The sequence below is a fragment of the Ruegeria sp. genome (genome assembly GCF_965221235.1).
Lineage (GTDB): Bacteria > Pseudomonadota > Alphaproteobacteria > Rhodobacterales > Rhodobacteraceae > Ruegeria.
The window spans coordinates 460,165-575,507 of the sequence record NZ_CBDCRS010000003.1 but is presented as its reverse complement, the minus strand read 5'-3'; the positions used below and the strand labels follow the sequence as shown (position 1 = coordinate 575,507).

Below are 115,343 nucleotides of genomic sequence, written 5' to 3'. Positions count from 1 at the left end.
GGTACCCTGACCGTGGACACAGCCTATGGCGGCGACAGTTTCGTGGTGGTCGATGCCGCCACGCTGGGCTTTGACATCGTTGAGGGCGAAGCCCGTGACATCGCGCGCATGGGGGTGGCGATCACCAACGCGGCCAATGAGCAACTCGGCTTTACCCATCCACAGAACCCGGATTGGGATCACATCTCGTTCTGCGCCTTCTGTGGACCGCTGGAGAAAACGAAAACCGGCCTGACCGGAAAATCCGCCGTTGCCATCCAGCCGGGCAAGGTCGACCGATCCCCCACTGGCACAGCGGTGTCTGCGCGTATGGCGCTGATGGCCGCAAAGGGCCAGATGACAGTTGGGCAGAGCTTTGAGGCGGTCTCGATCATCGGGTCACGCTTTACCGGCCGGATTGTCGAAGAAGCCCGCGTCGGCGACCACCCGGCCATCATCCCCGAGATCAGCGGTCGCGGTTGGATCACCGGCACGCACCAACACATGCTGGATCCGGACGATCCATGGCCGGGCGGCTACAAGTTGAGCGACACCTGGGGCGTATAACCCTATACACCGTCTTTTCTGTCCCTTTTTGGTAACATTTACAGCCGCTTGACGCCGGATGCCTCTTGCGGCTTGGTGGGTAGATACCACCTAAGGATGAGAGCCCACAGCTTGAGGGAGTTCAGTTGTACATACGCCTCGCCGCCCTGATCGTGGTCATCGCCACCCTGATTCTGGCGTTCAATTCGCCGTCCCGCTCTGGGCCCAACTATTCCGAACTTGCGTCCACCTGTCTGGGGAACAAAGGCCGCATGTCGCATGTGGTTGCGGCCTGCACAACGCTGTTGAAGGTCGAAGAGGTCACTCCGGCACAGCAAAACCGACTTTTGCGGGCCCGAGGCTGGGCCTATTATTGCGGCAAGCACTATGACGAGGCGATTTCGGATTACACCAGTGCGTTGGCATTGCAGCCGGACAACGCAAACACTCTCACGCGACGGGGGGTCGCGCAGGACGCTCTTGGCGACGTTCAGGCCGCAGAAGCGGATTTTGTCAAAGCGGTGCAGATGAATCCCGAAAGTACATATGCGTTGTTCAGCAAGGCCAAGTTTGATCAGCGTCAGGGGGACGTTTCAGGGGCAATTCAGGGCTATGAGCTGGTTTTGGAGATTGATCCGGGAAATAGCAAAGCGGGCTTCAATCTGGTGAATGCTCACAGCGATTTGGCCGGCGTTGACGGAGTCGAACGTGCCATACAACAGGCTAAACAAAGCTGGCCTGAAGAAACCTGGGTGTACGATGCTCAGTGGATGTTTGACTTGAAATACACAGGAGATCCGGAAAGCGCTTTGGCGGCAACGTCGGCGGCGGCACGACTGAAACCCGGTCGGTACTATGAATCATCAATCCCAGCCATGATTCACCTGATGATCGGTGACGAGGAGCGAGGAATCGAGTATGTCGAGGCGGCAGCTGCTCGCATCGTTGCAGAAGAAGATTCAAATACAATCTTTTTCAAGAGATGGTTTTACGATGCCATTGGATGGTACTTGTGGAGAAACAACGAAGAACTTCTTTATCGAGGCGACCATTACGCCATTCTAGGTCGAGAGGATTTAGCTAGAATAGAGTTTGAGAAAGCCTTTGACGGCCTCAGTCGGGCAGGTCGAAAAGCGATTTTGGATATGTTCCGCAAAAAAGGCGTGTCGGTTCCGAACCAAGCCTATGCCGGGTCGACTGAGCATATTAACAAAGCGATTTTGGACTATACCAAACAAGCTGGCAATGCGGCTGATGAGTTTGCATATGTTGGTTCAAGCTCAGTCACGTATGAATGACACCGCGATCGTAGTCAGGCGTTTTGTCAGGCAATTTCGGTCAATCCAAGTGCATTCACTTAACCCGTGTCAATTTGCGCCCTCACTAGGTGATTGATCCTGACGCCAACCTGATTTAAGGGATGCTTGTCAAATCAGAGTTACCATTGGGGCCGCAGGATAGCCGCGCCCCGTTTCGCGCCACGCAGATGTGGCACACTCTTGGATCGCACGCCCCGAAAGGCTTAAAAAAGGTAGAAGAATATGGCAGAACAATCGAACTTTGATATATTGTATACCATTGTAGACGAAGCGCCCGAGCTGGCCAGCGCCTCGTTTCTGCCCATCATTCGGAAATTCGCCTCGGCGGCGGGCGTCAGTGTCGGCACCAAGGATATCTCGCTGGCGGGCCGCATTCTGGCGACCTTCCCGGAAAACCTGACCGACGCGCAGCGCATCACCGACGATCTGGCCGCGCTGGGTGAGCTGGTAAAAACGCCCGGTGCCAATGTAATCAAGCTGCCGAACATCTCGGCCTCGGTTCCGCAGCTGGTTGCGGCGATCGAAGAATTGCAGGGGCAGGGCTACGATATTCCGGCCTATCCCGAAGAGCCCTCGACCGACGAGGAAAAAGCGATCCGTGCGCGGTATGACGCCATCAAGGGCTCAGCCGTGAACCCGGTTCTGCGCGAAGGCAACAGTGACCGCCGCGCGGCGCGGGCCGTGAAAAACTATGCCCAGAAGAACCCGCATTCGATGGGCGAATGGGCTTCGGACAGCAAGACCAAAGTGTCGTCGATGTCGGGTAACGATTTCTACGCAAACGAGAAATCGGCGACTATCACGGCAGCTCAGGTTGGTCACGCGAAGATCGAATTCGTTGGCAAAGACGGCAGCGTTACGGTTCTGAAGGACGGCTGGTCGCTGGACGAAGGCACTGTGGCCGACGCGACCTTTATGTCCGTCAAAGCTCTGTCCGCCTTTTTGGCCGAGGCCATCGAAGACACCAAGAAAGACGGCACCATGTTCTCGCTTCACATGAAAGCGACCATGATGAAAGTGTCCGACCCGATCATCTTTGGCTATGCCGTCAAAGCCTGGCTGGCCCCGGTGTTTGAGAAATTCGGTGCAGAGCTGGACGCGCTGGGTGTGAACCCGAACTCGGGTCTGGGTGATTTGTTGGAACGTGTGAAGGACAATTCCGAGATCGTGGCCGCAATCGACGCACTGAAAGGCGATCGTCCGTCGATGTATATGGTCGACTCGGACCGTGGCATCACCAACCTGCACGTACCGTCGGATGTGATCATCGACGCCTCGATGCCCGCGGTGATCCGCGCAGGTGGAAAGGGTTGGGACGAAACCGGTGCCAAGGGCGACACCAACTGTGTGATCCCTGACCGCTGCTATGCTGGTGTCTATGATGAGACCATCAACTTCTTCAAAGCCAACGGCGCGCTGAACCCGACCACCGCCGGTGCCGTCGCAAACGTCGGCCTGATGGCGCAGAAGGCCGAGGAGTATGGCTCGCACCCGACAACTTTCCAGGCCCCGGCTGATGGTTCAATTCGCATCGTTCTGGCCAATGGCGAGACGCTGCATTCACATGATGTGGAACAGGGCGACATCTGGCGCTCTTGCACCGTAAAGAAAGCACCGATTGAGAACTGGATTCAACTGGCGATGGACCGTCAACGTCTGACCGGGTCCGAGGCGATCTTCTGGCTGGACGCAAACCGCGCGCATGACGCCGAGCTGATCAAATACGTCAAACCGGCGCTTGAGGCTGCTGGGGTGGCTGACAAGTTCCAGATCCTTGCCCCGCGCGAGGCGACTTTTCAGACGCTGAAAACGATCACTGCCGGTCATGACTCGATTGCCATCACCGGTAACGTGCTGCGCGATTACCTGACCGACCTGTTCCCGATCCTTGAGCTGGGCACCTCGGCCAAGATGCTATCCATCGTCAAACTGATGAATGGCGGCGGTCTGTTCGAAACAGGTGCCGGTGGGTCGGCCCCGAAACACGTGCAGCAATTGGTTGAAGAAAACCATCTGCGTTGGGACTCGATGGGGGAGTTCTGTGCGTTGGGTGAATCGCTGAACTTCCTGGCGGACAGCAAGGGTAATGCAAAGGCTGGCGTTCTGGGTGCCGCGGCCGAAGCTGCAACGCAGGGAATTCTGGACAACAACCGCTCGCCCAGCCGCAAGGTTGGCCAGCCTGATAACCGTGATAGCCACTATTGGTTCGCGCGGTACTGGGCTGAAGCTCTGGCTGCTCAGGCGGACGACGCCGATCTGGCAGCCGAGTTTGCACCCGTTGCAAAAGTGCTGGCTGACAATGAAGCGAAGATTCTGGGTGAGCTGGCCGCTGCTCAGGGCGCGGCTGCTGATCTGGGTGGGTACTACCACACCGACCCGGCAAAGACTGCTGCGGTGATGCGTCCAAGTGCGACGCTGAACGCGATCATTGACTGATGAACCAAGGCCACGCCGCAAGGCGTGGTTTTTCCAGTTTTGAATCAGAAAGATAACGAAAAAGGGTCGACCCCCAAAGTCGACCCTTTTTGAGTGAGTGGGGAGGTCAGTCCCTCACCGGATTGTTCTCATATACATTATCATCTTTGAATTTCGGTTCTATAAGGGAATTCCCGTAGTGCGGGTGGTCACGTGCAAGAACTCGTCTGTATTACTTAAGTAACCGACGCGTATAGCGACCGCATTGCAACAAAAAAGGGGCCGGTCATAAGACCGACCCCAGTGTTTTCAGTTGAACTGAGGGATCAGTTAGAAGCTGCCACAAGTTTCTCGTTATGCTCACGCAGAGTGTCGGAAACGATCGCGTACCATTCGCCGGATTCGCGCATCTCGTTCAGGCCCTTGTTTAGCATCGCCAGATACTGCTTGCCGAACGGGTTGCTGCGGTGGCTGATGAAACGCAGCGACGACAGCGAGGTCACGAACGGGTTTTCCACCAGATCGTTGGATGTCAGACCCATTTCCACCATCGTGTCCGAGAACAGCTGAACCTCGAAGGTTGCAACATCTGCGGTACCGGTCAGAACCGCGTCAAGGCATTCACGAGCGGTGATCGGCTGCATCAGTGTTATGGTGTCGCCGTTGTGGAGGCCCTGCTGCTCAAGGTCGTGAATGAACCAGCCGTCCATACGGCAGATTGTCGAGCCTTCCAGCTGGTCGAAAGTGGTGGCGTTTGCGTAGTTGCTTTCCGGAAGGGTGTAGAACCCGACCACGATATCATAGACCGGAACAGAAGAATCGAACTGGGTGCAGCGCACTTCGGTTTCCCACGACCATTCGTAGGTACGGTTGGTACAGTCCGGCATGTTCCACGCCATAGACACGTCAAACGCGCCCAGCGGCAGCAGTGTTTCCAGGTGCGAGTTCCAGTCGTCCACGAAGCTGACCGAATAGTCGCGTGCGTTACCGCCACGTTGCAGCGCGGTGGTGCCCAGACGGGTGATCGCGCCGCCGCCATTCAGCGATTCATCTGCGAAGGGGGCCCAACCGTTGCCGGTCACCAGTTTGATCGGTGGCTGATACACGCTTGAGCGCTGGACACTGGCTGCACGTGCCTCTTCCGCGGCGATGATTTCCTGAGCGGACTGGCCATTCGGCAGGCTGCCGTCGGCACAGGGCAGGGCCAGAACCAGACCGGGGGCCAGCGCGTTCGGGTTGGTGATGACGTTGCGGTTCGCGTTGAAGATCGGCTGATAGTTCGACGTGCCATAGGCCGCGATGGCGATGGTGGCCATCGTGTCGCCGTCTTCGACGGTATAGTTGGTACAAGCTTCTTGCGCGGCGGCGGCGCCGGCGCTCAGAGCGGTGACGGCGGTGGCCGACATCACGACTTTCTTCAGGTTTAAATTAAACATGTCCACTTCCTCCAGACTTATTTGTTGTCAGGCCTGCACGGGCCTTAGCCATTTTCCATTTGATGACGCAGGGCGGTCGACACGATGTCACGCCATTCGCCGGATTGTTGCATGATCGCCAGACCCTGGTTGAGCGTCTCAAGGATCGCTTCCCCATCCGGATTATCTTTGTGGGTCATGACGTTAAGCGACTTGATCGCCGCCAGGTTGGGGTTTTCGAGAATGCGGTGCTCATAGCCCAGACGCCCGATGGCCTCGACGGCCAGATGGGCCTCAATCGCGACGATGTCGGCGGTGCCGTCCATCAACGCGTGAAAGCAATCGTCCGGCGACACGGGGCGCATCAGGTCGATAACGGGTTCATACAGACCCACGGCGTCCATGTGGGACAGCGACCAGCCTTCAGGGCGGCAGATTGTGGTGCCTGCGAAATCGGCATGGGTCAGCGTTTGCTCATAGCCCGAGCCTTCGCGGGCGAAGAACGTGTCTACAACCTCATAAAACGGGTTTGAGAAGTTGTAGGTTTCGCAGCGCGCACGGTCTTTATCCGACAGGGCCTCGGCCTCATCGCAATTCGGGCGCGACCAGGGGAAGGTTGCGTCAAAGGCCAGCGTCGGCATTAGCAGGTCCAGGTGCGAAGACCAGTCATTGACGAACTGAATTTTATAGCCCTGCTCTGGCGCGGCGCGCAGCATCGCGGTTTCCACCAGATTGGTATAAAGGCCGCGATGGGGCAGAGCTTCATCTGTGAAGGGTGCATAGTTGCCGCCGGTAATCAGCAGCAGTTGCCGGTCGCGAATCTCGGGGCGCTCGCCCGTACCCGCATCACGGATCAGTGCGGCAGCTTCGGCGCGGGCAGCTTCGATTTCTTCTTTCGCTTCGGCGCGGGCGGCAATCACCGCGTCATCGCTGGCCTGTTTGGCTTCGGCGATGGCTTTGGCCGCGCGATCTTCCGCAGCTTTGACCAGTTCCGAGGCCATCTCGGCCGCCATGGCTTCGGCTTCGGTCTGCGGTTCCGCCGGGGCGCGCCCGATGTCTTCGAGACAGGGCAGCGTCAGCACGTCACCGACTCGGATGATGTTGGGGTTATTCCCAATCACATCGCGGTTGGCGTCAAAGATGATGCGAAAATCCTCGGTGGAATACACCTGGATCGTGAGCTCGCGCAGGCTATCGCCGCGCTGAATTTCGTAGGTCGAGCACGCCTCTTGCGCCGAGGCCGCTCCGGCCGCAGCAGCAAGTGCCAGGCTGGATATGAACAAATGGGGTCTCATGGGTCCTGTATCTTTGCCTTGGTTAGTTTTTGGTAAGTTTCACAACGCCGATCGAGACATTGTCCTGATCCGGGTCGCCTTTGGCTTTCAGCGCCTGCCACAGCGCATCGGCCACATCCTGTGCCAGCGCATCCGGGTTGTTCTGTAAGACGGCCTGAATTTCGGTGTCGCTGAGGTATTGAAGCCCGTCGCTTCCCAAAATCAGGACATCCGACGCGGTCAGGCCAAGCGGGTCTTCGGGGCAGTCGACTTTGGGGATCGCTGCTCCCATGATCACCGACGTCAGTTGATTTCGGTCAGGATGTGCCTGCGCTTCGGCTTCGGTCAGGGTGCCGTCGGTCACTTGGGCGTCAATGACGGGGGCCATCGAATGATCTTCGTTGATCTGCTTAAGTGCGCCGTCGCGGAACAGGTACAAAGGGCTGTCACCGATCGAAATCCAGTACACACGCTGGTCCAGCAACAGAACACCCAGCAGGGTCGAGCCCATGTTGAACCCGTCGCCCTGTTCTTCGCAATGTCCGGCAATCAGGGCATTGGCCTGCATCGCCGCCAGCGGCAACGCATCAATCAAGGCAGCTTCGGTCGGGGTATCTCCTTCAAGCTCGGCATCGAGTGCCGCGCGCCATGCGGACAGGACAAGATCCGATGCAACTTCGCCCGCTGCGTGCCCGCCCATGCCGTCAGCAACAACGACATAGCCTGCGTTGGCCGCGTCGAACATGCGGGCTGCAATTGCGTCTTCCTGCGTGTCGCGCTGACCCTGATCGAGGATCAGCGCAATGTCATATGCGGGTTGCGCAAGCATCAATCAGGCATCCCGCCAGTCAAAGCCGTCATCACAGAAGGCGGCGAAACGGATCGAGGTCTCGCTGATCCGGATCAGGTCGCCACTGGCAAGCGGTACGGTGCTGAGCACCGGCTTGCCGTTCAGACGCACCAGATTGGCTTTGCCGCCATGGCCCAGATAGCATTTGCGATCCTCAGGGTCATAAGCGATCACCGCGTGCTTGCTGCGGGAAATGCCTGTGTCACCGAAATCCAGCTGAATGGCCTGATCGTCGTTCCGGCCAATCTGCATCAAACCCTCGGTCAGAGTGATGCACGAGCCGCGGCCCGGACCAGCGGTAACAACCAGCCAGCCAACCGGAAAGGTCTCTTGCGCGGTTTCTGTTTTGGCAACCGGATCGGCGCTTTCCATCAGGTCCTGCACATGGGTGTCGGCCCGCTCGAAGCCAAGGAACGTCGTTTTGACGCGTCCGCGACGATCTTGGGCCGGGGCCGGTTGCGGTTCCGGGGCGGGCTCGGCCTGTGCGGCCGGGGCTTCCTCGGCGACTTCAACCTCGGCGACTTCGATCGTCTCGACGACCACTTCGGCAACCGTTTCCGTCGGCTCTGCGGGCTCTTCTTCTGCGGCCACGTGCAGCGTCACGATGGCCTCGTCTGCCTCTTCCGTCTCGTCTACCTTGGCTTCAGCTTCGGGCGCCTCAAAGATGTTGTCCTCGGCTTCGACCACTACCTCGGTCACCACGATCTCTTCCTCGGGTTCCTCGGCGGTGATCTCTTCCTCGAGCTCCTCGGCGGTCGCTTCGTCCTCGGTCTCGGAGAACTCGGGCATCTCGTCTTCGGGGATCAGCTCATCGCTGTCTTCGTAGGTTTCCGAAGAGATGTTGCCGCCAGCCAGAGCGTTCCGCAGCGCGTTGAAATCGGCGATGGGCTGAGGCTGTTCGGCCTCGGCAGGTGTTTCAATTTCTTCCGCCTGAACTTCGGCTTCGTCTTTGGTTTTGCCGGCACCTTCTAGAAGCCGGCTGAGAGGGCTTTTGTATTTGAACATGGTGTCGACACCTTTGCTATCTGGTCGCAGGAACCTTGATCCCGCGGGGCTGCTACTCACCTCTGTGCGGCTTGGCACAGTCGGCACTGATGATCGGAAATCGGGGTACTTTTATCTTCCGCGACGGGCCGGTCCCCGTCTGGGTGGCGGATTTCCGGGCGCCACCCTCAGTTTTCACAAGCGGAAAGATCACATTCGAGCCGGTCAGATTACTCCTGCGTCAAAGGCATCACGGCGTCCGTTTCCGCGCCATTGCGCATCACGGTCAGACGGGCCTCGGGCTGGTTTTCGGATACGAGGGCATTCAGCATGTCATCCAGACTGTCCTGGTCGCTGATGGCTGAGCCGGTCTGCGTCTCAGAAATCAGGACATCGCCGCGTTGCAGGCCTCCGGCGGAACTTGCCGGTGTGCTGGTCACAGTTGTCGACCAGCCCTGACCATCTGTGTTGCGAATTGTGAAGCCATAGCCGTTCTCAAGCCCAACAACGCGGAACGCAGGCAGGGCCAGCAACCCGTTCTGGGCACGGGTTTTGCCAAGAGGGCGATAGCGCGCGGTTACGCGGGTATAACCGTCCGGATCAACCGAGAGGTCGTCCAGAACCTGCGCCGCAAAGCTGACGTTTTCACGCACGGGCTTGCCATTCAGCGTGTAAATCGCCGCGCCGCGTTTGACCCATTCTCCAATGACGGACATGTCTTGTGACGGGTCTATGCCTGTGACGGCGATGATGCTGCCCGTGGATGCGCGGCGTCTGGACGTCTGGAACGGAATCTCGACATCCCAATGCGCAAAGGCAACCTGAGTCTCTGCCGGGGTCCCGGATGCGACCGGGGCAGGCTCAGCTTGTGTGGGTTCGGCTGTCTGGGCTTCAACCTCTTCTGTGGCAGCCGATGGGGCCTGGGTCTGCTCGACAGGCGCCGGTGTTGGCTCGGAAAGTTCGGGGGCCGGATCGCTTTGTTCCGGGGCAGCTTGGATCGCAGCGGTTTCAACGGAGGAGTCTTCTGCCGGAGTGGTCGGCGCGACGATGTCTTCTGTCGTGTCCGGCGCAACCGCAGTTGTTTCTGTCGGTTCAGCCTCGGCAGCAGCCGGTGACGTTTCAGCCGCTTCAACCTCGGCTGGCGGCGTTGCAACCGCAACCTCCTGTTCGGATTTGTCGCCGGACATCAGGAAGAACCCGCCAGCGGCCAGAGCGGCAACCACCACTGCCGCGCCTGCCATCAACTTGCCATTCCCGCTTGATCCACTTTTGACGACTGTGTCCACCGCGACAGGAGTTTCTTCCTCGGGTGTGAAGGTGGCGAGGTCGTCCTCTTTCTTGTCTTCATTGCCAAGTGCCAGATCGGCGTTGCCCGCGAGCAGGGCGGTCACGACGGCCTCGGCGTTTTCGCTTTCGGCTTTGATGCGGGCCTTCTCGGCCTCTTCATCCTGACGATCCATGGCAACGATGACCGACACGGGGCGATAGTCGAACGTATCGAACATCACGCCGGGGCCACGGAACATGCGCAACCAGTCAAGCGCGCTTTGCAGACGGTCGGTGACGTGAACCTCCATCGCCTTGTCGATCGCCTCAAGGAAACCTGCGGGGTACCCGCTGTAGCGCCCAGCCAGAGGCGTGTAAGGATCGTCCTGACCGTTGTTGAAAGCATTCAGGCGAGTCTGACCGTCAATCGGGCGTTCGCCGCTGATGGCGTGATACAGTGTGGCGGCCAGCACATAAAGATCGCTGCTGGGTCCCTGATCCGCCCCGCGTACATAGAATTCATGGGGCGAATAGCCGTCCTTGATCACCCGCAGCGTCAGCAGCGCCGCCGACTGGTTCGCGGCCTGTTCACGCGCGGCACCAAAGTCGATCAGCACGGGGTCGCCGTTTTCGTCGACCAGGATGTTGTCAGGCGAGATATCACGGTGCAGCATGCCGCTCTGGTGGATGAAAGACACCGCCGACAGCATCTTTTCCGTAACCTGAACGATGAAATCCGGCCCGGCCGTGTTGGCAGGGTTTTCAACATAGTCCAGCAGGTCGCAGCCCTTGATGAAGTCCATCGCGATATAGGCTGTGTTGTTGTCCTCGAACACCTGATGGACGTCGACGATATTGGGATGCACCAGACGTGCGTGGTTGCGGGCTTCCTGAATGAACAGGTCGATAATCGCGCGTAGGTCGTCCTTATGAGCTGGATCCGCCGGTTCAACCATATCGCCGTCGCGAACGCACAAGGCACCCGGGAAACATTCCTTGATCACCACTTCGCGCTCCAGGCTGTTGCGCGCCAGATAGGTGATTCCGAAACCGCCATTGCTGAGGAAGCGTAGAATTTCATACTGCCCGCGCAACAGCTTGGCGCCGGGTTGAAGTCCTTCGATTTTCGGTTCGTCGTGCGATGCACCGACAGCCTGGTTGTGGCTCATTTCTTTCCGCCCGTTCTAAACGTTTTGCGGTTAAATAACTGGGCAAATAGCCCGAGAACTCACAACCAAACACAACCGCAGATCACTTAGGACGGTTAGACGTTTCAAATTTGACTTTATTGGGGCCGCCTGATGGCTTCACTAAGGATCGTTTAAGACATGCATCAGTATTTGGTATTGGATGGTGATTAGAATACAATATATTGATTTTGAGCTTATACAAAATGAAGGTTGGCGCATTTTTGTCTCCGCTTGGGCAACGGAATCAAAATAAATGAGGCCCGATTCTACGGGCCTCGAATCGCCACATTGCGGCTCAATCTATGCGAGAATCTGTCAGGTTCCGGTCTTCGGTTGCGCCGATTCCACCCGGCTGCCTGCCCAGGCGAGGTTATCGCTGAGCTGCGCCAGAATGCTGATCGCGTCTTTCAAAGGCGCATTTCCGCTTTCAAATTGCAACAACAGCAACAGGTCGGTGGCCTTTTCAAACTCACCTGGAATCCAGTCGGCAGAGGGGTCGATTTCATCGCCTTGCTCTAACCGCTCGGCGAAATCTTCGACGATTTCCTGACAGGCATTCAGGAAGGCGGCGGGTTCAAGATCGGACGACTCGCGCAGGTCTTCGTAGATGCTGGCAATTGCGGCCAGCCAGTCTTCGAGGATCGGGTTCTCAAGAGGCGGCAATGCCGACTCCAGTGTGGCCTGCATCGAGACGGCGTCAGATTGCTCGGGCGCGGCCTCTGGCCCAACCAGCGTTTCCAGATAGGGCAGAAAGTCCTGTTTCAGATCCGCGCGTGCGGCCTCAAGATCGGCAAGGCGACGGTCGGACGCAATCTGCAAGACCTGCTCGGCCAGATTCTGACCGCCGCAGGTTTCCCACATGGCAAAGTCCGGCTCGGGCTCTTGCGCCATAGCCTTTACCGCAACCGGCGTGCCAATCGGCACGACCGAGCGGAAAAATTCGCCCTTTTCTTTGTTCAGACGCGCCAATACCCGATCCAGCGAGTTGCTGACATGCGGCAGGTCGGTGTGAGTCACGGCCAGCAGACTGTTGGCGCGCAGTTCTTGCGGGACCCTTGCCCAGAGGTGGCGCTCGGTCTCGCGCCATGCGTTGGTGCCGTTGGTGCACCAGATGGCGCAGTCGACGAATTTCAGCAGGTCGAGCGTTTCTTTGTACGTATCGTCCAGTGCGCCGGTTCCGGGCAGGTCGAACAGCGAAATCTCTTGCAGAGCAGGGGTGTTCAACCCGACGGATATGAAATCAGGCTCATCCGCGGCGGCCTTTTCCAGCGCGATGCCGGAATAGACCTTGGGTTCTTTACCCCACCAGCCAACCGTGGTTTCGGGCGTGTCGGAATAGGCTACAATTACCAGAGGCAGTTTCAGGTGCTGTGGCCCGGTGGGCAGAATGTCTGCCCCGGCCAGCATGTTGGCGAGGCTTGACTTGCCCGCCCCAAATTCCCCGGCGAATCCGATATTGACCGCATTGGACAGCCGTTCGGCATGGGCGAGGGCACGCGCGCGCATATCCTCCAATGCCGCGTCAGTGGGCAGGTTTTCGGTTGCGGACAGAAAACGTTCAAGTTGCCTGACGTCCTGTTCCGTCCCGGGAAATTCTATCATTCCGCAGCCTTTGCTAGTACTTTGTCTACGTCATCCGCGCCGAATATGGCGCCTAGTTCTTCGGCAATGCGCTGCGCCTGATCATAGGTCGCCTGCGCCTCGGCCCGTTCATTGGTTTCGCCGCGTCCGGTGCGATGTTCAAGATGCCCTGCCAGTAGCGCCAGATAGTGATCCAGCACCGTGTTCAACCGCTCGAGCAGATCGCTGCGCGCGGTGTCCACCAGATCGTCGCCGATCATCTCGAATTCCTGCACGATCATACGTTCGGCACGTGACAGAACGCTGCGGCGGGAAATCAGACGGGACAGCCAGGTAACGCGCAGTTCAACCGTGATGCCCCGTGTCAGGGCCGTCGTGTCCGGCCGGAACCAACGCACCGCACTGGTGTTCATCCGGTTGTCCACCGGGTCCTGCCAGCCGGGCAAGGCACGCAAAGCGGCGTTGCTTTGCATGTCGATGGAATACAGCTCGCTCAGCATCCGTTGACGCACAACCTGCGTAGCGCCCTGCACCAGTTCGCGCATGCGATCGCGCAGCGGGGTAAAGTTCAATTCGGTTTCACCACCCCGCGCAAGCAGGGGCGAGTCGCCATTGGGGCCGCGTACAACCGCCGAAACAGACTCAGCCACGGTGTCGTCCATAACGCCGCGCAGATTGGCCAGAACATTGTCCATATCGTCGATAATTTCCGACGTCTTCTGCGTGACCAGCGCCCGCAGTTCGGTCAGGGTCTGGTGGTTTTCGTCGCCACTGTCCTCAGTCGAGGCGCTTTCGTCAGCAATCGCGCGCAGATGGGCCTTGCTGCGTTCGACCTCGCCCTGAGCGAAACTGTTGAGGTGCTGCCACGCCATCCGCAACTGTTCGTTGCGCGGGCCTTCGGTCAGGGCCTGCGTCACGTGACGGCGCAGGTCAGGCAGGCCCGAGGCGATCATCGCGGCAAAGCGCAGAACACCTTCGCGGCTGATCGGGCCGGGGCCTTGTTTGATCTCTTCGACGCCATCCAGATATTGCTTCATCTGTTCGGGATGGGCGCGCAGCCAGGCCAGAACCTCATCGTGGTTGATGCCGGTTTCATCCCCGGTCAACGCATAATGAGCCCATTGCGCGCTGCCCATCAGCACGTCGATATCCGAGTTGCCAAGCGCCTTTTCCAGCCCGTCCATCACATCAGCGCGGACCTTGCCGGCATCTTCGGCACCGCCGCCCAGCTCATCGACGCGGTTGATGAAAACCACGATCTGACCCAGTTCCAGCGCCTGCATCAGGCGGAACAGCTTCAGGTCGGCTCGAGACAACGCCTGATGCGCCGACAGAACCACGACAAAGAAATCGGATTCCTTGAGGTACTGGCGCGAGATTTCTTCGCGGATCAGCAGCGGGTCATTGACGCCGGGCGTGTCCGTTACCGTCAGCGGGAAAGGGAAATGGCCGATGTCGAAATAGACCTCGGCTTTGCGGGTGATGTCGCTGTAAAGTCCTCGATCCGAGCCCGGATCATGCTGACCTTCCTCGGTCGGGTCATCCCCGGCGCAGACATAGCGCGCCAGATCGTCCGTGTTCAGGTCATCAAGATCGTGATGCTGACCCAGTAGGTGTTTGTAGCTTTCGCCAAGACGCAGCTTGGCGCGGGTTTTCATCGCCTCGACCTGCTCTTCGATCATTTCGCGCTTATAGCTGTCCTCGTCATCGGGGAACATGTTGCGCAGCTCTTCGCCCTCGGCGATCAGAGATTGCCATTGGCGGTTGTCGAAGAAATGAAACTCGGCCCCCCGCGTGCGGCCCGAGGGGTGGCCAAAGTGCATGTCAGTGATCACCGTCGTCCAAGGGTTCACATCCGACGGCAGGTATTCGGCCTGCCCGGTGAAGCCGTTGATCAAACGGGATTTGCCCGCCTTGATCTGCCCGACAAAGGCGATAGACGGTTTCAGATTGCTCAGGTCGTCAACTATGCGCGAGATGAATTGCTGGGTCTCTTCGTTCGAGACGCCGTTCATTTCATCGGCAATGCGTATTAACTCGCGACGGTTATTTTCACTCATATACCTTACCCTGGTAACTTGTAATCACGGATCAAATTAGACGAAAAGTTGAATGTATTGGGCGCACTCATTTGTCTGTTCCCGTCAGGGACGTCCACAGATTGACGACCGCACCCAGTTTGCGCGCATCATGCACAGCCATAGCGAAATTTTCGCCATCGTTCAGAACAGCCAGCCCGGCCCCTTTGCCACCCGAGGGGCGCATTACGATCAATTGCGGAAGCGGCATCTCGGCGGCTGTGTCCCCGTCCCAACCGGCCAGATCGCGGGCAAAGCGGGCCAGCAGGTCACTATCGGGATGCAGCGGCGCGCCTTCCGCGCAGTCGCCATCGGTGTTCAAAGCCGTACCGTCTGCGCCGGTGACCAGAACCCGGCCTTGGGCAAACCGAGCGGCCCCTTCGTAAAATCCAGTTGCGATTGAGACGATGGCATCGACCTCTTCCGGCTCCTCAATGTCTGAAGAGACCAGCGCGATAACCGGTTCAGTAGGGAGTTCAATGTTTCCGCAGGCGCTTTCTATTTCACTGAACGTGATGCCGACGTCATCGGCCTCGAGCGTGGTGTCAGGTTGCAGCGAGATCAACTCCAGCGGCGCAGGGGCCGCAGCGATATCGGTCACGAGTTGCGCCAGTTTGACGGCCAAATCCTCGCGGCTTTCGGTCTCAAAATCCGGTGCGATGCCCGACTGCACGCGGAACACATCCGTCACGCGCGAGCTGTTGACCTCGATCGCCAGGCAATCGCCATTGGCGGCTGTGAATTCCAGACGACGCGGAAGGATGGTGCCGCGAATGGTGCGCAGCACTTTCTCGCGCCGTGCCTCGGCGGTCTCACCGGGCACCGTGACCGCCGGGTTGAGACGAGCCACAGATGAGCGCCCGATATCTTCGAGCATCTCAAGTATATCCGTATCCATCATGCCGTGACCCCCTCTGGTCCCGTCTAAACTGCGGCCGCGACCGGCCCCAGGCTGAGATGCGATTTCGTCAGCGCCAATCCGACATTGGCGCTGTTGCGACAGATGTAGCAGACCACATGATCGGGATATTCCCGGGTCCGCAAAAAGATGTTCAGCCGATCATTCGAAAATACCGCGATTTCCCCAAATCCCGGATGTTCGGCGTCCTCTGTTCCGGCCATGCGCAGCAGGTTCTCGAACGCCCGAACACCGCGACCCTGAAACAGGTTAGCCACGGCAATGGCCAGACTGTCCAGAACGTCAGCGTCGTCCGGGTCAGAGGTGTTGGCCCCCAGCAACATGCCCGTTTCCATATCGACATACCCGGCTGCAATACAGTCGGGTATGGTCTCCATTGCCGAGGTCAGTGCGGTGTCGATAGACATCGTTTTCTACCTGTGCTCCGATCTATGATACATGCCATTCCTGCCCGTTCGAGACCGGTGGCACCGCCCCTTTGGACTGCCGGGCGAAATGTTCAGCCGAGATCTGGTCGAACTCTTCAAGGAATGCGTTGAACACCTTTTTCATGCCCTCGGTATCGCCGGGGAGGTCTTCGTCCTCAGTGATCTCACGCCACATCGACGCCGCGCTAAGCGGCATGCCGGCCGGGACTTTCAGCAGGTTTTCAAGGCCTTCGGTCTTATCTTCGGCCTGATCGTCAGTGCCGTTGGTCAGCGAAACCACCTGCATATCGACCAGCGCGCTGGATTCCGGCTCTGGCTCATATTCGTCCTCTGCGTCTTTCGACTGTTCCGCCATCAGGGCAGTGATAGACGAGACCGACTGGTCCGCTGCCGGTTCCTCGGGCGTGTCTGCCGGGGATTGCTCTTGCTCGGGTGTGGCCGAAAGCTTTTCTTCGAGCGAGCCCATGAACGGGTCCGGTTCCTCGGCGGTTTCGATGATCTCGGCCTCGGCCAGCAGATCAGAGCCGTCATCGTCCAGTTCATCCTCGTCCAGCAAGTCGAACTCATCTTCGTCGGTCATCGAAGCCGCATGCTCAGACAGGTTCAGTGGCTGGCTGTCCGAGTCGCGGAAGAAAGCGCGCAGCTCGTCTTCATCGCGGTCGGTGACAATGGGTTCCGGTGCCATCTCGGCGCGCAGGCGCTCGGCCTCTTCCGCGTCGATGCGTTCGGGGCGGTCGGTTTCTTCTGCACGGCGTTCCACGCGTGCCGGGCGCACCGGAAAGCTGGTGACGACATCTGTCGCCTCGGTCTCAGGGACCTGATCCACCAGTTTCAGAGGCGCGGGCTGTTCCGTGACGCGTTCCGGGCGCGTCGGTTGCACGCGCGGGCCGCCGGCCAGGCTGTTGTCGATCTGGTAGCGCGCCAAAAGGTCCGCGCGGTTGTCCATGATCTGTTCGGTGATCTCAAGGAAACTGTCGACCATCTTGCCGCCGCCGCTACGGCCCCACAGCTCGGCATCGCCGCTTTTGTCGCGCGCAGTGATCGCGTCACGGGCCGAAAACAGGATCGAGCGGTTGAACAGATGACCCGCCTCGCGGTTTACGCGGCGCAACACTTTCTGGCGATCTTTCGCGCCCAGAACGTCGGCGCGCGTCACCAAGAGCAGCGAGTTATGTTGCAGCCGCTCGGGTAGCGACACCCAAGTGGCGCGTTCCGTTTCCCGCCACGCCTGCGTCGCATGGGTACACCACAGCACGCCGTTGGCCTGACCGACTGCACGACGCCAGACGTCACTGTCGATTTTCGGATCCGAGATACCGGGCGTGTCGATCAGGTCCACAGCCTCGAGAATGTCGGACTCAAGGAAAATCCGAACAAACTGGACGTCGTTGACGCCAACGCTATCCAGTTGATCCAGAGTGATATTCTCGCGCGTTCCGTCGTGGCGTTGCACGTAAGCCTGCTTTTTGCCCCAGCTGAACCAAACAGGCGGCAACTGCGTGGCCGTTACTTGCGTCGGCAATGCGTGTGAGCGCAGCAGAAAGTTCATCAGCGTCGATTTACCGGCACTGAATTCTCCCATCAACGCGAAGATCGGTTTGCGTCGGGACCACTTTTCGATGCGTTCCCATGCCTTAGGAGAGACGAAGCGGGTTTGTGAATCTTTTGCCATATCGCTACTTATGCTGCCTCGTTACTAAGATCTTTCAGGATGTCGCCCAGAATATCGTCGCGCGATTTCTTGGGCGTCATGCCCGCCGTCAGGGCGGCTTTGTTCGGGTCCTGCTCGGCGGATGCCGAAATGCTCAGCAGGGTCTCTTTCTGCTCGCGCAGGAAGTCGGACAAACCGGCCCGGACGTTTTCCAGAACCGCCGCGATCTGGTTTTCCTCGATGTCTTTGGTGATCGAGTTCGCCTCGGATGCGATCAGGCGGGTATAGTCGGCGGCGTATGCCTCGAACCCTTTTCGTCGTTGCCACCAGCGGCGCCACCATGTGCTTTGCAGGTCCAGCGCGATGGTGCGTCCGATGCCCAACGGCGGTGGTACGCGAGGTACGATTGGAGCCTCGATGCTGAATTCACCCAAATGGTTGCCCAGCAGCTTTTGATACAGCGCTTCGACATCAGACGCAGCCGCGCCATACAGCGCCCCGGCCTCTTTCTTCATCGAGCGGGCAAAGCTGAAATAGGCCGCCTTTTGCAGGGTCCGCAGACCCGCCGGATCATATTGCCAGGTGCCTTGTTCGCCATTCTGCTCAAGATGCGCAATCAGCGAATCTGTGGCGCGTTTGACAAAGTTGCTTTCAGCCGATTTCAAGCGCTCCAGCACCTTGTCACGCAGAGATGTGGTGAGTGCCGCAGCTTTCTTTTCGTATTCTTCAGCCACTTTGGCCACAGCTTCTTCGGGCGTCGCACCGTCCAGATCGCGCACGACACCTTGCCCGTCGGACAGGTTCTTGGCCACCGCGGTCGCGCGAATTTGGCTAGCGATGTTGCGTGCGCGATGACGGACGCGGTCTAGCAAGCGGGTACCTGCACCTTCGGCAATACGTTCATTCATCGCCAGAAGAAGATCGGGCAGACCCGAGAGCGCCCAGATTTTATCAAGCGACGGGGCCTGATCGCCGAAACCGGCGGCCAGATAGAAAGTGTTCAGAGCTTCCCGCGATTCCTCGGTCAGGATGTCGGGATTGCCGGTCAGTGCGGCCTCGGCCCACAGGGCGCTGCCGAATACAACACTGGTATTGGCGTCGATATTGTTCTGTTTCAGCGTGTCCTGAATGCGGTCGCGAATCTCAGGCACCTGATTGACCGGGTCTGCCAGTTCGTCGATCCGGTTCACAAACAGAACGATCTGCCGGTTTTCAAACTGCGCGATGATCCGCATCAGCGCCATGTCCATCGTCGTCAGCGCCTGACTTGCAGCCAGAACGACCACACAGACCTCCGACCCACGCAGGCTGCGCAGCGTGATCTGCTCGCGCACCATGAACGTATCGTTCACACCGGGCGTGTCGCACAGTTTCAGCGCGATGGGATATTGCGGAATGTCCATGAACAATTCCGCCGATTTGGTCACATCGGCAAAGCGGCCAGTCTTGGGGTTGATATCCGGGTCGTCTTCGTCGCCCAGACAGACATAACGCTGGATCAGCTCTTCGTCGAAATAGTCGTACTGGTGGCTCTGCCCCAGAATCAGATCGAAATGCTGGCCCAGACGAGCTTCGGACTTGGCCTTCATCTCACCGATCTGACGGCGGATATCGTCCATCTCGTCATCGGCACCGGCGCGGTTGGCCAGTTCACCCAGACGGCCGCCGCCGACCATCAGGTTGTCCCATTCTTCCTGCTCGAAGAAGGTGAACTTGGCGCGGTTGTCGCCTTCGGTGCGCGCGTTGATGTTCAGCGTGGTCACAACCGAGGTCCACGGGTTCACATCCGAGGGTAGCAGGGCAGGACGCCCGGCCAGAATATTGACGATCGAGGATTTGCCCGCCTTGACCTGACCCACCAGCGTCACGCTGGCGGTAAAATTCTCCATCCGCGTCTTGAGCGTTGCAAGCCGCGCGGATGAACGCGCATCGGCCACTTCTGTCAGTTGGTCGATCTGATCCGCCAGCGCAGACATAGCCGACGTCATCGGCGTCAGGGCTTCGTTTCCTACGGACAGAAGGTGGTCGTTTCGGGCCATGATCAGCCTCCGGTTCCAGTGGCAGCAATGTGATGGTGTTCCTGACCGTCGAGAGCGCTGGTCAGCGTGTCGATCCGGGCGATCAGGTTCAGCGCATTGCCCAGAATCGCGGCTTCGTCACCGGGCGAAATCGCCTCGAACGCGCCGGAATCGGCCAGCACTTCGATCGAGCGGAACTGGTCGCTATTCTCAAGACAGGCCAGGCGGCGTCCGGTCGGAAAGCCTTCGGATTTGGTCGCGGGCAGCGGCATGCGCGAGTTGGCCAGCAGATAGTGGCCCCCCGAATGGGTGCGCAGAGCAACACCAAAGCCGGTATTCGGGTGATGGCGGTTCAGGGACTTCAATTCACCAAGAAAACTTTCCCGGGCAAGGCCAATGGCGTCTTGCTCAGCAGCAGCAGAGTTCGTCATGTTGGTCACGGTTCAGACCCTTGTGTTGGAGTTAAGTAAAAAACACTCGTACGGCGCCAAAAACGGCAGAAAAGACTCATTAACTCCCAGCCCTCATCAATCATTGGCAAGGCGGTGTTATTTTGACGCGAATAAGATTTTTTGGCGTTTGAATTGTGGCGCAAATGTGGTTCGGAGTTGGGGTGGGTGATCAACTCATGGGCGTGTGACCGGAAAGCTAATTTGAGTCGTCACGTGCCGGGCATCTGGTCATGTCGCCTTGGTTGTTTGACTGTGACCGTAAAGAAATCGGCAAATCATTCAAAAGTACACAAAATACTAAGAGTGATGGAGAACGCGTAGCTGATCCCGCACGGGCGAAAATAAGTGAATAGAAAGGGCCTGATCTACGGCAATATTGTGCACCCTACAGCATTCAACGTAAGAGTGAATAAATATACGCTACAATTTTCTCGTTTTGTAAGCATTTGGGAAACAATTCGATGTAGCCAAAAACGCGAAGAAAACGGGATAGAAAATTGGCGTCAGAAATGGGGCGGCGAAAAGCTGACGAAAAACGGCGCTTAAAACTCAAAGCTGCAACACCCCCGGTAAAGCCGCTGGAACCCCGGTGATGACCGATCATGCCGGATTTGTTGCGAGGCAGAGTTCAATAAACTTCGGTGCAGGTGAATTTCCCTCTCGCACTCGTCCGCAAGCTTTGTTATTGACCGCCTCAATTCGGCCCGAGTGGCCGAAACTGCGGGTGTGGCGAAATTGGTAGACGCACCAGATTTAGGTTCTGGCGCCGCAAGGCGTGGGGGTTCAAGTCCCTCCACCCGCACCATTCAGATTTCTCAGTGGTGTTAGCTTCCAAGCGCTTCACGAGTGCCGCTCGTGCTGTTGTCGCGGATTGCCTTCTGACCACCGCGCGACTCCTGTGGCGATTGTCAAGAGATCTAACAAATGTCATCATCATTGACGACATCAGCTATTAAACCGGAGGCATTTCGATGAAAGTAGGCGGGGTTCATTATCGTTCGATCTGGCGCGATGCGGATAGCGGCGAGGTCAGGATCATCGACCAGCGCTGGTTGCCGCATGAATTCAAAGTGGTGACTTTGTCGTCGCTTGACGATTTTGCCGTGGCTATCCGGGATATGTGGGTGCGGGGCGCGCCTCTGATCGGGGCGACGGCGGCCTATGGGATGGCCGAGGCTATTGCGCGCGACCCGTCGGATGCGAATTTTGAACACTCCAGCAAGGTCCTGAACGCCACGCGCCCCACCGCTGTCAATCTGGCCTGGGCGCTGGAACGGTGCCGGGCGGCCCTGATGCCGCTGCGCCCCGAGGACAGGGCCGACGCCGCCTGGGCGTTGGCCCATGAAGTTTTTGAGGAAGACATTGATATCAACCGCCGGATCGGAGAGCACGGTCTGGCCCTGATCCGAGATATCGCAGCCAGAAAACCCGCTGGTGAGCCTGTGCGGTTGCTAACACACTGCAATGCCGGGTGGCTGGCCACGGTCGATTGGGGAACCGCGACCAGCCCGATGTACCATGCGCATGAGGCGGGTATCCCGATTCACGTCTGGGTCGATGAAACGCGCCCCAGAAATCAGGGCGCTCTGACCTCGTGGGAGTTGGGCGTGCATGGCATCCCCCATACTTACGTGGTGGACAATGCGGGCGGGCATCTGATGCAGCGGGGCATGGTAGATCTGGTCATCACCGGCACCGATCGCACAACGGCGCACGGGGATGTTTGCAACAAGATCGGCACCTATCTCAAGGCGCTGGCCGCCCATGACAACGGCGTGCCGTTCTATGTTGCTCTGCCATCGCCCACGATTGATTGGAGCCTTGGCGACGGAGTGGCGGAAATCCCGATTGAGGAAAGGCCCGAGCGCGAAGTGACTCATGTTCTGGGCATGTCCGAAGGCCGCATTTGCGACGTGCAGGTGACACCCGAGGGGACGCCGGGCGGCAATCCGGCCTTTGACGTTACACCGAATCGACTTGTTACCGGGCTGATCACTGAACGCGGTGTTTGCGAGGCAAGTGCCGAGGGGCTGACTGGTCTGTTCCCGGAAAAGGTTGCCTGACGCCGATGCCTCAGAATGATGCCTCGCAGACGCTGGACCTGATTCAGCGTGCGGCCTGGGCCTATTACCATGACGGCGTGAAACAATCGGACATTGCCTCCATGCTTCAGGTCAGCCGGGCGTCCGTGGTCAATTATCTGGCCGAGGCGCGTGCGCGTGGTTACGTGCGGATCACGATGCACCCGGATGTGTTCTCTGAGCATCAGCTGGGCGCAGAGCTGGCTGAGGCTTATGGCCTGCAAAGCGTAATGGTGGTTCCGAAGGCCGGGTCTCAGCGCAATTCGTTATTGCGCGTGGCCAAGGCTGCGGCAGATTGGTTGCCGGGTCTTTTGACCGCTGGGGATCGCCTTGGGGTCTCATGGGGGCAAACCGTGTTCGAAGTGGCCGACGCCGCCACCGTGTCGCCCGTAAAGGACCTGACCGTTGTGCAGCTGGTGGGGTCGCTGGCGACACCACTGGGATTTGCAGCGGAAACATGCTCGGCCAATCTGGCGCGACAATTGCGGGCGGACTGCATCAACCTGCACGCCCCTTTGATCCTGTCCTCACCCGATCTTGCGGAACAATTGGCGCAAGAGCCGGTCATCGCAGGGCAATTACAGGCGGTTCGGTCGTGCAATAAGACCCTCTTGGCAGCGGGCTCCTGTACCGAGGACAGCCATGTGGTTGCCTCAGGCATCGTGGATCGTGACCAGCTGCGGGCGTTTGTCAAACAAGGGGCAGCGGCGGTGATTTGCGGGCGATTTATTGATGCCGATGGCGCGCCGATCCCCAGTGATTCTGACGCGCGGATGATGGGCGCGACACTTGACGATATGCGGAACAAAGAAATGGGATTGCTGGTCGCGTCAGGCCCGGACCGTGCGGTTTCGGCGCGGGCAGCGATCCGGGGTGGTTACGCGACCCATCTGGTCACATGCACGGACACGGCCCGCGATCTGCTCGCTTTGGCGGTCTGAAAAAATTGACAGGTTAGACACCTGACGCAGGTCAGGCAGACATAAGGACAAGGATCTATGATCGAGAATTGGTATGACCCAAAAAACGCTGCGGAATGGCGCGCGGCAGCCGGAAGCGACCCCGCCGATCAGGAACTGGGAGAGCGGGTCTATACGTCGCGCCTGATCGGGCAGAACCCCGATCTGCTGATGCACGGCGGCGGCAACACCTCAGTCAAGCTGGAACGACCCAATCTGTTTGGGTCGGTCGAGCGCGTGCTGCACGTGAAGGGTTCGGGCTGGGATCTGGATACAATCGAGGCTCCGGGCCTGCCGGGTGTCTGGCTGGACCCGCTGCTGAAAGCGCGCACACTTGAAGTGTTGTCGGATGAAGACATGGTGGATTACCAGCGCGCCAATCTGCTGTCGTCTTCTTCGCCCAACCCTTCGGTTGAAACCTTGCTACACGCCTTTCTGCCGCACAAATACGTCGATCATACTCACGCCACACCATTCCTGATCCTTGCCGACTTGCCTAATGCAGAAGAGGTCTGTCGTAAGATTTTTGGCGACCGTCTGGGCATCGTACCTTACATCATGCCGGGCTTTGGCCTCGCTAAGAAAGCAGCCGAGGTTTATGAGCAGAACCCCGAGGTCGAGGGTTTGCTGCTATTGAAACACGGGCATTTCGCCTTTGGTGGCTCGGCGAAGGAAAGCTATGATCGGATTGTCAGCCACACCAACGAAGTGGCCGCTTATCTGGGCCTGACGGACCTTACCCCGATCGGAGAACGCAAACCTGCCGCGAATCTGGATGCTCTTCCGGTTCTGCGCGGCGTGATTGCCGAAGTCAGTGTAGACCGCGACGGCGCAATGCCCGTCTTTGACCTGCGCAACGGCGACCATACACATGACTTCATGGCCCGCGGTGATATTGATGCGCTGGCGACCCGGGGCATGGCCTCACCGGATCATGTGATCCGCACCAAAGGGCGCCCGCTGGTGCTGCGCCAGTCCGATCTGGCAAACCGCGACACGATCAAGGCTAAGGTCGAGGCCTTTGCGGATGACTATCGCGCCTATTTTGATCGGCAGGCCCCGCAAGCGAACGAACCTAAAACGCTGCTTAGCCCTGATCCGAAGCACGCGTGGATCGAAGGGATCGGCGTCGTTGGCATGGGCGGCAACGCCAAGGCGGCCTCGGTCGCCGCTGATCTGGCTGAACAGAACATCCGGGTCCGCGCTGTCGGAGAGGATGCCGGGGGCTTCTATCCGATTGGCGAAAAGGACATGTTCGACTGCGAATACTGGTCGCTGGAGCAAGCCAAACTGGGCAAAGGCACCCCGCCGCCGTTTCAGGGAAAGGTGGTGATGGTCACGGGTGGGGCAGGAGCCATTGGACTGGCCACCGCCAAGGCATTTGCCGCCAAGGGTGCCAACGTTCTGCTGGTCGATATGGATCAGACCGCGTTGGACGCCGCACAGGCCGAACTTGGCAAATGGCACGCGACACACGCGGATGACATTACCTCGGAAGATGCCGCTGATCGGGCGATGAACGCGGCGGTGCTGGCCTTTGGTGGGTTGGATATTCTGGTGTCCAACGCAGGCACGGCCACAACCGGTTCAATGCTGGAACTGGAAGATGCGGCGTTCCGCGCAGCGTTTGAGCTGAACTTTTTCGCCCACAAGAACTTTGCCACCGCCGCCGCGCGCCTGATGCAGGCGCAGGGGCGGGGTGGGCAAATCTTGTTCAATATCTCCAAACAGGCGGTCAATCCCGGCAAGAATTTCGGGGCCTATGGCACGCCCAAGGCGGCGACCTTGTTCCTGATGCGGCAATTAACACTTGAACTGGCAGGGTCGGGTATCCGTGTGAACGGGGTGAACGCCGATCGCATCCGGTCCGGTCTCTTGACCGAAGACTTCATCAAACAGCGTGCGGCAGCGCGCGGCGTCAGCGAACAGGACTATATGGGGGGCAACCTTCTGGGTCGTGAGGTTGAGGCGCGGCATGTTGCCGATGGTTTCGTGAACCTTGCGTTGATGGAACGAACGACAGGTCATGTGGTCACTGTTGATGGCGGCAATACCGAGGCCGAATTGCGTTAGCCAGTTCATTGCATCGGGCAGCCTATGCTCCAAACCATAACGATTGACGCAAAAAACAGTGGATTTCGGGTGCGGGTTTGGCTCAGGCTGTGCCTCAGCGTATTCGCTTGCTCAGTAAGGTGACAGATGACCAGCTTTGTGAAACCGGCACGATGGGCCGACCCGCAGATTAAGCTCTTTCCGCATCAAGTGGGGTTCACCTGCCCGCCATTCGACTTTGACGCGGCGCCCTCGGATTTCCTGAGAATGGCCCCCGAAACCGTCGGGGTGCATGGCCGGATGCTTTTTGCGCCGGGGTATCAGCACGGGTTGGACCAGCGAAAGCAGAATTTTGGCCTGCTTGAGGAGTTTGTTGAGTGCATGGCCACCAACAACGCCGATGCCTGCGGGCAGGTCGGGTCGAACTGGGTTCACGCCAGCGGTCTGGGCGTCGAAGGTATCCGCCAGCACTGTGAGATGCTGAGCGAGAAATACGAAACGCCCTTCCACATGGCCGGCTATGCGATGGTCGAGGCGCTGCGCGAGATTGGGGCCGAGAAGGTGGCCCTGAACGCCTGCTATCACCCGCATTCCTGGTATCAAGGGACAGTCGGCTTTCTGCGTGAAGCCGGGTTCGATGTGGTCTGGGCTGGGAATTTCTTTGATCAGGGCTGGTTTGAGACCCAGCAGCAGGTGGACGATTGTGTCTGGTGTTTCGACGAAGACCTGATCTGGAAATCCTTCGACTATACGGCTGAACAGGCCCCTAATGTGGATGCGTATCTGATTAATGGCATGTCAAATTACCGGCGGCCGTCCGATGGCCTGGCTCGTCGTCCGGTGCACCACACTGCCGCGTTGGAAGAACGCCTCGGGACGCCGGTGATCGGGCATGATACGGCGCTGTATTGGCGGCTGTTCAAGACGCTGGGCCTTGCGCCAACATCCTATCACGGGCGGTTGCTGGACAGGTTAGACTCGTGATCAGTGCGCGCTGTACCTGATCGTATTCCGCCCTGTCCTTGGCTTTGCCCCGCCGTCTCGGTCCTTGCGCATGGTCAGCCCAATCCGTTTACGCGGCACGTCGACCTCGACCACTGTGACCTTGACCACCTGACCGGTCTTGACCACCTCATGCGGGTCTTTCACGAACCGGTCCGCCAACTGGCTGACATGGACCAGCCCGTCCTGATGCACTCCGATATCCACAAAAGCGCCGAAGGCGGCCACATTGGTCACGGTGCCTTCCAGCACCATTCCGGGTTTCAGATCGGTGATCTCTTCGACGCCATCGGTGAATGAGGCCGTCACAAAGCTGGGTCGCGGGTCGCGACCGGGTTTTTCGAGTTCAGCAAAGATGTCCCGCACCGTTGGCAGGCCAAATTTATCATCGACGAACCGCTCCGCCCGCAAGCCTTTCAGCGCGCGGTCATCGCCCATGATCTGACGGATATCACGTCCGCAGGCCGTAACGATCCGACGGGCCACGTCATACGCCTCGGGGTGGACCGAAGAGGCGTCCAGCGGTTCCGACCCATCCCGGATACGCAGGAACCCCGCGCACTGTTCATAGGCGCGAGGGCCGAGGCGGGCGATGTTCAGCAGTTCTTTGCGGGATTGAAACGCGCCGTTCAGATCGCGATGCGTCACAATCGCCTCGGCCAGTCCCGGCCCCAGACCCGAGACATGCGACAGCAGCGGGACCGACGCCGTGTTGAGGTCGACACCTACTGCGTTCACCACATCCTCGATCACCGAGGCCAGCGATTGCGACAGCCGGTGCTGGTCCACATCGTGCTGATACTGACCGACCCCGATGGATTTGGGTTCGATCTTTACCAGTTCTGCCAGCGGGTCCTGCAAACGTCGCGCGATTGAGACCGCCCCGCGCAAGGACACATCGAGATCAGGAAATTCGCGCGCTGCCAGTTCTGAGGCTGAATAGACCGAAGCACCGGCCTCGGACACAACCACTCTGGTGGGAGGCGTCGTGGTTTTGGGCAACAGCTTCAGCGTATCGGCCACCAGTTTGTCAGTCTCGCGGCTGGCTGTGCCATTGCCGATGGCGATCAGTTCGATGTTATGAGCCGAAATCAGTTTGAAGATGGTGTCCTGTGCACCGCGCAGGTCGTTTTTGGGCTGAAACGGATAGAGCGTGTCAGTGGCAACCACCTTGCCCGTGGCATCGACTACCGCGGCCTTGACGCCGGTGCGAATGCCGGGGTCGAGCCCCAGCGTAGGCCGCGCGCCCGCCGGAGCGGCGAACAGCAAATCCTTGAGGTTGCGCGAGAAGACCTGAATGGCCTCGTCCTGCGCGCGGCTGCGCAGATCGGCCATCAGCTCGACCATCATCGACAGGGACAGTTTGACCCGCCATGTCCACCCAGCCACCTTGCGCAGCCATTTATCGCCTGGCCCATCACCGCGCGTGTGCAGGTGGGCGGCAACGATGGCCTCAGCCCGCGCCGCACCAGCCTCGGGTTCGGGCGCGATGTCCAGTGTCACGATCCCCTCTTTCGAGGCGCGCAGCATGGCCAGCGCCCGGTGAGATGGGGTTGTGGCCCACAGCTCAGAATGGCTGAAATAATCGCTGAACTTCGCGCCTTCCTGTTCCTTGCCGTCGATCACCTTTGAGGTCAGCAGAGCCTCGCGCTGCATGAAATTCCGCAGCTCACCAAGCAGCACAGCGTTTTCGGTCAGTCGTTCGGTGATGATGTCCCGCGCGCCGTTCAGGGCGTCTTTGGTGGTCGGGACGGCCTCGGTCATGTAGCCCTGCGCCAGAAGCTCGGGGTCGGCGGAACGATCGGCCAGGATGGCATCGGCCAGAGGCTCCAAACCGTTTTCGCGCGCGATCATCGCCTTGGTGCGTCGCTTGGGTTTGTAGGGCAGATAGATGTCTTCCAACTGCGCCTTGGTGTCGGCCTGCGCGATGGATTTGGCCAGATCCTCGGTCAGCTTGCCCTGATCCTTGATCGACCCCAGAATAGTCTCGCGCCGCGCCTCGAGTTCCCGAAGATAGGTCAGACGGTCGGACAGCGTGCGCAGCTGGGTATCGTCCAGCCCACCCGTCACCTCTTTGCGATAACGCGCGACAAAGGGCACGGTGGCCCCGTCATCCAGCAGTTTTACCGCGGCACCCACCTGTTCGGGGCGGGCGTTGATTTCGGTGGCGATGGTGCGGGCGATGCGGTCCAAGGGGGCCTCCTGCAATAGTCTGGAGGAACTTCTTAGCCAGCCGCATCACCAAGGGGAAGAGGGGTCAGACCTGTTTCGCAAGTACCTGCAAATCGTCGTGCAGAGTTTTGGCGATTTCGACATAACCGCGTTCGGTATTCCGCGCCCGCGCGGCAAAGCGCCGTTGCGACGGCAAACGCGCACCCTGATCGGTGATATCGGCGAACAGACGCTCGGCGCGGGCATCGTTTTCCGCCACCCGGCCACCACTGAACTGCGCCGGATCGAAGGCCAGCAGGATTTCCCCGTGATACGGCGCGCCGCCCGCACCTTCGGCGAATTCTATGCTTTCAAGGCTGGTCAGATCGTCGATCAATGGGCCAGCCAGCAACTCGATCATGATTGATAGGGCCGAACCCTTATAGCTGCCGAAGGTCAGCATCGCACCGTCCATTGCAGCCTGCGGATCGGTCGTTGGGTTGCCGTCCTTGTCGATGGCTACGCCCTCAGGCAAGGGCTTGCCTGCGCGACGGTAAAGTTCGATTTCACCCCGGGCAAAAGCGCTGGTGGCGAAGTCAAAGGTGAAGGGGTCTTTGCCCTGGCGCGGCCAGCTAAAGGCCAGCGGGTTGGTGCCAAGGCTGCCTCTTGTGCCACCCGCCGGGGCGACCCAGGCATGGCTTGGACCCATCGCCATCGCGGCCAGACCGGCCGAGGACAGACGTTCGACCTCGGGCCAAAGCGCTGAGAAGTGGAAACACCGGTTGATCGCCATTGCGGCAATGCCGTGGGCGCGGGTTTTCTCGATCAGCACCGGCAGGGCTTTTTCAAAGGCCAGCAGAGACATTCCGCCCTGTGCGTCGACACGGACGACCGCGTTGTCCGACGGGTCCAACACCGGTTCGACATGGCCGTCGATCCGCCCGGCTTTCATCGTCTCCGCGCACATGAACAGCCGGAACAATCCGTGCGATTGGCAATCGTCGATCTGACAGGCGGTCAGGGTGTCGGCAATTGCCGCCGCGTGATCCGGACCAAAGCCCGATTTGGTCAGGATCGACAGGCTCAGGTCCCGGATCTCATCCAATGTCAGTTTGACCATCTCGCTCATGCCCTGCGCCTTTCTATTCAGTGTGCGGACAAGGGATAGCGTGACAGAGCGGGGAAAGGGAACCCGGTTTCCACCGGGTTCAGGATCAGCCCTGTGCTTCGGATTGCAGATAGGCGAGCAGGTTGGTGATATCCTCGTCCTTTTTCAGGCCGGGGAATTGCATTTTGTTGCCGGGGATGGTGCCGCGCGGATCAGACAGGAACGCGGTCAGGGTTTCGGTGGTCCAGACGATGCCGGATTCTTTCAAAGGCGCAGAGTAGCGGAACCCGTCGACCTGCCCGGCCGAGGCACCGATGATTCCATGCAGCGACGGTCCAACGGTGTGGCGGTCCTGGTCCAGCTTGTGACAGGCGCTGCATTTGCGGAAGACTTTCTTGCCCGCTTTGACGTCGCCGGTTACGGCAGCGACTGCGACTGGGGCGGGATCAACCGCCGCCTGTTCGCCGTCCATGTCAAAAATCAGCCGCGCGGTCACTGGCACAGTCCGGGTGATCCCGGGCAGGCTGGCCAGTTCCATCAGCTTGTCTACGCCCGCATTCACACCTGCATCTTCGGTGCTGATGAACACCATGTCATTGGTCGACACCATCACCTGAGTCTCGGACAGGCGGGCCACGAACATCTCGGCCTCAAAGGAGACATTTGTGCCGACCAGAGACAACACGGCGTCAGCATAGACGGTGGTTGTTTCACCGACACCCAAACCTGAAACCTCGGCCATATCGAACTCAGCGGTCAGGGATGCGGAGCCTGCTTTCCGGAACACGTGTTCGATCATCCGTTCGTTGCGAATGTCGATATTGGTCTCGACCGAGGACAGGTCGATCTCGATCTCGGCCTTGCCTTCAGGCGTGACATGACCGCTGAGCCCGGTGAAGGAATTGACCTCGCCCACGCTGTCTTTCTTGATCGTTCCATAGGCCAGATGCGAGCCTTCGGGGGTAAGTGTCCAGCTTGTAGCCAAAACCGGGGTTGCAACAATTGCCGACGCAATCGTGACTGCCTTCAACAGAAGTTTCATTTCATTCCTCCTCGGGTTATGTCAGTCCTGACCCCGCGGGCCCGGTCCGTGCATACCAAACACACACAGGTCGCGATTTATTCGATGGGTGGTGAGATTAGTTCAGAACAGGCCGTGCGCGGCGCGATCCAGACCCACTCAAGACGGGTCTGGCGGTTTGGACTCGCTCTGTCCGGTGCGTCGGACGTGGCCGATGATCTGCTGCAATCCACATGCCTGCGCGCGTTAGAGCGCCACCATCAGGTGACATCGTTCGACCGGCTGGACAGTTGGCTGATGACAATCTGCCGCTCAATCTGGTTGAACGAGGTGCGCGCGCGCTCGGTTCGCAAGGCTAAGGCACTGTCTGTCACGCCCGAGGCAGAATTAATTTCACATGAAGCCGATTCCGAAACGAATATTTTCGCTGCTGAAGTGTTTACCCAAGTGATGCAGCTGCCAGAAGCGCAGCGGGAAACGGTTATGCTTGTGTTCGTCGAGGGTTACAGCTACCGCGAGGCCGCCGCGTTGCTGGAGGTGCCGATAGGGACTATTATGAGCCGGTTGTCCAACGCCCGGCAAAAACTGAAAAATGTGATGCAGCATGAGGCGGCAGACGCCGTTCGACGGAGTGGCAAATGAAGTTTTCCGATGAGACGCTGAAAGCGTATCTGGAAGGCACACTGGACGAGGCCGAAGCCCGCGCCATCGAAGACGCGGTTGAGGCTGATCCCGATTTGGAACAGTGCCTGATGGCGTTGGACTCGTTTGCGCCAGTGGTGCAGTCGGTGTTTGAGCGTTTGCCCGCCGAAACCCCTCAGGTCGATTTGCCCAACCCGGTCGCGGCTGCGCCGGTGCGATCCGCAGGTGGCGGTTTGCGGTTGTTGGCCGTTGCTGCCTCGGTCGCGGTTGTGGCTGTCGCGGCAACCTTCTGGGCAACGCGTCCGCAGCCGTTGGGATGGGCGGCGCAAGCCGCGATTTACCAGTCGCTCTATGTGCCAGATACGATTGCGTCTTTGGACACCTCGCCTCAGGCACTGGATGCGCAATTTGCGCTGGCCGAAGAACAGCTTGGCAGGTCGCTGGACCGCGAAGCGCTTGAGGCACTTCCGGGGATGGAGCTGAAGCGCGCGCAGGTTCTGTCGTTCAAGGGCAAACCGCTGATTCAAGTGGTTTTTGCCGACGCGCAGGGCCAGCCCTTTGCGTTCTGTGTGATCCGACAGGGCGAGGGCGCGCCGAACAAGGATGTGAAACAGGCGGTGCTCAGCGGTTTGGCGACAGCGACTTGGGCGCAGGACGGGTACGGGTACATGCTGATTGGCAGCAACGCGCAGGCCGATCTGGAAGGTCAGCTGGATTTCCTGACCTCCCGTTTTGCTGGCTGAAAAAACGCCTTGTGAACCTGCTCAAATCCCAGAAATATACCGGGTATGACGACAAAGCCTGTCAGACCTGACCCGGATGAGGACGCCGACGCGGTAGGTCCTGCAAGCATCTATGACACTGACCCGCCCGAAGACGACGATCTGTGGTTCCTGCCGCCGGATGAGGAAGAGACGGTTGAGGTCTATCTGCCTCCGGGGCCTAAGGCGGATCAGCGTTTGCTGTTCGATCCGCGCGACTGGCGCGCTGCACAGGCGGAATTGTCCTTTGAGCTGGCCGATCTGGCCGTCACCTTCGGCGCGCTGGACGAACGCCTGAATGCCGGGCCTGAGGGTTGGACCCATCGTCTGGCGCTGATGGATGTGTCTGATCTGGGCTGGTGGACCGGCGACCGGATCAGTGTTGACCGGCTGGCCCTGTGGACTGGCCTTCGGATCGGCGCGACCGGAGACGATGTGCAGGCCCTGTTCCGCGCGGGTTGGGCCGTGCGACGGCTGACCTCGGGTCCGGGGCCGTCCGAAGGCGGATGGGAGAGCGGGTTGACCGCCTTTCTGGATCGCTTGGCGCAGGGCATTGAGGAAATTCCCGAAGCGGTGGCCGATCTGGCCGAGGTGATGCGCAACGCCGAAGGGCTGCATCCCGTCACGCAGGCGGCGATGGCGTTTCACGCCTGGCGCGCGTTGTCGCCGGGGATCGGGCAGGATACCGAGGCAGCGATCATCGCGGCCCGCCATGCGGCGACGATGGGGCGGGGTGGGGCCAGGTTCATGCCTCTGGCGCTGTCTGGTCCGGGGGCGCTGCGCGGGGTGGGCGAGCCGGACGAAAAGCTTGCTGCATGGATTCGGGGCGTGGGGCAGGCCGCTCTTGCGGCGTTGCTGCATCTGGATCGGATTCGCGCTTGGGAACAGCGCGCCCGCGACGCGACCAGCGGGCTCAGCGGGCGAACACCGCCTTTGCTGATTGACGTGCTGACGGCGTGGCCGATGGTCTCGGCGCCGCTGGCCGAAGAACTGACCAAAGCCTCACGTGCCGCCGTCCAACGCAATATCGACCGGTTCACCCGGCGCGGGCTGATCCGCGAAGTGACGGGACAGGGCCGTTACCGGGTCTGGACCGCCGCGCTGTAATCCAGCACCCAGTCGCGAAAGGCCCGGGCCGGTGGGCGCAGCGCGCTACGGGATGGGTAGATCAGGTGATACGCCTCTTGCCCGGCGACCTTGATATCTGGCAGGCAGGGGACAAGCCCCGAAAGTTGCATGATCCGATCCGATGCAGGCGCGCGGGCCAGCGCTATGCCGCCGCCGCTGGCGGATAGCTCGGCTGCCATAAGGGAATTGTCAGCAAAGAAGTATCGCGCCTGACCCGCGGGTAGGCGCAGGGTTTCAAACAGATGCAACCAGCTGGCGCGATGGGTCGACACCTCGATCAACGGAAACCGGAACAGATCTTGCGGATGCTGTATTTGCGCGGCGATCTCTGGCGGCGCGACGGGATACAGGCGTTCGCGCAGCAACTCGTCGCCCTCGGTGCCAAACAGTGCGGGGTTGCCGAACACGATCTGCACATCGGTAAACCGATTGGCAAAATCCGAAGTCTGGTTGCCTGTGGTCAGCGATAGATTGATCTGCGGGTGGGCGGCCTGAAACTCTGGCAGCCCCTTGCCCAAAATCCCGTGTGCAAACAGCAGAACGGATTGTACGAACAACCGCTGCGCGCGGGTCTCACCGAACAGCCCGGTCGTGGCGGTTTCCAGCATCAACAGCGATTGCTGGACCGAGGGCAAATAGGCCCGCCCCGCCTCAGTCAGGGTCACGGCATGGGCATGGCGGTGAAACAGGGGCGTGCCCAGCTGGCTCTCTAACGCCTTAACCTGCTGGCTGATAGCCGCCGCAGACATGTTCAGTTGACTGGCCGCGCGGGCAAAACTTTCGGTGCGGGCGGCGGCCTCGAACACGCGCAACCAGTTGAGGGAGGGGATACGAGAGGACATGATTGCAGGCTAAGCTGAACTTATCCTGACGGGCAAGAGGTTCCGTGCTGAACCTGCGGCGATCTGAATTACCATGCCAATGAACGCATCCATGAGGTACCCCATGCCGCTGGCCACCAACGCGCTGACATCTGAACAAACCGACAAATACTGGGAGGAGGGATTCCTATTCCCACTGACCGTCTTGCCCGAGGACGAAACCGCGGAAATCCGCGCTGAGTTAGAGCGGATCGAACAAGACTGGCTGACGGCGGATTTGCCCTTGCCGCTGAACACCTACAAGCGCGTGAATGCGCATTTGGTGATCCCACTGGCGGCCAAAATCGCGCTGGACCCACGGGTGTTGGACGTGGTCGAGGGCGTTCTGGGGTCGGATATCATGGTCTGGTCGGCCGAGTTTTTCATCAAAGAGGCCCATACCGATCATGTCGTCGGCATGCATCAGGACCTGACCTATTGGGGCATGGGTGAGACGCCGGATCAGGTCACGGCGTGGATTGCGCTATCTCCAGCCACGGTCGAAAGCGGCTGCATGGATTTTGTGCGCGGCAGCCACAAGAACCCGATCCTGCCGCACAACGATACCTATTCCGACACCAACCTTTTGTCGCGCGGGCAAGAGGTGGCGGTCGATGTCGCTGAGGAAGACAAAACCCACATCGAACTGGCCCCGGGGCAGATGTCGCTGCATCACGGGCTGACGATCCACGGGTCCGGTCCAAACCGGTCTGATGACCGCCGGATCGGGTTGGCCATCCGTTATCTGAATCCGAATGCCAAGCAACTGGTCGCGGATCGGGACTATGCGCTGATGGCGCGCGGAACGGATGGGCAGTCCAACTTTGTGCATGTCGAGCCGCCGCGGGACTTGTTTTCCGACGAAGCGCTTGCGCTATACGATCAAGTGCGCCGCGATCAGAGCAAGGCGCTGGCGGAAGGGGCAAAAAGTTCAGTCCCGTTATACGCAGCGCAGTAAGCGAATTCCGGACGAGGCCAGATGGCCTCGTCTTTGTTTACCAAAGCCTTGTCTTGCAATCCCGCACGCCATGCTGTTTCTGAGACGGCAAGGATGCTCAGAGGATCTTGCGGGAAAAGACAATGACAAAAAAGGCTTTGATTACCGGCATTACGGGGCAAGACGGTTCCTATCTGGCTGAATTCCTGCTGGAAAAAGGCTATGAGGTCCACGGGATCAAACGCCGTGCGTCCTCGTTCAACACGCAGCGGATTGACCACATCTATCAGGACCCGCACGAACCCAATCCCAGCCTGTACCTGCATTACGGCGACCTAAGCGACACCTCGAACCTGACCCGCATCATTCAGGAAGTGCAGCCGGACGAGGTTTACAATCTGGGCGCGCAATCTCATGTGGCCGTCAGTTTTGAGGCCCCCGAATACACCGCCGACGTGGACGCGCTTGGGACTCTGCGCCTGCTTGAGGCGATCCGCTTTTTGGGTTTGGAGAAAAAAACCCGGTTCTATCAGGCCTCGACTTCCGAGTTGTACGGTCTGGTGCAGGAAACCCCGCAGAGCGAAACCACGCCGTTCCACCCACGCTCACCCTATGCGGTGGCCAAGCTGTATTCCTATTGGATTACCGTGAATTACCGTGAGGCTTATGGTCTCTATGCCTGCAATGGCATCCTGTTCAATCATGAAAGCCCGCGCCGGGGCGAGACATTCGTGACGCGTAAAATCACCCGCGGTTTGTCGAACATGGCACAGGGGCTCGAAGAGTGCCTGTATATGGGCAATATTGATAGCTTGCGGGACTGGGGCCATGCCAAGGACTATGTGCGGATGCAGTGGCTGATGCTGCAACAGGACGCGCCCGAGGATTTCGTGATTGCAACAGGGGCGCAGCATTCGGTGCGGCAGTTCATCGAATGGTCTGCGGCCGAGTTGGGCATCACGCTGGAATTCTCAGGTACAGGCGTGGACGAAATCGCCACTGTCAAATCCATCGAGGGCGACAACGCGCCCGCGCTGAAACCCGGCGACGTGATCCTACGCATAGACCCGCAATATTTCCGCCCCGCCGAAGTTGAGACGTTGCTGGGCGACCCATCAAAAGCCAAGGACAAGCTGGGCTGGTCGCCCGAGCTGACCGCTCGGGATATGTGCGCGGAGATGGTAGCTGAGGATTTGAAAACCGCAAAACGCCACGCTCTGTTAAAGGCGCATGGCTATGAACTGCCCATGAGCCTCGAAAATGGCTGAGGAGAGCGCAATGCGCAAAATTTATGTTGCAGGCCATCGCGGTATGGTAGGCGCGGCCATTCTGCGGCAGTTGCAGGCGCGGCAATCCGCGGGTGAGGCGCTGATGCTGATCACCCGTACGCATTCTGAGATGGACCTGACCGATCAGGCGGCGGTGCGCGCCTTCATGCAATCTGAACGTCCCGATGTGGTCATTCTGGCTGCGGCAAAGGTTGGCGGCATTCACGCGAACGACACCTATCCGGCGGATTTCATTTATGAAAACCTGATGATTGAATGCAATGTGATTCATCAGGCTTTTGACGCCGGAGTTCAGCATTTACTGCAATTGGGCAGCTCATGCGTTTACCCGCGCGCAGTTCCCCAGCCTATGCGAGAGGAGGCTCTGCTAACGGGCGTTCTTGAACCCACCAACGAACCCTATGCGATTGCCAAGATCGCGGGAATCAAACTGTGCGAAAGCTATAACCGACAGCACGGGGTCGACTATCGCTCGGTCATGCCGACCAATCTTTATGGGCCGGGCGACAATTTCCATCCGGAAAACAGCCATGTTTTGCCCGCTCTGATCCGCCGTTTTCATGAGGCGCTGCGTGATGGGCTGGATGAGGTGGTGATCTGGGGAACCGGCAAACCGCGCCGCGAGTTCTTGCATGTTGATGATATGGCCGAGGCATCGCTCTTTGTGCTCGACCTGCCGCGCGATATTTACATGGCAAACACGCAACCGATGCAAAGCCATATCAATGTCGGCTGCGGCAAAGACATCTCGATTGCCGAGCTAGCGGCTTTGGTTGCAGAGACGGTCGGATATTCCGGTCGGATCACACAGGATGCCAGCAAGCCAGACGGTACGATGCGCAAGCTAATGGATGTGTCGCGGCTGACCGACATGGGATGGCGCGCGCAGATCGGTTTGGCGGATGGTATCAAGGAAACCTATGACTGGTTTCTGGCACAGACGAATACCGAGCTGCGCAGTAAATAACAGCCCGGGCCAAAACCCGGGCTGTGACACGGATCAGAACCAGCGCCCGATCGCCGTGACTGTCGGGGCCAGCGCTGTGGCATCGCTGGCGCTGGCCAGTACGCGAACCGTGACCTGAGTTTCCGTAGGTGCGTCAAATCCAGTGAACCGGGTGCTGCCACCACCGCTACCGCTGATTGCAACGTTTGATCCTGCGGCAAACGCGACCGGAAAATCCCAAACCGCCGGGTCGCTTGCAAACAAAGCGCCCTCGACCGCCGTGCAATCGGTCGCGGGCAGGGTAGCAGTGCAGATCTGCGTTCCGTCGGCAAAGCGCACATAGTCGCCCGTGGGTGTCGTGCCACGTTCGATCACCGCGCCGCTGGGCGTGCCGCTGTTTTCCGAGACGGTGCCAAGCAAATTGCCCGGCCCATAGCCGTAGTCCGCCCGCATCAAACGACCCGTGGTGGTGTCGTCAGCGCTGGACTGAATGGCAGCGCCGCTTGCGGTGCCTGTTGCGGGATCAAGGCTTAGCGCATCCGTCCAGCTGCCCCCATCAGGTGAGACCTTAATCGAAAAACCGGTCGACCCGGCCAGACCCATCTCGGCGTGACCAGTCCAGTTGGATTGAAACAACAGAGACGCGGTGTCGCCCGTGCTCGCCTTGTTGATCTTTAGCTGATGCCCCGCGCCCTCATGGCTGAGCAAGGTGGCAGGCGACCGTACGGACAGCCGGTTGGTGGCGTCAGAGCCGGTAGCAATGCCCACCCCGTTCAGGTTTTGCGTCGCTACCGGAGGGTCGATCCACGTGCCGCCATCCCACAGCTTCATCTGGTTCGAGCTTTCATCCCATGCGCGCCAGCCAGTATCGGGCGCAACGAAATGCCAGGCATTGTCCAGCCATGCCGCCAGCATACCGCCCTGACCAGCCCAATCGCCGGTCGGGTTGGCACCCAAGGCGTGGATTTCACCTTGATCGGGTACGGCGGGCGGCGTTGTGGCGTTGATCGAGGCAACCGAGAGCTGAACGATGAGGTCCAGCTGACGCAATGCCTCATTATGGGTGACGTGTTTCTGGGCCTGCGACGGTTGCAAATAAGGCAGGTTCAGACGGGCAGAGTTCTGTGACACGGGCATCCTCCTGTGGCTGTCGGTCCGACAAGTGCATTTCGCGCCACATTGCCGTGCCACAGATGAAGACCGTCTGAGCGGGCCGAACGCCCGCTTTGCAATCTGTTAACCCATAGGAATTTACCCGCACGGCTGGACCGTGCAGGCGGGACATGCGTCAGAAATCAAAGTGTTTACTGTGCAGCCTGACTGGTTGCCACGATATCGTTCAGGTACTGGCTCAGATCGTCACGCAGATCATCGCGGGCCAGTGCAAAGGCCACCGTTGCCTGCAAAAACCCTGCTTTTGATCCGCAATCAAAGCGTTGACCGTCGAACTTGTACCCAAAGACAGGCACGCCGTTTGTGATGTCTTCGGCAATGGCATCAGTCAGCTGAATTTCACCGCCGCTGCCCTTCTTCTTTTGGTTCAGGTTGTACAGCACCGATGGCCCCAGAATATAGCGTCCGATGACGGCCAGATTCGACGGGGCCTCGGTGGGTTTTGGTTTTTCGACCATGCCCCGGGCGCGCACGACCGGGCCGATATTTTCGCCCACATCCAGAACGCCATACGAACTGGTCTTGTCCTCAGGTACTTCCATCGTCGCAACCATGTTGCCGCCGGTTTCCTCATAAGCCTCGACCATCTGCTGAAGGCAGGGCTTGTCCGAGGCAATGACGTCATCGGGCAGCATCACCGCAAAAGGTTCGTCCCCGATCAGTCGGCGCGCGCACCAGACCGCGTGGCCCAGACCCAGCGCTTTGTGCTGGCGGATATAGGCAATGGCGCCGCTTTCCATATTGGTCGCGTTCAGCGTTTCCAGCAGCTCGTCTTTGCCTTTGGCCTTCAGTTCCTGTTCCAGAACCAGATTGTGGTCAAAGTAATCTTCCAGTGCGGATTTCCCGCGCGAAGTTACAAAGATAAACTCGGTAATGCCGGCCGCACGCGCCTCGTCGATGGCGTATTGCACCAACGGACGATCCACCAATGTCATGATCTCTTTCGGGACCGATTTCGTTGCGGGCAGAAACCGTGTGCCCATTCCCGCAACTGGGAAGATCGCCTTTGTGACCTTGCGTGCCATTTGACCTCTCGATTTGTCAAATAAATGACTGATATTGCGCTTGTTCAAATGTCTCATAGGCTCTGAGGCCCAAACAATCAACGTCAACAAACGATCAGCAAATATGGTGCCACCGGTGATGGGGGATGTCAAAACCCACAGGCCCCGCGCAGCGGGACATTGCCGTTTTGCGTTCTGAATTCGGCGACAATCCGGCATCTGAGCTGGGATTGGTCATCGGAGCGGACGCCCATCGGACTCAGTTAGAGCCGCGCTGAAATGGTCCCCGAAGCGAGGCATTTCGCTTCGGGGGGTTGCGTCAGGACCCGGCCATGATGGCCTCAAGCGGGTCGTGTTCTGCTACGAAATGATCGGGCTTAACCTCGCTCAGACGCGGGACATAGTCGGTTTCGCCTGCCGATAGCCGACTAGGCAGGAATCGCAGCGCGGCCTTCGGATCCATGGGCGAGGGCAGTTCACCGGGCAGTTTCAGCCTTTGTCGGCTGCGTTCTACGTCGGGATCCGGGATCGGTACTGCCGAGATCAGGGATTTGGTGTAGGGATGGATCGGGTTCGAGCAGATCACTTCTCCGTCACCCAGTTCAACGATCCGGCCCAGATACAGCACCATGATCCGGTTCGACACTGCCCGCACCACGGACAGGTCGTGGCTGATGAAGATCATCGACAGGCCGAATTCCTGCTGCAACTCACGCAAAAGTTCCACGATCTGGGCCTGTATCGACACATCCAGCGCCGAGACCGCCTCATCACAGATGATCAGCTTGGGTTTGTTGATCATCGCCCGCGCAATCCCGACCCGCTGATTCTGCCCACCGGACAGCTCATGCGGATAGCGGTTGATCATGTTGGCGTTCAGACCGACCCGCTCCATCATTTCGGACACCATCGCCTTGCGTTCACGATCCGTCAGGTCGGGGCGGTAGGTTTTCAGTGGCTCAGCGATCGAGGCGGCGATCGTCATCCGCGGATCAAGGCTGGCCAGTGGGTCCTGGAATACGATCTGCAAGTCTTTGCGGTATTTGTTCAGCTCTGCTCGTTTCAACCCGACAATCGGATGCCCCAACCAGCTGACATTGCCGGCACTGGGTTCGATCAGTTGCAAAACCGCGCGGGCCAACGTGGATTTGCCACAGCCCGACTCGCCTACGACGCCCAGCGTTTCACCCTTGCGGATATCAAAGCTCACGCCGTCGACAGCCTTCAGCGGTACCTTGCGACCGAACAATCCACCCGACACGTGGATCGGGAAATGCACCTTGACGTCATCGACCTTGAGCAGCGGCTCATCAATCTTACCCAGCGCTTTGGGCGCGTCCCCGGCGTCGATGCGGGGCATCGCCTCCAATAGGGTGCGGGTATAGTCATGCTGTGGAGCGCGGAAGATTTCGCGCGTGTCTCCGGCCTCAACAAACTGCCCCAATCGCATGACCTGAATGCGGTCACACATCCGTGCGACGACGCCCATGTCGTGGGTGATCAGAGCGATTGCAGTGCCTTCGTCCTTTTGCAGACGCACCATCAGGTCCAGAATGTCGGCCTGAACCGTTACGTCCAGCGCAGTGGTTGGTTCGTCCGCGATCAGCAGCTTGGGATTGCACAGCATCGACATGGCGATCATCACCCTCTGACGCATTCCGCCTGAAAGCTCGTGCGGGTATTGATCCAAACGCCGCGCGGCTTCGGGAATGCGCACACGGTTGAGCCATTCCAGACAGCGTGCCCGGGCCGCCGAGCCTTGCAGCCCTTCGTGAACCTGCAACACTTCGCGCATTTGCTGACCGATCCGCAGATGCGGGGTCAGGGCGGTCAGAGGATCCTGAAAGATCATTCCGACATCGTCGCCGCGGATCTTGTTCAGCTTGTTGATGGGCAGATTCAGGATTTCCTTGCCGTTCAGCATCGCCGATCCCAGCGCCCTGCCGGCAGGCGGCAACAGCCCCATCGCGGCCATGAAAGTCTGGCTTTTGCCCGACCCGCTTTCACCCACGATGCCAAGGCATTCGCCCGGGTTGATGTCGAAACTGATGCCTTTGACGGCCTCGACCACGCCATCGGGTGTGTCGAACTGGACGCTCAGGTCTTTTATCGAAAACAGGCTCATATCAACGATCCTTTGGGTCCAGAGCGTCACGCAGACCATCGCCAATGAAGAACATCGAGATGATGATGGCGACATAGAATGTCAGGGGGTACATCAGCTGCCACAACGTGCCATAGGCCATGGTTCCCGCCCCTTCGGCGATCAGACGACCAAGTGAGGTGTAGGGTTCGGAGATGCCCAGCCCCAAGAATGAGATGAAGCTTTCGGTCAGGATCATCTCGGGCACCAGCAGCGAGGCATAGACGATCACCACGCCCAACAGGTTGGGCAGGATGTGGCGATACATGATGGTGAACTCGCTTACACCAGCGGCACGCGCGGCCTCAATGAATTCGCGGTTCTTCAGGGTCAGGGTTTGCCCCCGCACGATCCGCGCCATGGTCAGCCAACCGACCGCGCCAAGGGCGATGAACAGCATCATGAACGAACGCCCTGCCACCACCAGCAACAGGATGATGATCAGGGTCGCAGGGATCGCCAGCAGGATGTCGACAAAACGCATCATCACGCTGTCGGTCCGTCCACCGATATAACCCGCTGCAATGCCATAGCAGGTACCAACGATCAACGCCGTCGCGGCCCCGATCAGGCCCACCAACAGCGATGTGGTGGTCGCCTGAATGATACGGCTGTAGAGGTCGCGCCCCAGATCATCGACACCGAAGTAATGCCCGGTCTCGATGGATGGCATCCCCATCCCGCGCACGTCACCCATGACATTCCAGTCGATTTCCTCGTTGTCCCAGACCGCAAAATACGGCCCGATGATCGTAAACAGAACGATCATCGTCAGAATAAACACGCTGGCCATTGCGGCTTTGTTGCGGACAAACCGCATCCGCGCATCCTGCCAGAGCGAGCGCCCCTGAATGACCGTGTAGTCGGTGACATCTTCGGCCAGTTGGGCGGCTTTTTGTGATTTTCCTAGCATTGCCAGCCCCTCAATAGCGGATTTTCGGATCGAACCAGGCATAGGCCAGGTCGGTCAGCAGGTTCACCAGAACGGTCAGAACGCCATACAGGATGGTGACCCCCAGCAGCACCGCGTAGTCTCGGGACAGGGCCGAGCCGACATAGGCTTGCCCCAATCCTCCGGTCGAGAAATAGATGTCGACAAACACGGACCCGGTCAGCACGTAGACAAAGACAGGCCCCAAATAGGACACCACAGGCAGCAATGTAGGCTTCAGCGCATGACGCCAGATCACGGTTCTGGTTGGCAGACCCTTGGCGCGGGCGGTGCGGATGAAGTTCGAGTTCAGAACTTCCAGCATCGACGACCGGGTAATTCGAGCAATCGACCCCATATACGAAGTCGCCAGCGCGATGACCGGCATGATCAGATAGGGCCATTGGCCTCCGTTCCAGCCGCCACCGGGCAGCCAACCCAGCCACAGGGTAAAGGTCAGGATCAGGATCGGGCCCATGATGAAGTTCGGCAGCGCCTGCGCAGCGATCCCCAGCCCCACGGCGAAATAGTCGATCCAGCTGTTGTGCTTGATTGCGGCGGCAATCCCCAGACCAACGCCAACAGACGTCGCAACCAGAAAGGACAGCGAGCCATAGGTCAGCGAAATCGGGAAGCCCTGTGCGATGATGTCATTCACGTCCCGGTCTTTGAACTTGAAGGACGGGCCAAAGTCGAAATGCACAACGATGTTGTAGAGGTAGTCCCACAGCTGCTTCCACAGCGGTTGGTCCAACCCATAGCGTGCCTCGATATTGGCCAGAACTGCGGGCGGCAGGGGCCGCTCTGACGTGAAAGGCCCGCCGGGCGCGAAGTGCATCAGAAAGAAACAGGCGACGATCAGTAACAGGATCGTCGGAATGGCGACCAGCAGTCGCCGCAAACTATAGGCAAGCATTTCATGCCCCCACGATTATTGGCCCTGCCCCGGGCGTTCCCGGGGCAGGGCGAGGTTCAAAGACGGTTATTCGGCGACCTTGTAGAGGTTTTTCGAGTACCAGTTCTGCTCGACGTTATTGATCGGCCAGTTCCCGACATCGGTGTCCATCATGTAGACGCCCGCATAGTGATAGATCGGGATCACAGGGGTTTCCTGTGCGATGATCCGCTCAACCTCGGTATACAGAGGTGCCGGATCATCAGCAGTTTTGGCCTGCGCCAGCAGCTCGTCAACGCGGGCGTTGGCGTATTTGCCGTCGTTGTAGCCCGACTGCGATTGCAGCAGGTCGAGGAAGGTGGAGGCTTCGTTATAGTCGCCACACCACGCGCCACGCGCCAGATCAAAATTCTGGTTGCCGCGCTCTTCCAGGAACACTTTCCATTCCATGTTGGCCAGATTGGCGTTGACACCCAGCTTCTGTTTCCACATCTGGCTCAGCGCCACGGCGACTTTTTTGTGGGCATCCGACGTGTTGTAAACCATCTCGAAGCTGAGTGGATTGTCGGGACCGTATCCGGCCTCGGCCAAAAGCTCTTTGGCCAACTCGTCCCGTTCAGCCTGGCTCATCGAGGCCATTTCGACCTCAGGCACAGTAAAGTTCGCCGTAGCTTCGGGTGCGAATGTGTACGCTTGGGGCTGACCACCTGCCATCACTTTTTCAGTTATGATTTCACGGTCCACGGCCAACGACAAAGCCTGACGGACATTGGGGTCCTTGAACGCTTCGGGGCCGCTGTCAGACACATTGAAGGTGTAATAATAGTTGCACAGGCGGGGATAGCTAATGGCTTCGTCCGGGTGCTCTTTTTTCAGTCGCGGGAATTGACCGGCGGGAACATCGGTGCGGTCCAATTCACCGGCCAGATAGCGGGTCAGAGCAACGTTTTCGTCATTGATGACCATCGCCACGACTGTGTCGAGGATGGTGTTTTCATTGTCCCAATACATCTCGTTACGTTCGCGCGTGGACCGTTCCTGCGGCAGGTGCTCGGTCAGAACATAGGCCCCGTTCGAAACGATGTTTTCCGGTTTTGTCCAAGCGGTTCCGAACTCTTCAATAACTTTTTGTGGAGCAGGGAAGGTGGTGGTGTGCGTTGTCATCTGAGGGAAGTAGGGCAATGGAGTGCTTAGAGTGACTTCCAGAGTATGATCGTCAATGGCGGTCACGCCCAACTCATCAACCGGCTTCTCGCCAGCAATGATCGCCGAGGCATTTTCAATCGACATCAGTTCCATGAACCAGGCATAGGGCGAGGAAAGCTCAGGATCGACAGCGCGTTTCCATGCGTAGACAAAATCACCTGCAGTCACCGGATCGCCGTTCGACCACTTGGCATCGTCGCGCAGTGTGAAAGTGTAGACATCCTTGCCGTCATTCAGGGTGTAGCCCGTTGCAACGCCGGGTACGAGGTTACCGTCTTCGTCCTGGTTCATAAGGCCTTCGAACAGATCCCGGACGATATCAGAGCCGTCCACGTCCTCAACGATCTGAGGGTCAAACGATGTCGTCTCGTCCAATAGGCGGTAGATAAAGGTCTGGTCGTCGGCCAGCGCCTCGCCGGTTTTCGGGTGGGTGCCCGCAGCAAATGCGGCTCCTGCGATCATGGTCGAGGCCATCAGCCCCGCCAGAGACGTGCGAATGTATTTGTTCATGTTTTCTTACTCCCGTTTTTTGGTGCAAGGCACACGCATCCCATCAGGATGGTTGCCACCACCATGTTTGTCCGACCCAGAGAGACCGGGACTGGTTCAAATTTTGCTTTGTCAGATCGCAATGAACACCGCGTCGCAGTCTTTCGGTTTGCAGTCGGGAACGTGTTTGCGAAAGTCGCCTTTCACTGCCGCCGAAGGTGACACTATTTCAAAATGGGATAAAGCCTCTGCCTTAAAATTAGGCAACCTTAGGTGGATTGTGAATGAAACCCTTGTTCCGCTGGAAATATTATAATGAAACCGGCGGCCTTCCTGACATTTTTGTGAAGGGGGCGGCTTCGTCTTGACGTTAAGGAATGTCTGGAAACGCAGCTTTACCCAAGGGCCACCAGCGAATCGCTGCTACTTCAGAGCGGCTTTCATGTCGGCCCCGGGAAAGCAGGTGGGGGTCCGGCCCACCGCCTGTTGCCAGCGCCCGATCGAGCGGCGGGTTTTGAACCCGGGCAATCCGTCTGCGCCGCCAACATCATGGCCCTGACGCTCTAGCGCGCGTTGCATGGCGGCGATGTCTGATCTGTACAGGCTGTCGATCTTGCCCCAGCGCCCCCGAAAATCGCTGACGCCATATTGAATGCGGTCACCCACGTGACCAACGAACAGGGCATAAAGATCGCTTTTGTTATAGTCTTTGAGCACATAGAAATTCGGCGTGACGATAAAGGCGGGTCCGTAGCGGCCTGCGGGCATCATCAGAAACCCTTGCCCCGACAATTCGTGGCTCGGGAAGGGTTTCCCGGACACGCGCGTTATGCCCATGTCCACCCAGTCCTGCATGGCTCGGCCCTGATCGGGGCCTTCCAGCGCGCAGGATATGTGGGCCGGAACGTTGACTTCAAAACCCCAGTCGCGGCCCGGAACCCAGCCGTGCTGATTCAAAAAGTTGCCGATGGACGCGATTGTATCCTCGGGCGAGCCCCAGATATCAGAGCGCCCATCCCCGTTTCCATCCGATGCATAGGTTAGAAAATTCGAGGGCATGAATTGCGGCTGACCTAAGGCTCCGGCCCAGCTGCTTTTCAGAGCGCCGGGCGGTGCGTGCCCAGCCTCGGCGATCTGCAAGGCGGCTATCAGTTCTTGCGTGAAATAGTCGGCGCGGGTGCTCATGAACCCCTTGGTTCCCAGCACCTGAAAGGCGTCGTGGCGGATTGGGACTTGCCCATAGCCGCTTTCGCGCCCCCAGATGGCAAGGATGATACGTCCCGGAACGCCGGTCTGTGCCTCGACCCGAGCCAGCGTCGCCGCGTGGCGTTGTGCCATCCGGCGTCCGACCGATGTGGCCCCCTGAACCGAGCCTGCGTTGAAGTAACGCCCGGGAGAACCGAACTCAGCCTGTTTTTGCTGTTTCGGTGTCTGTACGACCGCACCCGGTGGCACCAGATCCGGCAATTTCCAGTTGAGTGTCACCCCGTCGAATGCCCGCCGCATGGTTGCGCGCGATACACCCTTGGCTTTCGCCTGCGGCCAGACGGTCTGCTGCAACCACTCCTGAAATTGCCGTTCGACTACGGCGCGGTTCTGGGCGAGCGCGCTTGTCGACAGGCACCAGAGGCTGAGGGTGAGGATAATCCATCGCATCCTCTGACTCTGTCACGATTGGGGGATGTTAAGTCAACCGCAGCATTGGCAGTGATTTGCACAGTCGTAATGTTCCGGTTGTTCAGGCACCGCGCGGAACAATCCCCGGTTTCGGAAAAAGCCTTGAGAAATTTTGTGACTCTGCCGATAGTTGGCGGAAAGCGGCGGCGTGAAAGGACGATCAGGCGTGGCGTTTTTCAAACCCTACCCGATGCCATTGGCCTTATCGGCGGCGGCTATCTTTGTCGTTGTGACGGCGCAAGTCGCGGGGGCAAGCGACAGTTTCATGGACCCTCAGGGGCCGATTGCCGAGATTCAAAAGGTACATCTGGTGCGGGCGACTGCCCTGATCATGATCGCAGTGATCCCGGTGCTGGTGCTGGTGCCGCTGATCGCGTGGCGATACCGGCGTCGGACGGGCAGTGCGGCTGAGTATCGGCCCAAGTGGGATTTCTCCCCCCGGCTGGAGTTCGCCATGTGGGGCGTACCGGTCGTGATCGTGGCACTGTTGTCCTTTTACCTGTGGAAAGCGACGCATCGGCTGGATCCCTATGCAGCTTCGTTCGGTGAGACGCCCGCGCTGAACGTTCAGGTGGTCGGGCTGGATTGGAAATGGCTGTTCATCTACCCCGATCTGGGCATTGCCACTGTCGGAGAGTTCGGCATTCCGGTCAAACAGCAGGTTGCGATAACTCTGACCACGGACACGGTGATGCAGTCGTTCATGATCCCCGCTTTGGCTGGTCAGATTTATGCGATGCCCGGGATGACCACGCAGTTGCATCTGGTGGCAGACAGGCCTGAGACGATGCAGGGCGAGAACACGCAATACAATGGTCGCGGCTTCACCAAGCAAAAGTTCCTGACCCAGGCAATGCAGCCCGAGGATTTCAGTGCCTGGGTCACGAGTGTCCGCGCCAATAGCATTCCCTTGACCGAGGACACCTACCGGACGCTGGCCATGCGCACGGATCGGGATGAGGTGCAGGCGGCATTGCGAACGGTGCAAATGCCTCTGAACGCGCTGTATTTCACGCTGGAAGATGGTGATCTGTTCCAATCCATCCTGCACCGTTATCACGGTGGGCAAGCGCTGCCGTTGGATCAACAACCGGGAACCGTCGAATACGGGCAGGAGGGCGGGCAATGACCGAAGCCGGATTCTTTGGCCGCCTCAGCTGGGACTCTTTCCCGATTGCCGGGCTGATCGAAAACCCCAACGCCAATGAGATTGTTGCCAATGCGGCGGCGGGCGTTGTGATCGTGGGTGTGATTGCGGTGGTCGGGCTGCTGACATGGTTCCGCCTTTGGGGTCCGCTGTGGCGTGACTGGCTGACCAGTGCTGACCACAAGAAAATCGGCATCATGTATATCGTCTTTGCCATCGTCATGCTGGCCCGCGGCGTGCTGGAGGGCGTGGTCATGCGCGCCCAACAGGCCGCCGGGCCGGGGGATGGCTTTCTTGAGGCGGAACATTTCGCCGAGCTGTTCAGCACCCATGGCACGATCATGGTGTTCTTTGTGGCTGTGCCGTTTGTGTTCGGGGTCGCGAACTATCTGATCCCCTTGATGATCGGCGCGCGGGATGTAGCGTTTCCCGTGATGAACCAGATCAGCCTTGGCCTGACCGTGTCGGCGGGCATGATGTTGATGGTGTCGCTGGTGGTCGGGCATTTCTCGACCGGCGGCTGGACGGCTTACCCGCCCTATACAGGTGCCGCGTTTAACCCCGGAGTCGGGCCGGATTACTGGATCTGGGCCATCGTCGTCTCGGGCATCGGTACCACACTGACGGGGATCAACTTTGCCGTTACGATTTACAAGCTGCGCGCGCCAGGAATGAAGTTCATGCGGCTGCCGATGTATTGCTGGACGATCATAAGCAGCTCGATCCTGATCATCTTTGCGATGCCGCCGCTTGGCGTTGCCGCGCTGATGTTGGCAGCGGATCGGTATCTGGATTTCCACTTCTTCACCAATGACCTGGGCGGCAACATGATGAACTATGCCAACCTGTTCTGGCTGTTCGGCCACCCCGAGGTCTACCTGCTGGTGCTGCCCGCCTATGGCATCTATTCCGAGGTTTTCGCGACCTTCTCGGCCAAGCGGCTATACGGCTACACCTCGCTGGTGATCGCAACGATGTGCATCGCAGTGCTGTCGTTCACTGTCTGGCTGCATCACTTCTTCACCATGGGCCAAAGCGCACTGATCAACGCGGTGTTTGGCATTGCGACCATGCTGATCGCTATCCCGACCGGGGTGAAGGTCTATGATTGGATGGCCACGCTGTTCCGAGGCCGCATCCGATTTTCGGTTCCGATGCTGTACGGTCTGTCCTTCCTGATGCTGTTTGTGATTGGGGGGCTGTCGGGTGTGGTTCTCGCCAACCCGACGGTTGATTATCAGGTGCACAATACCCTGTTCCTGGTGGCGCATTTCCACAACGTTCTGCTGCCCGGCGTGCTGTTTGGTCTGCTGGCGGGATACAATTATTGGTTCCCCAAAGCCTTTGGGTTCCGTTTGAATGAGATTTGGGGGCGCATAACCGTGCTGCTGTGGACAGTTGGGTTCATGCTGACCTTCCTGCCGCTTTACTTTGTGGGTCTGATGGGCATGCCGCGCCGGTCGTTCAGCTGGGAGGACCCCAGCTTCCACTCTTATATGATCGTTGCGGTGGTTGGTGCCTTGGTGATCCTTCTGGCGCTATTGTCGGTGGTCGTGCAACTGTGGGTCAGCATCCGCGATCGGGAAAAAACCCGTGTCCCGGTGGGCGATCCATGGGATGCCCGAACGCTGGAATGGTCGACCCCGGCACCGCCGCCGCCTTACAATTTTGCCGTAATTCCCAAGATAACAGATCGCGATAACTTTGCCGTCGCCAAGGAACGTGGTGACGCCTATCCGAGACCCGAGGAATACGAAGATATTGCGATGCCCAGAAACACCGGGATCGGGTTCGTCCTGTGCGTGCTCAGCGGGGTCTGGATGTTCGCTCTGGTCTGGTGGATCTGGTGGCTGGCCGCACTGATGACGGCGTTGATGTTGCTGTCGTTCATCCTTTGGACCTTCCGTCTGGACACCGAAGTGGTCATCCCTGCCGAGGAGGTCCGCAAACAGCACGAAGCCTGGTTGGATCTGGTGCATAGCGCCACGCCTGTGAACCGCGACCACGAAGCGGCTCCGGAAAACCGCGGCCTTGCCCGCCCTGATCTTGAGGCGGTGACATGAAACGCGCACCAACCCACAGCTATCCCGGCCTGAACCTCGGGCGGCGACACGCAAGCGCCGACAAGGCCAGCGAGGTCGTCACCTTCGGCTTCTGGGTCTTTCTGATGAGCGATCTGGTCTATTTCGGCCTGATGTTCGCGATCTACATCACCATGATCGACGCACAGGCAGGAGGGCCCGGTCCGCATGAGCTATTTGATCTGTACAGCATCTTCGCGCAGACCCTAATCCTGCTGACCAGCAGCCTGACCGTTGGATTGGCGATGCTTGCGCTGAAATACAACCTGCCACGGTGGCGGATCGTGTTCTGGTTCTGCGTCACGCTGGTTCTGGGGCTGTGTTTTCTGGTGCTGGAGATCCGCGATTTCATGGCTATGGCCGAAAAAGGCGGCATTCCCCAGCGCAGCGGCTTCCTGTCGGCTTTTTACGGCCTTGTCCCACTGCATGGACTGCACGTTGCGGCCGGGTGCGTGTGGCTGATCGTGCTGGGCATTCAGCTCAGGATGTTTGGCCTGACCGATCTGCTGATGTCACGCGTCGTGCGGCTGGCGCTGTTCTGGCACTTCCTCGACCTGATCTGGATCGGCATCATCACTATCGTGTATTTCGGAGGGCTGACCTATGGATAGACGCAGCGAAATGCACCGGCGCGAGCGTCGGCGCTATGTCATCGGCTATGGCGGCTCGCTTTTGTTGACCGCGGCTGTGTTCATGATTGCTTACAAATACGGCATCGAAACCAAAGGGGTTTACCTTTCCATCGCCCTGCTCGGTCTGGCGCAACTGGTCGTGCAGCTGGTCTATTTTCTGCATATCGACCGCCGCCGCAGCAGCCGCGAGGATTTGGACCTCATCCTGTTCTCGACACTGGTGCTGCTTATCATCATCCTTGGAACGGTCTGGATCATGGGCAATCTGGCGGTGCGGATGCACACCATTCCGATGTAACGCACCGCATATGGGACCTGACAAATGAAATCCACCAAACTCGTTGCCGCCGCAGCTATGTTGATCGCAATCGCAGCTGGCCTGTTTCTGTTCTGGCGCCATGAAGAGCGGTACCCCTCGACACAGGACGCCTATATCGGTGCGAATATCATCAACGTAGCGGCGCAGGTCACGGGGCAGGTGGCCGAGGTTCCAATCTTTGACAATCAGCAGATTAAGGCGGGTGATCTGCTGTTCACCATCGACGATACGCAATTCAAGGCGTCAGTCGATCAGGCGCAAGCCGATCTGGACAGCTCGCTGCAGCAGGCTCAATCCTATTCCAACCAGATCACGGCGGCTCAGGCGGCAGTTCAGTCTTCTCAGTCGGCCTTTAATACTGCCAAGAACAACTTTGAACGGACCAAAGCGCTATTTGCGGATGGCGATGTGGCGCAAGTCTCTTTGGATCAGGCCACAACAGAATTCGCTGAGGCCTCAGCCCGGTTGACGACCAGTCAATCAGAACTGCTGGCGCTGCAAAGTGGACTTGCCGCGAAGCAGGACGAAGTTCTGTCATCCCGTGCGCAGCTTGAAATCGCTCAGGCGGATTTGAACTGGACCAAGGTTTATGCGACGGCGGATGGCTGGGTCGCCAACCTGACCTTGCGCCCGGGATCGGCCGTCTCGGCCAACGCACCGCAATTTTCAATCGTTGAATCGTCTGATTGGTGGGTAGATGCGAATTTCAAGGAAACAGCGCTGCCGCGCATTCGAGCTGGGCAGCCCGTAACCATACAAGTCGATATGCTGCCCGGTACGACCCTGACGGGCCGCGTCGCCTCGATCGGGCGAGGGTCGGGGGACAGCTTCTCACTGTTGCCATCTGAGAATTCCAGCGGCAACTGGGTCAAGGTCACGCGCCGCTTTCCGGTGCGTATCGAACTTGACCCGACAGATGCCCCCTTGCGTGTTGGAGGCAGCAGTAAGGTCACTGTCGATACGACGCACGATCAGGCAGGCAAATGACAGGTTCGGCGGTCAGCCGCATCAATGCAGTGATCGTAATTGCCGTCGTGCTCAGCGCTATACTTGAGGTGCTGGACAGCACTATCGTCAACGTCGCACTGCCCCATATTCAGGCGGCGTTTGGGGCCACGACCGATCAGGCGACGTGGATTCTGACCAGCTATATCGTCTCGGCCGTGGTGGTGATGCCACTAACCGGATTTGTCGCCCGCAAGGTCGGGCGACGCAGGCTGATCCTGACGGCGATCATGGGCTTTACGTCAATGTCCGTCATGTGCGGCCTGTCCTGGAGCCTTGAGACCATCGTGTTTTTCCGTTTGGCGCAGGGCATGTTCGGCGCGTTCCTGATCCCGCTGTCCCAGTCCATCCTGTTCGATGCCTTTCCGCGCGAAAAGCGGGGGCAGGCGATGGCGGTCTTTGGGCTGGGTGTCGTGGTGGCCCCTGTGCTGGGGCCGACGGTCGGGGCGCTGTTGACCGAGTATTTCTCATGGCGAATGGTGTTTTTCGTCAACCTTCCTGTGGCTGCGATGGCCTTGCTGCTACTGGCCGGAGAGTTGCCGGACGATGAAACCGAAGATGTCCGTATCGACTGGGCTGGTCTGGCCCTTCTGGCCCTTGGCATAGGCTGTCTGCAATTCATTCTGGATCAGGGAGAGACCCGTGACTGGCTTTCGTCACGCGTTGTGCAGGTTGCAGCAATTGCATCGGTTCTGGGCGCGCTGGGGTTCGTCTTCCATGCGCTGACGGCAGAAAAACCGGTCGTAGACCTGCGCTTTTTTGCAGATCGCAACTTTGCCCTGTGCAATCTGGTGATTGCCGGCTTTGCGGTTTCTCTGTTTGGTGGCATCGCCATTCTGCCGACCTTTGTTCAGAACCTGCTGGACTATCCGGTGATTGCCTCGGGCCATCTTTTTATCCCGCGCGGTATCACGGCGGGTCTGTCGATGGTTGTGACCGGTGCCGTTCTGGTGTCTCGGTTCGATCCCCGCCTTTTGGCCGGGTTGGGCATGTCGCTGACCGCGCTGAGCAATTTTATGATGGGCGGGCTGAACATGAATGCCGGGTTTTGGGAGCTGGCCTGGCCGGGGGCTGTCAGCGGTTTGGGAATGGGGCTGGTGTTTGTGCCGATGTCGATTCTGGCGTTCGAGAGCATTTCTAAAACCCGACAGGACGAAGCTTCGGGCCTGTTCAACGTCACCCGTCAATTAGGATCGTCGATTGGGATTTCACTGGTGGGTACATGGGTCGTGCGCGGGTTACAGACAAATACAGCTGTGCTTGGCCAGAATGTGACGCCCTACAACCCGGCGGCGCAGGCTTATCTGCAGCCACTTGGCCTGACACCGGACAGTGCCGAGGGGGCGGCCATACTGGGTCAGGTGATCAGTCAACAGGCCGAGCTGATTTCCTATTTGACCGTGTTCAACAATCTTGGATTGCTGGCTTTGGCGACGATCCCGCTGCTATTCTTCTGCAAGGCACCAAAGCCCGGAACGCAGGCCGCCGTCCCTGCGCATTAGCGCATCGCGATCAGTCCCAGCCACAAAGCCAGCCAGCAGAGCGCAAGGCTCAGCAGGATATTCCACGCTGCCAGCGCCAGCGTGCGGTCACGTTTCAGTTCCAGAGATTGATAAGCAAAGCTTGAGAACGTGGTGAAGCCTCCGCAAAAGCCGAAGACCAGCCGTTTTTCTTCCTCACCCATATCGACCGGACCGCCCAGAAATCCGATCGACAGACCCAGCAGCAGACTGCCCAGCACATTCACGAGCAGGGTCGAAAGCGGCAGGTCATGGGTGATCCGCAACGCCAACCAATGGCGCAGCACGGCCCCCAATCCGCCGCCCAGTCCGAACATGGCGTGAAGATAAAGCTCGCTCATTCCGGCGACCTCCATATCCGTCGCCCGATGGCCTCGCCAAAAACCGCCGCAGCCAGCCCGACCGCAATTTCCAATGCTGCAGCCGAGATGGCGCTGGCCGGGCTGGACAAGGCCAAACGCTCAAGCTCGGCCACAAACGAGGAAAAGGTCGATAGGCCGCCACAAAACCCAACCGCACCCAGATGCAGGACATGGGCATGAACCCGGTGCCGGATAGCGTAAAGCCAACCCAGAATGAAACAGGCCACAATGTTAATGCCAAAAGTCCCCGTCAGGATCGGAACTCCGGGGATCTGCGCCGAGAACGCCTCGCGCAGCAGTGACCCCGCAGCGCCGCCAACAAAAACGGCAACAAACATGAAAGCCGTGGTGCGCGCGGTCGTTCGGGTCTGGTTCACTGCGGGGCTCCTGCCCAATTTCATCTTTGTTTTGGCATACATATTGCCGTTTTCCGGATCAACCACCGCCATGCCGGTCTGTCGGTTCACAACTAAACCCTTTCTGGTGAGCAAGGGCATAAACACTTGCAACCAAACGGCGAATTGATCCACGGTTGCCTGAGCACCGGAATGGCAACACATTGGGAGAGCGCCAGATGATTGTACGCAGACTCTATTATTTCCTCAGTTACGTGTGCCTGCCGCTGACCATTCTGGTTGGGATATTCTGGCCGCCGGCGCTTTGGCTGCTCGTGATCCTGATCCCGTATGCGGTGGTTGGCCTGTACGATATGCTGACAACCAAGCATAACGTGCTGAATAACTATCCGGTGCTGGGCCATTTCCGCTATATGCTGGAATTCGTCAGCCCCGAAATCCGTCAGTATTTTGTAGAAACAAATGAAAGCGGTCGCCCCTATAACCGGATCATCCGCAGTTTGGTCTATTCCCGAGCCAAAGGGCAGATGGATACGCAGGCCTTTGGCACACAATACGATATCACCACCATCGGCTATCACCGGGCCAACCATTCGCTCGCGCCCAAAGAAGTGGCCGAAAGCGAAGAGCGTGTAATGCTGGGTGGGCCGCAATGCAGCAAACCCTATAACGCATCACGCCTGAATGTCTCGGCCATGAGTTTCGGCGCGCTCAGCGCCAATGCGATCCGGGCGTTGAACGGCGGTGCCAAGGACGGCGGCTTTGCGCATAACACGGGTGAGGGCGGTCTGTCGCCGCATCACCTGGCCGAGGGCGGGGACATCATCTGGCAGATCGGAACAGGGTATTTCGGCTGTCGCACGCCCGAGGGTGGGTTCGACAAGGATCTGTTTGCTGAAAAGGCGAAAAAGGACGTGGTCAAGGCGATCGAGATCAAGTTGTCTCAGGGCGCGAAGCCGTCGCATGGCGGGGTTTTGCCTGCTGCCAAAGTCGATAAGGAAATCGCCGAAATCCGTGGCGTGCCCGAGCATCAGGACGTCATTTCACCACCTATTCATTCTGCTTTTGATGGCCCGACCGGATTGCTGCATTTCGTTCAGCACCTGCGTGAGATGTCCGATGGCAAACCTATCGGGTTCAAGCTCTGCATTGGCCGCCCGACCGAGTTCATGGCAATCTGCAAGGCTATGTTGGACACCGGCATTCTGCCTGATTTCATCACCGTAGATGGTGCCGAAGGGGGAACTGGCGCGGCCCCGGTGGAATTCACCAACCGTCTGGGGATGCCACTGAATGAGGCGCTGATCTTCGTCAACAACACTCTGCGCGGTGCCGGTTTGCGCGACGATATCCGTGTGATCTGTTCCGGTAAAGTTGCCACCGGGTATGACATGGTCGAGAAATTCGCGCTTGGGGCGGACATGTGCAACGCGGCGCGGGCAATGATGTTTGCTGTGGGGTGCATTCAAGCGTTGCATTGCAACACCAACCGATGCCCCTCGGGCGTGGCGACGCAAGACCCGATCCGGGGGCGTGCTGTGAACGTGCCGCAGAAACGCAAACGCGTTCACCGCTTTCACGACGCCACACTGGAAAGCTTCCGCGAGCTTTTGGGCGCGATGGGCAAAGCGAAGGTGTCTGACCTGAACCCCGGCGACATCCGCCGCCGGAATTCGGATGAAAAGGAATGGTCCTATGCCGATCTGTACCCACTTGTCGACAAGGGGGCTTTCCTGAACGACGCAATCCCGGATGAATATGCCGCGGACTGGAAAAGCGCCTCAGCCGAACATTTTTGAATAATTTTCGGACTGCCGCCAAGGATTGACCTTTCCGATCCGTCATACCCATCGTGATGCGCATGACTACATCGGATGAAGATCTGGCCAAAGCTGCCGCGAAAGGGGATGCCGACGCGTTCGGCGTGCTTTTGGCGCGGCATTACGACCGGATTTTCCGACTGGCCTTTCGCCTGTCCGGGCGCGCGGATCAGGCCGAGGATTTGACGCAGGATTTATGCGCCGCGCTGCCTGCCAAGATCGTAGGCTTTCGGGCGCAGGCAAAGTTCACCACGTGGCTGTACCGGGTTGTGGTCAATGCCGCCGAAGACGCACGCCGTCGGAGGGTCAGCCATGCCCGGGCGGCTGAGGGCTGGGGCGATGTGGAACAGATGCGCCGCGCCGAGGCATCAGAAACCGCCGAAGCACTGGATTGGTTGCATCGGGCTATGCTGTCCCTGCCGGCCGAGTTGCAGGACACATTGGCGCTGACGCTTGAGGAAGAGATGACCCATGCGCAGGCCGCTGAGGTTATGGGCGTGTCCGAAGGCACCATATCCTGGCGTATGTCCGATATCCGCAAGCGCCTGCGCGCTCTGCGGCAAGAGGAACTGGCTGAATGACAGACGATCTTGAAAAACTCAAAATATTGATGGATGCGGCAACCCCCGCGCCAGACGCGCAGCGTCGGGCGGAAAATCTGGCCCTGGCGCAGAAAAATTTCGCAACCGCCCAAGGATCGCCTGCTGCGATCCGTCCGACTGTCAAGCGAGGCCCGATAGCCCGCCTGACAGAAGGAGCGAAATCCATGTTGAACGTCCTCTCCCATCGCGGGGCCCTGACCGCGACAACCGCAATCGCAGCCGTGGCTCTGGTCGTAGTTTTGCCGCAGGCTTGGGATCATGAGCAAAGATTGTCATTTGGTGAGTACGATACGCCCCAAACTCCGGCCCTTGTTGAAGCTCCCGTTGTTGTGGAGGAACAGAACGAATCCGCGCGGCAAGAGCCTGTGGCCGGACTTGTGCCTGTTTCCCCTCAACCTCACGCATCTGAGTTGAGCAAACGCTCACAAGCGGCCGGTATCGCGAATGGCGCTCTTTTTGAGGCGGCCCCATCAATCGCACCCTCTGCCGTTCCGCGTGATGTTGCAATTGTTCCTGAAACTGACACCGAAACCTTTGCCAACACCGACAGCAACCCCCTGAAGGTCACAGCCGAGGACCCCGTCTCGACCTTCTCGATTGACGTCGACACGGCCTTTTATTCGATTGTCCGGTCTTCGCTGATGCGCGGTCATTTGCCCCCGAAGGACGCTGTGCGGGTGGAAGAGATGGTGAACTACTTCCCTTACAACTACCCGGCACCTGAGGGTGATGTCCCATTCCAATCCACGATCACCGTGAGCCCGACGCCCTGGAACGAAGGCACTCAACTGGTGCATATCGGCATTCAGGGCGCGCCGCCGCAGATCGAAGATCGCCCGCCACTGAATCTTGTCTTTCTGATCGACACTTCCGGGTCGATGCAGGACGCCAACAAACTGCCTTTGCTCAAACAATCCTTCCGCCTGTTGCTGTCGGAACTGCGGCCTGAGGATCAGATCTCGATCGTCACCTATGCGGGCAGCGCCGGGCAGGTGCTGGAACCGACAGCAGCATCCGAGAGGACCACTATTCTGGCCGCTCTGGACCAGCTAGAGGCAGGCGGTTCGACGGCAGGGCAGGCCGGGTTGCAGCAGGCTTATCAGGTGGCCGAAGGCATGGCGGCCGAGGGTGAAGTCACCCGCGTAATTCTGGCCACCGATGGCGATTTCAATGTCGGTCTGTCCGATCCCGAAGCCCTCAAGACGTTTATCGCCAACAAGCGCGACAGTGGCACGTTCCTCAGCGTTTTGGGGTTTGGCCGTGGCAATCTTGACGATGCCACCATGCAGGCGCTGGCGCAGAATGCGAACGGGCAGGCGGCCTATATCGACACACTGGGCGAGGCGCGCAAAGTGCTGGTTGACCAGTTGACTGGCGCGCTGTTCCCGATTGCCAATGACGTCAAGATACAGGTCGAGTTCAACCCTGTCCAAATCGCCGAATACCGTCTGATCGGCTATGAAACCCGCGCGTTGCGGCGTGAGGATTTCTCGAACGACAAGGTCGATGCAGGCGATATCGGGGCAGGTCATACGGTGACGGCGATTTATGAGGTCACCCCGGTTGGGTCGGATGCGATCCGCAACGGGCCGCTGCGTTATGCAGAGCAGGCGGTGTCGGATGGCTCGGACGAGATCGGGTTCTTCAAACTGCGCTATAAACGACCCGGTGCCTCTGACAGCCAATTGATTGAAGAGCCGATCCTGCACGGTCAGGGGCAGGCGACCGAGGATGTGCAGTTCTCATACGCCATCGCCGGTTTCGGCCAGTTGCTGCGTGGGGGGGATTATCTGGGGTCTTGGTCTTATGAGGATGCCATCGCGTTGGCGAATGTGGCAAAAGGATCGGATCCGTTCGGATACCGCGCCGAAGCCGTCACCCTGATGCGATTGGCCGAAACACTGTCCGAGTAATCTGTGGCGCTGCCTTCGCGGCAGCACCATTTTTGTGCGTCAGAACTGTCGCGGGTTGTTGGCGGCGTGCGTGTTGATCCGCCGCACACTCCATTCCACCGCATCGCGCATGGTCTTTCCCAGCGCGTCATCGAAGGCCTTGACCAGTTCCGGTGTCTCATCATTGGCAGCGATCACGTATTCACGGAAGGAATCCGAGGCGATGATCTTGTCCTCGAACTCATCGATGATCTTGATGTTCATACGCACCTCAACCCGAATGGTTTGTGAGCCATCGGGGTTGGCAATGACTAGGCCCTGAAACTCTCGCAGATCGGGCACGATCACATAATCGGCCCGCAGACCCACAGTTGAACGGCCAACCGCCGCGACCTTTCCGCTGTTCTCATAGCTCTCAACTAGCAGCGCTTGCACGATCAATGGGGCCCGGTCCACCCAGCGCGCGCGAGGCAGGTACTGAACCTGCAGAGGCGTGGGCTGGATCGCAATTTGATCGGTGTTAACGGCCGCGGTCGCGGTCGGTTCCTGCACCACGATCTGCTTCTGAATTCGTGGCAGCGAGGTCGAAAACGTGCTTTTGGGCGTCAGAAGATACAGATCATTCGGCTGTGATGCCTGTCGAAGCGTCCCAAGTCCGGTGCAGCCACCCAGCGACACGAGGGCGATGATCGCAAAAAAGTGCCTGATCATTGGCGAAACTCCGATGCTTGGGTCCCAAGTAGGAAACGGGCGGGGTCGCGTTCGACCTTGTCCACCAGCCGGTCGAGGCTGATGACCAGCCGTTGCGATTCCTCGATAAAGCGCGTGAATTGCGGCAGACCGACGCGCAGGAAATCAGACAGTTGACGCCGGTTGTCCTGCACGATGCCGTCGATGGTCCCCAGCAACTCTGACGCGGATTGCGACGCGCTGAGGATATCGGCCGAGATATCGTCCAGCCGTTCCGTCACGTTTTTAACAGTACTCGCCACCTCGTTGGCGGCGGTGCTGATATCGTCCATCACCGCACCGACATCTTCATTGATTACCTTGTTCGCCGAGTCAAAAGCGCGCTCTGCCGAGTCCAGAGTTCCCTGCGCTTTGTCCATCGCGCCGGTGATAGAGCCGAGTGTTTCATTGGCGTTCACAAAAGTCTCAGAAATCACCGCAAGCGAAACCTCTGCTTCATCAGTCAGCCCGTTCAGGTTCTCAGCCAAGGTTGAAGCACGGTCGATGAAGGGTTTCACGTCGTCTTGAATCACACGGTCCGCGTTGGTGATGGCCGTTCTTACACTGTCCAGCGTGGCGGTTGCGGATTCCGAGGCGGTTTTCACGCTGTTCAAGGTGTCAGTCCCGGTTTCCAGGGTCGTTTCGGCTTTTTCCACCAGTGTGTCCAGACCATCCGTGAAATCGGCGATTTTCTTGGCCGCGCCGCCCAGATCCGAGGATAGGGTTTCGAAATCGGAGAGCGTTTTTTCCAGCTTGCCCGATGCCGAAGCGAGATTATCCAATATGTCGCTGACGGATTTGCGGTTCTTGTCGTCAACCACAGCGTTCAGGTTTTCCAGAAGGGTGACGGCCTCATCCAGAACCTTGGGCGCGCCTTCGAATAGGGATTGAATGGCGCTGCGTTTGCTTTTGATCACACTGTTTTGCGGCAGCTTTACCCCGCTGCTGGACCCGCCCGACAGTTCGACATAGCTGACGCCGGTCACGCCCAACGATTGCAGCTGAGCAATTGTCTCTTCGGTCACGGGAATATCAGCGTCGACCTCAAGCTTGACCCGCACTTTTGATGGGTCGTCATCGTCCAGTTGCAATGAGATGACCTGACCCACTGGCAGGCCGTTATAGCTGACCCCACCCGCGGCCGACAGGCCCGAGACATTGTCGAACAGCACGTCGTAATAGGCGTATTGCCGCGACACTTCGAATTTCGCCAGCCACAGGAAAAAGCCGAACGCGCCGAGAATCCCCGCAAGGGTGAACGCGCCAATCAGGATATAGTTCGCTCGGGTTTCCATGGCCTCTACCTATCCTGCCCCTTCTCTTGCGCCGCGCGCGCCCGGGGGCCGGTGAAGTATTCCTGCACCCAAGGATGGTCGACTTTGGTCATTTCTTCAATCGGTCCCTCAACCAGCACGCGTTTTTCTGCAAGCACTGCGACCCGGTCGCAAATGGCATAAAGGCTATCCAGATCGTGGGTGACCATGAAAACGGTCAGTCCCAGCGCGTGCTGCAACTCTCCGATCAACTCGTCATAGGCGGCAGCTCCGATAGGATCGAGCCCGGCGGTGGGTTCGTCCAGAAACACAATCTCGGGGTCCAACGCCAGCGCCCGCGCCAGAGCTGCACGTTTGCGCATGCCGCCGGACAGCTCGGACGGGAATTTGCCGCAGCTCAGCTGGGGCAGGCCGACAAGGCTGATTTTCAGGCTGCCAAGCGCCTGCATCAGTTTTTCACTGATCCCGGTATGCTCGCGCAGCGGCGCCATCACGTTCTGCAACACAGTCAGGGACGAGAACAACGCCCCGTCCTGAAAGGCCACGCCCCAGTGCCGTTCGATGCGGCGGCGTTCCTGTTCGGGTCCGTTCAGCACATCAACGCCCAGCACCTCAATACTGCCCGCCGCTGGCCTGTTCAGCCCGACAATCGTGCGCAAGAGCACCGATTTGCCCGTACCCGACCCGCCCACGATGCCCAGAACCTCGCCGCGCCAGACGTCCAGGTTTAAGTTCTGGTGTACCACCTGTGGCCCGAACTGGTTGGTCAGGTTTCGCACACGGATCACCGCTTCGCGCTGCGCGTCGGTGTCTGCCGTCTGTTCCATCACGGTTCCGTCCATGTCAGATCTCCAGCACCGAGAAGAAGATCGAGAACAGCGCGTCAAGCGCGATCACCATAAAGATCGACTGCACCACCGAGGCTGTGGTCCTTTGCCCGACGCTCTGGGCCGAGCCCTTGACCTGCATCGCCTGCCAGCAGGCGATGACGCCGATGACCAACGCGAAGAAGGGTGCCTTAATCATACCAATGGCGAATTGCCAGATGCCGGTGTTTTCCTTGAGCCGCGTGGCGAACATGCCGGGGCTGACATCGAGGTCGATCCAGCTCATCAATCCGCCGCCGATCAGGGCGGCAATGTCAGCAATGAAGCCAAGGATCGGCAACATGATCAACAGGGCCACAACGCGCGGGATAACCAGCACCTCAATCGGGTCCAGGCCCAGCGTGCGCATGGCGTCAATCTCTTCCTGTACCTTCATTGAGCCGATCGACGCGGTAAAGGCCGACCCGGAACGGCCGGCAACAATGATGGCGGTCAGAAGGATGCCCAACTCGCGCAGAACCGAGATTGAGATCAGTTCAACCACAAAGATTTCGGCCCCAAATTGTTTCAGCTGAGTGGCGCCCTGAAAGGCCAGAACCACGCCGATCAGGAACCCCATCAGGGCCACGATGGGGATGGCTTTGAAGCCGACCTCCTCCATCTGTGATACCAGCGCGGCCCTGCGCAACCGCCAGGGCATCACGATAGTGCGGGCCAAACGGTGCAACGTCAGACCCAGAAATCCCAACATCGACAGTGTATCGTTCCACGCGCCAACCGTACGCGCGCCGACGCTTGCGACCCAGTCGGAGAAACTGCGGTGATCGCCTTCTGTGCCAGGTTCGTCAGGAATGTTGTCGGCTACTGTGTCCAGCAGGGCAGATTGTGCGGGGCTCAGCCCATCGTACCGGACTTGTCCGCCAGCTGCGCGAATGCGACGGGCCAGATCAGCGATCAGCCAAGCGCCGCCGGTGTCCAAAGACTCGACCCCCGAAAGGTCAAAGGTTACAGCCCCGCCACCTGTCTGAATGGCGGCAAAATCCTTTTCCACAACGCTCAGAGATTTTGTCAGCATTTCGCCCGTAATCCGCAGGCAGACGCCGTCAGCATCGCGGTCCGAATGTATCATGGGCTGCGTCATGGTGGTATGTGATGTGAAACCGCATTGAGCTGCAACGGAATTTTGCCGCCTCGGCCGATTTGGCATCAGACCATAGCAGCCGGGTGACAATTTGGACGGTGCCCGCTCTTGCGTGGCAGGTTCGCTGTCTAAAAGCCCGTTTTTGGGTCGCGTTTTGGTCTTATGCCTGAACAAAATTAGCACAAGCAACGGCTTGCTCGGGTCGGGGAACCAAGCCAAAGTTCACGAAAATTGCGGCATTGCAGAATCAGGGTAAGTGACATGCAGCACAACAAAAATGTCCTGTTCATCATTATCGACCAGTTGCGGGCGGATTGTCTGAACGGGGCGCTGGCGTCGCATGTCGATCTGCCAAACCTGCGCGCGTTGATGGATGAGGCGGTGTCATTCGACCGGCATTTCTCGGTCACCAACCCTTGCGGTCCGTCGCGCGCCTCGATCCTGACGGGGCAATATGCAATGAACCACCGGTCGGTCCGCAACGGCACGCCCCTGCGCCACGACACGCCCAACATCGCGACCGAGATGCGCAAGGCCGGATATATTCCGATGTTGTTCGGCTATACCGACACGTCTGCCGATCCGCGCGCCCATGACCCCAATGACCCGGTTCTGAAATCCTATGAAAACCCGATGCACGGGTTTGACGAAATCTTGGAAATGCGGCTGGAGGAATCCTATCCGTGGCGGTCCCATCTGATGCAGCAAGGGTACCAGTTCGCGGATTATTGGGACGTTCACAAACCGGTTTCTCCGACCGGGGTCGCCCCGCGCCTGAACGATCCCGCGCTTTATCATGCCAAGGACAGCGATACGGCGTTTCTGACGGATACGTTCCTGAACAGTATAGCCCCGCTGAACGGGCAAAGCTGGTTTGCCCATCTGACCTATATCCGACCACATCCACCTCTGGTTGCTCCAGCCCCATATAACGACATGTACGATCCGGCGACGCTGCCCTTACCGGCCGGGTTTTCCGATGCCTGTGACGAGCGTGCCGTTCACCCGTTTTTTGGTCCGGCGATAGACAACCAAACGGCGGGTGATTTTGTGCTGGGCTTTGATGGCGTTGAACCCAAGTCAGAAAACATTCAGACCCTCCGGGCCGTTTACCTTGGCCTCGCGACTGAGGTGGATCACCATATTGGCCGGGTTGTTGAGTACCTCAAAGACAGTGGCCAATACGAAAATACCCTTTTGGTCATCACCGCCGATCACGGAGAGATGCTGGGCGATCACCACAGTTGGGGCAAGATGACGGTCTACGATGCGGCCTATCACACGCCGCTGATCATCCGTATGCCTGGCAACGAAGCCCGCGCCGGTGCCGTTGTGACCGCGCCAACCGAATCCGTCGATATCACCCCGACGATTCTGGACTGGATTGGCCAAGCCGTTCCGAATTCGATGGATGGTCGATCCCTGTTGCCCCTTTTGCAGGGGCAAACACCCGGCGACTGGCGCGGGTATTCCTTCAGTGAACTGGATTTCGCCGAACCAGAAGCCCCATCGCCTTGGCAACAGCAACTGGGGACCGGCAACAGCGACTCTTGTCTGAGCATCCTGCGCGATGACCGTTTCACGCTGGTCGAGTTTGCCGCTGACCTGCCGCCTCTGCTGTTCGATCACCATGGCAAAGGTGAGGGCGAGAACGTTGCAGATGACCCTGCCTTTGCGGCTGATCTCGCGCGGCTTGGGCGGCAAATGTTGCGGCACCGCATGCGCAACATGGATCACACGTTGTCGCTGCATACGCTCACGCCGGATGGGGCAAAAACTCAACCGCGGTACTGACCCGATCTGTCGCGCCCATGCCCTCTACACCTGCAACGGTTCAGGTGTTACGCATGTATCGCGGGGAGGGTGAAATTGGACATAACTGAACAGCAGATAAAGACAATGACCTCGGCAGGCTTGAACCTGATCGGTCAGGCTTTGTCGATATATGACAGTCAGTTACGGCTGGTGGTCAGCAATCGGCGTTTTCAGGATATGTTCGATCTGCCGGATGAACTGGTGCAGCCCGGCGCCTCGTTCAGCGACACCATCCGCCATCTTGCAACGCTGGGGGAATATGGCGAAGGCATAGACGTAGATGCGGCTGTGGACCAGCGCGTGCAACAGGCATTGACCTTTGAACCACACTACATGGAGCGCACGCGGTCAAACGGTCGGGTGATTTCGATCGAGGGATCGCCGCTGCCCAAGGGAGGCTGGGTGTCGGTCTATACCGATATCACCGACACCAAACAGGCCGAGACCCTGTTGCGCGCCCGGTCCGAGGAATTGTCAGGGCAGCTATTGAACCGGGCCGAGGAGCTTTCGGCAGCCAACCGCAAACTCGCCGCGACCAATGCCGCGCTGGAAGAGGCCAAGCGCCAGCTGACCGAGATCGAAGCCCGCACACGCATGACGACCGAGATGATGCCCGCCCATATCGCTCATCTAGACCCGGACGGGCGCTATGACTATTCCAACCGCCGCCTGAGTTCCGTGATGCCGGGCCGACCGTCCGACATTCTCGGGCGGCATATCTCTGAGGCGTTGGGGACGTCGGCCTTTTCCCGTGTCGGACCGCATCTGCAAAAGGCCTACGATGGCGAAACCTCGGTCTTCGAGTTCACCGAAGATCAGGACTCGCGCCGTATTCGCGTATCCTTCTCGCCGGATGGCGCGGGGGGCGTCTATGTGATGTCGGTGGACATTACCGAGGAAACGCAGGCGCGCGTCGCTCTGCAACAGACACGGCGGCGCGCAATGGCGGCGCAGATGACAAGCGGGCTTGCGCATGATTTTTCGAACCTGTTGACCATCATTTTGGGGATGCAGTCCCGGCTCGACAAGATGGACCTGCCCGAAGACGCCCGAGAACTCGTCGCCGCAACACAACAGACCGCGCGCCGCGGCGGACAGTTGCTGAACCGGATCGCGGATATGACCGGCAACCGGACGTTCCAACCCAAAGCCACCGACATGCGCGGTCTGCTTGAGGATTTGCGCATTCTGGCTTCGCCCTCGCTGCCGCGCGGCGTGGGTCTGTCCGTGGTCAACACGCTGCCGGATGTTGCCTTGATGCTGGATCCGGGCATGGTGCAGGACGCGCTGCTCAATTTGGTTCTGAACGCGCGCGATGCCTGCGGTGTGGCTGGTCAGGTCACAATCAGCGCGCATAAAATCGGCGATATCTGGGTTGAGATCGCAGTCTCGGACACCGGGCCGGGGTTTTCAGGCGAAGGGCTGGAAAAGGCGTTGAACCCGTTTTTCACCACCAAGGGCAGCAAGGGGTCGGGGTTGGGTCTGCCGATGGTTTATGACACCGTCAAACTGGCGGGCGGCGACCTGAGCCTGCGCAATACGCCGTCGGGGGCGTCGGTGTCCATGCGACTGCCTTATCGACCTGCACCTCCGATTCAGGACGGGCTTGTGCTGCTGGTCGAGGATAACGACGACCTGCGCGGGCAATTCCGCGATATGCTGATGGAGCTGGGGTTCTCGGTGATCGAGGCCACCTCGGTCGACGAAGCGCTGGATCTGACAGCCGATATTCAGGATATTGCCCTTGTCCTGTCTGATATCCGTCTCGAGGGGCAGGGGACCGGGCTGGACCTTCTGGCGCAACTCACGCCCGGCCGCCCGTGTATTCTGATGACGTCCCTGCCCATTTCCGACCCGTTGCACCGTCAGGCGCTGTCCGTCGCACCGGTCCTGAGGAAACCATTCACAAAGACGCAGCTCTCTGCCCTGATCCGAACCGAGGCCGCATGATGACACAACCGCTGGTCACAATTGTCGATGATGAACCCGAAATCCGGCAGGTTCTGACGGACGCGCTGGAAGAAGCGGGCTTTCGCACCCAGAGTTTCGCCCGCGCCCGCGAATTTGAAGCCTCACTAAAACGGGTGACCCCGGATGTTTGCCTTGTTGACCTGTCTCTGCCCGACACTGACGGGCTGGCCCTTGTGCATCGCCTCGCGTTGGAACAAGGGGCGGCGGTCATCATAATCTCGGGGCGGGCGCAGGTGCAGGACCGGGTAACAGGGCTAGAGCTTGGTGCGGATGACTACATTACCAAACCCTTCGATCCTGCTGAGGTCGTGGCCCGCATCCGCGCCCGCCTGCGGTCGTCGCGCGTTCAGTCGGTGCAGTCGGATGTGGCCGGATTCAACGGTTGGACTGCGCATTTCGATCGCTATGTGCTACAAGAGGCAGACGGTACCGAAACCCCGTTCAGCCATGCCGAGGGCGAGGTTTTGCGCCTGTTTCTGGAAAGCCCCAAACGCCTGATCAGTCGGGCTCAGATGCAAGAGACGCTTGGGGGGGCAGCCGGTGACAGTTTCGATCGGGCGATGGATGTACGCATATCGCGCTTGCGAACGAAACTGAGGGAAGACCCGAAAAACCCGCGCCTGATCAAAACGATCTATGGTGCCGGATATATTTTTTTGGGTGACGTGGAATGGCTATGACATATCCGACTGCCCTCGCGCAGGTTCCTGGGTAATCAAAGATTGGCCTGACCCCGCGGAAAAGAAGCGCTTCAACGGAGTTGTGTGGGGCGATGCCGAAACCGCTATTCCCGTAAGGCCCTCTCTTTGATCTTGACCACTGGCTGTGTCAGATATTCCAAGACCGTCTTTCGCCCCGAAAGAATATCGACCTCTGTTATCATGCCCGGAATGATTTCGACCGCGATCCCGTCGGCATCCAGAATGGAACTACTGGTTTCAATCTCGACAACAAAGACCTCTTCATCGTTGCGTTCTGATCGCGTGATCGTGTCTGCGCCGATGCGAGTTATCTGACCGTCCAGTGATCCATAGCGTGCAAAGTCATATGCGGTGATTTTGACCTTCACCGGCTGCCCGGCGTGTAAAAACGCGATGTCTTCCGGCCGCACATATGCTTCTACAAGCAAGCGGTCGTTCAGCGGCACGATTTCGATGAGCTCTTCGCCGCTATGCGCCAACCCGCCAATAGTGCTGCGATGCACCCGGTTCACAATACCCCTGACCGGAGAGCGCAGCTGCGCACGATCCGCCCGATCTCGTAGAGCGGGCAGAATTGGCCGCAACGCTGCAAGTTCCGTGGTTGCCAGCGCCAAATCCGTCAAGGCCGTTGCTCGAAACCGGCTGTGGGTGGCACGAATGCGGTCGTCGATTTCATCCAGCCCGGTCTTCAGGCGATTGGTCGCGGCAATTGCGCGCGTTTTTTGCCCTTCCCACTCCGCTTCGCTGCGGCGGAGGGTCAGAAGTGTTGTTGCAGGCTCCATCCGTTTTTCCACCAGAGGTTCCATCATCGCGCGTTCCTCGGCCAACAATCGCAGCGTTTCATCGGCGGTGATCCGGTCTACAAGCCCTTCTTCATATTCCTGATGCTTTTGGTGACGCTGCCTTTCGAGGATTGCGATTTCCGCCCTTAACTCGGACTGCCTGCCCTGAAACAAAGCGGTTTCCGATCGTACAACTTCGGGTGCGCCCGCGATCAGTGACGGGGTGAATGATAGAGCTGTCCCATCAATCTCAGCCTGCAACCGTTGGCTGCGCGCCATCAGCCCATAGGCGCGCTGTTGTTCCTGGCTCAGTTGGCTGTCGATCTGGGTCGTGTCGAATTCCATCAACAGAGCCCCCTCGTCCACCAACTCGCCCTCGCGAATGTGCAAGGCTTGAAGGACACCAGGTTCGGTGGCTTCGATGATCTGCACATTTGCCGAAGGAACTATGCGCCCGTCTACGCGCGTCACATCGTCCAGCTCGGTCAGATGCGCCCATATCCCCAAGACGATCAGGCACGCGGCGATCGCCACCAACAACAATGATCCGCGGATCGGTGAGCGCCCCTGTATGTCCCTTGCCAAGGCAGCAAGGTCAGGATGTCGCGACATTCAGGTGCCTCCCGGTTTTGCGCGCATGCCGTGCGAGCATGGATTTTGGGCCATCTGCCACAACACGCCCTTTTTCGATCACGATCACCCGATCCACCAGTTCCAACAGGCTGGTCCTGTGGGTGACAATAACCATTGTCGTGTCCTGCGTCGCTTGTTTCAGCCGGTGAATCACGTTGGCCTCGGTTCTGACATCCATTGCACTGGTGGGTTCATCCAGCAGCAACACCGGAGGCCGCCCAATCAGCGCCCGTGCCAAGGCTATCGCCTGCCGCTGACCGCCCGATAATCCCTCGCCACGTTCTGCCAGTTGGAGATCGTAACCGTTGGGCGTATCGGCCACAAAATCTTCGACCCCTGCCAGTTTGCCCGCGCGAATCAGATCTTCGTCCTGTGGTTTGATTGTACCGCTGCTGATGTTTTCCCGCACGGTTCCAGAAAATAGCCAGATGTCCTGCAAAACCGATCCAACGTTACGCCGCAGATCTCCGGGGTCGATCTGGCGAATGTCCGCACCATCCAACATCACAGACCCCGATCGCGGTTCGTAAAGTCCCAGCAACAAGCGCGCGACGGTGCTTTTCCCCGATCCGATCGGCCCGAGAATTGCAACTTTTTCGCCGGGTTCGATCGTGAATGAAACACCTGCCAGTGTGTCCTCGGTCTTATCCTGATAGGCAAACTGGACATCTTTGAACGTGATACGGCCTTCACAATGACTTCGGCTGATCCAGTTGCGCCCGTGCGGCCGCTCGCTTTCGGCCAGCATCAATGCGTTAAGGTTGCGAAAGGCGCTGCGGGCTTGGTTAACACGGGTCAAGGTCTGCGCGAGCTGTCCCAATGGTGCCAACGCGCGCCCGGTCAGCATGACCGAAGCCACCAGCGCCCCCATGCTGGCCTGACCATCGGTGATCAGAAAGACGCCGTAGAATACGATCAGAACCTGTGCCGCTTGCTGTGTGAAACCAGTGAGATTCAGGGCGAACTGAGTCACTGTGCGACTACGTGCCCCGTGTGTGGATTGTCTTTCGATCGCACTTTCCCACCGTGCGCGCATCAGGCGAGCCGCTGCTGTGGTTTTTATCGTTTCAAGCCCCGATACAGTTTCAACCAAAACCGATTGTTTGGATTGGCCGTCGGAAAAACTTTGTTCTGCCAGGCGAGAAAGGACCGGTTGCACAACCACCCCGGCCAGCAAAACTACGGGCACTGCCAGCGCCGGGATCAGGGCAAGTGGCCCCCCGACCAGGTGTATGACCAGGATAAACAAAACGATAAAAGGTAGGTCGACCAAGGCAACCAGCGTGGCCGAAGTGAAAAACTCTCGCAGGGTTTCAAATTCGCGGATGGTGCTTGCCATTGCGCCGGTGGATCCCGTCCGCGATTTCATCCGGATGTTGAGCAACTGATCAAAGATGCTGCGCCCCATTAGCATATCGGCTTTTTGACCGGACCGATCAATGAATCCCGCCCGTAATAATTTCAGTGCAAAATCAAAGGCAAGGGCGATGCCGACCCCGGTGGTCAACGCAATAAGCGATTCCGTCGCCTCATTGGGCAGTACCCGATCATAGACGACCATAATGAAAATCGACGTGGACAAACCCAGCATGTTGGCCAGTGCGGCGGCCAGTATCACCTGTGTATAGGACCACTTGTTTGCCGCCATTGCGGACCAGAACCAGTGACCTGCCGCGGAATTGCCGTCAGAATTCGTACCGTTGTGATCGCGCCGAAACAGGATCGCATAGCCTGTGTAAATCCGGGTGAGCGCGTCTTCGGTGATCTCGCCGATCCCCTCTCCGAGATCGGGGTCGAAAATCAGAAGATGCCCGTCGCCAGAACGCCCGTGATAGACGACGGCCTTGCCTTCTTCCAGAAGCAACAGCGCAGGTGACAAGTGGGCATCAAAGTTGGACAGTTTTCGTTTGCCGTATCCGGCCTGCAACCCAGCTTTCCGCGCGACTCCGATCGCATCGCGAATGGTCAATTCACCTGCTGTACCGGATTGTGCCGCGTGCAATGCTGCCAAGGTCAGTGGCCGGTCCAACTGAGCAGCGATGTGAAGCAGGCATGATTCCAGCGGCGAAAGGGCGGGTGTGTTGGAAACCATCTTCAACTGAGTCATAGATCGCCACCCCATCCGGGAATTGAAACGTCGAGCATATCCAAGATGTCACCGGTCAGACTTAGCGCTGCATAATTGGTCAGGAAGAAATTTTGCTCTGCCAGGATCAGCCTTTCCTGTGCGTTTACATAGTCCCTCTGTGCATCAAGGATTTCTATTAGGCTGCGCCGTCCGACAGTGAATTGCTCGCGGGCGGCGGCAATACTGTCAGCGTTGGCTTTTGCCGCGACACGTGCCGCCTGAAGCCGAACTGCACCGGCCTGCTGGTCGGCCCGAATAAACTCCAGCTCGCGGCGAATGTCCCGAATGATGGATTCTCTGGCGAGTTCGGCCTCTGTTACCCGTGCTTCGGCAGCAGTAATTGAGGCGCGTCGTTGGCCGGTGCTGTCCAATTCGTAGTTGAAGGACAGATCAACTCCGAAATTGGCGTCATTGCTATCATCCCGATCTGCAAATGCAGCAAGTTGTACTGCAGGTTGGCGCCGCGCCAGAGTTGCTGCCTGTTCCGCCCTGGCCGACAGCAAAGCCGCATCTGCCCGCCTGACCTGAGGGCTGTCCATAATGATCTGGGAATCCGTTCGGACCAGATCGGGTGCTGCAACAGGCGGTGGCAATTCGCCGGGTAAGGAGCCAAAAACATCGTGAAATTGCGCCTCGGCGCGATCCAGTCGCGTCCGCGCATCTGCGAGGCGTGTGCGGGCATCCGCCATGCGGGACCGAGCCGCAAGTACATCAGCAAGCGACCCAACCCCCTGAGCAGATCGTTCGGTGATCTGCCCCACCAAATCCTCATGAGCAGACAGGTTTGCTTTGGAAATGTTCAGGATTTTCCGCCGGTCCAGGACCACAACATACGCTTCGATTGCGGCAAGCGCTGTCGCCGACGCCGTCTGCAACTGGTCGCCGCGACTTTCCAAAACCCGCGCTTGCGCCGCTGTCAGATCACCCGAGGCCGCCCCTCCATCATATACCAGCTGAGACACGCGCAGATAAGGCGTAACATCTGCGATGTCGGAATCTATGCGCTCTGATCTGGCGTTTACTCCGATGGAGACCTGAGGGAGAAATGCCCCCATAGCAGCGTCTTGGTTGGCTGATGCAATCTCAACCCGCGTTCCGCTTTGCGCCAGTTCAGGGCTTGTTTCAATTGCCGCCCGCACACGCTTGCCAAATACGCTTTGCGCCAGTTGGTGTGCGGGTCTGCTCGCACCGGCACCGATTGAGCCTGAGGAAAGCGAGGCCTGCGCCCCGGTCAAGTCCGGAGGCGACGTGCAGGCGGAAAATAAAAAAGTATGTAGCAGCAACAGTACAATCAGTAGTACCCGGTCAAGCTTTGGCATAGGTGTTTCACACCCTCTCAGTTCCAAGGATAACGTCGCTTTGCGCGTTCGCTATGGCTGTGAGAAAGCCGGAAATGTCTGAATATTCCGTGTATTTCTCCTGTCCGCTCCCTTGATGCTGAGCCCGATACAACCAAGCGCAATGTGACAGCGAAACTTGATGTGAATGGATCATCAAGAAAGCGCCTGCCTCTAGCAATTCGAGTTTTTGATTTTGGGACAATTGAATTAGCCGCTCGGCAGAAATCCTCAGACTGCCGGGTGGCAGAGCAATTCCGTCATACTTTTCGACGGGTTCGAACAACCCTAACGAATGGATTTTCTGGCAGATCGACGCAGTGGCCGAGTCGGCTGCGGTACAAGTTTTCAGGAAGGTCTGAACCTTGCGCAGCGCAGGTGAAAGCGCGCCGCTTTCATCGAAAAACGCTTCGTTGCGTGGGTCATCTGTTACGAAACCCGTCGATTCATCTACGGCCAGTCTGAGCTGGGGCTTTCCGAAAGTTTCATTCTGATTGAGTCTTTGTGCGGAAAACGGATGGCAGCGCAAGGCGGACGGCACATAGGCCGCCATCCACTGCCCGTCCCAGGAAACAAACGGGTTGGAAGCCGCCGGTGACAACGAAAATATGGCTCTGGGTTCAATCCGGTCTTTGACCTGCTTAAACAGGATCGGGAAAGCAGCGGCGATCTGTGTGACCTCTTCCAGGACAATCGCGCAGTCGGTGTCGGCAGCCGCAAACTGGTAAGAGGTGAACCGCCTCCAATACCGCTGCCCGTGGCGCGCGAAGGAAACCGGAACCAAGGCGTCCTGAGCCATTTTCCTCTCCTAAGTAAAATGGGCTGCCAGAAGTGCTCCGGCAGCCCCTTTGTCGGTCAGGCTGTCGCGCCAGTCGGATCGGTATGCAGAATATTGTCCGCGCTCAGATCGCTGAGATCGTCCAATCCCGAGAATTGCGCCACAGTCTCAACCGACGCTGTGTTGGGTGCAGCAAAGTCCACTTTCACCAGCACACTGTCTGTCCCGTCGGTTGCCATGACATAGATTTCATCCCCGGCCTGAGCGCCGCTCAGGTTTTCAACCGCGGTTTCGATTGAGTTGACGGAGAGATCGCTCAGTTCAGTGGTGAGGCCGACTACGCCTGTATTGGTGCCAATCGTATCGCCAACTGCCAGAGTCTCGACGCCTGTTCCATCGCCCCGCAGCGATCCGACATTCAACCCGTCGAACCTCAGCGCATCGGTTATGTCTGAGGCTGGCCCAATGGTGAAACCAGTTATCGTGTCCATGCCATTCGTCGTTGGATCGGCTTCAAAAATAACCACGTCACGTCCGGCTTCGCTGACGTCGATTGTGTCATCCCCTTCGTGACCTTGAACGAAGGTGTCGCCACCAGTCGCAAGCAGCATGTCAGCTCCGGACGTCCCAATCTGGTAGAGGGTCGGGCCACCATCCGGGGTTGTGATCGTCAGTTCAATCGGTTGGCCTGCGTCCTGAACAGTCATGGTGAATGTCACCAAAGGCTGCGACAAGTCCGTGAAAGTGGTCGCGGCTCCGGCGAAACTGATGGCTGAGCTGCTGACAGGGTTGGACAGGAACAGATCGAATGCGCCGTTTTCCACGTCCGACCCAGTGTCGAATGTCACGACCGATGGGTCGAAACCCAACTCGGCTGTCATCGCGAGCCCGCTGGAGATATCCCGGTCAGAGTCTGCGTAGATTTCGAAGGTCACCGTCGGACCACTGACGCCCGCTTGGGTTATGACATAGGCCGCCGGTTCATAAGCTTCGTTTTCGTCGGTCGCAGTCAAGGGGTCCGGTCCACCCGATACTGTTGCATCGGCGGCGAAATCCAGGTCATCGCCAGCATCGATCCCTGAAAACGCGGTGTTTGCGACGGTCAAAGACCATGAACCATCGGCAGCAACGTTCGCTGTTCCAACAGGGTTGCCGTTAAGCGTAACATCCACTGCCTGTCCTGCGCTCAAACCGACTGAGTTGCCCGACACGGTGACACCGGATGCCTGCGCGTCTGACAGAGAAATCGCGCCATTGGCTCCGATAGAGTCCATGGACAGAAGCGGTCGGAAATCTGTTGTGATAGAGGTTGTCGCCGGGTTGGACGTATTGCCCGCAAGATCGGTCACGCCAGCCGATATCTGATAGTTGGTGCTGTCTGACAGGGCCGCGAGATCCGCGGTCGGAACTGTTGCCGACCAACTCCCGCTCGATGCGACGCCGGTATAGGTCTGACCGTTCAGCGTCACCGTCACCGTTTGCCCATCTTCGGCATCGGTCGTGCCGTCTATGGTAAGATCCGTTCCCTGTTCAATCACATCCAGCTCTGATCCAACCGACAGAGGGTTGATGGACACCATTGGTGCATCGAAATCAGTGTTGAAACTTGCGGTCGCGTCGGAGCTGTTGCCTGCCGCATCCGCAACTGATGCTTCGACACTGTAGCTGATGCCGCTCTGCAAGGCTGTCAGGTCCGAAGATGGAGCGGTGTAGGTCCAATTGCCACTGTTGACGGTGGCGGTGCCGCTGACATCGATTGCGCCGTCGGGCCGGGCGATCTCGACCGTAATCAGTGTTCCATCCGGCGCATCCGACGTGCCGTTTACCGTCAGGTCCGTGCCTTGTTCAGCGGCATTCATGACAGCGCCGTCGGATAGGGTCGAAATGCTGACGGATGGCGCGGTGAAGTCGGTGTCAAAGCTGTTGCTGGCCTGGACTGCCGGGTTCCCTGCCGCATCCGTAACATCGGCCGTAACAGTGATCGTTGACGCATCGGACAAGGCCGCGAGGTCAGCCGCGGGTACCGTGACAGACCACGCTCCACCGGAAACAGCGCCGGTATAGGTCGCTCCGTTGACCGACACGCTCACAATTTGGCCATCTTCTGCCGTAGAAGCGCCTGAGATGGTCAGGTCAGTGTTTTGCTCCGCCGCATTCATAACGGCACCGTCCGAGAAAGTGTCGATGCTCAGCGTTGGTGCGGTAACATCCTTATCCAACGAAACGCTGGCCTGAGGTGCTGCCAACCCGTCGGTATCCGAGACATCTGCGGTGATGGTAAAACTCCCACCGTCTGCCAAGGCGGCAAGGTCACTGGCAGGGACAGTGACACTCCAACTGTCACCAGACACCGAGCCGAAATAGGTCTGACCATCCAGCGTGACCGTGATTTGTTGACCGTCCTGAACGTTTGCCGTCGATCCGGCAATCGTAAGGTCTGTACCCGTTTCAACGTCGTTCAGCACTGCGCCAACTGAAAGAGGGGACACTGCGATCGACGGCCCGGTCAGGTCAACCGGGACAGAGGCCGATGCCGGGACCGATATGTTTCCGGCTGGGTCGCTGACGGTCACGTTGATCTGGGCCGGGACGCCAGTGGTCAACCCGCCCAGATCAGCGCTGGGGATCGTGACGCTCCAACTGCCGCCCGATGCTGTGGTCGAATAAGCCTGCCCGCTGAAAGAGACCGAAACCGGCTGCCCATCAGTGGCTGTGGTTGACCCTGTCAGTGTCAGGTCCGAGACCACGTCGATCAATTCAATCGAACCACCCGCCACTGGGTCCAGTGTGACAGAAGGTGCTGTGAAATCTGTGTCAAAGCTGGCATCCGCCTGCACCCCGGCATTGCCTGCACGATCCGTAACATCGGCGGAGACATTGATTGTTGCACCGTCTGGCAGCGCATTCAGGTCGGCTGCGGGAACGGTCACGCTCCATTGTCCGCCGGATACTGCGCCCGTATAGGTCTGACCGTTGATCGAGACCGTCACGACCCGCCCGTCCTCGGCATTTGTTGCGCCTGTCACGATCAGATCAGTCGACTGTTCCGAGGCGTTCATCACTGCGCCATCCGAGAACCCGGAGATGCTCAGAGTCGGTGGGATGGTGTCCACGTTGAAGGTGACGGTTTCAGCTGAAAGTTCCTCGCCATTTTCGTCCATTGAGCGGACTGACACCGTCTGTACACCCTGTGGAAGGCCGGCGATCTGGTCCGGGGTCAAGGAAATGCTCCAACTGCCATCCGCGTCCGGCGTTGTGGTAACTGTCAGAGACCCAATGGAGACCTCAACGGATTCCGCACCTTCGGGGGCTGTCATGCTTAACCGGGCGCTGCTCAGGAAATTGGACTGGGCGTCGGCCAGATTGAGGAAGGGATAGGTTGGTGCCGGGGCAGGGGCATCGTCGCCACCGCCGCCTCCTCCGCCAGCTGCTGCGGCGGCACCAGCCAGTCCCAGCCCGCCCAAAAGCGCGCCGGTCCCGCTGATGCCGCCTGCACCTGCGGCTGCTCCGGCCTCAACCAGGCTGAACTGTGAGATCTCTGACACCACCTCTTCGGCGATCATGATTGCGCCGCTGTCCAACACCTGAACGTTGTCCGCCGCGACAATGACCTTGCGCCCGTCGGCAAGTTTCAGCATCACATCGCCGCTATCCAGCAGCTTGACCGACCGAACCCCTGGGATGGTCTCGGCAAACTGAAAGGCATAAAGCTCTTCTATCGTGGCCTGTGCCAGCGCGGGCAAGGCCAAAAGGGTCGAGCCCAGCCCGCCAGCGATACCCCGCCCGGCCCAGCGGCGCATCTTGCCGTCGATCCATTGGCGGATGTTTTGTTTGCGCTCGGCATCCGATTGGTCATCAGCCGGAAGGATCGTGAAATCGGGTTTTTTGGTCATCTTGCCCTCATATGTGGTTTCCGCGTCCGCCCGAGGGGGCCAGGTTTTGGTCATCTGTCTTTCCCGTCGGTGACTCATGCGGTCGGACCAGAAAAAGTTTAGTTAAACTGAAGCCGAACTCCGTGTTTTCACCACAATCCCGCTTTGGTTTTGGACCGGGCATCAGATCAACCTGTCATCGGGGCCAGATTTGGCGTGGGGTGATTTGGTATGATGCTTCAGTTCGAAGGTGTGGTTGCAACGGGGAGCGCAGCGCTCGATTCAGGTATCGGCGATACGGCTTTAAAAACGTTTAACGGGGTCACATATCTGTACAGCGTGACAGGTGCCGGCGGTGGCATCACGGTTTGGAGGCTGTCCGAAGGTCAGCTGCCGCAGCAACAGGATACGGAATATTTTAGCGGCACGATCACCTATCAGGTCGGCCGCAGCGGCACGCCGATTTCGCTGGCCGGGGAAGAACAGCTTGTTCTGGATGTGTTTTCCGCCAACGGTCTGGTTGGCTATCAACTGAACCCGAACGGCACAATCGGCACCTTGCAAGAGACCGGAGCCATACCCGGCGGCGGGGATGTGTCTGCCCTGGTGCAGACAGGTTCCGTACTGACCGTCGCCCATGACAGAACCGATCAGATTGCGACCTATACTATCGGCCCCGGCGGAGGGCTGACGGCCGTTTCCACGGTTTCAGGGCAGGCCGATTCGATGCAGGCGTTGCAAATCGGTACGGACCACTATGTGATTGCGGCAGATGCGGCGAGTAACACGGTCAGCACCTACAATGTCGATGGCACAACGGGCGCGTTGACTGAGACAGACAACAGCGATGCGCTGTCCACTTTGGGAATTGGTACGCCGACCGCGGTCGAAGTGGTGCAGGCCTATGGGCAATCCTGGGTCGTTGTTGCCGGCGCGGGCAGCAGTTCGCTGAGTGTTATGGAGCTGGCGGCCGATGGCAGCCTGACGCCGACCGATCACGTTCTGGATTCGCTGCACACCCGGTTTGGCAACGTGCAGGACTTGTCCGTTGTCGAAGTGGACGGCCACGTTTTTGTCGTGGCCGGAGGTGGAGATGACGGGGTCACACTATTCACACTCACCCCCGGTGGGCAGCTTGTGCATCAGGACAGCTTTGAGGACACACTGGCCAGCGGATTGCAAAACGTCCAGACCCTTAGCGTTGCCGAAGTCGGGGACGAGTTGCAGATCCTCGTTGCCTCGCAACAGGATGCGGGTCTGACACAACTGTCGGTTTCGACCGCAGATCTGGGGATCGTGCGTGGCGGTTTCGGGACAGTCACCGGGACGGCGCAGAATGACATGCTCAGCGGCAGTATTCTTGAAACGACGCTGATCGGTGGGGCCGGGGATGACATCCTGATCGCAGGCGTAGGCGCGACCACGATGATCGGCGGGGCAGGTGCGGACATCTTTGTCATGCAATATGGCAGCGACCCGACGACGATTGACGGCTTTGAAGCCGGTGTCGATCGGTTGGATATGTTCGATTATCCCTTGCTGCGTTCGCCGGATCAGTTGACTTTCACCCCTACGGCGCAGGGGGCGCGGATCGAGTTTCTTGGTGAAACGATCCACATCACCTCATCCACCGGCGGCCCTTTGACCCGCGATCAGGTGTTCGGGCCAGGTTTTGAAGGCCCTGACCATATACCCGTCGATTTCGGAGATTTCGGCGGGCTCGACCCCGGCAGCTCCGACGGGGTTCTGGGGGACATTACTGTCGATTCAGAGGCGGCGAACCCCGGGCTGACTGACGCTGAAATCCTGTTCACACCCGAGGGCGGCGGCACCGTTTCTGTACGAGCGGATGATGAAGGGCAGTTCGACCTTGAACTGCCACCCGGCACATATGCAGGTGCTTTGGAGATCATCAAAACCTACTCAACGGCCAGCGGCGATATCACTGCGCTTGACGCGTTGCAGGTTCTGAGGATTTCGGTCGGGCTGGACCCGACCTGGGGGCCTGCGACGCCGGAAAATCTGATAGCGGCGGACATCAATCAGGACGGCGTGGTGAACGCTTTGGACGCATTGGCGATCCTACAGGTCGCTGTTGGTCTGCCCACAGAGCATGAGGCGGAATGGGTATTTCTGGACGATGACGCCGACCTGTCGGGGATCACCAGTACCAATGTCACCTATGAGACAGGCGTGGAGGTCATCGTGGTCGACAATGTGCTGACCACTGACATGACCTCAATCCTATTGGGCAATCTGGAACCCATTTAAGTTGGCAACCGGGCTATTCGCGGAACGCCCGGTTGAAGTAATCCGCCATGGGTTTGATCATGTAGGACAAAGGCGTTCTTTCGTCGGTTTTGATCATGGTTTCCACTGGCATACCGGGCAACAGAGGCTGCCCGTTCAGGCGATCCACCTGACCCTCTTCGGGGATGACCTCGGCGCGGTAAAAGGTCATGCCTGTGGCCTCATCGGTGAAAGTATCGGCCGAAACCGTGATGACCTTGCCGTCGATCTCGGGTGTTTCACGCTGGTTAAAGGCGGGAAAGCGCAGGGCCACGGGTTGACCGATATGCAGCTGGTCAACGTGGATTGCTTCGACGCGCGCCGCTACCAGCAATGGCGTGTCCTGCGGCACCACATACATCATGGGTTCCGCGGGCTGAATCACCGATTGCAGCGCGAAAACCTGGCTTCCGTAAACCCGTCCACCCACAGGAGCGCGAATATCGAGTCGTGACAGGCGCACATCCAAAGACAGACGGCGTTCGGCCAGTTCCGAAATCTGGGCCTGTACGTCCCGCAGCGCGGTGATGGCCTCTTCGCGTCGTGTGGCTTCGAGTTCAACAATCTCGATCTCGGTGGCGGCAATCTGCCCTGCCAAACGTGCGACCGAGGCTTCAAGTCGCCCGATCTCACCCAACAGGCTGGCTTCTTCCCGTTGCAGGGCCGAAACCCGACTGGCCGGGGTCAGGCCGCGGTCAAACAGGCTCTGCTGGTCTTTCAATTCATCCTGTATCAGATCGACCTGCCGTCGCAGCGAAACAAGCTGTGCCTCGGTGCCCTCAATCTCGCTTTCGATCTGAACCCGTTGCTTGCCCAGTTGCTGAATCTGCTGGGTCAGCGTTTCCAGACGGGCTTCGAACAGGTTTTGCTGCCCAGCAATCAAGTCGGGCTGAATGCCTTCTTGTTTCTGAAGGTTGGCCAATATGCTGGCCAGTGCCTGGGCGTCCTGACCGTCACGCTCAGCTTCCAGACGGGCGCGGCGGGTCAGCAGTTCGAACAGTTGGGCTTCGACGATCGTTTTTTCGGAGGACAGGAACGTGTCATCCAGACGAACCATGAGATCACCTGCGGCAACCTCATCCCCGTCGCGCACGAAAATCTCACCGACAACGCCGCCATCGGGATGTTCCACCACCTGCCGGTTGCTTTGCACTTCGATATTGCCTTGCGAGATGATCGCCCCTGCCAGACGGGTTTGAACTGACCAGATTCCCAGCCCGCCGACTAGTACGGCCAAAGCAACAAACCCCACAATCGCCGGAGCCGTGATGTTCCAAACCGGACGGGTGTCCATTTTCTTATTGTCCTGCATCAGCTTCCTACCTGGCTGAGGCCGCGTTTGATGGCGCTGGCATTCTGAACCATTGCGCCCAGCACCTGATCGCGGCTGCCGGATTTCACGATCTGGCCCTTTTCCATCACCGCCAGCTCATCACATTCCGAGATCGCCTGCGGGCGGTGCGTCATGATGATTGCGGATTTACCCGCGGATTTCGCATCCCGTACCGCGGCGTTCAATGCCTCGGTCCCTTCGGCGTCCAGGGCCGAGTTCGGTTCGTCCAGAACCAGCAGCACCGGGTTGCCATACAGCGCACGAGCCAAAGCGATACGTTGCTTCTGCCCGCCGGAGAGCTGGCTGTCATTGCCCTCCAGAAAGGTGTCATAGCCCTTGTCCAGTTTCAGGATCAGATCATGTGCCTTGGCTTTTCTGGCGGCCTCAACCACCGCTTCGGGGTCCGGGCTTTCGGACATGCGGGCAATGTTCTCGGCTACGGTTCCGTTGAACAGAGTCACCTCCTGCGGCAGATACCCGATGTGTTGGCCCAGATCATTGGGGTCATATTGGTCCAATGTGGCTCCGCCCAAACGTATCTCACCAGCAGCAGGCTGCCAAAGGCACAGCAAGGCCTTGGCCAGCGTAGATTTGCCCGATCCGCTTTTGCCGATCACACCCAGCGCCTTGCCCGGCTCGACCCGCATCGTGACGTTGCGCAGGGTCGGAGTCTTTCCGCCGGGCGGGATGACTGTCAGGCCCTTGGTCGCCAATTTTGCCTCGGGCACGGGCAGTTTAGTGCGAGACGTTTCAGGTGGAGTGGAATCCAGAAACTGGTTCAACGATGTCCATGCGGTGCGGGCGCGCTCGATCATGCCCCACTGGCCGATCGCCTGCTCGACCGGAGCAAGCGCCCGGCCCAACAGAATCGACCCCGCAATCATTGCACCGGGCGTCAATTCATTGCGCAGCACCAGCCACGCACCAAGCGCCAGCATTGTGGATTGTAGCAATAGCCGCAGCGATTTCGTCAGCGAGGTAAAGCTGCCGGTCCAGTCACTGGCTGCAATGGTCTGACGTAGCGCGTTGGTCCTTTGTTTTTGCCACCGTCTGGTGATGTCTTCCTGCATCCCTTGTGAACGGACAACCTCGGCCGCCTGTCTGGCATGTTCCGAGAACGCATTTGCCTGGGCCGAGGCCCGCTGCGCGTCGGCCACCTTTTGATGGGTCAGGCCCTGGTTGAGCAACGCAATGACAATCAGCAGCACGCCACCCGCCACAGCCAGCCAACCCAGCAGAGGGTGGAACAGAAAGATCGCGGCCACAAACACCGGTGTCCAAGGGATATCCATCACCGCCAGCAAAATGGGCGAGGAGCACAACCTCTGAATGGACTCCAGATCCCGCAATGCCGTTGCCGGAGCGGATCGAGCCTTTGGATGCAATGAGTGTCGCAAGGTTGCGTCGAACACCCGTTCATCCAGCTGCGACTGGAACCGCGCGCCGAAGCGCGCGACGATTCGGCCTCGGGCGTAATCCAGCATAGCCATCAGGCCATAGAGCAGCACCACAAGCAAAAACAGGGCGGTTAGCGTTTCAACCGCGCGGGACCCCAGTACCCGGTCGTAGACCTGCAACATGAACAGTGGTCCCGTCAGCATCAAAAGGTTGACGAAGATACTGAACAGGAAGGCCAAAGCCAGAAAGGTCATGCCCTGATTGCGCACATTTCGCAGCTCATATCGGGGCATCATGCGATTTTGGGTATTCACGAACGGAGCCTCTGGTTTCTGTTATCAGCGCTGCTTTGGCAACTTGGTGTGAGAGTACCTTAGAGCGTTACCGCAGGGCTGAAAATGACGGAGTCGGTGGATCGGCGAAAACCTTATGGGTGTCAACGCGAGGCCGGCAGAACCTAAGGGCGTGCGCAGTTTCATGCCGGGGGGCCGGCATTGCTCCGCGAAAACGAGCCGTTGATGCGTTGCCGCGCCGACACGCAATACGGATGCACGGCATAGGTGTATCGGTCGCAAAAAATGTGCTAACACAAGGGTGTAGATTTGGGTGTGAGATTGGTGTTCGGTAAAAATTGTTGGATGATAAGCCGCGATTTCTGTGTGTAGGTCTTGATGGGACCCTGTTGCGGAGCGACATTCTGTTCGAGACATTTTGGGCCGACTTGCCCGCACATTGGATGTCTCCGGTCGGAATGGTGGCAGCGTTTCGCAGCGGACGGGCCTCCCTCAAACGTTATTTGTCTGATCAGGCTGCGTTGGATGTGGCTGCGTTGCCTTACGATCCCGAGGTGATCTGCTATGTCGAAGACCGGCGAGCAAAAGGGGGTAGAACGGTTCTGATCACCGCCAGCGACGACAAAATCGCTCAGGACGTTGCCGCGCATCTTGGCATTTTTTACGAGGTCTATGGATCAAACGGTTCCCTGAACCTCAAAGGTGAACACAAGCAGGCGTTTCTGACTGAGAAGTTTGGCGATACCGGGTACAATTATGTAGGCGATTCAGTTGCTGACGTGGCCGTTTGGAAGAATTCGGCCAATGCGGTGACGGTCAATTCCGATGACTTAGTGCGCGAAGCAGTGGAACAGGCGAACAGCTGGGTTGAACATCTTGTCACGCGGCCATCTACGCTTGGGCCATATATCACGGCGCTAAGGCCGCATCAGCGGCTGAAGAACGCCTTGATCTTCGTACCCATGATGGTGGGCCATGCATGTGACACCGGAACGCGTTATGTTTCGCTGGTGGCATTTGTGTGCTTCTGCACCGTTGTCTCCAGTGTCTATGTAACAAACGACCTGCTTGATTTGGCGGCAGACCGGGCGCAACCCAAAAAATGCGCCCTCCCATTCGCATCGGGCGAGGCGTCGATCATCCACGGCACATTCATAAGCTTTGGCGTGGCAACGGGCACTACGTTGTCCGTCTGGCTGCTGATGTTTTCGATGTTCTTTTTCTTGTCCCTCGCGGCGGTTAAGCGGCAAGCCGAACTAATCGACAACGAAAAGCGTGGCCAGCCCGAGGTCAACGGCCGGGGGTACACGGTGGGGGATCTGGAAATTATCTCGATGATTGCTGTCAGTGCCGGATTTGTCTCGGTGCTGGTTCTGGGCCTTTACCTGAACTCACCCGAAGTCACTGAACTTTACAGCCGTCCCGAGCTGTTGTGGGGGGCCTGTCTGGTACTTTTGTTCTGGATCACCCGGATTCTCATGGTCGCACATCGCGGAGCCATGCACGACGACCCGGTCATCTATGCAGCCAAAGACAAGGTAAGCCTGATGTGTCTTGCCGCCATCCTTTTGTTCGCGCTGCTGGGGGTATAGCTGTGACCCGGTCCGCTCTTGTTCTGCGGTACACGGCCTTTGCCATCGTTGCGACCGTCGTGAACCTAGCAGCGCAGCGATTGGTATTGTTGCAGCAAGAGAACAACTTGCAGTTTGGGATTGCGCTGGCGGTTGGCACGTTGGCAGGTCTGGTGGTGAAATATATCCTGGATAAACACTGGATATTTTACGACTCCGATACGGGCCTGAAGCAGCATGGCAAAAAGTTCTCGCTCTATACCACCATGGGAATCTTCACGACCTGCATATTCTGGGGTTTTGAGACCGCGTTCTGGGTCCTTTGGAAAACGGACATCATGCGAGAGCTGGGGGCAGTGATCGGGTTGAGCATCGGGTATGTCGTCAAATACAATCTGGACAAACGATATGTGTTCTCCCGGCGCGCGCCCGAGGTGCGGCGATGAAAGTATCGGGATGGGGGCGGTATCCGGTCGTAGAGACCAACATATTCGCACCACGCACCGAGGATGCGCTGCGTGAGTTGATTGCGGAACACCCCAGCCTGATCGCCCGGGGCAATGGGCGAGCCTACGGGGATAGTGCGGTCAGCAGTTTAACCACCGTCCAGACACGCCACCTGAACAAGATGATCAGCTTTGACCAAACCACCGGTCAATTGGTCGCCGAAGCCGGAGTTCTGCTGGGCGACGTCATCGACGCCTTTCTTCCGCGCGGCTGGTTTCCCATCGTCACGCCGGGAACGAAATTCGTCACGCTCGGGGGTGCGATTGCGGCGGATGTTCATGGCAAGAACCACCATGTTGACGGCAGTTTTCGCTGCTGCGTCGACTGGATCGACATCATGGGCGCTGATGGTCGAGTGCAGAGGTGCTCGCCCATTGAAAATGTTGAGCTTTTTGAATGCTCGCTGGGTGGTATGGGCCTGACCGGCTTTATCCTGCGCGCTGCGATCCGGCTGCGCCCGGTGGACAGTGGCTGGATTCGCCAGTCCGCCCAGGTGGCCCCGAACCTTGAAGCCGCGATAGAGGTTTTCGATCACACGCAGCAGGCCACCTATTCCGTTGCTTGGATTGACTGCCTGGGAGCTGGTGACAAATTGGGGCGGTCTATTGTCATGTCCGGTACGCACGCGACGGTATCAGACTTGGCGCCCCGGCATCTTTCAAATCGCTATCCGATGGCAAAGAAAGGCAGGCTGAGCGTTCCTTTCAATTGCCCTACTGCTGCGCTGAACAAGTACAGCGTCCGCGCCTTCAACGCGCTGTATTATTGGGCGGGGCAACGCAAGGCTGGGGGCACAAGCCTTGTGGACTATGACCGGTTTTTCTATCCGCTGGATTCGATTCTGGGCTGGAACAAAATCTATGGCCGCAAGGGTTTCGTGCAGTTTCAATGCGTTTTGCCGCTGAACAGTTCCCGGGACGGGCTGACCGCGCTTTTGACCGAGATATCGAAGCACGGGCTGGGGTCCTTTCTGGCCGTACTCAAGCGGCTTGGACCACAGAACAGCCGTTTCTCATTCCCGCAAGAAGGGTACACTTTGGCGCTTGATTTCCCGGTGAATGAGAAAACGCTGAAACTTCAGGACACCTTATATGACATCGCCGCCGGATTTGGAGGTCGGTTCTATCTGGCCAAAGACAGCTGCATGTCAGCGGAAGTGTTGCGCCGATCCGACGGGCGAGTGGACAGTTTTGTGACATCAAGGCGAGAACAGGGGTGGTCCGAGCGCTTTCACTCGGCACAATCGGAAAGACTTTGTCTATGATCAGGAATTCAGCACTAATTCTGGGTGCGCGCTCGGACATCGGAGTTGCGACCGCGCATGGATTAGCCGCCGCCGGCTACCCGGTTGTACTGGCCGCGCGGAATGTCGCCGGGCTTGAGGCCGAAAAGCAGGACATCCAGTTGCGCTATGGCGTCGAGGTCACTTTGGCTGAGTTCGATGTGCTGAATACCGACAGTTTCGGGCCCTTCATCGCATCTCTGCCCGACCTCCCCGAAATTGCGGTCTGCGCTGTTGGTCTGATGGGAGATCAGGATGAGAATGAGGTGGATACAGCCGCCGCGCAGGCCGTGTTCCGCAGCAACTTTGAAGGACCAGCGCAAATCTTCGCTTTGCTCGGGAGCGCGTTTGCCGAACGTGGTGCGGGGACATTGGTTGGCATCAGTTCGGTTGCTGGTGTACGCGGGCGCGCCTCAAACTATGTCTATGGCTCGGCGAAGGCAGGTTTCACGGCCTTTCTTTCAGGCCTGCGCAACCGGCTGTACGACGACGGTGTTCATGTCGTCACCGTTCTGCCCGGGTTCGTGAATACACAAATGACTGCCGGTATGGATTTGCCTGCGCGACTGACCGCCGAGCCAGAAGAAGTCGGAGAGGCCATCGTCAAAGCTGTGCAGAAAAGAAAAAACGTCATCTATGTAAAGCCGATTTGGCAGCTCATTATGTCGGTGATCAGAAATATTCCCGAGGGTATTTTCAAAAAAACCCAAATTTGACCAGCCCATTAGGACGGAATGGACGACGCCAGATGCGCAAAGGCATGAACACAGCAATTGGATCGACCTTGAGCGGTTTGGCGCAGCGTCTGATCAATCTGCCTGCGACGGTCATCTATTTCGGTTACTTTGGCCTGCTGTCCTTGATGACGTCCCGGGCGATCATTCAATCCATGGCGGAGATCCCAAGTTACCACATGACTGATTGGGGAATAAACTATGCCGGTGGCTTTGTCCGGCGTGGGTTTATTGGTGAAATTCTGCTTTATCTGTCCAGAACCTTTGGGTGGGATTTCGCGACCATGGTCACCAGCCTGGCAGTGGTGACTTCAATGGCCTTTCTATATTTTGCCGCCAGATTGTTTTATCCGCTGCGCGGAAATCACTGGGCGTGGTTTTTGATCTATGCACCTTTCGGCTTTGTCGCCCCCGTCCTCAACGACAACATTGCCGGTCATAAAGATTCATTACTGCTGTGTCTGGCGGGTATTTTGTTTTTTGTTTCTGCAACCTGGCCGCAAGGTAAAAAGCGAGAGGTTGCGATCTATGTCCTGCTTTTGCTCACTGCACCCCTTTTGCTTATCCACGAAGGCTATGTGATTTTCCTGCCAGTATTGTTTGTGGCGCTGACAACGCTGCCGCTTACAATTCGGGTTTTTGCGATCGGTATCCTGATCGGCCTGATAGATTTGGCCGTGTTCCTTTACAGTGTGACCCATGCAGGTGACATCGTGCAGCGCGATGCCATGATGTCGGCGTTTTACTCGGAAATGCCATTGGCATGGGCTCTGAGGCCTTTGGATGAATATGTGGCGTTCTTTTATATCGGGCAAAACTTTGTAGAGGCGCAGTGGTTTGTCGGGCCTCGTGCCTACGGCGGGGCGTCTCAGCTGCCAGCGGCCCTGATCATGATCGTGGGACCACTTTTGGTCTTCGCCTGCAAGATCGGGATGAGGCGGGTTTTTCAGAACTGGTCCGTGATGGGAATCATTGCCGCCACGCTCGTCACTTTTTCGATCGTGGCGCAGGTGCTGATTTTCCCGATCATTCTGGACTGGACCCGGTTCCTGAGCCTGTATCTGATGGTCTGTTCTCTGGCTCTGGTTACCCGGGTATGGGCATCCGATCCCGGCTGGTCTCAACTGCCGGGAGTGGCCACGTATGACAATGGCATCACGCGATATACATTGGCGTGGTTTCTGTTCGCATCCATGTTTTTCCTCAAGCCGGGCAAGGTGGCCCCTGACATCATCAAATTCGATGCAGGAGACGTGTTTACCGTGGCTATGATCACGTTCGCGATTTTCGCAGGCTGTGTGCTTGGGCGCCGAACAGCCACAGCGCCGGGATCGGGGGGCAAGGATGCGGTTTGACGTCAGGATGATCGCCGTGGCGCTTGTGGGCTTTTGCACCACACCGGGTCTGGCCCAAGATCGGCAAACCTCGCCAAATGCGCTGGCGGCGCGCATCTTGAATGACGAAAACAGGACGCACGCCGCCGGTTCATGGTCCAGCCTTATCCCGAACCCCAATCATAAGTCATCGGTCGTTTTCTCGACGCAGGCCGTGTCCGGGGCATCCCCAGCTATTCTGACGGTCAGTTGCATCCGACGCGAGGCCAGCGTCAACATCCTGTTCGACGGCCCCGGCACGGTATTGCCGTCGGTCGTTCAAATAGCCGTTCATGCGCCGGGTAAGGAAAAGCTCACATATTTTGGAGTTCCCCTTCCCGCCGCCGACTCGGTCGGTGTCTTCCGGGGAACCGCAAACTACTTTGTTCAGGACATCCAGAGCGCGGATTATGTTGACATCTCGCTTCTCAACGAACAGTTGACGTGGCGGTTCCGGATCGACGGGCTAACTGAGGCGCTGACGCAGGTCGATGACGATTGCTACTTCATCAACTGGAGGGCGCTCGATCCCTCATTCCTGCGTCTTGCTCGCCTGGAAATGCTCAGAAAATCTGGCGATACCGGCGACTTGCAGCAAGAGATCGAGTTGCTGTCCAGTTTGATTGATGGTGATCGCATCGGGTCCGAATTTCAGGAGTCTGATCATGAAACTCTGCAACGAATATTGAAGGAGCTGACGGAACATACACCATAGTGTTGAGGTGGCGGTTGGGTGTTGCCGTCCGTCCACGTTTGCTTTGGCACAATGCCTTGCAACTCATAAGTTTATGAAATTTATTGCAACACACGCAAGGATAGAACACAAGGTTATGGTGGACCTTGGCCCCACTAACCAGAAAACATGTCGATCCGAGCAGATCTTTTCAAAGCCACATTCCTCGCCCTGCTGATCAAGCTGACAAGCGCCCAGCTGAACTATCTGATGCTGGTGGTTCTGGCGCAGGCGATGGATATTGAGGGTTATGGCACATTCGCCTTCGGGTTCTCTGCCGCGTTAATACTAGGGCAGATTGCATTGATGGGGCAAAATCAGTTGGTCCTGCGGGTATTGCCCGCGATCACTGGCCCAGAGTCTGCCGTGCAACGATCAGCGGCTATTGCCTTTGGCGCACGCAATGTTGTGGTCGCAGGGATCGTAGCAGGCCTCGTGCTTGTTGTCTTCGGCCTGACAAAGGCCGGCAACACATCCATAGTGGCCGCCGCATTTTTGGTTCTGCCCATTGCCTTTGCCGAGCTTCAATCCAGTGTCCTGCGCACCCAAAATCGCATTGTGAGCGCGCTGGCCCCACGGGACATTCTGTGGCGTCTCACCGTGATTGCAGTGGCGGGGCTGGTTCTGTTGAATATCCTGCCGAAGCTGAGCCCGGTTTGGGCTTTTCTGCTCTGCGCAGGAAGCTTGATTTTCTGGCTTGTTGTGCAAGCTTCGCTCGCTCCGGTCACGCGATATCAAAAGGGTTTCAAAGAGAGTAGCGTGGCGCAACGTCGTGGCTGGTGGGCCATGTCGCAAAGCTTCTGGCTGGCCTCGGTGGTGGTTGTTTCGGGGCCGAACCTTGCCGTGGTTGTGATCGGTCTGATCATGAATCCCGAACAGACCGCGCCATTCTTTGCAGCACTGAAAACCGCGCAGTTGATGACGCTTTTGCTGTTGGCGGCAAACCTCGCTGCGACACCAGTGATCTCCAAGGCCTATGCCGAAGGCGCACATGAAAAACTGCGCAGCATATGCCGGTTGGTCTCGGGCGCGGCGGGTGGATTCGCGGCGCTGGGGCTGGTGGTGTTTTGGGCCTTCGGCGATGTCGTTCTCGGCATGTTTGGGGCAGGCTATGCCGTCGCCAAGCCCGAACTTTTGGTCATGTCGCTGGGCTTTGCCTTCAGCGCCGCCAGCGGACTGAACGGAATCCTCATGCAGATGGCCGGGCAGGAAAAAGCCTTTGCACGCTTGTCTCTGGGTTGGAACTTCGTCGGTCTGGCTGCCCTGATCCCAATGGTCAGTGCCTATGGTACGTTCGGAGGCGCCTGCGCCGTGGCCCTGACGACCATCGCCTGGAATATCCAAGCATGGATATTGTGCCGGTGCCGGATTGGCACAGATCCCAGCCTTTTGGGGTTCCTCCTTCCAGATCCACACCTGCGAATGAAAGTCTGAAGCCATGGCAAACCGGACCCAGCGCGTCGTTCTGGTAATGGATTACGGAGACATTCGCGGCGGGCTTGAAAAAGTGTGCATCGAAAGCGCCCTGGCGCTCAAAGCGGCGGGCAAAGACGTTGTGTTTTTCTGCGGCGTCGCGCCGGTTGATCCCCGGTTACAGGCGGCGGGAATTCAGGTGCATTGCATTGGCGTACAGGATATTGCGTCCGACCCGTCGAAACTCCGCGCTGCGCGAAACGGTCTGTGGAATAATGCCGCCGCCCGTAAACTGGATGAGGTAATCCGCGACACGGAAGATTTGAGTGCCACGGTGGTACATGTTCACGGCTGGACCAAAAGCCTGTCCAGCGCCATAGGGCCGGTGGTGACAGCCCCGGATATTCGCCATGTCTTTACGATGCACGAATACTTCTTTGCCTGTCCCAATGGCGGTTTCTACAATTACAAAACCAATGAAATCTGCAACACGCCCGCCATGGGCCTTGGGTGCCTGAGCACAAATTGTGATCTGCGTCATCCGGCCCACAAAGCGTATCGCGTGGCGCGCAAATTGGTTCAGAGTGCGCGCGGGGGGCTGCCCTCGAAGGTCAGGAACGTGATTTACATCAGCGCGGTGCAACAAGAAGTCATGCAACCGTATTTCCCGCCTTCTACTACGCTTTGGCAGGTCGCAAATCCCGCGGTCAGCGAGAAACGCCCAGCGGTCAACGTGGCGGGCAATACGGATTTCTGTTTTGTGGGACGTCTGGTCGAAACCAAAGGGGCATTGGAGTTCGCAAGGGCTGCACATAGGGCGCGAGTCCCGGCGGTGTTTATAGGTGATGGGCCGCTGAGAGGTGCGATCAAGGCCGCCAACCCGCAGGCTGTCATCCTCGGGTGGAAGCAAGAGGATGAGGTCGTACAGCACCTCCACAATGCTCGCACTTTGGTGTTTCCCAGCAAATGGTATGAATGTCAGCCGCTGGTCCCGATCGAGGCGCAAGCGCTTGGCATCCCCGTGATATGCGGCGACTGGTGCGCTGCGCGGGAAACCGTTTTGCACGAAGAAACAGGCCTGCATATTCGGTCATTGGATGAGGGCGGAGGGTTTGACCACGCCCTGACACGGTTGTCATCTGCCGATTATGCCGCGCAATTGGGGCAGGCAGCCTATGACCGGTACTGGGCCGCTCCCCTGACGATGCAGCGACATCTGGATCGGCTTTTGGGGGTTTACGAGCAGATATAACCGCCCAAATAGCCTATTCCAGCCCCAGGTGATGCCTCAATAAAGCCTTGTCGGCATCGCTGACCCGTTCTGTGTTGGGTTTGAAATAGATCGCCTTTAGCTTCCGCTTCACCCGGACCGGCAGCAACTGACGCAGATGGGTTTTGACCCCGGAACTCATCAGAAAAGCGTTCAGCGTTTTGAAGCGCGGTGCATCCCCAGCGTTTTGTTCGTCGGCAGAGACGTCAAACCGGTTGGGGTCAACTTCAAGAAATGCGGCGATCCGGGCCAAAGTGACGTCGATAGTGCCGATCATGTTCTCGAAAGAGATTTCCAGAAAGTTGTCGGGGCCAAAGACCCGGCGGTACTGGGCAACTGCCGCGTCGTAGCGGCTTTGGCGCAGCAAAAACCGACCGGGCAGGGGGGTCTCACCGTTGGCTTCCGCCTCAATCTCCTGTCGCAGCGACCGGGTGGTGCGACCTGTGCGCGTAGCCAGCCGGTAATGCGACAATGCGCGGGCCACCGGGTCGCGGGTCAGCAGGATAACCTTTGCATCAGGGGCGTAGTCCCGGATATTCTGCGCCGCCTCTGGGCAATGCAGATAGGTGGTTGAGGCATCCATGCGCCAGCGAGATGTCAGCCCCTGAAACAGGTATTCGTACTGCGTGCGCTCTCGGAAAATGGCGAATTGCATCACTTTGGTCGACCGCCGCGCCACATACCTCGCAGGATCCACGTCATTCAGATGGTGCTGGGCGACGTAGTCAGCCGGAAACTCGTGTTGTGAGAAATAATTGGGCTCTTTGATCGGGGGCAGGCCAACATCGGGATGGGACGACAGCCATGCGGCAAGCTGTGTCGAACCGGATCGAGGGGCGGCCACAAGAAAAAGGTTCGGCTTCATTTCTGAACCCCTCCGGGGTGGGCGTTGTGGCTGTGCAACCCGCTTGCCCGTTGTCGTTTTTGTTGGAATTGGTCGAGAACGCCGCGAAGCGCTCCGGCGCTAAAACCGACGTGATTTACAATCGCCAGAAGGGCAGCCAGAGTCCAAACTTCTGCCGGAACGGCGCGTGCGTCACGCCCGGCCAGATAGGCCACCAATGAAACATACCCAAGCGGAACCAAAAGCGCCCAAGGCGTGAACAACCCCAACACAGCAGCCAGCGTCAGTACGGGGACAATTGCCATAGGTAACAGCTGTCGCTTGCTCAGCCGTTCACGATGTTTGGCAGCGGTTCTGACCCGATACCGCCCGTTGCGAAAGAACTGCCGGAACGAGCTTTGCAAGGTCGGGCGCGGGAAATAGTCAATTGCCGCGTCGCCCTCCATGAATATCCGCCCGCCTGCGTGGGTCAGGCGCAGGTCGAACTCGGCATCCTCATTGGCGGAAAATTCGGGATCATAGCCGCCGACCCGAAGATAATCTTCGACACGGAACAGAGCGTGATGCCCGTGGTCGACCCAGCCCCGATACCCTGGGACGCGATGCCGTGCCCCACCGTTTCCCAACCAGATCGAGAACAGATATCTGGCGGCATCCTGTACGCGATTCCCGCCTTGCGTGTGCATGGATACAACCACGCTGTTGGCCCTTGTTGCATGCGCCGTTCTGCAAAGTGTCGAGACGAAGTTCTTTGGATACAGAGCGTGCAGATCGGCCCGAACCAGAAACTCTGCCCCGCGGTCTCGCGCAATCCCGGCGGCCATATTAAGGGCATGGGACTGCAATCTTTGGTTGTTATGAATAAGCTCGATCCGGTCACCAAAAGCCTTGCGCAATTTGTCCTGCGTGCCATCTGAACTGCCACCATCCAGCACAAGAATGTCGTACTCGTCCGCATGGTCATCGCAGAGCAGAGACTCAATCGCGGCAACAGCCCTGTGTGCTTCGTTCAGGCAGGGACAGGCAACGATTACTTTTCGCTCAGGCGACGTGTCTGGCATGGTACTTGTCTGCTCGGTCCGGCCCGGTTTTCTTTTGTGTTAGAGCAGATCGGCGTTGATGTCCATCGCCTTAAGGTTGTGGCATCTTTACTGCGAAATCGCGGGATTGGGGTCATGCGACAGCAGGTCCTGCACCAACGGGTTCGGAAACCGGCGGCGCAGGGTGACGGCGTAGAAGCTTTCCTTGATGCGCGGATGCTCATGCGCCTCGACCAACCGGCCCGAGGTCAGCTCGTCCTTCACCACGATAGGTGCGACCAGCGCCAGCCCGATATCTTCGCGAGCCAGCAGGCGCATCATCGCCATATCGTCGACCTCGGCGGCGATTTGAGGCCGCTCTGACAATCGGCTGGCCATGGCATCGAACGCGGTGCGCACGCTGCTGTCGGTTGTGGGCAAAATAAAGGGCTGATCCCGCAGCAAGTCCTTGATCGGTCGGGTCGGGTCCAGTCGATCCGGCGTTCCGACGATGCTGACGGGTTGTTCGGCGATCTGATGCGTTTCAAACGGTGTCAGACTGTCATCGGGTGGGGGGCGGTTCATTAGCACAAGGTCCAGATTCAGCGTCTCCAACCCCTCCATCAACTCGGTTGGACTGCCGGATCGCAAAATTACCTCGACATCCAGCCGAGACAGAATGGGCCGCAGAAAACCAATCTGAAAGTTGCGGGACAGGGTGGCCAATGACCCGACCCGCAGCGCTTTGCGGGTTTGAACGGTTTCGGTCAGCGTGGCGACAAGCTCTTGTCCGGCTGAGAAAATTGCATCGGCATGGTCCAGCGCGATGCGCCCTGCTTCGGTCAGGTATAATTGCCGCCCGCGCCGCTCAAACAGGTCGTGGCCGAGCCGTTCTTCCAGCTGTTTGATCTGAACGGACAAGGCCGATTGCGACAGGTTCAGCCGCTGCGCTGTGCGGGTCAGGTTTCCGTCATGGGCCACGGCCCAGAAGTACCGCAGATGGTGATAGTTCAATGGCATATCGTTCTAAATAATAGAACGTAACCCGTAGAACAATGAATTTTTAATGACACATAATCTGCCCTAACTACCTGTGCCAAACCCGAGACACAGGGAATGTCGCCATGCTTTACCTCTATTTACCGATACTCAGCCCGCTGATCCTGATTGCCGCCGCGATCTATGCCGGGCGTCATCCGGGCCTGCGCCCTGACCGCGTTCCACAGGTGGCCGAGGCCGCAGGTTTCGCGGCCTTTCTGGTTGCTGCCCTGTCGGCGGTGATGCTGATTGTGAACGGCTCTGGCACCTCGGGCCTGATCGGAGCGTTCGGTGTGGGCCTGTCGGTGCGGCTGGATGCGGTCAGCGCGGTAATGCTGGTGCTGGTCAGCTTTATCGGCTGGGTCGTCCTGCGCTATTCGGCCACCTATATGGATGGCGAAACACGGCAGGGGTTGTTCACGAAGTGGATGGCGTTGGCGCTGGCGTCGGTGCTGTTACTGGTGATGTCCGGAAACCTGATCCAATTGCTGGTGGCATGGACCACCACAAGCCTTGCCCTGCATAAACTGCTGCTGTTCTACCCTGAACGCGCCACCGCCCAACGCGCCGCCCGCAAAAAGGCACTGGTCGCCCGGCTGAGTGAATGTGCACTGGCCGCCGCTGTGATCCTGATGATCGCCGCAACCGGCACCACCGATATCCACACGATCCTGACCACAGTTCAGGCCGGGTGGATGACGATGATGGCAGCGCTGCTGATTGCGGTTGCTGCGGTGCTGGCCTCTGCACAATTCCCGGTGCATGGCTGGCTGACCGAAGTAATGGAGGCCCCAACGCCGGTCTCGGCCCTGCTGCATGCGGGTGTGATCAACGCCGGAGGTTTCCTGCTGGTCCGTTTTGCCGATGTGATGCTAACCGCGCCGGGGGTGATGGCCCTGCTTGTGATGCTGGGCGGGTTCACCGCTCTGTTCGGCGGGTTGGTGATGTTGACGCAGCCTGCGGTCAAAACCTCGCTGGCATGGTCCACGATTGCCCAGATGGCGTTCATGGTGATGCAGTGCGGCCTTGCGCTGTTCCCGCTGGCGCTGCTGCATATCGTGGCGCACTCGCTGTACAAGGCACATGCGTTCCTCAGTTCGGGCGAGGCCGTGCGCAATGTAGCGGCGATCAACCGGCCCGGTCCGATTGCGGTGCCAAGCGCCAGTAACGTTCTGCGGGCGTTCGCTACGGCGATTGTGATTTACGCTCTGGTCGGCCTGCTGCTGGGCTTTGATGGCAAGTCGGTGCAGGCCATCGCTTTGGGCGTCATCCTGATTTTTGGTGTGGCCTACTTGCTGGCACAGGGCTTTGCCGATGCTGCCCCGCGCCAGCTGACTCAGCGGACGGTGGTCTATGCGCTGGTGACGTCGGTCAGTTATTTCGCACTTCAGGTTATCGCGCAGCATCTGACCGCGGGTGCGCTGCCTGCAACACCCGCACCGGGGCCGCTGGAATGGGCGCTGATCGTGCTTGCCTTGCTCAGCTTTGGGCTGGTGGCCGTGGCGCAGGCAACGTTCCCGCTCTGGGCGCCGCATCCGGCCGCCGCGGGCCTGCGGGTACATCTGTCTAACGGTCTCTATGCCAACGCGATTTTCGACAAGCTGCTGGACGGTTGGTCCAAGCGGTCCGCAGCCTGAGAAGGAGCAATTCCATGTTTGCCAAACTCGAATCCTACCCCGCCCCACTGCTGGAACTGGTGGCCGAGGCCAAAGCAGCGGCCAAAGCAATCCCGCCGCTGTTCCCCTTGAACGCGAATGTTGCCGTGAACCCGTTCCTTGGTCAGTCGAATGAGCCGCTGGCCGTCACGTCGGCCCGTCTGGCGCGGGTCGCTGGCACGCGGATCACACCTGACCGGCGGCACTGGGCCGAAAAGCTGGACGTTGGTGAGATCACCGAGGCCGACATCCTTGAGGCGTTGTCTGCAATCGAGGGGCAGTTCAACGTTCCCAGCCTTGGCGATATTCTGACAGCCGTGCGCGAGCTGGCCGAGCAACCTCAGGCTCTGCCTACCGTCGCTGAACTGGCGGCTGAGGTCTCAGGCACCGACTGGCCCGGCCTGATCGAGGATCGCATCGGCATTTGGGCGGCCAGTCATTTCGATCAGGGTCAGGCGCTCTGGCAGCAGGCCCGGACCGGGGGCGCATTCAGCGCGTGGCGCGAGTTTGCCTCGCGCGATTTAACGCCGGAAATTCATGGTTTGAAGGGCTTTGGCGCTTTTGTGGCGGGAACCAACCGCTCGCATTGGCGCGCGATTGGCCGGTCCTCGGAACGGCTGGGGCTGAGCAGTGATGCCGCCGCCACCGCCTATCACCGCTGGCTGAGCACGATGGGAGGCTGGGCGCAATACGCGCGTTACCTGTTGTGGGATGCCGAACTGAAGGGTGGACAGGACAATACTGTGACCGAGTTGCTGGCCCTGCGGATGGTCTTCGATGAAGCTCTGTACGAGTTGTACGAGGACCAGATTGCAGATCGGTGGGCCGAAACTGTGGCCGCACATGAGGCTCCGGTCACACCGACAACCGATTTTGTCATCGACGCGGTATTGCAAGAGGCTGCTGAGCGGGCCCAGCAACGCAAGCTGGCAGAGCAGTTGCTGCCGGGTCCTGCGCGCGCCACCGAAGGTCGTCCGCAGGTGCAGGCAGCGTTCTGCATTGACGTGCGTTCGGAAGTGTTCCGTCGCGCCTTCGAGGCGCAGGATAGTGGCATTGAAACCCTCGGCTTTGCTGGGTTCTTTGGCCTTGCAAGCGCACATATGGCTGCCGGTTCAGACGTTGTCGAACAACGCGGACCGGTGTTGTTGAACCCGGGCGTGGCATCCTGTGCCAAAGAGCCTGCCGGGGCCGAACTGACCCGCCGCTATACCGCGCGGGCTAAGCGGGCGTGGGGTCGTTTCAAATTGGCGGCGGTATCGTCCTTCGCCTTTGTCGAGGCGACGGGACCTTTGTATGCTGGGAAACTGGTGCGCGATGCGTTAGGTCTGGCGGGCAAAGGAAAACCGGAACCGGCCCCTCAGCTGGATCCGAACCTTGCGCTGGAAACCCGCATTGGCATGGCCAAAACGGTTCTGACGGCCATGTCGCTGACCGATAATTTCGCCCGGATCGTCCTGCTGGCCGGTCACGGCGCGGATGTCACCAACAACCCGCATGAAAGCGCCTTGCATTGTGGGGCCTGCGGTGGCCACGCAGGAGACGTCAACGCGAGGTTGCTGGCGGGGCTGCTGAACGATGCCCAGGTTCGCCTTGGGCTGCGTTCGGAAGGGATCAACATACCTGACGACACCGCATTCCTGCCTGCGATGCATTATACCACGACCGACCGGGTCAGCCTGTTCGAGCAGGATCTGCCACTCGGCGACTGGGCCAATGACCTTAAGCAGGTGAAAAAGTGGCTGGCGGATGCCGGACAGCTGGCCCGGGCCGAGCGCGCAGCCCGTTTGCCGCGCGCCAACGCGGCCACCGACATTCAGCGGCGGGCACAGGACTGGGCCGAAACCCGGCCCGAATGGGGCCTTGCCGGGTGCCGCGCCTTTGTCGCAGCCCCCCGTAACCGCACGGATGGTGCGGATCTTGCCGGGCAGGCGTTCCTGCACAATTACGACTGGCGCAAGGATGACGGTTTCGGTGTTCTGGAGCTGATCATGACCGCGCCTGTTGTGGTCGTCAGCTGGATCAGCCTGCAATATTACGGTTCGACTGTCGCACCGCGGCTTTTCGGCGGCGGAAACAAGCTGTTGCACAATGTGGTCGGCGGGATCGGAGTTCTCGAAGGTAACAACGGCGCGCCGCGTCCGGGCCTGCCTTGGCAGTCGGTCCATGATGGCGAGCGCCTGCAACACGACCCGTTGCGCCTGTCGGTGATTATTGAGGCCCCGTGCGAGGCAATGTCGGATATCCTGTCCCGCCATCCCGAAGTGCGCGCCTTGTTCGACAATGGCTGGTTGCATCTGATCGCCATGGACGAAAATGGCAAGCTCGCGTGGCGCTATGACGGTGATCTGTCCTGGACACCTATCCCTGATCGCGCCCCGTCCGATCACGCCATCGCAGCCGAATAATCCGGAACAAAAGCCGGGGCGCAGGATATTCTGCCCCCGGCTTTTCGGATTGGACGGACCGCGTGGTTTCGTTGACATAACAACCGCTTCCCCTGATATTTCCAGATAACAATCTGAAACCCGTGGCCTTGCGCGTCTAAGGGCGGCCGCGACCCATTTTCCGACCGAGGTTTTTATGTCTGACGCTTCTACCGCAAACATTGTTAACGATCTGATGAATGGCGAATTGCGTGCGGCCCACCTGTACTGGCAGGCAGGGGCTTGGTGTGTTGAGCGTAATCTGGATGGCTGCGCAGAGCTTTTGCTGACACATGCAGACGAAGAATTGACGCATATGAAGAAGATGCTGAACTATCTGGTGGATTGCGAATGGCCTATCCGCTTTCACGCCTTGCCGGAACCCAAAGTGGAAACGGAATCAGTTCAGGAGCTGTTTCAGATCATCCTCGATCATGAGAAAAAGGTGACCGCAGGCATCAATGCGGCGGTTAAAGCAGCGCAAGCAGCCGACGATCACAGTACATTTGAATTTCTTCAGTGGTTCGTCATCGAGCAACGCGAAGAAATCAAGACGTTTCAAGGCATCATCGACCGGATCAGACTGATCGGAGATGGCCCGCATTCCCTGTATTACATCGACAAGGAAGTGTCCGAGATATCGGCTAAAATGGCGGCGCAGGGCGCCGGGGCCTGACACATAGCTCAGAGGTCTGATCCTTGGCCCATCGCAGACCGGGGCAGGCGAATGTCAAATACGTCACGGATCTTATCGTCCAACCCCTGCGGTATATGTTGTGGAAAATGTTCGGCAAGCAGGCAGCGGGTCTTGTCCCGCGCCGTGTCGCCGATAGGGTGCGCGCCGTCAGCCTCCCATTCGCGCGGCGGGCGGCGATCGCCCAGATGAGGGTAGAAATAGTCGGATTTCATCCGGGTAAACGTGTGCATGTGACCCAGATAATGACCTTCACCCAAACAGACATTCGCGATGACATCCGCACCGATATTCTCGGCCGAGACCTCGACCCCGCGCACGGTGCGCAGGATGTTTCCCAGCATGTCGTTGTCGATCACATATGCGGAATGGCTGACGCCCAAAAGGCTGGCCTGCATGCCGCAGGACTGGGTGATCAGGTTTGACCCGGCCTGCGCCGCCATCGACACGGCCAGACATTTCTCGGCCCCGTATTGCGCGTCATGAGTCTTGGCGTCGGTGATCCCGGCGATTGAGGTCGTGGGCAGATCGTAATGCCGCCCCATTTGCGCGGCAGCGGCCATCAGGATTGCCTGCTCACCCCCACCGCCGCACATCGACCCTGTACGCAAATCCGCGACCAAAGGCTTGGGGCCGAATAAGGCGGCGACATTCGGGTCGACCAGTTGGGCAAAAACCAGCCCGGCCAGCGTTTCAGCGATGGCTTGGGTCAGCGACCCGGCAATCGTCGCAGGGCTGGTCGCACCTGCTTGTCCGGCCGAGATCAGCTGAACTGGAAACCCCGCGCGGATCGCAAGCTCAAGCACTTCGCAGGCCTCTTCGGCAAAGCGCATGGGCGGCACAACATGGCAGACCATCACGGTCAGGAAGGGGCGGGCGCGAAAGGCGGCCTCTCCGCCTGCAAGCATGTAGCACAGGTCCCGAACCGCCGGTACGTGAGCGGGTTCCGAGATCGAGATCGACACATGTTTGGACGTCCCGGCAATGCAGGCATAGGCGGTGTTTAAATCCATCAAAAGGTTGTCTTCGACGTCGCGTGCTACGATCGAGCGCGAGAAATGGTGAATATTTTCCATCGCGTCGCACAGCCGGGCGGCATCATAGAGGTCCTGCAATGACCCATCCCGATAAGCCCCTGTATCAAGGTCGAAAACCCCCGGTGCCCCGCCGCCTGACGACATGTGGACGCGTGACCCTGACAGATCCAGATCATGCGCGGGGTCTTGCCCGTGCAAAACCACATCGCGGCGCGCGTTTCGGATCGCGCCGCGCACCAACTCCCGCGGGAACAACAGCCGCCCGGTATCCGAAATCGCTCCACCTGCGGCCAGAACCTTGTCGACCATTAACGGGATCGCCTGAGACATCCCAAGCGTTTCCAGCAGGGTCAGTGCGGCCTCGTCAATCTGGACTATTTCGGTTTCGGTCAGAGGGCGGAACCGCCCACCGCTAAGGCCGGGCCAGACCGGAGGCGCCTCGGTTTCCGGGTTCTGCGAGGCTTCCAGCCGCTGGTCGCGGCCGCGTCTGCGTGTTTTTGACCTTGCCATCAGATGCCCTCCCTCCTGTTGTCGCGCCGGCCTAGTGTTTTGCTGTTTTGAACAGGTCCTTGCGCAGGGTCATCAGCGCCTTGGGGTCGATTTTGGCCTGAATGATTGTGGTCTGGTTGCTGGTAACAGCCTCGTCCAGCGCCGTACCCAGCCCACCGGGGCCGTCGACCCAGATCCCCTTGGCACCACAAAGTTCGGCAAATTTGTCGAAACGGGGGGATCGGATTTCCGCGCCCAGCAGTCGTCCGCCGTAGAATTCCTGCTGATAGGCTTTCTCGGCCCCCCAAGCCTCATTATCCAGCACGACGACGATGATCGGCAGATTGTGCTGCACCGCAGTCTGTATTTCGATCATGGTGTAACCGACCGCACCATCGCCCATAACCGCAATTACGGGTCGCTCTGGGGCAGCGGCCTTGGCACCGATGGCAGCGGCCAATCCAAAACCAACCAGTCCGAAATCCAGCGGCGTGATCAGCGAGAGCGGCTGATAATGCGCCAACCGATCGGCGGCTTGTAGGCAGGTATTTCCAGTGTCCAGCGTGACGACGGCGCTCTCGGGCAGAGCGTTGCGCAGCTCTGCCAAGGCCCGGCGGGGGTGCATGGGCAGAGTGTCGATCTGCGCTTCAACGCTGCGTTCGGCCCTCAGGCTGTCCATATCCTTGTGAAACGCTGCCCGCCATTCGTCTGCCTCTGGCCTTGTGCCAGCAACTGTCAGCGCCTCTGCGGTCAGGCGCGCATCAGCTTGCACGGCGATCTCAACAGGGAAATACCGCCCCACGGCCGAGCCTTCCAGATCGACATGGGCAATGCGGGTCTCGGCCCCCACATAATCATTGCTGTGAAAAGTCGAGTTAAAGCCAAGCCGCGCGCCCAGAACGACCATCACGTCGGCCTCTTTGGTCAGGCGGCTGGCCACCCGGTTCCCGCGCGGACCACCCTGACCGGCAAACCAAGGATGCCCATGTGGCATGACATCCGCATGTCCGGTCGACGCGACAACGGGTATCTCAAGCGTTTCGACCAAAGCTGTCAGAGCATCCCGTCCGCCGCTCCATTTGAATCCACCACCGGCAAATATGACGGGCCGTTTCGCCTGCGCCAGCAGGGCGGCGATGGCTGAGACATCCTCGGGCGCGGCGGGGCCGGGGCGGGCGATTTTGACCGGTTCCGGATCGCTTTCGGGAATCAAATCGGCGAACAGATCACGGGGGACGTGCAGAACCACAGGCCCTTTGCGACCTGAGTTGGCCAGCCGGATCGCATCTTCAAGCATCGCGGGTAAGCGAGCGGCGTCACTGACCATGACGGATCGCTTGGAAATGGGCGCGAACAGCGCGACCTGATCGACCTCCTGAAACGTATCTTTGGCATGGTCACAGCGGCTGATGGCTCCGGCGATCACCACAAGGGGCGAATAGGCCAGATGCGCCTCAGCCACTGCGGTGACGATATTGACGACCCCAGGCCCGGCCTGTGCACCCAGCACGACGCCGGGTTTGCCGGTCATGCGCGCCCAAGCGTCGGCCATATGCCCCGCTGCCCGTTCGTCCCGTGCGCCGACATAGGAAATGTCACCGCCCTTATACATGGCGTCGTAAAGTTCCAGCATAGAGCCCCCAAGCAACCCAAAGACGGTATCAATGCCATTGGCTTTCAGAACGCGATAAACGGCTTCGCCGCCGGTGATTGTGGTCATTCTGTTTCTCCTGCCAAAGCGTGTGGCGCGTTCGCTGCTGTCGGGTAGGGTTCGGGCAAATCCGCGCCCCGCAGGCGCAGGTTTTCGGGATCGAACAACGCTTTGTCATGAATGGTGAGCGCATATTCCCGGTTCAGAAGTTGTACACTCAGACCGGCGCGAGGGGTGCCCTTGCGCACAAAGACGAAGGCAAGGCTTTTGCCGATGGTATAGCCGTAACCGCCAGACGTGGTCAGGCCCACGGGTTCACCATTCAACAGCACCGGCTCGCCACCATGTACGTCTATTCCGGTACTGTGGACTTCTGCGTAGAGCAGTTCCCAATGGGTGTGGTCCCGATTGGCCAGAGCGGCCTCTTTGCCGATGAACTCCCGACCCTCATTGCGGAAAAAACGATCCAGTCCGACATCGAACATCCCAACATCGGTGGTCAGTTCCGCAGAGGCGCGATACGCCTTTTCCATCCGCAGGCCGTTAAACGCATAGCTGCCCAGATCGACAAGCCCGTATGCGGCACCGACCTCATGCAGCTTATCGTAGAGTTCTCCGATCCGGTCCAAGGGCAGGTGCAGTTCCCACCCCAATTCGCCGGTGAAGGCGACGCGCAGGGCATAGCAGGGGATGCCAAACACTTCGATCTCTCGCCCGGACAACCAACGGAAACGGTCGTTCGACAAGTCTGTATCCGTAGCGTGGCTCAGAATGTCGCGGCTGGCCGGGCCGGACAGGGCCAGCATCCCCCAATCGTTCGAGAGGTTGACCACCTGCACATCTTCTCCGGGCCGGATATGCGAGCGGATCCAGTCGAAGTCCGGCGTCGCGCGCGCGATGGCTGAGCCTATGAAATAGCGCTCTTTGTTGACGCGCCAAACCGTGATCTCGGTTTCGAAGCGGCCCTTATCGGTCAGCAGATGGCACAAGGCGATGGACCCTTCGCGGGCCGGTATCTTGTTGGCCGAGAGACGTTCCAGCAAATCACCCGCGTCTTTGCCCGTGATCTCGAACTGGGCAAAGGCACAAAGATCAATCACCCCGGCACCCTGCCGCGTGGCAATGGCCTCACGCTCCGCGTTTTCGTGCCAGTTCTGGTGGCCCCAGCCGATCTGTTCGACCTCACCCAAGGCACCGAAATAGCGAGGCCGTTCCCAGCCCGCGACCTCACCGAACACCGCACCCTTGGCGGCCAAGCGGTCATACAGTGGATGCCGTCTCACGGGCCGCAGGCTTTCGAACTGCTTTCCGGGGCAGGGCGTGTCGTGGCGACGCATGAACTCGTCTTTGGTGCGCTCGACGATATAGGTGTCGGTCGCGAAGCCGCCGTAGCGCCGAGGGTCCATGCTGCGTGTATTGATCTCGGTTTCGCCATGTACCATCCAGTCGGCCAGCACTTTTCCGGCCCCGCCGCCCCAGGCCAGCCCGATGGATGACCCGCAGGACAGCCAGACATTGGGCGCACCGGACGGGCCGACCAACATGCCCCCATCGGGCGTATGCGTGATAGCCCCGCGAACAACACGCTTGATTCCCAGATCGGCCAGAATGGGCATCTTGTCGAAGGCCACCATCAGGAAATCGCTGATGCTGTCATAGTCGGCCTCGAACAGCTCGTTCTCGGCTTTCCACGGCGCGCCTTGCGGCATGGTCCAGACCGTGGGGCAGACATGACCTTCGTAGATTCCGATCAGGCCGGACATTTGTTCCTGCCGGATATAGCCGCCAAAGGCGTTGTCGCGCATGACCGGCAGTTCCGGCCGATCCTGAAACTCGGGCACCGTATCCGTGACCAGATAATGGTGCAGGCACGAGACCGAGGGGATTTTTAACCCGAACCATTCACCCACCTGATTGGCGTAGGAACCGGCAGCAATCACCACATGTTCGGCCAGCACGTTGCCCTTTTCGGTACGCAACAGCCACATATCGCCCTTGCGGCTGGCCCCGACGACCTGATTGCGTCGCTCAATCTTTGCGCCACGCGCCCGCGCCGCGGCGGCCAGCGCCATGGTCACGCCCGAGGGGTCGATATGCCCATCCTCAAAAGTCTGAACGGCGGCCTTGACGTCATCCACTTTGTAAAACGGGTTTCCCCGGGCGACCTCTTCCGGCCCAACCAGTTCCATCGGCAGGTCAAGCAGTCTGCCGACGCCCATGATGGATTTCATCCAATCCACCTCATCATCCGTGGTGGCGATGCGAAACCCTCCGACCTCGTGCCAGCCGATGCTTTGGCCGGTTTCCCGTTCGACACGTTTGTAGGTCTCGATCGAGGTCTTGTTGATCCAACCGGCGATACGGCTGCCGACCGCATGGGCAATCTGTCCCGCTGCGTGCCAGGTTGAGCCGCTGGTGAGTTCCGCCTTTTCAAACAGGATGGTGTCGGTCCAGCCGTTCTCGGCCAGTTGGTACTGAGCGGCAACACCCATGATCCCGCCACCGATAATGGCAACCTGTGTTGTGCGTGTCGTGTCAGTCATATGCAAACGCCTCTTTGGCGGGTTTTAGTGAGGCGCGGGCAGAAAAACGGGTGCAGGCGATTTCGACCTCGAAACCGCTTATGACCTGCCCGGTTGCCAACAGGTCCAGAGGTGCTTTGATCATCGCCAATGCGACGGAACGACCAAAGCGATAGCTCCACGCGGCCGAGGTGATCTGCCCGACGACCTGACCCTGATACCAGATCGGTTCGTCATGGATTGGGATGGCGTCGGGGCTGTCAAAGAGCATCGACACGATGCGCCGGGCCGGTTTTTCGCCGCGCTTCGCCAACAGGGCGTCTTTGCCGACAAAGTCACTGTTCCAGCCAATGAACGCCTCGGTTCCGGCCTCAAACGGCGTTATGCCGGGCGTCATCTCATGCCCCCAGGCCCGAAACCCGCTCTCGATCCGCAGGCTGGCACTTGCAAACAGTCCCGCGTGGCTGGCCCCGGCGGCGAGCAGCGCCTCATATGCAGCCATTGCCATGTCGGCAGGCACATACAGCTCGAACTCATCCTCTCCGGTATAAGACAGCTGCCCCGCCCAGCCGCGGGCCAAGCCGAATTCGACAGGCGCGAAGTGAAAGCGCCGGATCTTGGGCAGCACATCAGCGGATGCTTTTTGCAGGACCGTTGCCGCTTGCGCCCCGGCCAGCCCGACAATGGCATAGCCCGAGGTTACGTCGGTAAATTCGACCCTAAAATCGCGCTTGCAGTCGCGCAGGTGTTTCATGTCGCGCACGACCTCTGCGGCCCCCACAATCATCAGATAACGATCCGCGCTGTGACGTTGCACGGTAACGTCTGATTCAATACCGCCCTGCGCATTCAGGATTTGGCTGTAGACGATCCGCCCTTTTGGCACGTCCATCTCTGCCGCACAGACATGGTTGAGGAAATCACAGGCATCCGGCCCCTGAATCCAGATTTTACCAAAGGCCGACTGGTCCAGAATGGCGGCCCCGTTTCGACAGGTTTCTACTTCGATACCCACCTGATCCCGCCATTTGGGCACACCAAATGTCAGCGGCAAATGCGCCTCGTCGCCTCCAAAATGTTCCGCCCTTTCCCATCCGGCGCGCGAAACGAAATGCGCGTTGGCCTGTCGCAACCCGAAATGCAGCGGCGACCGGCGCTGGCCGCGTGCGCTGTCCATCGAGCGCCCAGGATAAGCAATGTCATAGTGCCGTCCAAGCACCTCGGGGATGCGGGACTCAAGTGCGCCCAGAACGTTCATTTCGGGGCCGAAGCGGCGTATATCGGCCTCGTTTAGCTCCATCGTCGGGCCGCCCGCAATGATCCATTCGGCCATCGCCTTGCCCGCGCCCCCGGCCAGCGCAATACCGGTCGAGTTCATGCCGCCCATCAGGAACAGCCCCGGCACTTCGGGGCTTTCCCCCATCATGAACTGGCTGTCCAGCGTAAAGCTTTCAGGCCCGTTCAGCAGCATGCGCACCTCGGCCTTTTCCAAGGCAGGTATCCGATACAGCGCGTTCTCCATCATGGGCATAAAGTGGTCCCAGTCTTCATCCAGCAGATCAAAACTGAAATCGCGCGGTAGACGGTCCAACGGCAGGCCCTTGGCACCGGGTTCAAAACTACCCACCAGAAGCCCTTCGACGTCGTCGCGCCCATACAGAAACCCATCCTGATCATTCAACGTCGGCAGATGCGCGCCTTTGCCAAGGGCCTGAATCTCGGGCAGGGGTTTGGTCAGGATGTAGAAATGTTCACAGGCATAAAGCGGCATATGAGCGCCAGCCATGGCCGCAACCTCGCGCGACCAGAGGCCACAGGCGATCACGACCTCATCCGTTTTGATGACATGGTCATTGATCTCGACGCCACAGATGCGCCCGTTCTCTTTCCGTAGCCCCGTCACCCGCGTGTCTTCAAAAAACCGAACGCCGCGCGCCTTGGCCCCTTTAGACAGGGCAAGCGCCACGTCCGAGGGGTTCACCCGACCGTCCGCAGGGGAATAAACCGCGCCGATGACATCATCCGTATGCAAAAGCGGCCACAATTCTGCGACACGCTGTTTGTCAACCACCTCGGCTTCGAGGCCAAAGGCTCGGCCCAGACTGACCTGACGTTTGAGTGTGGTCAGACGGTCTTGGTTCGTTGCGATTGACAAGGACCCGGTCTGAAGCCAGCCGGTTTGCTGGCCGGTTTCGGTTTCCAGTTCCTTATACAGATCAATGGAATAGTTGATCAGCCGTGTCAGCGTCGCTGAGGGGCGCAGGCGCCGGACAAGACCTGCCGCGTGCCATGTTGTACCCGAAGTCAGCTTGGACCTTTCCAGTACCACGATATCTTTGCGGCCTTCGCGGGCGAGATGATAGGCGACGGAACAGCCAATGACGCCGCCGCCAATTATGACGGTGCGGGCTGTATGAGGCAGGGCGCTCATGCAGGGATGACCCCGGTTTGGTCCAGATTGGCCAGTGTGTCGTCGAAGATCCCAATGGCCTCATCAATCAATTCGGGGCTGTGCGCCGAGGACGTCACGCATGAGGTAAACGACATGAAGTCGACCCCACGGTCCAGCAACCCATTTCGCAAGCCATGAACAAGTTCAGACGGAGCCGAGCGGATCTGCGCCGCGCTCAGTCCGTCGATGGACGTGTCGCCGAAATACAGGTGACAGGTTGAGCTGTCGCCATAAGCCAATGCTCTGATCTGGCGTGTCCGGAAACACTCGTTGAGGCCATCCCGCAGGCGTTTTGCCATCGCGTCAGCGTGGCTTTGCACTTCGCCGGTCGCCAGCAGTTTCATCGCGGCAATCGCGCCCGCAGCCACCAAAGGCGCTGCATTGAACGTGCCCTTGTGGCTGACCGGAGGGGCCAGACCATCGCGGGATGTTCCGGGGTTCAGCAGATCCATGATGTCGCGACGCCCGCAGACAATCCCGCCGGGCAACCCTCCGGTCGCGATCTTGGCCAGTGTGGTCAGGTCCGGTACCACATTGTCACGCGCCTGACGTCCGCCGGGAGACCAGCGGAATCCGGTGATGACCTCGTCAAAAATCAGCACCCGACCCATGCGCGTCGTCAGATCTCTGAGCCTGTGCAGAAACCCATCTGGCAGTGGAACCGACCCGTAATTCGCGCCCGAGGCTTCGACGAAAACTGTTCCAATGTCGGGATCGGCTTCCAGCAGGGCCGAGATCGCTTCGATTTCGGGCGGCGCAACCACCGTCAGATCCGAGATAGCTTTGGGCACACCCAGCGACGGCGCGCCGTCATGTCCCGGCTTTGCCCCGGTCAGCAGCAGGTCATGCCAGCCGTGAAAGTGGCCATCAATGCGCAGGACCTTGTCCTTGCCGGTAAAGGCCCGTCCCAGCCGCAGGGCCAGCATGGTACTTTCGGTGCCAGACCCGGTAAAGCGTACAAGCTCGGCCGAAGGGACAAGGCGTTGAATCCATTCGGCCCATTCAAGCTCAAGTAAATGGCAGTCACCGGTATAGGGTGTGCGGGCAAGTTGCTGGGCGACAGCTTCGGTGACGGCAGGGTGACAATTGCCCAGTATCTGACTGGCTGCGCCCAGTTTGAAGTCGATATACCGTTTGCCATCGACATCCCATTTCTCCGCCCCAAAAGCGCGCTCGATGTAAATGGGATAGGGGCGGCGGTACCGCAGCTCGTGACTGACGCCGCCGGGCAGGGCAGCTTGGGCGCGGGCGGCCAGATCGGCATTGGCTGACATCGGTGCGGGCATTTGCGCTCTCCTGTCGGGCAAAGGTCAGGGCGATGAAGCCCGGCGCTTTGACCGTACTGAACGCGAAAACCAACGCGTTCGACAACACAGAAATACCGACCCAATAGATGAGTGTAACTTAACTATTCCAATCCATTCCAGACCGCATCATTGCAGCAGGCTTTGAGAAGAATGTCGCCCCTGATCGACAAACCATTCGACAATCTCATCCAGCAAGGGATTGTGTTTGGCGGCTTTGTTGACAACCACGTGGTACCCCCGGCTTTGCGGTGGGCAAACCGTCGACAGGGCAACAAGTCGCCGGCTGTGGATTTCGGGATCAATCACAGGCGTCCAGCCAATCGCTGCGCCTTGTCCCTCAATCGCACCGCGGAACACCACATTCGCATCGTCCATGATTGCACCGCTGCTCTCGGTCGGAGTGGCGATACCGGCATATTGCAGCCAGAAGTGCCATTCATCTCGGTTTTTGTAATGCAGCAGCGGGTATTGAAGGATGTCCGACGGGTTCCGCGGCATGCCGAGACGCGCAACAAGAGTGGGGCTGGCAACAGGCACTGCACGGACAGGCAGGATTAACCGCGCCGCACTGTTGTGCATGTCTATGTCACCCCAGATAAACGTCAGGTCAGACTTCTGCTGCAACAGGTTATCGCCGCTGGAATACCCGTTCAGGCGCAGTTCCACATTGGGGAAGTCCTGCCAGAACTGTGTCAGGCGCGGGGTCAGCCACCTGGCCGCAAAGGACGGCCCCGTTGCGATGGTGATAACGGGACGGTCGCTGGTGTGCGAAATCTCGGCCGCCGAGGCTTCGATCATGTCGAACGCGGCGGCGCAGGACCGCATCAGCTTCTGGCCCTTCTCCGTCAATGTCACTTGCCGGGTGCTGCGGATGAACAGCTGTACGCCCATGTCCTCTTCGAGCCGTCGAATGTGGTGGCTGATGGCTGTGGGCGTGACGTGCAACTCGTGGCTGGCCAGTTTGAAGCTTCCAAGTCGTGCGGCGGCCTCAAAGGCTTTTAAGGCGACCAGATTTGGCAGATCACGTTTCATGAGCAGGTTTTATAGACAAGCTGCAATCATCTGAGAAGGGTATTCCGGAAAGCTGTCGCATACGCTCTGGCAGTTGCCTGCGCCGTTCTTCAGGCACCTGTTGAAACGAAAACGCCCGGCCATTTCGGCCGGGCGCTGTGCGGGGTCTGGATCAGAGGCCCCATTTTTCCTTGTTCTGTTCAAAGAAGCCCTGGGCCTTTTTGACCTCAATCCAGTTGTTCACATAGTTGATCCAGATCTGATCGCCTTGCGGTAGGATCATGGCGATGGGCGAGGGTGATCTTGGGCCTGCGTTTTTGACACGAACGACCGGGAATTTCTGTTCCAGAGTCGAGCCTTCGATATTCGACGTGATGAACACATCCGCCCGACCTGCGATGACTTCCTGAAAGCCGCGTGCAGGCGCTTCGACCACTTTGATATCTGCGTTCGGGAACCATTCGCGCACGCGTTTTTCAAAAGTCGTGCCCAGCGTTGTGGCAACTTTGACGCCGGGTTGGTTGATCGACTCGTACCCGTCGAATTTGTCCGCCTTGTCCTTGCTGGTATAGGGGAACAGCTCGACCGAGATGTAGCTGTCCGAGAACCCGGCAACTTTCATGCGCGGCGGAGAGATCGAGGCCGATCCGGTCAGGTGGTACTTGCCAGCAACCACGCCGTTGACCAGCGTTTTCCAGTCAGTTGGCACATACTCGACCTTGACGCCGAGGTCAGCGGCCAGCTCGTTCATGATGTCGATGTCATAGCCTTTATAGCTGTTGGTGGCCGGGTCGCGCAGGGACATCGGGTTCCAATCCCCCGTCGTACCCACCTTCAGGACACCCGAGTCCAGTACCTCGTTCAGGGCCGACTGCGCATGTGCGGCGCCGGTCAGAGCCAGCGCGAACACCGCAGCGGCTGCGGTTTTCCAATATGTTTTCATGTGTTTCTCCCGTTGGTGGCGGTTGGGCCTTGCTGCTGTTGTACCAGTTGATTTAAGCGTAAAGGTAAGGATGACCTCAACAGATTATTCCGCTGTGAATAAAATAAGGGCAGTTCAGCTGATGCCAGACGCCGTGATCGAGCTTGTCGATGTGAATAAGTGGTTCGACACTTTTCATGTACTTAAAAACATCAATCTAACGGTGAACAGTGGGGAAAAGGTCGTAATCTGCGGTCCGTCCGGTTCCGGAAAATCGACCGTGGTGCGCTGTATTAATCAGTTGGAGAAACACCAGAAAGGCACCATTCGCGTCGATGGGGTCGAGCTGACGGATAATCCCAAATCCGTGGCGACGATCCGATCCGAGGTCGGCATGGTGTTTCAGCAATTCAACCTGTTCCCCCATCTGACGGTGCTTGAGAACCTGACACTCGGGCCGATCAAGGCCCGTGGCCTTAGTCGCAAAGAGGCCGAGGAAAGAGCGCGCCACTATCTTGAACGCGTCCACATTCCGGACCAGGCAGACAAGCGCCCGATCCAACTGTCCGGTGGGCAGCAACAGCGCGTGGCAATTGCCCGGTCCCTATGCATGGAGCCGCGGGTGCTGCTGTTTGACGAACCGACCTCGGCGTTGGACCCCGAAATGATCTCTGAGGTGCTGGATGTCATGGTTGAGCTGGCACAGGAGGGCATGACTATGGTGGTCGTCACCCACGAAATGGGTTTTGCCCGCAAAGTGGCCGACAAGATGATCTTCATGGATGCCGGTGAGATTGTCGAACAGGGCAAGCCGGAACATTTCTTCACCAATCCTGAATCGGAACGGTGCCGGAAATTCCTCAGCCAGATCTTGCAGCATTAGGTGGCAGCGATGAAAAAACTTCTGATGATCGTGCCTCTGCTGCTGTTGACGGGCTGTTCGTCCTCACAGACCTGGGGCTGGTATGTGATCGACCCAACGACAGACTCGGGCTGGACCAATGTGAAATTCCTGATCTCGGGCATGGGCGCGACCATTCAGATCTCGCTGATCGCCGCAGTTCTGTCTATCGTTATCGGCTTGCTGGTGGCTCTGCCAGGGCTTTCGGAAAAACGCGCTTGGCGGTTGGTGAACCGCGTCTATGTCGAATTCATCCGCGCCATTCCGCTGCTGCCCATGTTGTTCTGGGTATTTTACGGTTTGCCGATTGTGTTTCAGTCGATGGGAATGAACATCCCAATTGACCCGTTTTGGGGTGCAATCATCACGCTGGCCATTTCCGACAGCGCCTTTACGGCGGAAATCTACCGCGCTGGCATTCAATCCATCGCGCGCGGTCAGCGCGAAGCGGCGCAGACCATCGGGCTGAACTATGTGCAAACCATGCGCTATGTGATCCTGCCGCAGGCGATCCGCCGCATTCTGCCGCCTCTTGCGAACCAGTTCATCTACATCGTTAAAATGAGCGCTTTTGCCAGCGTCATCGGAATGCAGGAACTGACCCGCCGCGCGAATGAGCTGGTGGTGACCGAATATCGCCCACTGGAAATCTACACGCTGTTGATCTTTGAATACCTGATCCTGGTTCTGATCATCAGTGCGGGCGTGCGCTGGCTGGAACGCCGCATGGGCGCGGATGAGCGCGGATAAGGAGGCTTCAATGGACTGGAAAGACTTTATGGCGGAAACCGAAGCCAACATCGGGACCTTCTCAAAAGAGGTGCCGGAAACGGTCCGGGGCTTCGGCATCATGGGCAAGGCCGCTAAGGCCGATGGCGTGCTGAGTGAAAAGACCAAAGAGTTCATCGCCCTCGGGATCGCCGTGGCGACACGATGCGACAGTTGTATCGGGTTCCATGTCAGGTCGCTGGTGCGTCTAGGGGCCACGCGCGAAGAGCTGTGCGAGGCGCTGGCTATGGCAACTTACATGGGCGGTGGCCCTTCCTATGCCTATAGCGCCAAGGCGCTCAAGGCGTTCGACACATTCTCGGAGTAGACACATGCGCCCCGATCTGGCCGGAGCTAAAGGGTTCATCCGCAATTGCTGGTACGTTGCCGGTCGCAGCGAGGATTTTGACCGTACGCTCAGCGCGGTACGGATGCTGGATGAAGAGATCGTCATTTACCGCGACACAAAGGGCAAAGCGGTCGCTTTGGAGGATGCCTGCCCGCATCGCAAATTGCCTTTGTCGCGTGGCACGGTCGAAGGCGACCACGTGGTCTGCGGCTATCACGGGCTGACCTTTGGTTGCGGCGGCGAATGCGTCAGCGCGCCAACCCAGTTGGACAACCCGCCGCGCCGAGCCGCCGTGTATGCCTATCCGGCCGAGGATCGTTGGGGCTTTCTGTGGCTGTGGATGGGTGACCCGGCACAGGCCAGCACGGATGACATCATCGACATCCCCAATTTCGACAACCCGGACTGGGGAAAAACCCAAAAGGGCGCAATGGAGATGGCGTGCCATTACCTATACATCATCGACAATCTGCTGGACCCGAGCCATGTGGCATGGGTGCATCTGACCTCATTCGCGGGGGCAGGCACCGACAACCGGCCGCTGGATATTGAGGAAACGGATGAGGGCGTGATCGTCTCTCGATGGATCGCGGATGAGCCCGCGCCGCCCTATTACGCGCCGATCCTGCCCTTTGGCCCCAATTGCGACCGCAAGCAGCACTATGAATGCCGATTGCCCTCAACCGCGGTCAATATGTCGGTCTACACCCCGACAGGAGAAGGTGGGGCCGATCGCGCTCTGTCGCCGAATGCATTCGTGAATATCTCTTATAACTTCATCACGCCGGTCGATGGCGACACCTCGCGCTATTTCTGGTTCCAGCATCGCAATATGCACGCTGATGATGCGGCGATGTCTCAGCGGATGTTCGACGGCGCCGTGATGGCGTTTAACGAGGATAAAGACGTGCTGGAATATGTTCAGACCGGCATGGCGCGGCGCAAAACCGGGTATATCAATCTGGGTCTGGATGCGGGTGCAATGCGGTTCCGGGCTCGGGTTGCCAAACGGATCGCCGAGGAAGCCGATATCTGACTCAGCTGGCCGAAAGCCGCCCGTTCGCGCCCTGTCCGACCTGTTGTTCCGGTGCGTCGAATACAGCTTTGACCGAGGGGTAACGCGCCAGAACCTCCGCTCCTCCGGGGATGGTCTCGGGCCGTAGAACGCCTTTGTCCCAAACGGCGACCCCATCGACCCGGATAGTCGGGTCCAGCACGTTCAACGAGATCTCTCCCGGTGCATAGTCGCCGCATGTGTGGAAATGCAGCAGCCGGGGGTTGCCAAAGGCCGACCCGCTCCAACGTTCAAAACTTTGGCTGGCCGGGGCGGTAAAGGCGCAGCCCGGATGGATCCCCGCATGCCACGAATGCATTGTCAGCGGATCAAGACCGAACATCTCACCAACCTTTGCATAGTGCATTTCAGCACAATGCACATCCATCGGATGGCCAGAGAACCCGCTAAGCGTGTTGTCCTTGAAGTGAACCGCAAGAGGTTCGCGCAGCGTGCAGCCGTAGGGATCATAGAACTTTGACCCGGTACCAACCAGAAATCCGTCCTGGATCAAGGTGCCGGAAAACCCCTGAGCCGGAACCGGTGCAAACACCGACATAGGAAAGCGCACCACACTGACATCAGCGGCTTTGGCCTTGGGGAACTGTGCGCCGGGGCCGCTGAAATCGGTTCCCAGTTGGCAGGTGACATGGATATGTTCGGCCGCAGACATCAACCCATTGACTGCATTCTTAAGTGCGACGAACCCGGCATAGTCTGCACGGCCAAAGCCGGACGCCAGCATCTCAGCATCCAGCGCATAGGACATGATTGGATGGATGTGGTGCATCGCTGCGTTGAACCGGACCTGATCCCCAGTGCGGGACAGGAACAAAGTACGGTCGGCGGTCTCCATCTCGCGGATCAGAGCGTCGGGCAATTCCGTCCCCATCGGGTCAAACGGAAGGGTCTGAACGGTGGTTTCGATCTGCCGGGACCGTGCGCATTCCAGAATCGCGTCACAAATTCCGGCGTCGTAATAACCAAGGGCAGGGTCTTCGCGCAGCACCAACAGGCGGTCGCCCGCGGCCAGGCCACCACATCTGAACAGTAGATTTTCCGCGCCCGCGTGCAGGTCCTGAGTGTTCATCTCGGCAGCTTTCAAAAAGGAACTTATGGGTTTTACACCCTTCACGTTCCCGTGATCCACAAAAATGTCGCGTCGCGGAAAAAATTTACTGACACTCCTGACTGCTGCGTTCATATGGTCGGGTCATCACAGACAGGAGACGCCGCAATGAGCGCTTGGATCGAAATGGTCTCGGACGAGAAGGCCGAGGGCCGCCTGAAAGAACTGCTGGATAAGGCGCGCACTCCGCATGGAACCGTCGACACCGTGATGCGGGTCCATTCGCTGCGGCCCGAGACGATGAATGGCCATGTCACTCTGTACCGTTCGGTCTTGCATTCGCAGGACAATGTGCTGCCTTTCTGGTTTCTGGAGGTGGTGGCCAGCTACACCTCGATCCTGAATGATTGCACCTATTCGCTGACTCATCACTTCATGAATGTGCGCAACCTGCTCAAGGACCAGCCACGCAGCGACCGCATCTTTGTGGCGCTCAAGGCGCAGCGCCCCGAGAATGAGTTTGAGGGCAAAGAGCTGGCGCTGCTGCGCTATGCTGCAAAGCTGACGACCGATGTGGGTAAAATGGTCAAATCGGACTTTGAAGCACTAAAGATCGAGGGCTGCTCGGATGGCGAAATCCTCGAAGTGAATCAGGTTTGCGCGTATTTCAACTATTCGAACCGGCTGCTGAACGGATTGGGGGCAACCACGGACAATGATGTGATCGGCTATTACAAGGCCGAGGACTAACCCTCAGCCGATTAGCGAGCAGACAGAATCCAATCGCGCACGATCTTCGCCTCCGGGGTCAGGGGTCGGGATTTCGACCAGACCAGATAGAAACCCTTTCCCGTCGACCAGGCCCACTCCTGATGCGCGGCCAGCATGCCCTTCTGCACCAGCGGTGCGACAATGTGATGCCAGCCAAAGGCAAACCCTTCGCCCGCCATCGCGGCCTGAAGAACCAGAGTGTAATCGTTCAGGCGCAGGCCGGTATGCGGGGTAACTTCGGTGATGCCAAAGGCCTGAAACCATTGCTGCCAGGTCGGGCGCTCGCGGATCGGTTCTTCAAGATGGATGAGCCGTTGGCTGAGGAGGTTTGGCACGCTTCTTAGGGTTACAGCCGCCGCCATGACTCGCGGTGCGGCGACGGGATAGATCACCTCTGGCGCGATCAGCTGCGCGTCGCAATCAGGCCAGTTGCCATCACCCAGACGCACGGCAAGACTGATGGTTTCGACGGTCAGGTCAGGCTCGCGGTCGCTGGATTGCAGGCGTAGGTCGATATCCGGGTGGGTCTTTTGGAACGACGCAATGCGCGGGACCAGCCAATAGTTGTTAAAGGCCGACGAAGCGCTGAGCGTCACGTGATCATTGCTGGCGAATTGCCGGATTGAA

91 protein-coding genes and 1 tRNA gene (2 of these 92 only partly in view) are annotated in these 115,343 nt (G+C 58.7%); 44 read left to right on the top strand and 48 right to left on the bottom strand.

The annotated features are described in order from the left end of the window. The 3 genes from ACOQOY_RS02980 to ACOQOY_RS02970 form a co-directional block, all read left to right on the top strand. Positions 1-546: the 3' portion of a trans-3-hydroxy-L-proline dehydratase gene (locus ACOQOY_RS02980; RefSeq protein WP_420583999.1), read on the top strand. 480 nt of this gene lie to the left of the window's left edge; only the last 546 of its 1,026 coding nucleotides appear in the window; the start codon falls outside the window, past its left edge; its stop codon occupies positions 544-546. A gap of 152 nt (positions 547-698) precedes the next feature. Beyond that, the gene (locus ACOQOY_RS02975; protein WP_420583998.1) at positions 699-1,823 is read left to right on the top strand and encodes a tetratricopeptide repeat protein; all 1,125 of its coding nucleotides are present in this window, start codon (positions 699-701) and stop codon (positions 1,821-1,823) included. A gap of 243 nt (positions 1,824-2,066) precedes the next feature. Next, positions 2,067-4,280, top strand: coding sequence for an NADP-dependent isocitrate dehydrogenase (locus ACOQOY_RS02970; RefSeq protein ID WP_420583997.1), 2,214 nt, complete (start codon positions 2,067-2,069; stop codon positions 4,278-4,280). Positions 4,281-4,585: 305 nt separating this feature from the next. On the opposite strand, the gene ACOQOY_RS02965 is transcribed toward ACOQOY_RS02970, so the two are convergent. The 12 genes from ACOQOY_RS02965 to ACOQOY_RS02910 form a co-directional block, all read right to left on the bottom strand. Further along, a complete protein-coding gene (locus ACOQOY_RS02965) occupies positions 4,586-5,695 on the bottom strand; it encodes a peptidoglycan-binding protein LysM (RefSeq protein ID WP_420583996.1) in 1,110 nt (369 codons plus the stop codon). 44 nt (positions 5,696-5,739) lie between these two features. Continuing rightward, positions 5,740-6,957, bottom strand: coding sequence for a peptidoglycan-binding protein LysM (locus ACOQOY_RS02960; protein WP_420583995.1), 1,218 nt, complete (start codon positions 6,955-6,957; stop codon positions 5,740-5,742). Between the two features lie 34 nt (positions 6,958-6,991). Further along, complete coding sequence (locus tag ACOQOY_RS02955; RefSeq protein ID WP_420583994.1) at positions 6,992-7,777, bottom strand: PP2C family protein-serine/threonine phosphatase; 786 nt, start codon at positions 7,775-7,777, stop codon at positions 6,992-6,994. Positions 7,778-7,780: 3 nt separating this feature from the next. Next, a complete protein-coding gene (locus tag ACOQOY_RS02950) occupies positions 7,781-8,803 on the bottom strand; it encodes an FHA domain-containing protein (protein ID WP_420583993.1) in 1,023 nt (340 codons plus the stop codon). 209 nt (positions 8,804-9,012) lie between these two features. Next, the gene (locus tag ACOQOY_RS02945) at positions 9,013-11,217 is read right to left on the bottom strand and encodes a protein kinase domain-containing protein (RefSeq protein ID WP_420583992.1); all 2,205 of its coding nucleotides are present in this window, start codon (positions 11,215-11,217) and stop codon (positions 9,013-9,015) included. A 336-nt stretch (positions 11,218-11,553) separates the two neighbouring features. Next, positions 11,554-12,840 carry a dynamin family protein gene (locus ACOQOY_RS02940; RefSeq protein ID WP_420583991.1) on the bottom strand — a complete coding sequence of 429 codons (1,287 nt, stop codon included), beginning with the start codon at positions 12,838-12,840 and terminating at the stop codon, positions 11,554-11,556. Next, positions 12,837-14,879, bottom strand: a complete 2,043-nt coding sequence (locus tag ACOQOY_RS02935; RefSeq protein ID WP_420583990.1) for a dynamin family protein — start codon at positions 14,877-14,879, stop codon at positions 12,837-12,839. Before ACOQOY_RS02935 ends, ACOQOY_RS02940 begins: the two co-directional genes overlap by 4 nt. Positions 14,880-14,946: 67 nt before the next feature. After that, positions 14,947-15,798: a hypothetical protein gene (locus ACOQOY_RS02930; protein WP_420583989.1), complete on the bottom strand. Its 852-nt coding sequence runs from the start codon at positions 15,796-15,798 to the stop codon at positions 14,947-14,949. 23 nt (positions 15,799-15,821) lie between these two features. Further along, positions 15,822-16,223, bottom strand: a complete 402-nt coding sequence (locus ACOQOY_RS02925; protein WP_420583988.1) for a hypothetical protein — start codon at positions 16,221-16,223, stop codon at positions 15,822-15,824. A gap of 22 nt (positions 16,224-16,245) precedes the next feature. After that, positions 16,246-17,916, bottom strand: coding sequence for a dynamin family protein (locus tag ACOQOY_RS02920; protein WP_420583987.1), 1,671 nt, complete (start codon positions 17,914-17,916; stop codon positions 16,246-16,248). An 8-nt stretch (positions 17,917-17,924) separates the two neighbouring features. Further along, on the bottom strand, positions 17,925-19,934 hold the full coding sequence (locus ACOQOY_RS02915; RefSeq protein ID WP_420583986.1) for a dynamin family protein: 2,010 nt from the start codon (positions 19,932-19,934) through the stop codon (positions 17,925-17,927). Between the two features lie 2 nt (positions 19,935-19,936). Further along, entirely contained in the window at positions 19,937-20,344 is a 408-nt protein-coding gene (locus ACOQOY_RS02910; RefSeq protein ID WP_420584027.1) for a hypothetical protein, read from the bottom strand. Positions 20,345-21,085: 741 nt separating this feature from the next. Here ACOQOY_RS02910 and ACOQOY_RS02905 point away from each other — a divergent pair. From ACOQOY_RS02905 to ACOQOY_RS02885, 5 genes are all read left to right on the top strand, one after another. After that, positions 21,086-21,170, top strand: a tRNA-Leu gene (locus tag ACOQOY_RS02905). A gap of 166 nt (positions 21,171-21,336) precedes the next feature. Continuing rightward, positions 21,337-22,428: an S-methyl-5-thioribose-1-phosphate isomerase gene (gene mtnA, locus ACOQOY_RS02900; RefSeq protein WP_420583985.1), complete on the top strand. Its 1,092-nt coding sequence runs from the start codon at positions 21,337-21,339 to the stop codon at positions 22,426-22,428. A gap of 5 nt (positions 22,429-22,433) precedes the next feature. Next, positions 22,434-23,387 carry a sugar-binding transcriptional regulator gene (locus ACOQOY_RS02895; RefSeq protein ID WP_420583984.1) on the top strand — a complete coding sequence of 318 codons (954 nt, stop codon included), beginning with the start codon at positions 22,434-22,436 and terminating at the stop codon, positions 23,385-23,387. 57 nt (positions 23,388-23,444) lie between these two features. Beyond that, positions 23,445-25,478, top strand: coding sequence for a bifunctional aldolase/short-chain dehydrogenase (locus tag ACOQOY_RS02890; RefSeq protein WP_420583983.1), 2,034 nt, complete (start codon positions 23,445-23,447; stop codon positions 25,476-25,478). Positions 25,479-25,604: 126 nt separating this feature from the next. Next, on the top strand, positions 25,605-26,441 hold the full coding sequence (locus ACOQOY_RS02885; protein ID WP_420583982.1) for a hypothetical protein: 837 nt from the start codon (positions 25,605-25,607) through the stop codon (positions 26,439-26,441). On the opposite strand, the gene ACOQOY_RS02880 is transcribed toward ACOQOY_RS02885, so the two are convergent. The 3 genes from ACOQOY_RS02880 to ACOQOY_RS02870 form a co-directional block, all read right to left on the bottom strand. Next, entirely contained in the window at positions 26,442-28,652 is a 2,211-nt protein-coding gene (locus ACOQOY_RS02880; RefSeq protein WP_420583981.1) for a Tex family protein, read from the bottom strand. A gap of 64 nt (positions 28,653-28,716) precedes the next feature. Next, entirely contained in the window at positions 28,717-29,739 is a 1,023-nt protein-coding gene (locus tag ACOQOY_RS02875) for an Ldh family oxidoreductase (protein WP_420583980.1), read from the bottom strand. A gap of 85 nt (positions 29,740-29,824) precedes the next feature. Then, positions 29,825-30,760 carry a c-type cytochrome gene (locus tag ACOQOY_RS02870; protein ID WP_420583979.1) on the bottom strand — a complete coding sequence of 312 codons (936 nt, stop codon included), beginning with the start codon at positions 30,758-30,760 and terminating at the stop codon, positions 29,825-29,827. A 48-nt stretch (positions 30,761-30,808) separates the two neighbouring features. On the opposite strand from ACOQOY_RS02870, the gene ACOQOY_RS02865 reads away from it, so the two are divergent. Genes ACOQOY_RS02865 through ACOQOY_RS02855 form a run of 3 tightly spaced genes read left to right on the top strand, consistent with a single transcriptional unit; the run spans position 30,809 to position 33,249 of the window. Then, the gene (locus tag ACOQOY_RS02865; protein ID WP_420583978.1) at positions 30,809-31,381 is read left to right on the top strand and encodes an RNA polymerase sigma factor; all 573 of its coding nucleotides are present in this window, start codon (positions 30,809-30,811) and stop codon (positions 31,379-31,381) included. Continuing rightward, entirely contained in the window at positions 31,378-32,124 is a 747-nt protein-coding gene (locus ACOQOY_RS02860) for a hypothetical protein (RefSeq protein ID WP_420583977.1), read from the top strand. Before ACOQOY_RS02865 ends, ACOQOY_RS02860 begins: the two co-directional genes overlap by 4 nt. Before the next feature lie 45 nt (positions 32,125-32,169). Next, positions 32,170-33,249, top strand: a complete 1,080-nt coding sequence (locus tag ACOQOY_RS02855; RefSeq protein ID WP_420583976.1) for a helix-turn-helix domain-containing protein — start codon at positions 32,170-32,172, stop codon at positions 33,247-33,249. Here the strand turns inward: ACOQOY_RS02855 and ACOQOY_RS02850 are convergent. Then, on the bottom strand, positions 33,222-34,112 hold the full coding sequence (locus tag ACOQOY_RS02850; protein ID WP_420583975.1) for a LysR substrate-binding domain-containing protein: 891 nt from the start codon (positions 34,110-34,112) through the stop codon (positions 33,222-33,224). The genes ACOQOY_RS02855 and ACOQOY_RS02850 overlap by 28 nt on opposite strands. 103 nt (positions 34,113-34,215) lie before the next feature. On the opposite strand from ACOQOY_RS02850, the gene ACOQOY_RS02845 reads away from it, so the two are divergent. The 3 genes from ACOQOY_RS02845 (at position 34,216) to fcl (ending at position 37,323) form a co-directional block, all read left to right on the top strand. Next, entirely contained in the window at positions 34,216-35,088 is an 873-nt protein-coding gene (locus tag ACOQOY_RS02845) for a phytanoyl-CoA dioxygenase family protein (RefSeq protein ID WP_420583974.1), read from the top strand. Positions 35,089-35,210: 122 nt separating this feature from the next. After that, a complete protein-coding gene (gene gmd, locus ACOQOY_RS02840; RefSeq protein WP_420583973.1) occupies positions 35,211-36,335 on the top strand; it encodes a GDP-mannose 4,6-dehydratase in 1,125 nt (374 codons plus the stop codon). 10 nt (positions 36,336-36,345) lie between these two features. Then, entirely contained in the window at positions 36,346-37,323 is a 978-nt protein-coding gene (gene fcl, locus ACOQOY_RS02835; RefSeq protein WP_420583972.1) for a GDP-L-fucose synthase, read from the top strand. A 33-nt stretch (positions 37,324-37,356) separates the two neighbouring features. On the opposite strand, the gene ACOQOY_RS02830 is transcribed toward fcl, so the two are convergent. Both ACOQOY_RS02830 and galU read right to left on the bottom strand, forming a co-directional pair. Next, positions 37,357-38,439 (bottom strand): DUF2793 domain-containing protein, encoded by a 1,083-nt coding sequence (locus tag ACOQOY_RS02830; RefSeq protein WP_420583971.1) that lies wholly within the window; start codon positions 38,437-38,439, stop codon positions 37,357-37,359. A gap of 167 nt (positions 38,440-38,606) precedes the next feature. Beyond that, positions 38,607-39,500, bottom strand: a complete 894-nt coding sequence (gene galU, locus ACOQOY_RS02825) for a UTP--glucose-1-phosphate uridylyltransferase GalU (RefSeq protein WP_420583970.1) — start codon at positions 39,498-39,500, stop codon at positions 38,607-38,609. 125 nt (positions 39,501-39,625) lie between these two features. On the opposite strand from galU, the gene ACOQOY_RS02820 reads away from it, so the two are divergent. Beyond that, entirely contained in the window at positions 39,626-39,757 is a 132-nt protein-coding gene (locus ACOQOY_RS02820; RefSeq protein WP_420583969.1) for a hypothetical protein, read from the top strand. 41 nt (positions 39,758-39,798) lie between these two features. Here the strand turns inward: ACOQOY_RS02820 and ACOQOY_RS02815 are convergent, their stop codons facing one another. From ACOQOY_RS02815 to ACOQOY_RS02795, 5 genes are all read right to left on the bottom strand, one after another. Further along, the gene (locus tag ACOQOY_RS02815) at positions 39,799-41,604 is read right to left on the bottom strand and encodes a dipeptide ABC transporter ATP-binding protein (protein WP_420583968.1); all 1,806 of its coding nucleotides are present in this window, start codon (positions 41,602-41,604) and stop codon (positions 39,799-39,801) included. A gap of 1 nt (position 41,605) precedes the next feature. Further along, positions 41,606-42,535 carry an ABC transporter permease subunit gene (locus ACOQOY_RS02810; RefSeq protein WP_420583967.1) on the bottom strand — a complete coding sequence of 310 codons (930 nt, stop codon included), beginning with the start codon at positions 42,533-42,535 and terminating at the stop codon, positions 41,606-41,608. 10 nt (positions 42,536-42,545) lie between these two features. After that, on the bottom strand, positions 42,546-43,469 hold the full coding sequence (gene oppB, locus ACOQOY_RS02805) for an oligopeptide ABC transporter permease OppB (RefSeq protein WP_420583966.1): 924 nt from the start codon (positions 43,467-43,469) through the stop codon (positions 42,546-42,548). A gap of 66 nt (positions 43,470-43,535) precedes the next feature. After that, entirely contained in the window at positions 43,536-45,164 is a 1,629-nt protein-coding gene (locus tag ACOQOY_RS02800) for a peptide ABC transporter substrate-binding protein (RefSeq protein WP_420583965.1), read from the bottom strand. Between the two features lie 402 nt (positions 45,165-45,566). Further along, positions 45,567-46,799: a lytic murein transglycosylase gene (locus tag ACOQOY_RS02795; protein WP_420583964.1), complete on the bottom strand. Its 1,233-nt coding sequence runs from the start codon at positions 46,797-46,799 to the stop codon at positions 45,567-45,569. Positions 46,800-46,968: 169 nt separating this feature from the next. Here ACOQOY_RS02795 and ACOQOY_RS02790 point away from each other — a divergent pair, with 169 nt between their 5' ends. Genes ACOQOY_RS02790 through ACOQOY_RS02765 form a run of 6 tightly spaced genes read left to right on the top strand, consistent with a single transcriptional unit; the run spans position 46,969 to position 53,506 of the window. Continuing rightward, positions 46,969-47,949 (top strand): cytochrome ubiquinol oxidase subunit II, encoded by a 981-nt coding sequence (locus ACOQOY_RS02790; RefSeq protein ID WP_420583963.1) that lies wholly within the window; start codon positions 46,969-46,971, stop codon positions 47,947-47,949. After that, positions 47,946-50,030, top strand: coding sequence for a cbb3-type cytochrome c oxidase subunit I (locus tag ACOQOY_RS02785; protein WP_420583962.1), 2,085 nt, complete (start codon positions 47,946-47,948; stop codon positions 50,028-50,030). Before ACOQOY_RS02790 ends, ACOQOY_RS02785 begins: the two co-directional genes overlap by 4 nt. Next, positions 50,027-50,659, top strand: coding sequence for a cytochrome c oxidase subunit 3 (locus ACOQOY_RS02780; RefSeq protein WP_420583961.1), 633 nt, complete (start codon positions 50,027-50,029; stop codon positions 50,657-50,659). The genes ACOQOY_RS02785 and ACOQOY_RS02780 overlap by 4 nt, the downstream gene beginning before the upstream one ends. Then, positions 50,652-50,978 carry a cytochrome o ubiquinol oxidase subunit IV gene (locus ACOQOY_RS02775; protein WP_420583960.1) on the top strand — a complete coding sequence of 109 codons (327 nt, stop codon included), beginning with the start codon at positions 50,652-50,654 and terminating at the stop codon, positions 50,976-50,978. Before ACOQOY_RS02780 ends, ACOQOY_RS02775 begins: the two co-directional genes overlap by 8 nt. A gap of 24 nt (positions 50,979-51,002) precedes the next feature. Next, on the top strand, positions 51,003-51,986 hold the full coding sequence (locus ACOQOY_RS02770; RefSeq protein ID WP_420583959.1) for an HlyD family secretion protein: 984 nt from the start codon (positions 51,003-51,005) through the stop codon (positions 51,984-51,986). Beyond that, positions 51,983-53,506: a DHA2 family efflux MFS transporter permease subunit gene (locus tag ACOQOY_RS02765; protein ID WP_420583958.1), complete on the top strand. Its 1,524-nt coding sequence runs from the start codon at positions 51,983-51,985 to the stop codon at positions 53,504-53,506. Before ACOQOY_RS02770 ends, ACOQOY_RS02765 begins: the two co-directional genes overlap by 4 nt. Here ACOQOY_RS02765 and ACOQOY_RS02760 read toward each other — a convergent pair. Beyond that, complete coding sequence (locus ACOQOY_RS02760; protein ID WP_420583957.1) at positions 53,503-53,865, bottom strand: fluoride efflux transporter FluC; 363 nt, start codon at positions 53,863-53,865, stop codon at positions 53,503-53,505. The genes ACOQOY_RS02765 and ACOQOY_RS02760 overlap by 4 nt on opposite strands. Further along, on the bottom strand, positions 53,862-54,353 hold the full coding sequence (locus ACOQOY_RS02755) for a fluoride efflux transporter FluC (protein ID WP_420583956.1): 492 nt from the start codon (positions 54,351-54,353) through the stop codon (positions 53,862-53,864). Before ACOQOY_RS02755 ends, ACOQOY_RS02760 begins: the two co-directional genes overlap by 4 nt. Before the next feature lie 107 nt (positions 54,354-54,460). Here ACOQOY_RS02755 and ACOQOY_RS02750 point away from each other — a divergent pair, with 107 nt between their 5' ends. The 3 genes from ACOQOY_RS02750 (at position 54,461) to ACOQOY_RS02740 (ending at position 58,577) form a co-directional block, all read left to right on the top strand. Continuing rightward, a complete protein-coding gene (locus tag ACOQOY_RS02750) occupies positions 54,461-56,041 on the top strand; it encodes an FMN-binding glutamate synthase family protein (RefSeq protein ID WP_420583955.1) in 1,581 nt (526 codons plus the stop codon). 62 nt (positions 56,042-56,103) lie between these two features. Beyond that, positions 56,104-56,643 (top strand): RNA polymerase sigma factor, encoded by a 540-nt coding sequence (locus tag ACOQOY_RS02745; protein ID WP_420583954.1) that lies wholly within the window; start codon positions 56,104-56,106, stop codon positions 56,641-56,643. After that, on the top strand, positions 56,640-58,577 hold the full coding sequence (locus tag ACOQOY_RS02740; RefSeq protein ID WP_420583953.1) for a vWA domain-containing protein: 1,938 nt from the start codon (positions 56,640-56,642) through the stop codon (positions 58,575-58,577). Before ACOQOY_RS02745 ends, ACOQOY_RS02740 begins: the two co-directional genes overlap by 4 nt. Positions 58,578-58,616: 39 nt before the next feature. Here the strand turns inward: ACOQOY_RS02740 and ACOQOY_RS02735 are convergent, their stop codons facing one another. From ACOQOY_RS02735 to ACOQOY_RS02720, 4 genes are read right to left on the bottom strand one after another with little or no spacing between them, the layout of a single operon-like run. Further along, positions 58,617-59,267, bottom strand: coding sequence for an ABC-type transport auxiliary lipoprotein family protein (locus ACOQOY_RS02735; protein ID WP_420583952.1), 651 nt, complete (start codon positions 59,265-59,267; stop codon positions 58,617-58,619). Next, positions 59,264-60,580, bottom strand: coding sequence for an MlaD family protein (locus tag ACOQOY_RS02730; RefSeq protein WP_420583951.1), 1,317 nt, complete (start codon positions 60,578-60,580; stop codon positions 59,264-59,266). Before ACOQOY_RS02730 ends, ACOQOY_RS02735 begins: the two co-directional genes overlap by 4 nt. 5 nt (positions 60,581-60,585) lie before the next feature. Further along, positions 60,586-61,401 (bottom strand): ABC transporter ATP-binding protein, encoded by an 816-nt coding sequence (locus ACOQOY_RS02725; RefSeq protein ID WP_420583950.1) that lies wholly within the window; start codon positions 61,399-61,401, stop codon positions 60,586-60,588. 1 nt (position 61,402) lies between these two features. Beyond that, complete coding sequence (locus ACOQOY_RS02720; protein WP_420583949.1) at positions 61,403-62,515, bottom strand: ABC transporter permease; 1,113 nt, start codon at positions 62,513-62,515, stop codon at positions 61,403-61,405. Between the two features lie 273 nt (positions 62,516-62,788). On the opposite strand from ACOQOY_RS02720, the gene ACOQOY_RS02715 reads away from it, so the two are divergent. The 3 genes from ACOQOY_RS02715 (at position 62,789) to ACOQOY_RS02705 (ending at position 66,993) form a co-directional block, all read left to right on the top strand. After that, positions 62,789-64,321 (top strand): sulfatase-like hydrolase/transferase, encoded by a 1,533-nt coding sequence (locus tag ACOQOY_RS02715; protein WP_420583948.1) that lies wholly within the window; start codon positions 62,789-62,791, stop codon positions 64,319-64,321. 105 nt (positions 64,322-64,426) lie between these two features. Further along, positions 64,427-66,292: a PAS-domain containing protein gene (locus ACOQOY_RS02710; RefSeq protein ID WP_420584026.1), complete on the top strand. Its 1,866-nt coding sequence runs from the start codon at positions 64,427-64,429 to the stop codon at positions 66,290-66,292. Continuing rightward, positions 66,292-66,993 carry a response regulator transcription factor gene (locus tag ACOQOY_RS02705; RefSeq protein ID WP_420584025.1) on the top strand — a complete coding sequence of 234 codons (702 nt, stop codon included), beginning with the start codon at positions 66,292-66,294 and terminating at the stop codon, positions 66,991-66,993. Before ACOQOY_RS02710 ends, ACOQOY_RS02705 begins: the two co-directional genes overlap by 1 nt. Before the next feature lie 104 nt (positions 66,994-67,097). On the opposite strand, the gene ACOQOY_RS02700 is transcribed toward ACOQOY_RS02705, so the two are convergent. From ACOQOY_RS02700 to ACOQOY_RS02680, 5 genes are read right to left on the bottom strand one after another with little or no spacing between them, the layout of a single operon-like run. Further along, positions 67,098-68,408 carry an HlyD family type I secretion periplasmic adaptor subunit gene (locus ACOQOY_RS02700; protein ID WP_420583947.1) on the bottom strand — a complete coding sequence of 437 codons (1,311 nt, stop codon included), beginning with the start codon at positions 68,406-68,408 and terminating at the stop codon, positions 67,098-67,100. Next, positions 68,392-70,536 (bottom strand): type I secretion system permease/ATPase, encoded by a 2,145-nt coding sequence (locus ACOQOY_RS02695; protein WP_420583946.1) that lies wholly within the window; start codon positions 70,534-70,536, stop codon positions 68,392-68,394. Before ACOQOY_RS02695 ends, ACOQOY_RS02700 begins: the two co-directional genes overlap by 17 nt. Then, a complete protein-coding gene (locus tag ACOQOY_RS02690; protein ID WP_420583945.1) occupies positions 70,533-71,876 on the bottom strand; it encodes a TolC family protein in 1,344 nt (447 codons plus the stop codon). The genes ACOQOY_RS02695 and ACOQOY_RS02690 overlap by 4 nt, the downstream gene beginning before the upstream one ends. A 7-nt stretch (positions 71,877-71,883) precedes the next feature. After that, positions 71,884-72,693, bottom strand: coding sequence for a SapC family protein (locus tag ACOQOY_RS02685; RefSeq protein ID WP_420583944.1), 810 nt, complete (start codon positions 72,691-72,693; stop codon positions 71,884-71,886). A gap of 56 nt (positions 72,694-72,749) precedes the next feature. Continuing rightward, positions 72,750-76,619, bottom strand: a complete 3,870-nt coding sequence (locus tag ACOQOY_RS02680; protein WP_420583943.1) for a beta strand repeat-containing protein — start codon at positions 76,617-76,619, stop codon at positions 72,750-72,752. A 156-nt stretch (positions 76,620-76,775) separates the two neighbouring features. On the opposite strand from ACOQOY_RS02680, the gene ACOQOY_RS02675 reads away from it, so the two are divergent. Next, positions 76,776-78,815, top strand: coding sequence for a beta-propeller fold lactonase family protein (locus ACOQOY_RS02675; protein WP_420583942.1), 2,040 nt, complete (start codon positions 76,776-76,778; stop codon positions 78,813-78,815). Positions 78,816-78,828: 13 nt separating this feature from the next. On the opposite strand, the gene ACOQOY_RS02670 is transcribed toward ACOQOY_RS02675, so the two are convergent. After that, on the bottom strand, positions 78,829-80,145 hold the full coding sequence (locus ACOQOY_RS02670; protein ID WP_420583941.1) for an HlyD family type I secretion periplasmic adaptor subunit: 1,317 nt from the start codon (positions 80,143-80,145) through the stop codon (positions 78,829-78,831). Then, positions 80,145-81,860, bottom strand: a complete 1,716-nt coding sequence (locus tag ACOQOY_RS02665) for a type I secretion system permease/ATPase (protein ID WP_420584024.1) — start codon at positions 81,858-81,860, stop codon at positions 80,145-80,147. Before ACOQOY_RS02665 ends, ACOQOY_RS02670 begins: the two co-directional genes overlap by 1 nt. Positions 81,861-82,195: 335 nt before the next feature. On the opposite strand from ACOQOY_RS02665, the gene ACOQOY_RS02660 reads away from it, so the two are divergent. From ACOQOY_RS02660 to ACOQOY_RS02625, 8 genes are all read left to right on the top strand, one after another. Continuing rightward, on the top strand, positions 82,196-83,449 hold the full coding sequence (locus ACOQOY_RS02660; protein WP_420583940.1) for a UbiA family prenyltransferase: 1,254 nt from the start codon (positions 82,196-82,198) through the stop codon (positions 83,447-83,449). A gap of 2 nt (positions 83,450-83,451) precedes the next feature. Further along, on the top strand, positions 83,452-83,874 hold the full coding sequence (locus ACOQOY_RS02655) for a GtrA family protein (RefSeq protein ID WP_420583939.1): 423 nt from the start codon (positions 83,452-83,454) through the stop codon (positions 83,872-83,874). Further along, positions 83,871-85,199 (top strand): FAD-binding protein, encoded by a 1,329-nt coding sequence (locus ACOQOY_RS02650; protein ID WP_420583938.1) that lies wholly within the window; start codon positions 83,871-83,873, stop codon positions 85,197-85,199. The genes ACOQOY_RS02655 and ACOQOY_RS02650 overlap by 4 nt, the downstream gene beginning before the upstream one ends. Further along, a complete protein-coding gene (locus tag ACOQOY_RS02645) occupies positions 85,196-85,933 on the top strand; it encodes an SDR family oxidoreductase (RefSeq protein WP_420583937.1) in 738 nt (245 codons plus the stop codon). The genes ACOQOY_RS02650 and ACOQOY_RS02645 overlap by 4 nt, the downstream gene beginning before the upstream one ends. Positions 85,934-85,977: 44 nt before the next feature. Beyond that, the gene (locus ACOQOY_RS02640) at positions 85,978-87,306 is read left to right on the top strand and encodes a hypothetical protein (RefSeq protein ID WP_420583936.1); all 1,329 of its coding nucleotides are present in this window, start codon (positions 85,978-85,980) and stop codon (positions 87,304-87,306) included. Beyond that, positions 87,296-88,039: a hypothetical protein gene (locus tag ACOQOY_RS02635; protein ID WP_420583935.1), complete on the top strand. Its 744-nt coding sequence runs from the start codon at positions 87,296-87,298 to the stop codon at positions 88,037-88,039. Before ACOQOY_RS02640 ends, ACOQOY_RS02635 begins: the two co-directional genes overlap by 11 nt. A gap of 147 nt (positions 88,040-88,186) precedes the next feature. Then, a complete protein-coding gene (locus ACOQOY_RS02630; protein WP_420583934.1) occupies positions 88,187-89,491 on the top strand; it encodes a lipopolysaccharide biosynthesis protein in 1,305 nt (434 codons plus the stop codon). A gap of 4 nt (positions 89,492-89,495) precedes the next feature. After that, positions 89,496-90,722, top strand: a complete 1,227-nt coding sequence (locus tag ACOQOY_RS02625; RefSeq protein ID WP_420583933.1) for a glycosyltransferase family 4 protein — start codon at positions 89,496-89,498, stop codon at positions 90,720-90,722. A 13-nt stretch (positions 90,723-90,735) separates the two neighbouring features. Here the strand turns inward: ACOQOY_RS02625 and ACOQOY_RS02620 are convergent, their stop codons facing one another. From ACOQOY_RS02620 to ACOQOY_RS02610, 3 genes are all read right to left on the bottom strand, one after another. Then, positions 90,736-91,605 carry a sulfotransferase family protein gene (locus ACOQOY_RS02620; protein WP_420583932.1) on the bottom strand — a complete coding sequence of 290 codons (870 nt, stop codon included), beginning with the start codon at positions 91,603-91,605 and terminating at the stop codon, positions 90,736-90,738. Next, the gene (locus tag ACOQOY_RS02615; protein WP_420583931.1) at positions 91,602-92,645 is read right to left on the bottom strand and encodes a glycosyltransferase; all 1,044 of its coding nucleotides are present in this window, start codon (positions 92,643-92,645) and stop codon (positions 91,602-91,604) included. The genes ACOQOY_RS02620 and ACOQOY_RS02615 overlap by 4 nt, the downstream gene beginning before the upstream one ends. A gap of 87 nt (positions 92,646-92,732) precedes the next feature. Further along, the gene (locus tag ACOQOY_RS02610; protein WP_420583930.1) at positions 92,733-93,623 is read right to left on the bottom strand and encodes a LysR family transcriptional regulator; all 891 of its coding nucleotides are present in this window, start codon (positions 93,621-93,623) and stop codon (positions 92,733-92,735) included. Between the two features lie 104 nt (positions 93,624-93,727). On the opposite strand from ACOQOY_RS02610, the gene ACOQOY_RS02605 reads away from it, so the two are divergent. From ACOQOY_RS02605 to ACOQOY_RS02595, 3 genes are all read left to right on the top strand, one after another. Next, positions 93,728-95,278 carry a proton-conducting transporter membrane subunit gene (locus ACOQOY_RS02605; RefSeq protein ID WP_420583929.1) on the top strand — a complete coding sequence of 517 codons (1,551 nt, stop codon included), beginning with the start codon at positions 93,728-93,730 and terminating at the stop codon, positions 95,276-95,278. A 14-nt stretch (positions 95,279-95,292) separates the two neighbouring features. Next, positions 95,293-97,701: a YbcC family protein gene (locus ACOQOY_RS02600; RefSeq protein WP_420583928.1), complete on the top strand. Its 2,409-nt coding sequence runs from the start codon at positions 95,293-95,295 to the stop codon at positions 97,699-97,701. Between the two features lie 175 nt (positions 97,702-97,876). Further along, entirely contained in the window at positions 97,877-98,395 is a 519-nt protein-coding gene (locus tag ACOQOY_RS02595; RefSeq protein WP_420583927.1) for a ferritin, read from the top strand. Positions 98,396-98,403: 8 nt separating this feature from the next. On the opposite strand, the gene ACOQOY_RS02590 is transcribed toward ACOQOY_RS02595, so the two are convergent. The 7 genes from ACOQOY_RS02590 to ACOQOY_RS02560 all read right to left on the bottom strand — a co-directional run bounded on the left by ACOQOY_RS02590 (position 98,404) and on the right by ACOQOY_RS02560 (position 109,825). After that, a complete protein-coding gene (locus ACOQOY_RS02590) occupies positions 98,404-99,960 on the bottom strand; it encodes a trimethylamine methyltransferase family protein (protein ID WP_420583926.1) in 1,557 nt (518 codons plus the stop codon). A gap of 31 nt (positions 99,961-99,991) precedes the next feature. After that, entirely contained in the window at positions 99,992-101,659 is a 1,668-nt protein-coding gene (locus ACOQOY_RS02585) for a thiamine pyrophosphate-binding protein (protein ID WP_420583925.1), read from the bottom strand. Next, positions 101,656-104,133: a GcvT family protein gene (locus ACOQOY_RS02580; RefSeq protein WP_420583924.1), complete on the bottom strand. Its 2,478-nt coding sequence runs from the start codon at positions 104,131-104,133 to the stop codon at positions 101,656-101,658. Before ACOQOY_RS02580 ends, ACOQOY_RS02585 begins: the two co-directional genes overlap by 4 nt. Continuing rightward, positions 104,126-106,543, bottom strand: a complete 2,418-nt coding sequence (locus ACOQOY_RS02575) for a GcvT family protein (protein WP_420583923.1) — start codon at positions 106,541-106,543, stop codon at positions 104,126-104,128. Before ACOQOY_RS02575 ends, ACOQOY_RS02580 begins: the two co-directional genes overlap by 8 nt. Further along, positions 106,540-107,850 carry an aspartate aminotransferase family protein gene (locus ACOQOY_RS02570; protein WP_420583922.1) on the bottom strand — a complete coding sequence of 437 codons (1,311 nt, stop codon included), beginning with the start codon at positions 107,848-107,850 and terminating at the stop codon, positions 106,540-106,542. Before ACOQOY_RS02570 ends, ACOQOY_RS02575 begins: the two co-directional genes overlap by 4 nt. A gap of 147 nt (positions 107,851-107,997) precedes the next feature. Then, positions 107,998-108,903, bottom strand: a complete 906-nt coding sequence (locus ACOQOY_RS02565; protein WP_420583921.1) for a LysR substrate-binding domain-containing protein — start codon at positions 108,901-108,903, stop codon at positions 107,998-108,000. A 151-nt stretch (positions 108,904-109,054) separates the two neighbouring features. Continuing rightward, on the bottom strand, positions 109,055-109,825 hold the full coding sequence (locus ACOQOY_RS02560; RefSeq protein ID WP_420583920.1) for a transporter substrate-binding domain-containing protein: 771 nt from the start codon (positions 109,823-109,825) through the stop codon (positions 109,055-109,057). A 121-nt stretch (positions 109,826-109,946) separates the two neighbouring features. Between ACOQOY_RS02560 and ACOQOY_RS02555 the strand changes: the two genes are divergently transcribed. The 4 genes from ACOQOY_RS02555 to ACOQOY_RS02540 are packed head-to-tail and all read left to right on the top strand — an operon-like array spanning position 109,947 to position 112,858. Beyond that, positions 109,947-110,687, top strand: a complete 741-nt coding sequence (locus ACOQOY_RS02555) for an amino acid ABC transporter ATP-binding protein (RefSeq protein WP_420583919.1) — start codon at positions 109,947-109,949, stop codon at positions 110,685-110,687. A 9-nt stretch (positions 110,688-110,696) separates the two neighbouring features. Beyond that, entirely contained in the window at positions 110,697-111,455 is a 759-nt protein-coding gene (locus ACOQOY_RS02550; RefSeq protein WP_420583918.1) for an amino acid ABC transporter permease, read from the top strand. A 10-nt stretch (positions 111,456-111,465) separates the two neighbouring features. Further along, positions 111,466-111,801 carry a carboxymuconolactone decarboxylase family protein gene (locus tag ACOQOY_RS02545; protein ID WP_420583917.1) on the top strand — a complete coding sequence of 112 codons (336 nt, stop codon included), beginning with the start codon at positions 111,466-111,468 and terminating at the stop codon, positions 111,799-111,801. 4 nt (positions 111,802-111,805) lie between these two features. Continuing rightward, on the top strand, positions 111,806-112,858 hold the full coding sequence (locus ACOQOY_RS02540; protein ID WP_420583916.1) for a Rieske 2Fe-2S domain-containing protein: 1,053 nt from the start codon (positions 111,806-111,808) through the stop codon (positions 112,856-112,858). 1 nt (position 112,859) lies between these two features. Here ACOQOY_RS02540 and ACOQOY_RS02535 read toward each other — a convergent pair whose 3' ends face one another. Then, positions 112,860-113,966 (bottom strand): hypothetical protein, encoded by a 1,107-nt coding sequence (locus ACOQOY_RS02535; RefSeq protein WP_420583915.1) that lies wholly within the window; start codon positions 113,964-113,966, stop codon positions 112,860-112,862. Between the two features lie 147 nt (positions 113,967-114,113). Here ACOQOY_RS02535 and ACOQOY_RS02530 point away from each other — a divergent pair, with 147 nt between their 5' ends. Further along, positions 114,114-114,695 (top strand): carboxymuconolactone decarboxylase family protein, encoded by a 582-nt coding sequence (locus ACOQOY_RS02530; protein WP_420583914.1) that lies wholly within the window; start codon positions 114,114-114,116, stop codon positions 114,693-114,695. An 11-nt stretch (positions 114,696-114,706) separates the two neighbouring features. On the opposite strand, the gene ACOQOY_RS02525 is transcribed toward ACOQOY_RS02530, so the two are convergent. After that, positions 114,707-115,343: the 3' portion of a LysR substrate-binding domain-containing protein gene (locus ACOQOY_RS02525; protein WP_420583913.1), read on the bottom strand. 263 nt of this gene lie beyond the right edge of the window; the window shows 637 of its 900 coding nt (coding positions 264-900); the start codon falls outside the window, past its right edge; its stop codon occupies positions 114,707-114,709.

Excerpts from the sequence above, each read along its gene's own strand:
- ACOQOY_RS02970 (WP_420583997.1), top strand. The coding sequence starts at position 2,067 with ATGGCAGAACAATCGAACTTTGATATATTGTATACCATTGTAGACGAA.
- ACOQOY_RS02965 (WP_420583996.1), bottom strand. The coding sequence starts at position 5,695 with ATGTTTAATTTAAACCTGAAGAAAGTCGTGATGTCGGCCACCGCCGTC.
- ACOQOY_RS02955 (WP_420583994.1), bottom strand. The coding sequence starts at position 7,777 with ATGCTTGCGCAACCCGCATATGACATTGCGCTGATCCTCGATCAGGGT.
- ACOQOY_RS02950 (WP_420583993.1), bottom strand. The coding sequence starts at position 8,803 with ATGTTCAAATACAAAAGCCCTCTCAGCCGGCTTCTAGAAGGTGCCGGC.
- ACOQOY_RS02945 (WP_420583992.1), bottom strand. The coding sequence starts at position 11,217 with ATGAGCCACAACCAGGCTGTCGGTGCATCGCACGACGAACCGAAAATC.
- ACOQOY_RS02940 (WP_420583991.1), bottom strand. The coding sequence starts at position 12,840 with ATGATAGAATTTCCCGGGACGGAACAGGACGTCAGGCAACTTGAACGT.
- ACOQOY_RS02935 (WP_420583990.1), bottom strand. The coding sequence starts at position 14,879 with ATGAGTGAAAATAACCGTCGCGAGTTAATACGCATTGCCGATGAAATG.
- ACOQOY_RS02930 (WP_420583989.1), bottom strand. The coding sequence starts at position 15,798 with ATGATGGATACGGATATACTTGAGATGCTCGAAGATATCGGGCGCTCA.
- ACOQOY_RS02925 (WP_420583988.1), bottom strand. The coding sequence starts at position 16,223 with ATGTCTATCGACACCGCACTGACCTCGGCAATGGAGACCATACCCGAC.
- ACOQOY_RS02920 (WP_420583987.1), bottom strand. The coding sequence starts at position 17,916 with ATGGCAAAAGATTCACAAACCCGCTTCGTCTCTCCTAAGGCATGGGAA.
- ACOQOY_RS02915 (WP_420583986.1), bottom strand. The coding sequence starts at position 19,934 with ATGGCCCGAAACGACCACCTTCTGTCCGTAGGAAACGAAGCCCTGACG.
- ACOQOY_RS02910 (WP_420584027.1), bottom strand. The coding sequence starts at position 20,344 with ATGACGAACTCTGCTGCTGCTGAGCAAGACGCCATTGGCCTTGCCCGG.
- mtnA (WP_420583985.1), top strand. The coding sequence starts at position 21,337 with ATGAAAGTAGGCGGGGTTCATTATCGTTCGATCTGGCGCGATGCGGAT.
- ACOQOY_RS02895 (WP_420583984.1), top strand. The coding sequence starts at position 22,434 with ATGCCTCAGAATGATGCCTCGCAGACGCTGGACCTGATTCAGCGTGCG.
- ACOQOY_RS02890 (WP_420583983.1), top strand. The coding sequence starts at position 23,445 with ATGATCGAGAATTGGTATGACCCAAAAAACGCTGCGGAATGGCGCGCG.
- ACOQOY_RS02885 (WP_420583982.1), top strand. The coding sequence starts at position 25,605 with ATGACCAGCTTTGTGAAACCGGCACGATGGGCCGACCCGCAGATTAAG.
- ACOQOY_RS02875 (WP_420583980.1), bottom strand. The coding sequence starts at position 29,739 with ATGAGCGAGATGGTCAAACTGACATTGGATGAGATCCGGGACCTGAGC.
- ACOQOY_RS02870 (WP_420583979.1), bottom strand. The coding sequence starts at position 30,760 with ATGAAACTTCTGTTGAAGGCAGTCACGATTGCGTCGGCAATTGTTGCA.
- ACOQOY_RS02860 (WP_420583977.1), top strand. The coding sequence starts at position 31,378 with ATGAAGTTTTCCGATGAGACGCTGAAAGCGTATCTGGAAGGCACACTG.
- ACOQOY_RS02855 (WP_420583976.1), top strand. The coding sequence starts at position 32,170 with ATGACGACAAAGCCTGTCAGACCTGACCCGGATGAGGACGCCGACGCG.
- ACOQOY_RS02850 (WP_420583975.1), bottom strand. The coding sequence starts at position 34,112 with ATGTCCTCTCGTATCCCCTCCCTCAACTGGTTGCGCGTGTTCGAGGCC.
- ACOQOY_RS02845 (WP_420583974.1), top strand. The coding sequence starts at position 34,216 with ATGCCGCTGGCCACCAACGCGCTGACATCTGAACAAACCGACAAATAC.
- gmd (WP_420583973.1), top strand. The coding sequence starts at position 35,211 with ATGACAAAAAAGGCTTTGATTACCGGCATTACGGGGCAAGACGGTTCC.
- fcl (WP_420583972.1), top strand. The coding sequence starts at position 36,346 with ATGCGCAAAATTTATGTTGCAGGCCATCGCGGTATGGTAGGCGCGGCC.
- ACOQOY_RS02830 (WP_420583971.1), bottom strand. The coding sequence starts at position 38,439 with ATGCCCGTGTCACAGAACTCTGCCCGTCTGAACCTGCCTTATTTGCAA.
- galU (WP_420583970.1), bottom strand. The coding sequence starts at position 39,500 with ATGGCACGCAAGGTCACAAAGGCGATCTTCCCAGTTGCGGGAATGGGC.
- ACOQOY_RS02820 (WP_420583969.1), top strand. The coding sequence starts at position 39,626 with ATGTCAAAACCCACAGGCCCCGCGCAGCGGGACATTGCCGTTTTGCGT.
- ACOQOY_RS02815 (WP_420583968.1), bottom strand. The coding sequence starts at position 41,604 with ATGAGCCTGTTTTCGATAAAAGACCTGAGCGTCCAGTTCGACACACCC.
- ACOQOY_RS02810 (WP_420583967.1), bottom strand. The coding sequence starts at position 42,535 with ATGCTAGGAAAATCACAAAAAGCCGCCCAACTGGCCGAAGATGTCACC.
- oppB (WP_420583966.1), bottom strand. The coding sequence starts at position 43,469 with ATGCTTGCCTATAGTTTGCGGCGACTGCTGGTCGCCATTCCGACGATC.
- ACOQOY_RS02800 (WP_420583965.1), bottom strand. The coding sequence starts at position 45,164 with ATGAACAAATACATTCGCACGTCTCTGGCGGGGCTGATGGCCTCGACC.
- ACOQOY_RS02795 (WP_420583964.1), bottom strand. The coding sequence starts at position 46,799 with ATGCGATGGATTATCCTCACCCTCAGCCTCTGGTGCCTGTCGACAAGC.
- ACOQOY_RS02785 (WP_420583962.1), top strand. The coding sequence starts at position 47,946 with ATGACCGAAGCCGGATTCTTTGGCCGCCTCAGCTGGGACTCTTTCCCG.
- ACOQOY_RS02780 (WP_420583961.1), top strand. The coding sequence starts at position 50,027 with ATGAAACGCGCACCAACCCACAGCTATCCCGGCCTGAACCTCGGGCGG.
- ACOQOY_RS02775 (WP_420583960.1), top strand. The coding sequence starts at position 50,652 with ATGGATAGACGCAGCGAAATGCACCGGCGCGAGCGTCGGCGCTATGTC.
- ACOQOY_RS02770 (WP_420583959.1), top strand. The coding sequence starts at position 51,003 with ATGAAATCCACCAAACTCGTTGCCGCCGCAGCTATGTTGATCGCAATC.
- ACOQOY_RS02765 (WP_420583958.1), top strand. The coding sequence starts at position 51,983 with ATGACAGGTTCGGCGGTCAGCCGCATCAATGCAGTGATCGTAATTGCC.
- ACOQOY_RS02760 (WP_420583957.1), bottom strand. The coding sequence starts at position 53,865 with ATGAGCGAGCTTTATCTTCACGCCATGTTCGGACTGGGCGGCGGATTG.
- ACOQOY_RS02750 (WP_420583955.1), top strand. The coding sequence starts at position 54,461 with ATGATTGTACGCAGACTCTATTATTTCCTCAGTTACGTGTGCCTGCCG.
- ACOQOY_RS02745 (WP_420583954.1), top strand. The coding sequence starts at position 56,104 with ATGACTACATCGGATGAAGATCTGGCCAAAGCTGCCGCGAAAGGGGAT.
- ACOQOY_RS02740 (WP_420583953.1), top strand. The coding sequence starts at position 56,640 with ATGACAGACGATCTTGAAAAACTCAAAATATTGATGGATGCGGCAACC.
- ACOQOY_RS02735 (WP_420583952.1), bottom strand. The coding sequence starts at position 59,267 with ATGATCAGGCACTTTTTTGCGATCATCGCCCTCGTGTCGCTGGGTGGC.
- ACOQOY_RS02730 (WP_420583951.1), bottom strand. The coding sequence starts at position 60,580 with ATGGAAACCCGAGCGAACTATATCCTGATTGGCGCGTTCACCCTTGCG.
- ACOQOY_RS02725 (WP_420583950.1), bottom strand. The coding sequence starts at position 61,401 with ATGGACGGAACCGTGATGGAACAGACGGCAGACACCGACGCGCAGCGC.
- ACOQOY_RS02720 (WP_420583949.1), bottom strand. The coding sequence starts at position 62,515 with ATGATACATTCGGACCGCGATGCTGACGGCGTCTGCCTGCGGATTACG.
- ACOQOY_RS02715 (WP_420583948.1), top strand. The coding sequence starts at position 62,789 with ATGCAGCACAACAAAAATGTCCTGTTCATCATTATCGACCAGTTGCGG.
- ACOQOY_RS02710 (WP_420584026.1), top strand. The coding sequence starts at position 64,427 with ATGACCTCGGCAGGCTTGAACCTGATCGGTCAGGCTTTGTCGATATAT.
- ACOQOY_RS02705 (WP_420584025.1), top strand. The coding sequence starts at position 66,292 with ATGACACAACCGCTGGTCACAATTGTCGATGATGAACCCGAAATCCGG.
- ACOQOY_RS02700 (WP_420583947.1), bottom strand. The coding sequence starts at position 68,408 with ATGTCGCGACATCCTGACCTTGCTGCCTTGGCAAGGGACATACAGGGG.
- ACOQOY_RS02695 (WP_420583946.1), bottom strand. The coding sequence starts at position 70,536 with ATGACTCAGTTGAAGATGGTTTCCAACACACCCGCCCTTTCGCCGCTG.
- ACOQOY_RS02690 (WP_420583945.1), bottom strand. The coding sequence starts at position 71,876 with ATGCCAAAGCTTGACCGGGTACTACTGATTGTACTGTTGCTGCTACAT.
- ACOQOY_RS02685 (WP_420583944.1), bottom strand. The coding sequence starts at position 72,693 with ATGGCTCAGGACGCCTTGGTTCCGGTTTCCTTCGCGCGCCACGGGCAG.
- ACOQOY_RS02680 (WP_420583943.1), bottom strand. The coding sequence starts at position 76,619 with ATGACCAAAACCTGGCCCCCTCGGGCGGACGCGGAAACCACATATGAG.
- ACOQOY_RS02675 (WP_420583942.1), top strand. The coding sequence starts at position 76,776 with ATGATGCTTCAGTTCGAAGGTGTGGTTGCAACGGGGAGCGCAGCGCTC.
- ACOQOY_RS02670 (WP_420583941.1), bottom strand. The coding sequence starts at position 80,145 with ATGCAGGACAATAAGAAAATGGACACCCGTCCGGTTTGGAACATCACG.
- ACOQOY_RS02665 (WP_420584024.1), bottom strand. The coding sequence starts at position 81,860 with ATGATGCCCCGATATGAGCTGCGAAATGTGCGCAATCAGGGCATGACC.
- ACOQOY_RS02650 (WP_420583938.1), top strand. The coding sequence starts at position 83,871 with ATGAAAGTATCGGGATGGGGGCGGTATCCGGTCGTAGAGACCAACATA.
- ACOQOY_RS02645 (WP_420583937.1), top strand. The coding sequence starts at position 85,196 with ATGATCAGGAATTCAGCACTAATTCTGGGTGCGCGCTCGGACATCGGA.
- ACOQOY_RS02640 (WP_420583936.1), top strand. The coding sequence starts at position 85,978 with ATGAACACAGCAATTGGATCGACCTTGAGCGGTTTGGCGCAGCGTCTG.
- ACOQOY_RS02635 (WP_420583935.1), top strand. The coding sequence starts at position 87,296 with ATGCGGTTTGACGTCAGGATGATCGCCGTGGCGCTTGTGGGCTTTTGC.
- ACOQOY_RS02630 (WP_420583934.1), top strand. The coding sequence starts at position 88,187 with ATGTCGATCCGAGCAGATCTTTTCAAAGCCACATTCCTCGCCCTGCTG.
- ACOQOY_RS02625 (WP_420583933.1), top strand. The coding sequence starts at position 89,496 with ATGGCAAACCGGACCCAGCGCGTCGTTCTGGTAATGGATTACGGAGAC.
- ACOQOY_RS02620 (WP_420583932.1), bottom strand. The coding sequence starts at position 91,605 with ATGAAGCCGAACCTTTTTCTTGTGGCCGCCCCTCGATCCGGTTCGACA.
- ACOQOY_RS02615 (WP_420583931.1), bottom strand. The coding sequence starts at position 92,645 with ATGCCAGACACGTCGCCTGAGCGAAAAGTAATCGTTGCCTGTCCCTGC.
- ACOQOY_RS02610 (WP_420583930.1), bottom strand. The coding sequence starts at position 93,623 with ATGCCATTGAACTATCACCATCTGCGGTACTTCTGGGCCGTGGCCCAT.
- ACOQOY_RS02605 (WP_420583929.1), top strand. The coding sequence starts at position 93,728 with ATGCTTTACCTCTATTTACCGATACTCAGCCCGCTGATCCTGATTGCC.
- ACOQOY_RS02600 (WP_420583928.1), top strand. The coding sequence starts at position 95,293 with ATGTTTGCCAAACTCGAATCCTACCCCGCCCCACTGCTGGAACTGGTG.
- ACOQOY_RS02595 (WP_420583927.1), top strand. The coding sequence starts at position 97,877 with ATGTCTGACGCTTCTACCGCAAACATTGTTAACGATCTGATGAATGGC.
- ACOQOY_RS02590 (WP_420583926.1), bottom strand. The coding sequence starts at position 99,960 with ATGGCAAGGTCAAAAACACGCAGACGCGGCCGCGACCAGCGGCTGGAA.
- ACOQOY_RS02585 (WP_420583925.1), bottom strand. The coding sequence starts at position 101,659 with ATGACCACAATCACCGGCGGCGAAGCCGTTTATCGCGTTCTGAAAGCC.
- ACOQOY_RS02580 (WP_420583924.1), bottom strand. The coding sequence starts at position 104,133 with ATGACTGACACGACACGCACAACACAGGTTGCCATTATCGGTGGCGGG.
- ACOQOY_RS02575 (WP_420583923.1), bottom strand. The coding sequence starts at position 106,543 with ATGAGCGCCCTGCCTCATACAGCCCGCACCGTCATAATTGGCGGCGGC.
- ACOQOY_RS02570 (WP_420583922.1), bottom strand. The coding sequence starts at position 107,850 with ATGCCCGCACCGATGTCAGCCAATGCCGATCTGGCCGCCCGCGCCCAA.
- ACOQOY_RS02565 (WP_420583921.1), bottom strand. The coding sequence starts at position 108,903 with ATGAAACGTGATCTGCCAAATCTGGTCGCCTTAAAAGCCTTTGAGGCC.
- ACOQOY_RS02560 (WP_420583920.1), bottom strand. The coding sequence starts at position 109,825 with ATGAAAACATATTGGAAAACCGCAGCCGCTGCGGTGTTCGCGCTGGCT.
- ACOQOY_RS02555 (WP_420583919.1), top strand. The coding sequence starts at position 109,947 with ATGCCAGACGCCGTGATCGAGCTTGTCGATGTGAATAAGTGGTTCGAC.
- ACOQOY_RS02550 (WP_420583918.1), top strand. The coding sequence starts at position 110,697 with ATGAAAAAACTTCTGATGATCGTGCCTCTGCTGCTGTTGACGGGCTGT.
- ACOQOY_RS02545 (WP_420583917.1), top strand. The coding sequence starts at position 111,466 with ATGGACTGGAAAGACTTTATGGCGGAAACCGAAGCCAACATCGGGACC.
- ACOQOY_RS02540 (WP_420583916.1), top strand. The coding sequence starts at position 111,806 with ATGCGCCCCGATCTGGCCGGAGCTAAAGGGTTCATCCGCAATTGCTGG.
- ACOQOY_RS02535 (WP_420583915.1), bottom strand. The coding sequence starts at position 113,966 with ATGAACACTCAGGACCTGCACGCGGGCGCGGAAAATCTACTGTTCAGA.
- ACOQOY_RS02530 (WP_420583914.1), top strand. The coding sequence starts at position 114,114 with ATGAGCGCTTGGATCGAAATGGTCTCGGACGAGAAGGCCGAGGGCCGC.